We start from the raw sequence: 115343 nt of genomic DNA, 5'->3' as shown, positions 1-115343 counted from the left end.
GATCGAATTAAACGCCAAAGATACAGTCTCCTTATTTACAGGAAAATTACCTGCTAAAAATCTGGATGTAGCCTTGCAAATTATTAGTACAACCTATCATTTAGAGGCTAAAAAAGTCTCGAAAAATAAAATAATTTTTGACGAAAAATAAATGTTCCTCCCCAAACAATTTCATTTTTTGTTTTTTCTTTTTTTCCTTGTCCTGAATGTTTTTGCTCAGGACAAGGGAAAACTTATGCCTTTTAAAAAAATTATAATTGCTATTGAGCAACAGCATCAGGTTAGTTTTAATTATACAGAAGACAATATTGCCGGCCTTGAAATAATTCCTCCAAAAAAATCATTTTCATTAGAACAAAAACTGGAATATCTTGCTAAAAAAACCAATTTGTCTTTTGAAAACATTGGCAACAAATTCATTAATATTTATAAAAAAGATACTGAAGCACCAATAATCTGCGGATATATTTTTTCGAGTACGGATAAAAAACCAATTGAAAACGCCAATATTAGTTTGCTTAACAAAATTCAGGCTACAACTGATTCAAACGGTTATTTTGAATTTAAAAAAGAAGAGGCAACCGTATTTTTAGTCAGTCACGTCGGATTTGTAACCAAACGAATTGTAGCAACTAATACAGATTCTAAAAATTGTCTGCAAACAGTATTAGAACCTGAAATTACGGAGCTTCATGAAATTAAGGCCAATGCTATTTTGGCTTCGGGAATTTCAAAAAACAAGGATGGATCATTTGAAATTAAACCCAAAAAATTTGGTATTCTGCCCGGACTTATTGAACCTGATGCTTTGCAGACGATGCAGCAAATTCCGGGTGTAAACAGTCTGGATGAAAGTGTATCGAGCATCAATGTTCGTGGTGGTACGCACGATCAGAATTTATTTTTGTGGAACGGAATACGAATGTACCAAACGGGACATTTTTTTGGTTTAATATCGGTTTTCAATCCAAATTTGGCCCATACCATTTCTATATATAAAAATGGGAGTTCTGCATTTTACGGCGAAAGTGTTTCGAGTGTAGTCGCTATTTCTTCTACTCCGGAAACAGCAGAAAAGAATTCTTTTAGTGCAGGAATAAATATGATTAATGCTGATGTTTATGCAAAATACAATCTTTCAAAAAAGAGTTATATCGAAATTTCGGCACGTAAATCGATTACTGATTTTGTAGAAACACCTACGTACAAAGAATATTTCAATAAAGTATTTCAAAACACTACCATCACTGATTTTTCACAAAACCAAAATGTAGATTATCAAAGTGATAAAAAATTTGATTTCTATGATGCTACGCTAAAATATGCTCAAAAAATTGGAAGTAAAGACCAAATAGTACTGGATTTAATTACCATTAAAGACAATCTGGAAGTTTTTCAAAGTGCGACTGTCTATAACATGAACACCTCTGAAAATAATGTTTTACGCCAGCAAAACTACGGCGGAAATTTGTCGTGGAAAAGAAACTGGAACAACTTTAATACCACTAAAATTAATGTTTACAACTCCGCTTACGAGCTTCTGGCCAATCAAAAAACAACTTTTGAAAATCAAATCGTAATTCAGGAAAATACGGTTAATAATAATGGAATTAATTTAGAGAATAATCATATCATTAATTCTAAATTCAGTTTTAACGATGGATATCAGTTTAACGAAATTGGTATTACAAATTTAGAGCAGGTAACTAATCCTGATTTCTATCGTAAAGTAAAAGACGTGCTGCGAACGCATGCTTTGATTTTAGAAGGAAAATACAACGATACAATTTCTAAAGTATATTTTAAGGCGGGAACGCGCATCAATTATATCGAAAAATTTAAAAAGTATATTGTAGAACCCAGAATTCAGTTTGGCTATGGCATTAATAAAAATCTAAATTTAGAATTGCTTGGCGAGCTAAAAAGTCAAAATTCCCAACAAATTATTGATCTGCAAAAAGATTATTTTGGTATCGAAAAAAGACGTTGGATTATCTCTAATAACACAACAATTCCTATTCAGAAAAGCAAACAAGTATCCTTAAATTTATTCTATCAAAAGAATGACTGGCTGCTGGATATCGAAAATTTTTATAAAAAAGTAAATGGCATTACAACTTCAAGTCAGGGTTTTCAGAACCAGCTAGAGTTTGTTAAAACAACCGGTGATTATGAAATTTGGGGAATGGAAACGCTTATTCAAAAAAAAATGAATCACTTTCTGACCTGGTTAAGCTATACGTATAACCATAATGATTATCATTTTATTAATTATGAATATCCAAGTTTCCCTAACAACTTTGAGTTAATGCATACTATATCGTGGGCAGGAATTTATGAGAAAAATAATTTCAAAATTGCCCTGGGTACAAAATGGTCTTCGGGCAGACCAAAAACTTCTCCTATCACTTCTCAAATTGACCCTTCAGATCCTGTTTTGGTTTACAATAAACCCAACAATACCAATCTGCATGTTTTTTCGCAGGTTAATATTTCCTCTACTTACAAATGGGAAACTGCAAACGGAATTCAATACAAATTAGGAATATCTATCTTAAATATACTAAACAGGAAAAATGAAATCAGCGAATATTATAGAATAAGTTCGCTAACAAATTCTATCGAAGAAGTCGAAACTTTTTCGCTGCAAAGAACTCCAAATCTGAGTTTTAGAGTTTCATTATAACACTATTTCTACTAGGTTTTTACAAAATCCTGTACTTCTTTTTTTATTTTTTTTACAAAACATCAATTCTTTGGTAGGGTAATCTGCATTAAAGCTGTTTTACTATTGAATCCTATTAAAAGAATAACAGATGAATCCCCTAAAAAACTTTTTACATCAGGGCTATTTTTTTTACAACAGTTCGTAACAATAAACTATAAGATTATTGAACGAAATGCGCATTGAAACAAGCATGAATTCCTGATGAATAATCAAACTATAAAAAGCTTTACTGTTTTTGTAAAGTCTATTTCTCCCTTTTATATAATTAATCTAATCAAAACAACAATGAAATTAAAACACATTAAATTCGCTTTAGTTGCTGTTGCAGCAACAACATTTTTCGTAAGCTGTAGTAGTGATAATAGTGACACGCCTACTCCAACTCCCCCAACTACGGAATTAAAAACAGAAGTTAACCTTTCTACAAGTGCGACATTAGGTTCTTATCTTTCAGATAAAACCGGAAGATCTTTATATTTTTTCTCAACAGATGCAAACGGACAATCATCTTGTACAGGTGGATGTGAAGCTTTATGGCCTCCATTTGTAGTAGATAATTTAACTGCTGATAAATTAGGTACAGGATTAACGCTATCCGATTTTGCTACTATAACTACTGCATCGGGTAAAAAACAGGTTACTTATAAAGGATGGCCGTTGTATTACTATGCACCCGTTTCCGGAGCTGATCCTTACGGAAATGCAGGAACTAATACTATAGAAGCTGCAGGTAAAACATCAGGAGACGGAGTTGGTGGCATTTGGTTTATCGCAAAACCGGATTATTCTATTATGATTGTAAGAAGCCAGCTTTTAGGTCATGACGGAAAAAACTACAAATCAGATTATACGGTTGGCGATGGCGTAACAACCTATTTTACAGATGCAAAAGGTTTAACCTTGTACACTTTTAAAAATGATAATTTCCAGAAAAACAATTTCACAAAAGCAGATTTTTCTAACAATGCTGTATGGCCAATTTATGAAACATACAAAATTGTAGTTCCTTCTGTTCTTGATAAGTCTAAGTTTTCTGTAATTACGGTTTTTGGTAAATCACAACTGGTTTACAACGGTTGGCCTTTGTATTATTTCGGACAAGATGCCAGCGTTAGAGGTGCTAACAAAGGAATTAGTTTTCCTGCCCCGGCTGTTTGGCCTGTACCTGTAAAAGATTTGCCACTGGCGATCTAAAACACAAAATAATGTAGCCTATTGGTGTAATTAATTTTAACACATAGAAACATAGAATTATTGAACTCAAAAAAGGCGTTTCACTTGCATCAATAAACATAGCTATGTGAGAAACGTGTTTCTTTTGATTTACTTTTTTTCAAAATCATAAATTTATGTTTCTATGTGCTTAATAAAACATTTGTGAATGACCAAACAGGTGAAATAATAAAAAGAAACATTCCGGTACTCTACTGCAAAAATTAAATCACAAATCACATGAATAAAACAAAAATCAAGGTTCTGATATTTTTATTAGTGATAAGTTTTGGCCCCTACTATATCTATCAAAATATTTTATACAAAGATGCCAGAGACATCAATAATGAAAAATCATTACTTACCATTTCTGCTAAAAACTTAGAAGAAGAATATACCGTCGATCCTACGAAAGGAGACTCAAAGTATTTAAATAAAACCATCGAAATTGAAGGAAGAGTTTCAGAAGTTACAGATTCTTCGATGACAATTGACGGCAAAGTATTTTGTAAAATGAATGAAAAGGCAAAAATGACTTTCATGAACAAACAAATCAATATCAAAGGAAGATGTATCGGTTTTGATGATTTATTCGGAGTAGTAAAATTTGATCAATGCAGTATACAACAACATTAAATATGAAAAAAAAGATATTCATAATAGCCAGTTTTTTAATCTGTCTATATAGTAATGCTCAGGAGGATTTACTTTCCAGCCTGGATTCGACACAAGTTGAAGATAAAAATGCAACAGCCACATTTAAGGCTTTACAAATTATAACGCTGCAATCGACAAAATTACCGGCTAAAAAAGAATTTTATATGGTTATATCGCACCGATTTGGCACTGTAAAAGGCGGAATTTCTGAGTTTTTTGGTTTTGATGATGCAACGACAAAAATCGGAGGAATTTACGGAATTACAGATTGGCTTTCTGTAAGTGCATCGCATCACACTTTGTTAAAAATGAATGAGGCATCATTAAAATATAGACTTATAAGACAAAACGATCGGTTTCCCGTAGATATAGTTGGTTATAGTACAATAGATTTTAATAGTGGATTAAAAAAAGACGATTATCCTAAAATTGAATTCTCTGACCGCTTAACTTTTGTAAATCAAGTTCTTATTTCAAGAAAATTCTCTGAAAAACTATCTCTGGAATTGGCACCTTCATTCATTCATAAAAACTTATATAATCCTGATATAGAAAATGATGACCAATTTACATTGAGTGCCGGCGGAAGATTAAAATTGACCAAAAGGCTTTCTCTTAATTTAGAATATGGTGAAAATTTTAATAAACCTGATTTTTACAACAATCCATTATCAGTTGGACTGGACATAGAAACCGGTGGTCATATTTTTCAATTAATTTTTACAAATTCTCAATCTATGACCGAAAGCGGTTACCTAACAAGTGCTGCCGGCGATTGGGGCAAAGGCGATTTTTTCTTTGGGTTTAATTTATATAGAGTTTTTTAAAAGTACAAAATATGAAAAAATATATTTATTTATCGGCCATTATCTTATCATTATACGGTTGTGAATCTACTACTTACGAAAGTCTGGAAGAAGAACCGGAAGTAATTGTAGGCAAAGTCACTTACACTGCAAATGCTAAGGCCATTATTGATGCAAATTGTATTGCGTGTCATGCTTCAGGAGGAACGCTTACACCTCTTGAAACGTATGCCGAAGTTAAGGACGCTATGCAAAATACTAATTTATTAGACAGAATTCAGCGCCAAAACGGAACTCCGGGACAAATGCCAAGAGCAGGAAGAATGGCTCAGGATAAAATAAATACAATTCTGCAATGGAATACGGATGGATTATTAGAAAACTAATCAATACTTAAAAAATGAAAAAAGGAATTGTAATGCTATTTTTATTGGTTGGAATATTTCATGTTTCGGCTCAAAAATATGCAACAAAAACAGGGAATTTAAAATTTGAAGCTTCGGCTGATTCTTTTGAAGAAGTGGCTGCAGAAAATAAAAACACATCTGCCATATTAGAAACATCGACGGGAGATATTGCGGTATTAACGTTAATGAAAGGATTTCGTTTTAAAGTAGCTTTAATGGAAGAGCACTTTAATGAAAATTATGTAGAATCAGACAAGTTTCCTAAAGCATCTTTTAAAGGAAAAGTGGAAGATTTTGATGTATCTAAACTTTCAGCTACGCCAAAAATCTTTAAAATTACCGGAGATCTGACTTTGCACGGAAAAACAAAAAAAGTAACCGTAAATGCCAAAATTTTGAAAGCTGATGATAAAATCACGATCACAGGAAATTTTGACGTAAAAGCAGAAGATTTTGCAATTGAAATACCAAAACTGGTCAGCAAAAAAATATCGGATAAAATAAAGGTGAGTTTGAACTTATCGCTCACCAAATTGTAAAATTATATTTGCCTGGTTATTTTTCTAAAGTGCTAAATTGAAAGATTTAGCACTTTTTTATGTTTTTAAAGCTTTTTAAGCAGCAGACAATTTAGTTGTTAAACACATTCAGATCTCAATCTTTGAGTTCGGATATTAAGAAATACTACGCGAATAACAATTTTAACAAAAATAAAGTTTTTTTTAGTTAACAAAATTATTAACTTGTTATTGAATTAGAACTAATACATTCGTATTAATCTTGTTTGAAACAGGACTACTTCTACATTTTTCTAAAAACAAATTATAGCGTAGCATTCCTGAAATAATTTTATTAAACATAAAAATAAATTCATTTTTATTGTAATTAAAAAATAAACTATGCGAGTATCCGTAATCAGAAAAGATATAAAATTTACCCCAGATTCTAAAAGAGTTGTTGCCCGATATTTTATGAATGGCGAAGAGCGAACACAACAAATGGTGAAGCGCATTATGGTACTTAATGAAAAACAAGTACTAGAAACTTTAGAACAAACACTTCGTGAATTTGCCAGACGTCATCGAAATATTTCGGCTATATTTTTTAGACATTGCGAAAAAATAAAGCCTTTGATAGAGGCTATGCAAATTGATTATGAAGCCTTATCTCTGGATCGAAAAATGCTGATTGGCTCTTTTTGTACCATGGAATATGCTATCGAGTCTGCCGCTATTTTCAATCCTTCAATTGTAGAAGATTTTGACCAGTCTGGTTTAGCATTAGGAGAAAAACGTGTTATTATTTCTTTTCGTGCCACGGGTGAAGGTCACATTTCCTCTATTGTTTTTAGAAGAGGAATTCTGGATAAGGACAATAACCTGCTGGTAATGAAAATTGGCCACAATATTGACAAAGCCGAGATTGAGCACAAAACTTTATTCAACAAAGAACGATTTCTGCTGAAATTATCTGAAATGCATACGCAGGATAAATATATAGAGCAAATTATGCAGGATTTGCCCAATGAATTTGAATTTGCCATATTAAAAGATATGGTAAGTAAAGCATTAAGTGACTCATCGATTCGTCAGGAAAGAAAAACGGCATTGGAAGAAATACTTTGGTTAGCGAATTCATTTTATGATTTGCAGTTCAAGCACGATTCTGATATTACAGAACGCGTTATTTTTCCAATATCTGAATCTGAAAGCCGAGGAATTGAAGACGCACGTTTTGTTCGCTTTATTGATGATGATAATTCTGTTCGTATCATGGCGACCTACACCGCTTATAATGGTCACGCTATATTGCCAAAACTTATTTCTACCGAAGATTTTTACACGTTTAGAGTGATGCCTTTGCATGGTGTTGGAGCTCAAAATAAAAACCTCGCATTATTTCCGAGAAAAATAAAAGGCAAATATGCGATGCTTGCCCGAATTGACGGTGTTAACAATTACATCATGTATTCTGACAGAGTTACGCAATGGAACAATCCGATTCTTTTACAAGAACCACGCTATACATGGGAACTTACACAAATAGGAAATTGCGGATCGCCACTTTGGACTCCTGAAGGCTGGCTTGTTATTACGCACGGTGTAGGAACAATGAGACGTTATTGCATTGGTGCTTCCTTGTTAGACCTTGAAGATCCGTCTAAAGAAATTGGAAGACTAAGCGAGCCTTTACTTTCCCCACTTGAAGACGAGCGAGAAGGTTATGTACCAAATGTTGTGTATTCCTGCGGTGCAATTATTCACAACAACAGTTTGATATTGCCTTATGCTGTATCTGATTATTCTTCTACTTATGCTGTAGTGGATATGGTAGAATTATTAGATGCTTTGAAAAAAAGTAAATAGCAAATAAATTATAGTTATAAAGTATTAGGTAATTTTAAAGTGTAAAATCACCTAATACTTTTTTCTTTTAAACGATTAAACTCTTCCTTTTAAATCAGGAATTTTCTCTGTCAAATTCTTCCAGTATCGTTTTGGCATATGCTTAATATGAAGTTTCATGTTTTTTCTGGATTCAATATTTACGCTGTTGAAAAAACAACGCCAAAGACTCTGAAAAAATTCCTCCTGTTCATCGCATATTTCAGCCAGGAATTTAGAAGAATTAGAATCTGTATTAAATTGCAATTCTATAGTTGAAACATTTTCAAGGTCATAGTAAATACCATATTTGCGCTTTGCATCGTATATTAACCAACGTTGGTCTGCGTAGCGTTTTTTAAAATGGCTTTCAATAACTGGCAAGACATTACAATCAGGTTCAACAATGGCATAATATAATTTATCTTTTGTGAGTTTAAAACGCACAAAGGCTTCCATGCGGTGCGCTTCTCTTCTGGTCATTCTGGTTGCATTTCTTAAGTTCCAAACTGCACTGTTGCTAAAATCTCCTTCAATATTTTTTGGACTTGCCAATGTATATTTCGCAAATTGAAACATAATTTGTTCGATCTCCTCCACATCAGAAAAAAATGCTTTGTAAAAGTCTGAAAATCCTCCTGGTGAAAGGCGTTTTTTCAATCCGCTTAAAACACGGTTTGCTTTTTCTTCCTCTGTCGTTACATTATGGTGCGTCGAAAAAAGCAAAGCTGCTGAAGCTTCATTTTTAGCAAAAACAACATCATCAAATTTATATTCATAAATTTCAAATACCGCTGTTAGCCAGCCTTCAAAAGTTCCGTCATAAATTAGCTGTATCATCTCAATTAAAATAAAGCAAGTTGATTCGAGAAGTCATTTTTATATTTACTGTTTTGAAGATTTAAAATTTGATCTTTAATTTGAATTGAAGTTAAATCCCGCTGCAACTGAAATGGCGTTGCAAAAGCCAGAAAATATTTGGCGCGCGTGTAAGCAATTCCCAATTTTTTTAAATCATCTGGAACCAGTTTTTTAAATTGTCTCGCCGCTACAATTTTTTTGGCGCTCAAATAGCCAATTCCGGGAATGCGTTTTATCAATTCTAAATCGGCCGTATTAATATCAACCGGAAATTGGTTGAGGTTTCGCAAAGCCCAACCCAGTTTCGGGTCGATGTCAAGATCAAGATTTGGCTGATTGAAACCTACAATTTCATTTACATTAAATCCGTAAAAACGAACCAACCAATCGGCCTGATACAAACGGTTTTCACGTATTATAGGAACCGGAGTTCCAATAGCCGGAAGCCTGCTGTCATAACTAATAGGCACATATCCCGAATAATAAACCCGCTTCATATTCATCTTCTGATAAAAATAATCTGCCATACCCAGAATTTCCAGATCACTTTCTTTTGTGGCGCCAATAACCATTTGTGTACTTTGCCCTGCGGGAGCAAAAACGGGTGTTTTATAGTTTAATTTTTTTTCTTCTTTATGACCAACGATTTCATTTTTCAGATATTCCATTGGTTTAATGACATCAATATGGTTTTTATCCGGAGCCAATAATTTTAGACTTTGTTCGGTTGGCATTTCGACATTTACACTTAAACGATCGGCATAAATTCCGGCTTGTTTCATCAATTCATCGCTTGCGCCCGGAATGGCTTTTAGGTGAATATATCCATTAAAGTTTTCCTCCAAACGCAATTTCTTGGCAATTCGAACCAAACGTTCCATCGTATAATCGGGATTATCAAAAATACCCGAACTCAAAAATAATCCTTCAATATAATTTCTTCTGTAAAAACCAATGGTTAGATCAACCACTTCCTGCACCGTAAAAGCGGCTCTTTTAATATCATTGCTTTTTCTGCTTACGCAATACGCGCAATCGAAAATGCAATGGTTCGTCAGTAGAATTTTTAGTAATGATACACAACGTCCGTCTTCGGTGTAAGCATGACAAATACCGTAACCTTTTGCATCTCCTAGTCCTTTATCTTTATTCTGACGCTTGCTCCCACTAGACGAACACGAGACATCATATTTTGCCGCATCGGCTAATATGCTCAACTTCTCCATCACTCTCTCGTTTACCATTTTGACTTTTTTATTTGATTTGGAAATGAAAAATTCATTACATCAAAATTAGTTATAGATCATCACAAATAACTGATTTCGATTGTTCTAAATTGTATCAAAATACTTTAACATATAAATATTAATTTTCAAGTTTTTGACTTTTAGGATTTATTCTTATGTTAAATCAGGTATTTATACTTAGTCTTTATTTTATAATTATTATGATGTTTGTGAGATTGTTAATTCTACTTTACAAGAACTTAATAATATTTTCAGAATTAATTTTATAACTAAATTTCAGTTTATTAAGATCTTCAAAAAAACTCATAACTAACTAAAAACCAATTAATATGGAGTTCAAATTTATCATAAACAAAGGGAATGGAGGATTTGGAATTGTGGATAAAGTATCAGATACAAATGGTGTTGAATATGCAAAGAAAACTTTTTCAATAAATCAAGGGCCAAGTTTTCCAAAAGAACTTGAAGAAAATGTCAAGAAAAGATTCATTAGAGAAGCCAAAATTCAAAATGAAATTAATCATTATAATATTGTTCCAATTACACATACATTTTTAGAAGAAGAACCACCATATTTTGTAATGAAACTTGCCGAAGCTTCGTTATATGAAGATATGATGAAAGACTTAACACTTGGTGGTAAATTTATGGATTGTATCTTGGATATTCTAGCTGGTCTTGAAGAATTACACTCAATGGAAATTTATCATCGAGACTTAAAACCGGCAAATATACTTCGTTTTAAAAATGGACGCGATTACTATGCGATTGGAGATTTTGGATTAATGTCAATAAATCAAACTCGACTTTCTTCACTAACTCAGACTGGAATGAGAATGGGTTCTGATTATTACACAGCACCCGAAATTGTTAAAGATTTAAAAAATTCAAGTGCACAATCTGATATATATTCTATAGGTTGTATAATTCACGATTTCATTGGTAATGAAGAACGGATACCCTGTGGAGAAATAGATGAAGATAATGAATATTCTGGTATTCTACGAAATTGCACGAGAAAAGATCCATCTAGAAGATTTAAATCTGTAAAAGATTTAAGAGAAGCATTATTATCTTTGGGAGAAATAGATTTAAGCTCAAAAACTACAGAAAATGAAGAATTATTTGCATATTTAGAAAAAGAACCAGAAGATATAAGTGAGGATTATTGGAATAAAATAATTTCATTTATTGAAGATAAATTTGATCATGAAGACTCATCCCTCTTAATGCAAAAAATTACAATCTTTCAATTAAATTTTCTTTTAGATAATTATATTAATCATGGAAATAGATTAGGAATATTATATGCACGATGGATTAGAAATACAGCTTTTAATTTTGAATATTGTGACGCCCTTTCAATAAAACTTTCTAAATTTATCGATGTTTGTAAATTAAACGTTAAGTCTGAATGTCTAATGGCAATGCTTTATCTAGGAACTGGACATAATAGATGGTATGTTGAGCGTATGTTTGTAAGTTATGTAACCCATAAAATGGAAATAAATTTAGCAAAAAGATTAGCTATTGAATTCATTACAGATTCATCTAAAGCAAAACAAGCTATTATACATCTCACTCATTCAATAAGTCTTTCAATTAATACTTTACATCCCCAATTGATTACTGCCTATAAAAAAATATAAAAAATGGAAATATATCAATTTACAGAAATTGGTCCCCGAACTGAAAATCAAGATTCATTTGGAATTAAAAATCAAAATAATATTTTGATCGCTTGTGTAGCTGATGGAGTCGGAGGAGCAAACAATGGTAAATTTGCATCTCAACTTAGCGTTGATAAATTTCTTGAATCTGTTCATTCATATGAAGACAACCTTGCTTTAATTATAGAATCAATACATAATACAGTATTAGATTATCAAGAAAAAGATTCTAATTATAAAGGGATGGCAACTACATTTACAGCCTGCTTAATTTCGAAAAATAAACTCAAAGGTATACATCTCGGAGATAGTAGACTTTGCGTTTTGAGAAGAAATGGTATTAAACAATTAACTCAAAATCACACAGAAGCTAAAAGATTATATAAGGCTGGAAAGCTATCTTTCGAAGAAATGAATAATTATCCTAGAAAAAATGTAATTGAAAGCGCAATAGGTATGAAAGATAAAATTTTAATTCAACCTTTTTATTTCGATTTAGAGCCTAAAGATAGAATAATAATTACATCAGATGGGATTCATGAGCTAATAAGTAAAATTGAGTTTCGGGATTTATCAATTAAAAATAAAAACTTAAATATTTTTGGAGATGAGTTAGCCTCTTTAGTTAAAAGCAAAAAAATGATTGACAATTCTACTTTTGTAATAATAGAAATCACTTAATATTAAATTTTTACCTTTGTATCAATAATAATATTTTTATTTATTAATTTAAAAAACAAGTTAAAATCCAAATCTCATAACAGTTTCTCCATATAAAAAAATATATTTGTCAAAGCAGTTTTTCCAAGAACCAAAAGACAATAATATGGATACTGAAAAATTTATTTTCTGCCTCGAAGGTGTTCCGGATGTAGATGAAATCATAACTACAGATGTGGTCAAAAATCTGGAAGAAATTGCGATTGACCAAGGTATTGCGAGCATTTATAAAACCTGTGACACAATTGAAGGTTTAGAAGAAAGTTTGAATGTATTGCTTTATGAAGATCATAATTTTAAGGATTATGAAATTATTTATCTGGTAATGCCGGGTCAGGAAAACAATATTTGCCTTCATGATTATTATTACAGTCTTGAAGAAATTGCCGAACTTTTTGAAGGAAAAATGAAAGGAAAAGTGATTCATTTTGCCAACAAAAAAATATTAGATTTAAGCGAAGAAGAAGCACAATATTTTCTGGATGTAACCGGCGCGCGCGCTATTTCGGGTTACGGATCTACTTATAATAAAATTGCAAGCTGCAGCACGATTGATAAAGCGTTTTTTAGTTTATATCAGGACAACGACGATCTTATTGAGGTTGTAGAAGAATTGTATCAAAAACATCATGCACTTTGCCAATTGCTTGATTTTAGATTGTACTATTTTAAGCAATGAAAACAAAACCCGATGAAAAAGTAAAAACATACGGCGCCAAAGGATTTCGTGACCGATTTCTTGGTGAAGAGAATCCGATGCATTTACTTTTTAAATCGAATTCTGATCATTTTTTTTGTTTAAAAATGGAAGAAATGATGGGATTACAATACCCCGTTCCGGCTTGTAAACACAGCTGTCACACTTTACTATTTATTACTTCGGGATTTCACGAAATGAAAGTAGGTTACGAAGAATATCAAACAGTTTCGAATGAAATTATTATGGTTCCCGCTGGTCAGATTTTTTCGATTAAAGATGTTAATACTAAACATACAGGTTACGTTTGCCACTTTCATCCTGATATTTTAATTGGGAAATACGCCAACCGCGAAATACTTAATGAATTTGATTTTTTAAAAATATCGGGAAATCCCAAAATAACTTTGACAAATGATGAGGTTCATGCTGTAACTTCTGTTTTAAATCGGTTAGAAAAAGAATACACTGAAAATGACACCGCAAACCTGAATATTGTGCAGGCCTATTTAATTGCTTTGTTTTATGAAATGAATAAAAATTCGGTTAAACCTTCTAAAAGTATTTCGGCGGCTGAAGTTATTACGGGTAAGTTTAAGGAATTAATTCATGAGAATATCAAAACCCATCATCAGGTTAAGTATTACGCTTCAGAACTTAATATTACGCCAAATCATTTAAACAAATCGGTAAAAGCTGTAACTGGCAAGTCGGCAGCTCAATGGATTGATGAAACCATTTTATTAGAAGCTAAATATTTACTGTTTCAAACTACACTTTCTGTCAGTGAAATCGCAATACAAGTTGGGCATGAGGATCATTCTTACTTTAGCCGTTTCTTTAAAAAACAGGAAGGAATTACGCCTGTTCAATATCGAAAATTGATTGATAAGTCCTAATTATTGATTACGAAATCCTAGAAAAATAGTGGCACTTTGGTTGAAATTTGCACGGTAAAAAAGAGCAAATTATGATTTATGTTTTTAAAACTACTGTTGATTCAAAATCAAAATTAGAATCAGCAACTGTTGTACTTCACGAATTATTACCTCACGCGTTATGGAATTTTGACCTTGAGGATTGTGACAACATTTTAAGAATCGACAGCGAAGATGAGATTTCTGAAGTAATGCTTCAAAATGATATTTTCGACTGTATCGAATTAGAATAAATCGCTTCTCTTCCAAAAATTGATTTTTGATCCTTCGGAAAATAAAATTAAACGGACAGAGTTTCACATGCTCCGCTTGCGGGATTTGTTATAAAAATTTGATTGGATATTGAATGAAGTTGTTTCTCGCAGATTTTGCAGATTAAGCGAATTTTTTTAATTTTTAATTTAAAAAAAAAAGGGATGCAAAAACTGCATCCCTTTTTAAACTAACTTGTAAATATTTCTTATTTAATCCATCTTGGATCACCAATTTTATTATCTTTTAAAGTTTGGTTTGCAATTGTAAAATCTCCTCCAGCAGCATTTGAAAACTGCGGATCCAGAGTTGTTGCTGCAGTATCAGGTCTGTTATTATTTCCTACCAGCTTTAAATTAGCTGAATTAAAATTATTGTTATTTCCAAATCCCGGAGCATTTGTTAGGGCTGAGTTTGTATAAACCGCTGACCCAACTGCCAACAATGTATTACGAACTGCTAATACATTTGTTGCAAAACGTACATATAAAATTCTACTTGTAAGTGGCAGTGCAGGAGCATATATAGTACATGCATCAATTACTACATTACTTGTCAAACCTGTTCCTGATAAACCAGCAGCGGCATCTAAACGTATAAAATCGCGTGAAGAACAAGTATCAAATGTACTTCTTGTTAAAGTAACATTTTCAACATATGTAGTTCTGAAATCTATAAAGTCAGCACCTCCGGCAGTGTTTACATTTTTAATGATACTATTATCTACAGTGAATGATTTTAATCTGGCTGCTGCATTTCCGTACATAAGTTGAGAAGGGTAATCATGAACATAACAAGCGCTGATTAAAACATCTCCTAAAGGCGCTGGTTGTGCTGAACCAATTGCTATTGCACCGCCAGTTAAAGTTTTTCCATTCAAGTCCAGATCAATCAGAGACAGACTCACTACTTCGCCAGCATTAGCAGGATTATTAGCGAGAGTAAATTTTACCGTCAGTTTTGGTTTATTCTCTGGTCTGACACCTCTAAAAATAAGTGTTTTGTTTACAATCACCTCACCTGTTGTTTGATAAACACCTGGCATAAGCAATAATCTAGATCCTGTTGGCGCCTGAGCTACCTTAGCAATTAAATCATCTTGTGGATTAACTATAATACCCTTTGTAAGATCAACACCGCTCGTAAAAGTTAGTATTCCTCTTGTTTTAGTTCCATTCTTTAAAGTAGCAGTATAATTTGTTTCTGCAGTTAAACCGGTAACAACTGCCACTCCCGCTGTTTTTTCTTCTGGTGTTATAGTGTGAGCTACATTACCCGGCTGGAATAAAATTTGAGTTACATTGCTGTTAGGTGTCCATCGCAAAGTAACAGAACCTGCTTCGATTTCTTCTGCCTTAATTGGCAGGAAAATCTGTTCCGATAATGTTGCAGCTGTAGTAACTGACCATTTAGAGTCTTCTAAACCAGCTGCACTTACAGCTTTTACTCTAATAGAATACGTAGTTTCTCCTTCTAAGGCTACTTGTATTGGTAATTCTGCCGGAGTTACATTTACTGTTTTGTAAATAGTTTTAAACTCTGGATCATCAGCACTAAATTCAACTATATAATGATCTGCGTTTTCTTCAGTTTTTACAGTCCAGTTCAATTCAACTGTAGTTTGATTTCTAACTGTGGCTTTAAGTCCAATTGGAGAAAATTCTCTTGTATTTCCTATGCCGTCTAATAACTCTTCGTTATAACTTTCACAACCTGAAATTCCAATTGCAAGAAGTATTGTGGCTATTAATCCTCTAAATATATATTTTGTTTTCATCATAATAACTTAAAATTTATTATTAATTTCTAAAGATTTTAATAACCATAATCATTTTTTAATTGTCCATTACTTCCATCAATAAACACTTGCCATATTGGCCAGAATTGTCTTTCATCAGGATTAACGCCTGGTTTATATAGCGATGCAATTTTCGCATCTGCAGCTGTTCCAGTCCATGTCCAGGTAATAGATGAATACGTTACTCCCGGATTTGTTGTTTCTCCTCTATTTAGTCCATAGATATCTAAACTTACATTATCCGCTTTATACTTGTAGTACAAAGTTGTTGGTACATCAGCATATGCGCCTGAGCGGGCAGCTAAATCTGCCATTTTTTGTTTTGCCTGATCTAGTTTTGTTTTAAGCAAATTCCAACGAATAAGTGCTTGTTTACGCTCCATTTCTCCGGTAAACTCATATTTATTTTCTTCAACAATAGCATTAAACATTGCTTCTTTACTACTTAAAGCGTTTACATAGTTCTCTACTTTTTCAGTCTGAACTGCTACAGGAAATGATCTTCTTCGAATTTCTTTTAGATACGGCATTGCTGCACCAGGCCCTTCTAATTCATTTGCTGTTTCAGCAGCGATAAGAAGTACCTCAGCATAACGCATGTACATTTTATTAACTCCATCATCATTATCTGAAGTAACTCTGCGTGTCATCCATTCGTAACGGTATTTACCAAAATACCATGTATCTAATGTTCCCAACTCTTGCTTAGCAATAGGATATGGAGAGGCTGCTACAGCAGTACCCCATTTGTAAGGCACACAAGTAACATCTCTACGTAAGTCTGTCTGATCATAGTCGTAAAAAACAAATGGTAAAGGACCTGCTACACCACCACGATTGGCTCCATTAGCCTGAAATTGATCACTAATAGACGTATGCTTTACTGCAAACGTAAATAACATACGGCCACGGCCATCAGCAAAAGGAAGTTCCCAAAGAGATTCTCCACCAGCAGTAGTATTTTCCTGATTGTATTTTCTCCATAGTCCCTCGAAAGTAGTTTCTAAATGAGCAGAACCACTTTGAATCACTTCACGACATTCTTTTAATGCCAATGCATACATATTAGCCACTGAAAGTTCAGGATCATTGCTTCTTCTTACTGCGTCAGGATACTGTTGATAGCCACTTGCCGCCAAAGCCAAACGTGCTCTAAATGCTTTTACAAAAGCTTTATTTACGTGCTCTACAGTACTTGTAAAAGCAGTTTCGTTAGGCCAAGCTACCAATGTTGATGCTTCTCCTAAATCTGCAATTAATTGTTTGTAAATAACATCTCTGCTTGATTTAGGCAAATATAAAGTTGCAGTTGTAATTGGTTCAAAACGAGCCGGAACCTCTCCCCATGCTTTAACTAAATCAGCATAGTAAATAGCTCTTAGTGTCAAAGCTTCTCCTAATAACTGACCCATTTCTGTTCCCGGTAAAGGATTTCCATATTGACGTATACCTTTAATACAAACATTAGCACGTTCAATACCGGAATACATCATCGCGTAAGCATTAGTGGTATTGTTCATCTCGGTATTTCCCGGTTTTGCATCATAAACACACAAATCTGCTTTATCCCCTGCTGTCTGAGAAGCGTTATACCACTCTGAATCTGTATTTAATCCATAATAGGGTAAAAATCTTCCTCTGTAAGAGTTCGTCTCGGCAAATGGTACTTTAATTCCATCAACAGCTCCTTTTGCAAGTTCAGCTGCAGAGAAAATCAAAGACGGATCTAAAGTTGATGGTGCAGATGTGTCTAAATAATCGTCTTCAAATTGCTGGCAAGAATTAAATAAACTTGAAATTATCAATCCTGCTATTATTATTTTATGTTTCATTTTGTGATAATTTAAAATTAGAAATTAAGATTCATCCCAAAAACCATTTGTCTGCTTCTTGGATAAGGACTTGAATCAACCCCAGGCGTTAGTGGATTTTTTCTTCTCGTTGAAACTTCCGGATCAGAACCCGTATAGTTTGTCCAAACAAAAACATTGCTTGCTGTCAGATAGAATCTCAATTTAGAAACTCCAATTTTAGACGTAAACATTTCAGGGGCTGTATATCCTAATGTTAAGGTATTCAATCTTAAGAATGATGCATCTTCAACTGCCCAATCAGTAAATATAGCACTTCTCATATACGGAGACCACATCGTTGTATTGGCATTAAGAGCTGCTAATGCATCTGGATCTGTTACTAATTGACCTGAAGCGGGATCCAAATTCGTCCATCTCTTTCCGTCAGCCATAGTTGAATTTAAGTTTTTATACTGTCCTGAAGCAGTAGCTGTTGAAAATTCAATTTTATCAGCATTATATACTTCATTACCAATACTCCAGTTAAAAGCTGCCATTAAATCGAACCCATAAGCATTTCCGTTAATAACAAAACCACCAGAACTTTTAGGATTAACATTACCAATAACTGTTTTGTCATTTAAATCTACTTTACCATCTCCATTAACATCTTTCAATTTCATATCTCCTGGTTTAAGAGAACTTCCATCTCCAACTAAAGTAGTAGCAGTACTAATTACTCCACTTTTTAAAGTATATTTTCCTGCAGCATAATCAAAGTCAGAAACTTCATATCTTCCATCATTTTTATAGCCATACATAGTTCCTAGAGAAGAACCAACCTCTATCAAATAATCATCTCCAATTTGTGAAGAAGCCCAACCAGTAGCCTGTCCGAAATTATTCATAACACCTAATGAGTTAATACGGTTTTTGTTTATTCCCATATTGAATGAAAAATTCAATCCGTATTTGGCTTTTTCAATAGCTACAACATTTATAGTGGCCTCAAAACCTGTGTTTTGTGTTTCACCCATGTTACGGTATTGATAATCGTATCCTGAACCCGGAACTGGAAAATTAATTAACAAATCACTCGTAATATTTTTATACACATCAAAATTACCACTTAAGCGATTTTTGAAAAATCCAAAATCTAAACCAACATTTTGAGTTACTGTCGTTTCCCATTTCAACTCAGGATTAGGCATTGTTTTCGAAGGTGCCCAAACACTGGTAACTCCATTGATCCATGTTGTTGGTGTAGATTGAAAAATTTGAATTTGCTGCCCAACAGGTATATTATTATTTCCTGCTTCACCATAACTAGCTCTTACTTTTAAAAGATCTATCCAGCTTGTACCTTTCAGGAAGCTTTCTTCAGAAATTTTCCATCCTGCTGCAAATGCCGGGAAATATCCCCAACGATTATCTTCTGAAAATTTACTTGAACCATCTGCACGAAATGTAGCTGATAATATGTAACGATTTTTGTAATCATAATTTGCACGTCCGAAAAAGGACAATAACTTATCTTCAGGGCTGTAATTATTATCTACTGATTGTGGAGTTCCTTGTGTTGTTAATGTTTTTGCTTTATCAAAATCAAAAAAGTTAGGATATCCATGAATCGTATTAGTTAAGGTACTTGAAGTATATGTAATGCTTTCTTGTCCAAGAAGAGCTGTCAAGTGATGGTTTTCACCCATTATGTTTTTGAAATCATAATTTAAGGTATTAGCATTTCTAAAACGTTTATCCTTACCGTCTGACATAATCATTGCCGGCTTACCTTGTAATATACCAATCGGAGCATTAGCTACATAATAAGTACTACGTCCGTAAAAACGATAATCTAAAGTGTTAAAATTATCCACACCTAAATCTACTTTCAATTTTAAATTATCTACAATCTCCCATCCAAAACTTCCTAACATATTAAAGTTCTTGCGAAATTGCTGGCGATTATTATCATAAATTGATCTCAAAGGATTTATCAATACATCTGAACCATCTCCTGAAACATCTTCAGAAGTCAGACCTGATACCGGAATCGGGGCATAACCAACAATTGTACGCATACGTGAATCTGAAGAAGATTTTTCATTTTGTTCATTTACGCCTCCCCCATCAATCTCAGTATCTGAATAACGAACAGTAAAACCAACATCAATCTTATCACTTATTTTACTGTTTAAAGCAAGAGAAAGGTTATTTCTTTTATAATTTGAACCTATCATAATTGCCTTTTCATCATAATGAGCATAATTAAAATTATAATTAATCTTATCACTTCCGCCTCTAATTCCTAAATCGCGACTTTGCACCTCTCCTGTACGTCCGAAAATCTGCTTTTGCCAATCATCTCCCTTTAATCCTTTGTACATATCCTGATCTTCCCAGTTTCCAAAATACTTAGTGTAAGAGGTTGGATTTGAAGCTACTTTTGTTCCTGTTTGAGAAAGTAAAGCATATTCGTATTGCCACTTAGTGTAATCTTCAGGCGACAAAACATCAATTTGATTTGCCATCGTTTTCATACCGTAAAACATATTAAAGTTTACAGCTACTTTACCATCTTTTCCACGTTTTGTTGTAATAAGAATTACCCCGTTTGCACCACGTGATCCGTATATTGCAGTTGAAGCAGCATCTTTTAAAACAGTCATGGAATCAATATCAGATGAAGAAATATCATTCATACTATTTATCGGAAATCCATCTACAATAATTAAAGGTGAGGAATCCTGAGTAAGAGAACCGCCTCCACGAACTCTAATTCTGATATCTGCATCCGGAGAACCTTCTGATGAAGTTACCTGTACACCTGCAATTCGACCTGTTAGTGCTTCAGCAACATTTGCTACTGGCACTTTTTTCAAATCGTTACCGGAAATAGTAGAAACTGCTCCTGTTAAATCAGATTTCTTTGAGGTTCCATATCCAATCACTACAACTTCATTTAAGCTATTAGAATCTTCAGACATTGAAACATCAAGTTTTGTTTTTCCATCAACCGATACTTCTTTGGTTTTAAAACCTATAAAAGAAAAACTTAATACTGCCTTAGGATTGCTCAGTTTAATTTTATAACGTCCGTCAAAATCTGATGAAGCTGCATTTTTCGTACCCTTCTCTAATATATTAACACCAGGAAGACCTAAACCTGAGGCATCTTTTACAGTACCTTCGAGTGTCACATTTTGTGCGCTTACTTGATTGCTCATCAATAAGCATAACAAGAAAACAAATGCGAGGTAATGATTCGTTTTTTTAGTAAATAAATCTTTAAAATTCATAGTTTACTCTTTAAGTTATTAATTGTTTTTTTAGTTTAAGTGTTTTTTTGTATGCGTAAATTTTTTATGTTTTTTGGAAACTCGATTTGATAATAAATGCTCTACTTTTTAGATTCAAACATCATATTCGTACATTAATTTTTTCTTAGGAAAATCTTCATGTAATCGATTACACAAACATAGATATTTTTTTTATATAAAAAATTAAAATTCATAAAAATTTCCTAAATAAAATTACATATCAAAATTAAAAGGCATTTTTTATATGACATGTGTAATTTTAATCCATAAAAAATATTAAATATATTTTTATTAATTAAAGATTTGTTGTGTATTCATTAAAAAAACAATCGATTACAAGAAGAATTATTGTTGAATTATCAGGTGTAAAAATCACACTTAAAATTTTTCGCAGAGAGAAGAATTAAATGAAAAAATAAAATTCTAAAAATTCTAACTTAAAAAATTCTGATACCATTACTTACAAGTAGAAAATTAGTGTCAATAATTTTTAGAAAAGAATTAAAAAAAGCACAAAAAAACCCTTAAACAACAATAGTTTAAGGGTTTGCAATTTGAGTAAAAGTTAATTTATGCGCTTTGCAATTCTAATGAAGTTTTACGTCGCTGTATTAAAACCAATGTAATAATCATTCCGATAATTGACATACCAACTCCTATAAGGTTTGGAGAAGCATAACTGTATCCGGCCACAAGTGGTAATCCGCCAAGAAAAGCTCCGAGTGCATTACCAATATTAAAACTTCCCTGAAGCGAAGCTGATGCGATCATTTCTGCACCTTTAGCTGTTTTAATCATTAACATCTGAATTGGAGCAATAACCGAAAACGAAATACAACCTGTTAGAAATGTTAGAAATAATGATGCATATTGATTGTTAGAGAAAAAGTAAACCAAAATTAAATCGATAGCCATTACAAATAATAAGGCTAATGTGGTAGGTGCTGGAGAAAATTTATCTGCCAGTTTTCCTCCGGCAAAATTCCCGACAACCATTCCAAATCCGGCAAGGATTAATATATACGAAACATCTTCTGCAGAAAATCTCGAAACGTTTATTAATAAAGGCGCGATGTAACTAATCCAGGCAAACAATCCACCAAAACCAATTGCCGTAATTCCGATGATTAACCACGCATCTATTTGTTGGAAGAACTTTAATTGTGTTTTCATATTTACATTTCCGCTTTTTTCTAAATTCGGCATCCATAAATAGATAAACAAAAGTGTTAACGAACCAACAATTGCAATAAGTATAAAAGTATAACGCCATATAAAATGATGTCCTATGTAAGTACCAATGGGCACCCCAATAAGATTTGCTAACGTTAATCCAGAAAACATAATGGCAATTGCCTGAGCTTCTTTACCTTTATCCGCCAAACGACTGGCCACTACTGCCCCAACTCCAAAAAAGGCGCCGTGCGGCAATCCGGAAAGAAATCTGGAAGCGAATAAAAAATTATAGTTTGGCGCGATGATCGAGAGAGCATTAAAAACCGTTAACATCAAAGCTAAAATTAAAAGCATTTTTTTTGGAGCGAAATTTCTCCCAAGGATTACCAATAAAGGTGCACCAATAACAACACCTAAAGCGTAAGACGAAATTAAATATCCTGCAACAGGAATGGTAACTTTCATGTCTGAAGCAATATCAGGCAATAAACCCATCATTACAAATTCGGTTATTCCGATTGTTAATCCTCCTAATGAGAGTGCAATAAGACTTTTTTTCATTTGTTTTTACAAGAAAGGAATAGACTTTCTATGATGCAAATTTAACATCATTTTACATAAATTTAGTTGTACATTTGCGACATAAACTTGTAAATTTATGTTATGCCAAAATTTAATCAGTTTGAAAAACTAATCATTCATGAATTTGAAGATGAGGTATTTCCTCATGTTCCGCACACACATACTTATTATGAAATTATTTATATCAAAAAGGGAAGCGGAATTCATCATCTAAACAACAACTTACTTCCGTATAAAACGGGTGATTTGTTTGTTATTTCTCCGGAAGATGAACATTATTTTGACATCAAAAAAAGCACCCGATTTGTTTATATTAAGTTTACAGACAATTATTTCGATTCGAAAAAAAATCTTTTTTGTGATGATTTACTTTTGAATACGCCGGAAGATTTTATGCGTAACAAATTATTAAAAGAAACGATTTTAAAATTTGATGATCCGTGTAAAACTATTTTAAAAAACACAATCGAAAACATATCTGCTTATAATTGTAAAACTGATGTTTCGAGCTCACCAATTGTTTTTTATCAAATTCTTTCAATTTTCGGATTAATAAAAGAAACGATTCGATGCATGAATTTGCAAATGAAATCGACTCATATAGACAACGAACAAATTGCTACTTATATTCACCAGAATATTTATCAGCCCAAATTGGTGCAGATTAAGGTTATAGCAAACCATTTTAATATTGCAGAAACGTATTTTAGTGCTTATTTTAAAAGAACTTTTGCGATTGGCTATCGTGATTATATTCATAATTTAAGAACTACTTTAATAGAAAAACGAATTCATAACAATCAATTGCCCATTAAGCAAATTGCTTATGAATTTGGTTTTACCGATGAAAGCCATTTATCAAATTATTTTAAAAAACGAAAACACATGAAGCCGACTGATTTCAAAAAAACATAACATTTGAAATCTTAAATAAATAGCGGCTCTTAAAAAAAATCTCTAAATTTGTATTTCAAAAACAATTTCATTGCCAAAAAAATTCCACATATTATTTTTCTTTTTAACTCTTGGCTTCTTTTTGATGACCAATTCGGGTTATGCATGCGGAAGAGCTTCTGAAAAAATTTCTAGCGAAAAGAAATTATCTTCTCAAAAAGAAATTTCACATACCTGTCAAAATAATTGTTGCGAAAAAAGTCATGATTCTAAAAAAGATCAACACGGCTGCAGCGGAAAGTGTGATCATTCGAGTTGTACTACAACAGCTTTACAATTTAGTCTGATTGCCTTAAACGAATTCGAATTCAATAATGATCTATTTAATTTCTCTCCTGAGAAATCTATCTCATATCACAAAACCGCTAGTATTTCTGACGGTTTTACTTCTATTTGGTTACCACCAAAAATAAAATAATCCTATTTCTGACAGCCATAATTCTGTTTTGTAAAAGGCTCTAAGAAAAAATATTACCCTTTGTATCTCTGCTACTTTGCGAGATTAATATCCGATAAAAAAAATTAAATATTTAATTTAGAGAAATAGTAATTCTCTATCAAAACTATATAAAATGAAAAATTCAATAGCAACTATAGCAGTCATAATTACTTTATTATTCTCTGCAAATTTTATTCAGGCAAATACAACTAAAAGTAAAACATCTGGAATTGAAGCTTATTCAAGTCAGTTACAAACAGTATATGATGCTTATTTTGTTGTAAAGGATGCTTTAATTAAAAGTGATTCGAAGTTAACTTCGGCGAAAGCTAAAGACTTATTAACTGCCATTACTGCCGTTAAAATGGACAAACTAAAAAGTGACGAACACAATGTTTGGATGAAAGTTGTAAAGAAATTAACGGCTGATGCTAAAAGCATTTCAGCAACTACAGATCTTAAAAAACAACGTGAGACTTTTAAATCACTTTCAAAAAATACTTACGATTTAATTAAAGTTTCGAAATCGACTGAAGCTGTTTACAAACAATATTGCCCAATGGCTGATGCTGATTGGTTAAGCAAAGAAAAAGCAGTTAAAAATCCGTATTACGGCTCTTCGATGTTAACTTGCGGAAACGTAGTTGAAACTATCAAATAAATAATTATGACACTCTACATCAAAAACATGGTGTGTGGTCGTTGTAAAATGGTTGTGAAGTCTGAGTTTGAAAAACTTGGACTTCATACTATTTCTGTTGAATTGGGCGAGGTCGAAGTACAAGATGCTATTCCTGAAAATCAAAAAGAAATTTTACTCAAAAACCTTCAGTCTCTAGGTTTTGATTTTATTGATGATAAAAAAAGTAAAACGATTGAGAAAATAAAGAATATTATTGTCGATTTGGTTCATCATAAAAACAACGAACTCAAAATCAACTTGTCTGATTATTTGGTCGAAAACCTCAACCAGGATTACAGCACGCTTAGTAACTTGTTCTCAGAAGTTGAAAACACTACAATTGAAAAATATTTCATTAGCCAGAAAATCGAAAAAGTAAAAGAATTATTGATCTACAACGAGCTTTCGTTAAGCGAAATTGCAGATATTCTAAACTATAGCAATGTGGCACATTTAAGTAATCAGTTCAAGAAAATTACTGGCTTTACTCCCACTTATTTCAAGCAATTGAAGGATAAGAAACGAATTCAGATTGAGAATTTATAATTCTTTTTACCGCAAAGAACACAAAGATTTGCGCAAAGTTCACAAAGTTTTTATTGAAGGCTTTGCGAACTTTGCGCTTTTTGTAATTCCTTACATATACAAAAACCTTTGCGGTCTTTGCGGTAAAAAAAAAATTTATAAATCTTGCAAATCATTCTCAAAATTATACAAACCGAAGTAAACGTTACTTCGGAAATTTGCATTGTAATATTAAAAAATAAAACAATGACACATACCTATCAGCTTACCGGAATGACTTGTTCCAGTTGCGAAGACAAAGTAAAAAAAGCACTTCAACTTGTCGATAATATCACAAATGTTGAGGTATCAAAAGACAAAAATACAGCAACTGTTACCATGAGTAAACATGTTGCGCTACCGGATTTACAAAAAGCTTTAGAAAGTAAATATCAAATTTCGGCCATTGCTCATAGCGAAACTGTAGAACAAACCAAATCCTGGTTTGAAACTTACAAACCTATTGTACTGATTTTCTTTTATATCAGTTTAGTTACAGGATTAATACAAGTAACAAATCATCATTTCAATTACATGCAGGCCATGCAGCATTTTATGGCGGGATTCTTTTTAGTTTTCTCATTTTTTAAAATGCTGAATTTAAAAGGATTTGCTGAAAGTTATATGATGTACGATGTTTTGGCTAGAAAAATTCCGGTTTGGGGATATGTTTATGCCTTTATAGAACTTGGTTTAGGAATTTCTTATTTATTGAATTTCAACCCCATTTTCACAAATGCCGTTACCTTTATTGTAATGAGTATTAGTATCATTGGAGTTTTGCAATCGGTATTAAATAAAAAGAAAATTCAGTGTGCTTGTTTGGGTGACGTTTTTAATTTACCAATGAGCACCGTTACCATTATCGAAGATGGTTTGATGATCATAATGAGTTTGATAATGCTTATAACAATGATATAATGAGCTATAAAAAACCACTTTTAACGATATTATTTCTCTTCTGTTTCACACAAATTATGCTTTCGCAGAAAGTGGTTCGCTATGATTTGCATGTGCGCGATACGATTGTAAATTTTTCCGGAAAAGAAAAGCGCGCTCTTACGGTTAACGGACAAATTCCTATGCCAACATTAACTTTTACCGAAGGTGATGTTGCAGAAATTTATGTCCATAACGAGCTAGAAAATGAAGATACGGCCTTACATTGGCACGGATTATTTTTACCTAACAAAGAAGATGGTGTTCCGTATTTAACTCAAATGCCAATTAAACCAGGAACTACACACAAATATACTTTTCCGATTATTCAAAACGGAACCTATTGGTATCACAGCCATTCGGGATTGCAGGAACAAATTGGTTTGTACGGACTTTTTATCATTAACAAAAAGAAAGACGATGCTACTTTTAGAAAAGGGATTGATGATTTGCCCACTGTTCCGGTCATTTTAAGTGAATGGACAGATTTAAAACCGGAAAATATTCAACGAATGCTGCACAATGCCAACGATTGGTTTGCGATAAAAAAAGGAACAACTCAAAGTTATGCCGAGGCAATTCAAAAAGGTCATTTTTCTACAAAAGTCACCAACGAATGGAAACGCATGAATGCCATGGATGTGAGTGATGTTTATTATGAGAAGTTTTTAATTAACGGAAAAAGTGAAGATCAGCTTTCGCAATTTAAAGCAGGTGATAAAGTGAGATTGAGAATTGCAAACGGAGGCGCGTCAAGTTATTTCTGGCTAACATATGGTGGTGGAAAAATAACTGTTGTGGCCAGCGATGGAAATGATGTTGAGCCAGTAGAAGTCGATCGACTAATAATTGCAGTTTCTGAAACGTATGATATTGTAGTGACAATTCCTGATGATAAAAAATCATTTGCTTTTTTGGCTACAGCCGAAGACAGAACCGGATCTGCTTCTTTGTTTCTTGGTGAAGGAACCAAACAACCTGTTGCTCATCTTCCGAAATTGAAATATTTTGAAGGGATGAAAATGATGAATGATATGATGAAGATGAACGGCGAAATGAATGATATGGGTATGAAAATGTCGCTCAATACAATGGACATGAATGCCATAATGTATCCTGAAATTTCCGGCAAAGATGAATCTGTAAAAAAAGAAGATCATTCTAATCATACTATGGAAGGTATGGAAATGCCAAGCGATACCACAGAAACTGCTGAGATTACGACTTTGAATTACGGAATGCTAAAATCGCCAACCAAAACAACATTACCAAAAGATGCACCGGTAAAAGAATTGCGCTTTGAATTATCCGGGAATATGAATCGGTATGTTTGGAGTTTAGACAATAAAGTAATCTCAGAAACGGATAAAATCTTGATTAAAAAAGGCGAAAACGTTCGCATTGTATTGTATAACGGATCGATGATGCGTCATCCGATGCATTTACACGGGCACGATTTCAGGATTTTGAATGAACATGGCGATTATTCTCCTCTAAAAAATGTAATTGATATTATGCCGATGGAAACGGACACAATTGAATTTCAGGCAAATGCCGATGGCGATTGGTTTTTTCATTGTCACATTTTGTATCATATGATGGCCGGAATGGGACGCATTTTAAGTTATGAAAATTCAGCGCCCAATCCTTTAATTCACCATCCTAAAATGGCGTACAAAATGCTAAAGATGGACGATCGAATGTTTCATTTTATGGCTGAAAATGATTTTGCCTCAAACGGAAACGACGGTGAAGCGATGTTTAGCAACACGCGTTGGAGTATTGGAACAGAATGGAGATTGGGCTATAACGACAAACACGGTTATGAAACCGAAACACATATTGGTCGATATATTGGTAAAATGCAATGGTTTATGCCTTTTATAGGTTTTGATTGGCGCTACCGAAAAATGGTAATGGACGAACAGGAGCAAAATCTTTTTGGGCAAACGAATACCAAAGACAACCGTTCGGTTTTTAGTGCGGGTATGGAGTATACTTTGCCTATGCTTGTAAAAGCACAAGTTGAAGTTTATACGGATGGAAATGTGAGAGTACAATTTGAAAGAAAAGACATTCCGCTTTCCAGACGTTTACGAATGAATTTAATGTGGAATACTGATAAGGAATATATGGCAGGTTTAAAATATATTGTTGCCAGAAACTTCGGAATTACTACACATTATGATAGCGATATGGGAGTTGGTTTTGGAGTTAATTTGAATTACTAAAGAATTGGAACCAATAGTGCTTTTTTATTTTACCACAGATTAAAAGATTAACGAATCAATATGAATTAACTCTAAGAAATGTTTTTATATTTGAACCAACATCTTAAGTTAAAAAAATACCTAATAATTAAATTATACAGAAAATGAAAAAATTATTTACCGTTTTAGCAATCGCTTTATTTACAATTGGATTACAAGCGCAAGACACAAAACCAGATCCTAAAAAAGAAAAAGCTAAAAAAGAATCATGCTGTAAAAAATCAGCGACAGATAAAAAAGCGTGTTGCGTTAAAAAATAATTGAAACACGATTTCAACAAAAAAGACCTCATCTATTTGAGGTCTTTTTTTATGGTTTTTTTTTTGTTCCTGAGTTGTATGAAAAATTTAAGGGCTATTTTACTGTTGCAACATTTCCCGTTCTTGTGAGTACTCCCCAACTTTGGCTTTCCCCTTTTATGGCTCTTCTTAATGCCCTAAACAAAATCACATACATTAATTGTCTGTATACAAACCGCTGCGGAATTAGCCATAGTAATTTGGTCAGTTTTTCTTTTTCAAAAATGAAAGCAATAACGCTAACCAACATGTCAACCACCATAAATGCGATGTAATAAATTAATATTTTATGAAGACTATCAGGATCATTGTGGTTCCAGATTAAACTTAAAATAAGAACTAAATCGGCCAAAGGTGCAAAGATTGGCAATATGATTTGAAAAATCAGAACGTTTGGTAACGCTACCATTCCCAATCCTTTATATCTTGGGTTAAAACAGGCGTCACGGTTTTTCCAGAAAGCCTGCATAATACCGTAACTCCAGCGAAAACGCTGTTTCATAAATTCTTTCAAACTTTCAGGAGCTTCTGTTATCGCTACAGCTTCTATGCAGTTTATAATATGATAATCGTTTCTTAAGATACGAATGGTTAAATCGCAATCTTCTGCAAGTGTATCAGTTGTAAAACCTCCTGCTTTTTCTATTGCTATTTTTCTAAACGCCCCAATTGCTCCCGGAACAACTGTTATTCCGTTTATTAAATCAAAAGCTCGTCGGTCAAAATTCTGTGCTGTTGTATATTCAATACTCTGCCATTTGGTAAGCATTGTGTTTTCATTCCCTACTTTTACATTTCCGGCAATGGCACCAATTTCTGCATCATTTTTTAATTGAATTCTAAATCCTTTCATTAATTGCGAAATGGCATCGGTTTTAAGCTGCGTATCGGCATCAATACAAACTACATATTCATTTTGCGTTAGTGCAATTCCGTAATTTAAGGCTGACGCTTTTCCTCCGTTAGGCTTCGTATTTACTTTTACTTTTGGGTTATTTCCGAAAGCTTCGTTTATCATGGCAAAAGTTTTGTCTTTAGATCCGTCATCTACAAAAACAATGTCAAAATCAGGATAATCCTGGCCCAGTAAATTTTCTATTGTTTTTACGGCATTTATTTCTTCATTATAAGCAGGAACAATAATACTTACTTTAGGAAAAACGCCCATAGACGATTTATAAACCGGCGGATATTTATGATCTTTCCATTTTTTTATAAAGGCCATTAATGCCATTAATGCGATTCGCAGAAAACCCAGAAAAATTGCGACCCAAAATGCAGCAGTAATAAAATTTCCGAACCAATATCCAAAATCGAAAATCAAATTATCTACCGTTATAAACGGCCCTTTTGCTGTTGGCATAATCTCATCTTTGGTTTTGCCAAGTAAATGAGCAACTGTTGTAAACTGAACGTTTCTGTCTTTAAAATATTTAATAATTCGAGGCAAAGCTTCAACTGTAGCTTCTCTGTTTCCGCCGGCATCATGAAGCAAAATAATTCCTTTATCAGGATTTGCCTCATATTGTTTGATGGTTCTTATATAAACAGAATCGGCACTTACGCCTTTTTCCCAATCATTAGGATCGATACTTTCGCCAACCGTATAATAATTTTGTGCTTTGCTTAAGGCAATTGGTTTCAGTTCGGCTTCTGTTGTGGGTTCGGCATCTGCGTTATACGGTGCTCTAAAAAGCACAGTGCTTTTTCCGGTAACGGCTTCGATTAATAATCGTGTCGTTTCCATTTCTTTTGAAGCTCTTTCCGGACTTACCAAAGCAATATTGGGATGGGTAAAAGTATGATTGCCTATTTCGTGACCTTCTTTATAAATTCTTTGCAATAACGGAATGTTATTTTCTCCCTGAATACCTATAACAAAAAATACTGCCGGGACTTTTTCTCTCTTTAAAATATCTAGTATTTGAGGCGTGTAAGTAGGATCTGGCCCGTCATCAAAAGTTAAAATGACTTGTTTGTTTACATTTCCAAATTTACTAATTACATATTTAGTGGGTAATTCTACATACTTTTGTTCGGTAATGATATCTTCTTCATTATCGATTTCTATTTCTATTTTTCCCGGAGCGGGATCGGCTATTACATTTAATATTTCGCCATCGCCAATATAGGCGGGACTTTCGATTCGGGTATTTACCCGTTTCATTACTTTAAAATCGAAAGGTTTTTTGTTGATGCTTTCGTTTGTTAAACTCCGCTGATAAAAAGTCCACAAACGCTGATCTTCGCTTCCTAAACGCCACAAGGCAGTTCCGGCCAAACCATATTCGTCACTAAATCGAATGGTATTAAAATTAGTGGCAGCATCTTCAAAATCAACTTCATGCTTTTTGCCATTACTATCTGTGTATGTAAAAGAGTTATTGTAACTGTTATTGTTAAATTTTATTACAGCATTATATTGTTTGGCAATCGCAATTGCCTGATCATAGGTGATAGTTTCTCCCTCCTGTTTCTCCTGCCAATCGTATCCGTAACCGGCAAAACAAAGAATAATTTTCTCTGACGGAATTTCTTTTGCTGTTTTATCTACTATTCTTTCAATCCATTTCTGACTGCTGATTTCGCCCGGTATACTGCCGGCATAATGTTCATCATAAGCCATAAGAAACATGTAGTCATTGTATTTAGACAATGCTTTTACATTAAAATCATCATCTCCTGCCATAATATCCTGCGAAACAAGATATCCTAAAGGATGTAGTTTTTCATATAATGCCTTTTGAAAAGCAATTATTGGCTCATCGCTACTTTCTTTAAATTCTTCAAAATCAATATTAATGCCTTGTAAATCATATTTTTTTAATGTTTTTACAATATCATTGATCAGTCTTTCTCTTTTATTTGTATCATGAAGTATGCGATGAATAAGATCGCCGTCAAATTCGCCTTCACCCAGTGATTCGTTGATGTTATTGATTAACGGAAGTATCTTTATTTTTCCTTTTTTCATAACTTTTAGAGCCGCAGTATCAATCTCTGTTCGGAGCAAATCAGTTTTGGGATCAATAAAAAACCATTCCGGAACTATCATATTAAGTTTATCGATATTCTTCTGTAGTGAAAATAAACTTTGAGGATCCCAATTTACATAAAAAGCAGCCCGAACCTCTGATGCTGTCTTTGGAGAAATTGGCTGAGTATTTAATTTTCCTATTTTAGTTTTTGCTCTTAAGAAATAATCAAATCCTTTAAATTTTTTGAGCTCGCTGGCACTTAAATCTTTTGGTACAATAGGATTTTCCAAACTATGCCCGGCCCGGCTGTTGTTTGCTAAAAGTGGTAATGGCGGTTTTAATCCTCTTTTTAATGTAATAAAAAAAACAGGGATCATTAAAATAAGAATAAACAAAATAAACCTGCTTGACCATTGAAATGTTCTCCAGCGTTTTTGGGTTACTGTCTGAAATATTTGTTTTTTATCTTCCATACACGCTTACTTATTAGGTGAATGTTCTTGAAAATCAATCAAAAATCTAATTTCAAATTGTAGAACTTTAAGTAAGTTCAATAAATCAAAGCCTTTATTATCCATATCATTACATCTATCATCTACAAGTAGAAAATTAAAAATGTAAAATTAATACTATTAAATAAAAATTAAAGTTAAAGCACTGTATTTTTTTAAATGATTTTATTGAATAAAATAACAAAAGAAAAACAACAAAACTATCTGTATAACAAACGATTGCAGAAAAAAAGTAACTATTTCTCAAAAAAAAGACCTGTATAGTACAGGTCTTATATAATATTGTTTGGTATAATTTATTTTATTCGAATGCTCCATTCAAAGTCCATTTCAGAAACCTGAACTCCTTTTTCGTCAGTTCCTATAGATTTCATCCAGAAGGTTTGCCCCTCGCCTGTTGCAATGGTTTGTTGAATCGCTTCGGCAATTAAATGTCCGTCGTTACAAACAAACGTTATTCTTCCGGTGGCCTTTTTGGTAAAGTTTCCTTTATTGTTGGCAACTAACATCGAGATCTTTCTGCCGCTTTGCTGAATTTGAGCAATTACCAAAGCTCCTGTTGTTAACTCAGCTGCCATCGCCTGAACTGCAAAGTACATCGAGTTAAACGGATTTTGATTAATCCAACGGTGTTTTACACTTACGATACAGGTTTTATCATCGATAGCTTTAACACGTACGCCACAAATATATGCCGATGGTAATTTGAATAATACAAATTTGTTGAGTTTAGAAACTGAAATTGCCATGTGGTTTATTTTTTTATGTAAAAATACAAAAAAACTATGCACGCACAATATATTGCTGCTGTTTCTAAAATTCATCAATAAAATAAGGCATTCACATTGATTTTCAGTACTTTTTCAAATGAAATGAAATGTTTAATTTGTTAATTTTATGTTAATATTTGGTACTATGCAAAACAAGATACTGTCTTTTAACCATATATTTGTATAAGAAATTACTATATGCTTTTAATCATGGAAACAACAACACCACTCATCATGGAAACAACATCAGACAAGAACACTGCAACGTTCACACATTTAAGTACTTTAAGTCAGTACATTATTCCGTTTGGAAACTATATTTTTCCAATTTTAATCTGGACGAGTTATAAAGTCAAATCCGAATTTGTAAATCACCACGGAAAACAGACTTTGAATTTTCAACTAAGCTTATTGCTTTACACTTTGATTTTGGCTTTAATTGCAATTCCGATTTTTGTAATTCTTTTTTTTCAAAATCTTCCTATGCAAGCGGTTTTTAACGATGAAGATTTCGTAATCAGAAATTTTGATTTTCAAGGGAATATCGGATTACTTACAATTGGTGGAACAGCAGTAGTACTTTTTGGATTACTAAAAGTTGTTGAGTTCTTTTTAGTTATTTATGCTTCTATAAAAACATCAAACGGAGAATATTACAAATATCCAATGACGATTCCTTTTATAAAGTAAAGTCATTAAAACAATTATGAAAACACTTCGACTTCGCTCAGTGTAACATAATAAAATTAAAAGTTATAGTCGAAAACATCAAATCATCAGGATAATTTCGAAATCAATCATCAATCAATTATCATCAATCAAAAAACGAATCAGTTCAATCTAAAAAAAACAAAATGAAATTATGAACATTGAAAACACAAAAGCACAGATGCGCAAAGGTGTTCTTGAGTTTTGCATCTTATCTGTATTGAAAGAAAAAGACGCATACACATCAGAAATATTAGACACTTTAAAAAACGCTAAATTACTAGTTGTAGAAGGAACGGTTTATCCACTTTTAACTAGACTAAAAAACGACGGCTTGCTTAATTATCGTTGGGAAGAATCAACTTCAGGACCACCACGAAAATACTACGGGCTAACCGAAATAGGACAAACATTTTTAAACGAACTTAGCGGTACCTGGACAGAATTGTCTGATGCCGTAAAACTAATCACCAATCAACAAAATCAATAGTCATGAACAAAACAGTAAATATTAACTTAGGAGGCATGTTTTTTCACATCGATGAAGATGCATACTTAAAATTAACGCGCTATTTTGACGCCATAAAACGATCGCTAAACAACTCATCCGGACAAGATGAAATCATTAAAGATATCGAAATGCGTGTTTCTGAATTATTAACAGAAAAACAAAAAAGCGAAAAACATGTTGTGGGATTGAAAGATGTTGATGAAGTGATTGTGGTTATGGGTCAACCGGAAGACTACATTATTGAAGACGAAGACAGACCAAAACAATCGTTTAATGATAACGGAACAAGAAAACACAAAAAATTATACCGCGATAAAGAAAAAGGTATGATTGGTGGTGTAGCAACAGGTTTAGGACATTATTTTGGAATAGATGCTGTCTGGATAAAAATCATATTCTTAGTATTTGTTTTTGCAGGTTTTGGAACCGGAATCTTAGCTTACTTTGTACTTTGGGTTGTAACTCCGGAAGCCGTTACAACATCTGAAAAACTGGAAATGACTGGTGAACCTGTAACGATTTCTAATATCGAAAAAAAGGTTCGTGAAGAATTGGATTCATTATCTGACCGATTTAAAAATGCAGATTATGATGCAATGGGAAACCAGGTAAAGTCGGGAGCTGAGAGAATAAGTAGTTCATTTGGAGACTTTGTAATGACGGTTTTTAAAATATTCGCTAAATTTTTAGGCGTTATCTTAATCATGTCAGGAATAAGTGTTTTTATCATGTTATTGATTGGAGTATTTACATTAGGAACAAACGTTTTTGTTGACTTTCCTTGGCAAAATTTTGTAGACGCAGGAAACTTTACAGACTATCCTATCTGGTCATTTGGTTTATTAATGTTATTTGCTGTTGGAATTCCGTTTTTCTTCCTGACACTTTTAGGATTTAAATTGTTATCTCCAGACCTAAAATCTATCGGAAATATTGCAAAATATACTTTGTTAGCCATTTGGATTATTGCTGTTGCCATTGCCATTAGTATCGGAATCAAACAAGCTACTGAAATTTCATACGACAATAAAACGGTTGAGAAAAAAGAGATTGGTATTAGTAAAAACGATACTCTTTATGTAAAATTCAGATACAATGATTATTACGCAAAAGATTTAGATCATCATAGAGAATTTGAGTTTGTTCAGGATTCTGCCAATACCCAATTGATTTATTCAAACGATGTTCATTTACATGTTTTATATACTGATGAAGCTAATGCTTATTTACAAATAGAAAAAAGCGCAAGAGGAAATTCATTTACAAATGCAAAACAGAGAGCTGAAAAAATTAACTATAAATTTCAGATCAACGGTAATCATTTAGTTCTTGATAATTATTTCCTGACAGATGTAAAAAACAAGTTTAGAGGTCAGGAAGTTGATGTATATTTGTACTTACCACAAGGGCAGTTATTTAAACCAGATGCCTCTGTACAAGATTATGACGATTCTGAAGATGATTTTTTCAACTTACACTTTAGTGGCAACTACAATTATAAAGTAGATGGTTCAAAAATTAAATGCCTGAATTGTCCGGCAGAAGAAAATGAGCACGGAGATGTAGATTACGATAACGACGGCGACACTGAAGTTAATACTATTGAAAATGATACTGTAAAAGAGGTTTCTATTAAAATTAATGGAAAAGAAGTCTTAAACGGAAAAAAAACCAAAGGAAAGCTAACCACTGATAAAAACGGAGTTATAATTAAAATTAACTAAGCCATGATAAAAATAATCATTCATATTACAAAATTCATTATTGCGACTATCACAGCATTATTGTTTGCCTCATGTAACTTAAACATGAATACAATTGAAGGCAGCGGAAATGTTACGACTGAAAAAAGAATTGTTCAGGGAGATTTTAAAAACATAGCTGTAAGCAATGCCATTGAATTAGTTGTAGAACAATCGGACAAGTATGAAGTTGTAGTTGAAGCTGATGATAATTTACAAAAAGAGATCGTTACAAAAGTAGAAAACGGAACTTTGGTAGTGAAATGTAAATTCAGTTCTTTCAGAAATGTTACAATGAAAAAAGTAACTGTAAAAATGCCTACTATTGAAAAACTTAACGCTTCGAGCGCATCATCAATAGAAAGCAAAAATGTAATTCAGGGAGAAAACATAGAGTTAGAATCATCAAGTGCTGCAACTATGAACGTTAACTTAGAATCTGACAATATTGTAGCCAGATCAAGCAGCGGAGCTGTTATTAGAGTTGAAGGAAAAGCATTAAAAATTCAAACAAAAGCTTCAAGCGGTGGAAGCATTGATGCGGGAGAATTGTTAGCAAACGAAGTTGAAGCAGATGCTTCAAGCGGAGGAAGTGTAGAAGTACACCCAATTTTAAGCCTGAAAGCGGGCGCTTCAAGCGGTGGAAATGTTAATTACAATACAGTTCCTAAAACAATTGAAAAAAATTCAAGTTCAGGAGGAAGCATTAATCAGGGCTAATAACATTTATCTGTTAAATATAAAAGAAATCATTCATCAAAAGTGGATGATTTTTTTATATTTGCCCAAATCAAATCTAGAATTAATGAAAAAAAGTACAGCCTTACTCTTATTATTATTAGTTACGACATTAACTTTTGCTCAAAAAAGAGAAAAAATAAAAGGATCTAAAATAGTAACCACTTCAATAAAAGAAGTTGGAGACTTTGATGGCATTGAAGCCGATGATAATCTTGAAGTTTATTTGGAGCGCGGAGAAAAAAACGAAATTAAAATTGAAGCCGATGACAATTTACACGAAATCATCGGAATGGATTTAAGAGACAAAATGCTTCGTTTGTATACTACAAAAGAAAGCAGTATTTTCAAAAAACTAATCGTTCGTGTAACCTACACAAACTCCCTTAAAAAGGTAATTGCAAAAAACGAATCGGTTATTTATGCCATTCAGGAACTTCAATTAGATGATTTAACATTTAACAGTTATGATTATTCAAAATTATTTTTGAATGTTAATGCTAAAAAATTCTCGTTGGTTGCAGATGACAAATCTAAAACTGAATTGAATTTAAAAGCAGAAGATGGAGTTTTGCAATTAAGCAAAAGTGCTACTGTTAAAGCATTAGTATCTGCCATAAAATTTAAATGTGATTTGTACCAAAAATCGGTTGCAACTATCGAAGGAATTGCTGAAAAAGCAACGATTCGTATAGATAACAGTTCAACTTTTACAGGAACAAAATTCACTTTAAAAGATGCAACAGTAACTACCGAAGGAAGTTCAACCGGAATTATTTTTGCAGAAACGACGCTTTCTATAGCTGCAGGAGACAAATCTGAACTTACTCTTTTCGGAAATCCAAAAATTGAACTTACAAGATTTTCTGAAGAAGCAAAATTAATCAAGAAACTTAAGTAAAAAAGTTTTAGGTTGAAATGAGAATTTTACCGCAAAGGTCGCTAAGATTTTTTACCTATAATATGTTGAGAAAACACAAAGTTCGCAAAGCTGGTTCAACACAAAGCTTTGTGAACTTTGCGTTTTTATAAAAACCTCGCATTATAATAACTTTGTGACCTTTGCGGTAAAATAAATCTGCTTTAGGTTTCAACATATAAAAAAAGTCCCATTCTAAATCGAATGAGACTTTTCTATTATTTAAGCGTTTCAAAGATTTAGATTTCAACAACTTGAAACATGAAACAAAACAAACCTGAAACTAACTTTTTATTCCTGAGAAGCTAAATATCTTTCTGCATCTAAAGCTGCCATACAACCAGTTCCTGCAGCAGTAATAGCCTGACGGTATACATGATCTGCAGCATCACCGGCAACAAAAACACCAGGTACATTTGTATTTGATGTTCCCGGAGTATTAATGATATAACCAGTTTCATCAAGAGTGATATAATCTGCAAAAATATCTGTATTTGGTTTATGACCAATCGCTACGAAAAATCCTGTTGCAGGAATTTCAATCACTTCACCGGTAGTTTTATTTAATGCTTTAATCGCATGTACAACATTTTGATCACCTAAAACTTCAAGCGTATCGTGGTTCATCAAAATTTCGATGTTCTCTGTTTTACGAACGCGATCTTCCATAATTTTAGAAGCTCTGAATTTTTCGCTTCTTACCAACATGGTAACTTTTTTACAAAGTTTAGATAAGTAATGTGCTTCTTCACAAGCAGAATCCCCTGCTCCAACAATAACAACTTCCTGATTACGGTAGAAAAATCCGTCGCAAACAGCACAAGCAGAAACTCCTCCACCCATGTTTAAATAATGTTGTTCTGAAGGTAAACCTAAATATTTAGCCGAAGCTCCTGTAGAAATAATAACAGTTTCACAGTGCAATTCGATCGAATCGTTAATCCAAACTTTATGAATATCTCCTGAAAAATCAACTTTAGTAGCCCAGCCATCGCGAATATCAGCACCAAAACGTTTTGCCTGATCTTGCAACTGAACCATCATTTCCGGTCCTGTAACGCCATCAACATAACCCGGAAAATTTTCTACTTCGTTTGTTGTAGTCAACTGACCTCCAGGCTGCATTCCCTGATATAAAACTGGATTCATATTTGCTCTGGCAGCATAAATAGCTGCAGTATAACCTGCTGGACCAGAACCAATGATGAGACATTTAATTTTTTCTATTGTATCTGACATAATATGTGTAGTTTTTTGTGATGCAAAGGTAAACTTAATTATAAAAAATTCCAGTCAAAATAAATCCTAAATAACTATCTCAAAATAAGTTTTATTTATTTTGATGTTTTCCTTTTAAAAATGAAATTTATCTGTATATTTGCATCCGCTTTCGGGGTGTAGCGTAGCCCGGTTATCGCGCCTGCTTTGGGAGCAGGAGGCCGCAGGTTCGAATCCTGCCACCCCGACAAAAGTCTTTTCATTTACTTGGAAAGACTTTTTTTTTGCTTTAAACCAAAACAATACATCCTAAGAAATTATTTTAAGTTTCTTTCAAATCCCTGTTTCTTCTATAAGCAGGGATTTTTTGTTGTTTCAACTTAAAATATGTCTTTTGATGGTACAAATACGACTTCATTAGCACATTTATTTTCTAATAATTCAATCACTTTGCGGAAAATTTGAAATTTGAAAATGAAAAAAATACTCTTATATATCCTGTTCTTTTTCTCTATAACAGCTGTGGCGCAAGAAAACCCAGAAATTAAAGAGCAAGATGCTGAATGTTCATTTAAACTGTATAAGGAAAATGCCCATGCTTCTTACTACCACAATAAATTTAACGGAAGAAAAACAGCAAGCGGTAAAAAATTCGACAACAACAAACTGACTGCCGCTCATAAAAAACTTCCTTTTGGTACAATTTTAAAAGTTACCAACCCAAAAAACAAAAAATTCGTTATTGTAGAAGTTATAGATAGAGGTCCGTTTATTAACGGAAGAGAAATTGACCTTACCGAAAAAGCTTTTATGGATATTGCCTCAAACAAAGGCAGCGGCGTAATTAATGTTCAAATCGAAATCATGGAAAAATAATTTGTTTCGATGATGTAGTTCTTAATTCTTTTTAGGCAAAAAAACTTACCACATCAAAATGTTATTATATTTACCAATTCATAACATCTTATTAAATACAATATGGAAGTTTTTCTTTTAGTGGTTTTATTTGGTTTTTTGATCTACATTATTAATAACTTAAAAAGTCGGTTTGACGGTCTTGAAGACGACATTAAAAGGCTTAGCAAAAAAATTGATCTTTTAAAAGCTGTCGAAAAACCTTCTGAAAACTTTGCCGTAAAAAATATTCCTATAATTAAGGAAGAACCTACAATTCCAAAATCAGAAGCGCCAATTGCCTCTTCTGTTGAGACTGTTAAAGAAAAAATTCCGGAAATTAAAACTGAATATGTCGATTTTTCTATAGAAACAAAAGAAACAAAGGCTACGCCTTTAGCGGAAAAAGTAATCTCAAAACCAGTAGAATCTAAAAATCCTCAAAAATCATTCTGGGAAAATTTCAAAGAGCAGAATCCCGACTTAGAAAAATTCATTGGAGAGAATTTAATCAACAAAATTGGAGTTTTAATTCTGGTTTTAGGAATTAGCTATTTTGTAAAATATGCTATCGATAAAGACTGGATCAACGAACCGGCTCGTGTTGGAATTGGGGTTTTGTGTGGCGTTCTTGTAATGGGAATTGCACATAAACTGCGCAAAAATTATGCAGCCTTTAGTTCTGTTATTGTTGCCGGCGCGATTGCGATTTTTTACTTTACAATCGGAATTGCTTTTCATGATTATCATTTATTCAATCAAACCATTGCGTTTAGCATAATGGTTGTCATAACCGCTTTTAGTGCATTAGTTTCATTGTCTTATAACCGAATCGAACTTGCCGTTCTTTCCTTAATTGGAGGTTTTGCAGTTCCCTTTATGGTGAGTACCGGCGAAGGAAATTACGTAGTGCTTTTTAGTTATATCATTATTCTGAACATCGGTATTTTAGCTATTGCCTATTATAAAAAATGGAATCTTGTTAATGTGCTTGCTTACGTTTTTACCATTCTGTTATATGGCGGATGGCTAGTGAAAGATATTACTTCTGAAAAACCACATTACGTTGGTGCTTTTGCATTTGGTTTCGCTTTTTACTTCATTTTTATTTTAATGAATATCATTAATAATATCAGATCAAAAGGAGAATTCTCTAAAACGCAATTAACCATTTTAGCCAGCAATACCTTTTTATTTTATGCGGCCGGCATGAGTATTTTAGCTAATTACCATCCTGAATACAGAGGTTTATTTACGGCAGCAATCGCATTATTGAATTTAATGTATGCTACGTTTTTATATAAAAAATTCGGATTAGATAAAAAAGCAGTATATTTATTAATTGGGCTAACGCTAACGTTTATAACGCTTGCCGTTCCAATTCAGTTTGAAGGCAATTATATTACTTTATTCTGGGCAGCCGAAGCCGTTTTGTTATTATGGCTTTCTCAAAAATCAAAGATTTCAAGCTATCGATTCGGTTCTGTAATCGTTCATGCTTTAATGATTATCAGTCTGATAATGGATTGGAATTTATTTTACAATAAAGGTTTAACGCTAAATATTATAATCAATCCAATATTTATTACGGGCGTTTTTGCTTTCTCTTCCCTATTTGGTATTTATTAAAAAATGAAACAGAAAACATTACCCTTTTTGGTCTTACTTTCAATCCTGAAAATTATAAAAACTATGTTTTAGTTTCAGGACTTTCTATTGCATATTTAACCGGTTTATTCGAAGTTATTTATCAATCTAATGTTCATATTGCAAGTTCAAACAGCGCGATAGCATTACCAATTCTTTATCATTTAATATTCTCAGTTGTATTAACTTCTGTTTTAATTAAAAACAAAACCAATATAGGATATCAACTTGCGATTGTAATTGCTATTCTCAATATTATTTTATTCACTTTCGGATTTTCAAATTATGCCTTTTTTGAGCATACTGAAATCATTTCCTCAGGAAAAGGACAGCCAATTGCTTTTTATCTGCATTATATTTCATTAGGAATAACTTTGTATTTTGGTTATCAGTTATTCCAGATAAAAAATCGCATCAATTTTGAGCTCTTTAAAAACCGTTATTTTATCTGGACAGTTGCATTTTTTATTATTTACATTGCGAGTTCAGAGGTAATGCTTCACGGTCTTGTTTTAATGAATTCTGCAATTACACCACAAGACGTACAAGCTAGCGGGCTTTATCCCGGTTACAAATCAGGAATGGCTTATTCTCATGAATATGTTGCCAATGAAATAATTAAAATAAGCAGAATCAAAATTATAAAAACGGGCTTTCCTGTTTTATGGGGAGTTCTGGCATTTGTATTTTTAATTATCGGAATAAAAAAACAAATCAAAACGCTTCGAATTATCGCTTTAAGTTTACTCGGATTAACGATCGTAAAATTATTTTTCTACGATATCAGCAACATTTCCGAAACCGGAAAAATCATATCGTTTATCCTTTTAGGAATCCTGATTTTGATCATCTCTTTTGTGTATCAAAAAATCAAAGTTTTAGTTATTGACGAAAACAAGCCAAATGAAAACCATGAAATTAAATAGTCTTTTTATTCTCTTATTTTTAACAAACCTTTCGTTTGCCCAATTTCAGACAACGGGAAAAATAAAAGAAGTTGCAGAAAATGGTTTCCATGAAATTGTTTTGTCTCCTGAAATCAGATCGTATTCAAAACAAGATTTAAGCGACATCAGAATTTTTAATGCGAAAGGAATTGAGGTTCCGTATTTTATCCAAAGTAATTCAGAAGCTTTGTTAAATACTTTTGAGGAATATCCTATTGTTTCAAAAACAGTTTTTCCGAAGAAAAGCACTTCGATTATTGTTGCTGTTCCATCTGTTAAAAACAACAATCAGATTTCGCTTTTTATTGCCAATGCTGATGTTGTAAAAAATTATTCTATATCAGGAAGTAACAATCAGACGGAATGGTTCGGAATATCAAATTCACAAATTTTAGACGACTTAAACAGTTCGTCAGAAGCCAGTGTTGTTAAGACAATTTCTTATCCGTTAAGCACTTATAAATATTTAAAAATTGATTTTGACGATCGAAAAACGCTTCCTATAAATGTTTTAAAAGTTGGAAATTTCAACACGCAGCTTCAAAAAAATATATTGCAGGAAATCAAACCGAAAAAAGCTGTAACAACTGAACTTGCATCTCTAAAACAAACGGAAATTCATGTTCTTTTTGAGGCACCGCAAATTATCAATCAAATTGCTTTTGAGATTTCGAAACCAACTTATTACAAGCGTAATGTTATTATTTATAAGAAAGTAGAACAACAAATAAAGCACAAATCAGAAATTTTCGACGAAGAAATTATTTCATTTGAATTAAATTCAAACACAAAAAACAGTTTTACAATACCCGAAATATTCGAAAAAGAGTTCTACATCAAAATCGAAAATAAAGACAATCAGCCTTTGACAATTTCATCTGTAAAATACAGTCAAAAACCAGTTTCAGTTATTGTCGATTTAAATGCAAATGAAAAATACAGCATAAAAACAGGCAATAAAAATTTGAATGAACCCGACTACGATCTTTCTGATTTTAAAAACAATATTTCGGGGAAATTACCTCAAACCAACATTTACGATATTAAGCAAATTGTTTCATCAAAAGATAAGGCTGAAAACAAATCTTTCTGGCAGCAAAGATGGTTCATGTGGTTGTGTATTTTATTGGGCGGAATTACAATTCTATATTTCACAGCAAGTTTGGTAAAAGATTTAAAAGAGAAAAATTAATTTAAATCTGAAGTGAAATTCCTGTTTGGAAATTAAATTTTAAGCTAATTTAATTTTGCTAGCGATTTAAACAAAAAACAGTGCGATTTTTCAGGTCGGTTTTTTCTTATTCTAAAAATTGAAATCCGCTAAACACGCACGAAACAACGGTAAATCAAAGTTTATCAAATGTTAACAAAATAGATTTTCAAAAACCATAAATAATTGTATTTTTACGGTTCAAAATTCAGAAAATAAATGGGCAAAATCATTGCGATTGCTAATCAAAAAGGAGGCGTTGGAAAAACTACTACATCTGTAAATCTTGCAGCCTCATTAGGTGTTTTAGAAAAGAAAGTATTATTGATTGATGCTGATCCTCAGGCAAATGCTACGTCTGGTCTAGGGATTGATGTAGAATCTGTTGAAATCGGTACTTATCAAATACTTGAACATAGTCACACCCCAAAAGAAACCATTATTAAATGTTCAGCTGTAAATGTTGATGTGATACCTGCTCACATTGACCTTGTTGCCATCGAAATCGAATTGGTTGATAAAGAAAACAGAGAATATATGCTTAAAAAAGCATTAGAAAGTGTTAAAGACGAATATGATTTTATCATCATCGACTGCGCACCGTCTCTGGGATTATTAACTTTGAATGCTTTAACAGCTGCTGATTCTGTAGTTATTCCAATTCAGTGTGAATATTTTGCACTTGAAGGATTAGGGAAATTATTGAACACGATAAAAAGTATTCAAAAAATACACAACCCGGACCTTGATATCGAGGGATTGTTACTAACTATGTACGATTCCAGATTACGTTTATCAAATCAGGTTGTAGAAGAAGTTCAAAAACACTTTAACGATATGGTTTTTGATACCGTTATTCAGCGAAATGTAAAATTAAGCGAAGCTCCAAGTTTTGGCGAAAGCATCATCAACTATGACGCAACTAGCAAAGGAGCAGTTAATTACATCAATTTAGCTCAAGAAATTATAAAGAAAAACAGTAAATAGTTTTTATGACAAAAGCAATTAAAAAACAAGCCTTAGGTAGAGGATTATCAGCATTATTAAAAGATCCGGAAAACGACATTACATCAGTAGAAGATAAAAATGCTGACAAGGTTGTTGGAAACATCATAGAGCTTGAAATAAGTGCTATAGAAATAAATCCGTTTCAGCCTAGAAGCAATTTTAATGAAGAATCGTTACGCGAATTAGCCACTTCTATTAAAGAACTTGGTGTAATTCAACCTATTACTGTTCGTAAATTAGATTTTAATAAATACCAGTTAATTTCTGGAGAACGTCGTTTACGTGCTTCTACTTTAGTTGGCTTAACTACGGTTCCTGCTTACATTCGTATTGCGAATGATAACGAATCGTTGGTTATGGCTTTGGTTGAAAACATTCAGCGCCATGACTTAGACCCAATCGAGATTGCTCTTTCTTACCAACGTTTAATTGATGAAATTCAATTAACACAAGAACAAATGAGTGAACGCGTGGGTAAAAAACGTTCTACAATTGCCAATTACTTACGTCTTTTAAAACTGGATCCGATTATTCAAACGGGTATTCGTGACGGTTTTATTAGTATGGGTCATGGTAGAGCCATCATCAATATTGAAGATTTAGATATTCAGACTGATATTTACCAAAAAATCGTAAGTCAGAATTTATCTGTTCGTGAAACAGAGACTTTAGTAAAAAATTATCATGAAAGCTTAAAACCAAAAGCAGAAGGAAAGGCTAAAACTGATTCTTCGTTTATGGTTAAAGAAACGCAAAAAAACACTTTCAATGATTATTTTGGTGCGAAAGTTGATGTAAAAGTCGCTGGCAATGGTAAGGGAAAAATCACAATTCCTTTTAACTCAGAAGCCGACTTTAATCGAATTATAAAATTAATAAACGGATAGTGAATAAAATTGTCCCCATAAGCTTTTTGTTCTTTCTCTTAGGAACCGTCTCTCTTTTTGCTCAGGCAAAAACAGAAACGGTTTTGATCGCTAAAGACACTACTAAGTTAGAAGAAATAGATCCGCTTACGCCAGCAAAAGCAGCCTTTTACTCCGCAATTTTACCAGGTTTAGGACAGGCATACAATAAAAAATACTGGAAAATTCCATTAGTTTACGGAGCAATTGGAACGAGTATGTACTTTTATATCGATAATGATAGAAAATATAAAGATTATCGTAATGCCTACAAACGAAGATTAGAAGGTTATAATGATGATAAATATCAATTTTTAGATGATAGCCGACTTATTGCCGGACAAAAATTCTATCAGCGAAACAGAGATTTATCAGCCTTATTTGTTGTTGCTTTTTACGCCTTAAACATTATCGATGCCAATGTTGACGCCGCTTTGATTCAGTTTAACGTAAACGAAAGATTATCAATGAAACCTGAAATTTATCCCAACGATGTAACGTTTAAACCAAATGTTGGACTAACTTTTAATTACAAGTTTTAATTAGATTTCATTTCTATTTAAAATTCAAAAAAATACACAAAATGAAAATTGCGCTTTTAGGATACGGAAAAATGGGTAAAGTAATCGAAAGAATTGCTTTAGAAAGAGGTCACGAAATTGTTCTGAAAAAGGACGAATTCAATTCTTATGACGGACTTTCTACAGCAGATGTTGCTATCGATTTTAGCGTTCCTACTGCTGCCGTTGCTAATATTTCGAATGCTTTTAATGCTAATGTTCCTGTAGTTTCCGGAACAACAGGATGGCTGGAACATCTGGACGAAATGGTAGCACTTTGTAATGAGAAACAAAGTGGTTTTATCTCAAGTTCTAATTTTAGTTTAGGCGTAAATATTTTCTTTGAACTAAATGAATATTTAGCCAAAATAATGTCGCAATTTGATTCGTATAAAGTGACGATGGAAGAAATTCATCATACTCAAAAATTAGATGCTCCAAGCGGAACTGCAATTTCTTTAGCAAAAGGTGTTATTGAAAACAGTAATTACGCTAACTGGACTTTAGAAGAAGCAAAAGGAAACGAAATTCATATTGAAGCAAAAAGAATTGGTGATGTTCCCGGAACTCACACTGTAACTTATGACTCAATTGTAGATAACATCGAACTTAAACATACTGCCCACAACCGTGAAGGTTTTGCTCTTGGAGCCGTAATCGCTGCCGAATGGTTAGCCGGTAAAAAGGGAATTTATAGTATGAAAGATGTTTTAAACTTAAAATAAACGGATTTAAATTTTAAGGCCAAAATCAAAAACCTTAAACTTGAAACTTTAAACAATATATTATGACACTATATCTTTGGTTTGTTTTTTTCTTAGCAGTACAAGTTATTCATTTTATAGGAACATGGAAATTGTATCAGGCTGCCGGTCGAAAAAGCTGGGAAGCTGCAATTCCTGTATACAATTCTATCGTTTTAATGAAAATAATTGGTCGACCAACCTGGTGGACTTTGTTACTTTTCATTCCGATTATTAACCTTATCATGTTTCCGGTTATTTGGGTTGAAACTTTAAGAACATTTGGTAAAAAAACAACTTTAGATACTTTTCTAGGAATTTTTACTCTTGGTTTTTATATCTACTATGTAAATTATACTCAGAAATTAGAGTATAATCCTGATCGTAAATTAACGCCTCAAAACAAAACAGCTGATACTGTAAGTTCGTTACTTTTTGCTATTATTGTGGCAACTTTAGTACACACTTATTTAGTACAGCCCTACACAATTCCAACTTCATCTTTAGAGAAATCATTATTAATTGGTGACTTTTTATTTGTAAGTAAAGTGAATTACGGACCAAGAGTTCCTATGACAACGGTAGCTTTACCAATGGTTCATGACACAATACCATTTTTTAAAAGAAAGTCGTATTTAAGCTGGCCACAATTGCCATACTTTAGATTACCTGCTTTTGAAAAAATAAAAAGAACAGACATTGTCGTTTTTAACTGGCCGGTTGATACTGTACATTATTTCTACGAACCAAAAGGAAGACCGGGCGTTATAAAACCGATCGACAAAAAATCGAATTATGTAAAAAGATGTGTTGGTATTCCCGGAGATAGTTTATCTATAAAAGATGGTTTTGTTTTTATCAACGGAAAAAAATTAGTTTTACCGGAACGTGCTAAGCCACAATATTCGTATTCTGTTGCTTTAGACGGAAAAACGCCTATTGATTTTGAAAGTTTACTAAAAGAATTAGATATTACTGATGGAGCTGGTTTTAAAAGCGAAAAAAGAGATACTCTTTATTTTAGAGCGCTAACAGAAGCTAGTGCAGAACGCCTTAAAAATACTCCAGGAATTACGGCTGTAACAAGACAAATTGATAGAGGAAATGACAATGCCATTTTCCCACACATCAACAAATGGAGTCAGGATAATTTTGGCCCAATTTATATTCCTGAAGCAGGAAAAACAGTTGCGCTAACCAATGAATCGCTTCCTTTTTATAAAGAAATTATCACCAAATACGAAGGAAACACCCTAGAATTAGATGGTTCTCACTTTTTAATAAACGGAAAACAAACTAATTCATACACCTTCAAACAGAACTATTACTGGATGATGGGAGACAACCGTCATAACTCAGAAGATAGTCGCTATTGGGGATATGTTCCTGAAAATCATATCGTAGGAAAACCTGTTTTTATCTGGATGAGCTGGGACACAAACGGCAAAGGAATCAATAAAATTCGTTGGAACAGAGTTTTTACTACTGTTGATGGTGAAGGACAACCACAATCTTATTTCAAATACTTCTTAATACTTCTTGCAGTTTATTTTGTTGGAGAATTTTTCTGGAGAAAAAGAAAAGAAAATAAAGCATAAAACAAACGTTTATTCGTTGAACTGGTAAATCGTTTAATCGTTTCTCAAAAGTGCGATTAAACGATTTACCGATTAAACAAAAAAATACAATGACTTCTTCCCTATTACTTCCTACCTATTTTCCGTCGATTAGCCACTTTGCAGTTATGGCGCAATCTGAAAATATTACTTTTGAGATGGAAGATAATTTTCAGAAACAGACCAATAGAAACCGTACCTATATCTATAGTCCGAACGGGATTCAGTTATTAAATATTCCTGTTAAGCATTCTAAAACATTGCATCAAAAAACAAAAGATGTTTTGATAGAAAATGAATTCGACTGGCAGAAACAGCACTTTAAATCTTTAGAAGCAGGATACAGAAGTTCTCCTTTTTTTGAGTTTTTTGAAGATGACATTCGTCCTGTTTTCGAAAAACAACATAAATTTTTGATGGATTTAAATCTGGAAGTTTTAGATATAGTGACTAAATGTCTGCGAATGAAGTTAGAGTTTGGAAAAACTACTGAATATTTTCATGAAGTAGAAAATATTTCAGATTTCAGATATTTAGCTAACGGTAAAAAAGACACTAATTCATTCGAAAAATATACGCAGGTATTTGATGACAAACACGGCTTTATAAACAATCTAAGCGTATTAGATTTGCTTTTTAACGAGGGTAAATTTGCAATGGATTATTTAAAAACGCAGAAATTAGAAGTAATATAAAACATCTTCTACTATTTTTTAAAATTGGAATTTGGCTACGATTCTTCGGGATAAAAAAATGAAATTCTTAATTTATTTATTCCATAGAAATTCTCGCCATAATTGGATAATGGTCTGAATTTTCAAAATCAGGAAAGCTTTCAAATTGCTTTACTTTCATTTTACTATCAGAAAAGATATAATCAATTCTCGCTGGATAATAACGGAACTTATAAGTAGCTCCAAAACCTGCTCCGGCTTCTTCAAAAGAATCTTTTAGTTTTCCTTTAATACTTCGGTATACGTATGAAAATGGACTGTTATTCATGTCTCCACAAATAATGATCGGACTTTTACACTGCTTAATATTTTCTTTAAAAATTTCAGCTTGTTCCTGCTGTTGCCTAAAACCTTTACTTATTCTGCTGTAAATCTGTTGCGATTTTTGCTGATTTACATTATCAATATCATTCGAAATTTTGTCAACATCAGGAGAAATCTTAATCGACTGTAAGTGCATATTATACACACGGATAATATCTTTTCCGAGTTTTATATCAGCATAAATTACATTGTTATCTGAATTCGGAAAAATAATGTTGCCTTCATAAAGAATAGGAAATTTAGAAAAAATAGCCTGTCCCGTTTTAATCTGATTTCCATCAATAAAAATATAACGGTGCGGATAGACTTTTAAATCCAGATGTGCTGAATTTGAATATTCCTGAATGCATAAAATATCCGGATCTTTTTCGTCTATGAAAGTTTTAATATTTGATGGAATATCTTCGCGATCTAACCACTTGAAAACATTAAAAAGACGCACATTATAACTCATTACAGAGAAATCTTGTTCATCTTTAACGTATTCTTTTGGCGAGAATTTATAAAATTTACTAATGAATGTAATTCCGGTTAACAATACCAAACCAGACAAAATAAGGCGTTTCTTAAACTGAATTGCCCAAAAGATAAAGAACAATCCGTTTAGCACAAAAAATGCTGGCATAAACAGTGTAAGCACCGATAAAAGTGGAAAGCTTTTAGGTGCCAGAAAGGGTAAAACATAGATACTAAATGTCAGTACAGTTAATACTATATTCAGAAAGAACATTATTTTATTAAACCACGAAAGGTTTTGCATGTTTTCTTTATTACAAGGATTATTTTCCTGCTTTAAACAAAAATTCTTTTTCTTCTTTGGTTAGGCAATCATAGCCGGACTGGCTGATTTTATCCAAAATTTCATCAATCTGTTGTTGCGTTTTGTCTTTCGTAACAATTTTTGATATTGGTTTTTGCGTAGGTTTATTATAATTCTTGTGAACTTTTTTGAAGGGGGTCGATGATGATTTTCTAAAAAGATTAGTAAAAAAATCTAATATTCTGGAAATCACTATACTCAAATCAGTTCCGTTTTGAAGCAATTTAATAAAAATAAAACCAAAAACAGCACCAGCAAGATGAGAAATGTGTCCGCCCATATTTCCAAGGCGAAACTGCATTAAATCTAAAATAAGAATTACTGCCGTAATATGCCACAGTTTTACATTACCAATTAATAGCAAACGAATGTTCATTAATGGCTGATAAGTTGTTGTAGCAACTAAAATTGCCATAATTGCAGCCGATGCGCCAACTATTGAGGCCGAATAATTTAAAAAGTAGTAACTTAATGCAAATATTACTCCGGCAAAAATGGCACTCAGAATGTATAATCCTAAATATTGTTTTTGAGTAAAATAAGTCAAAAATAAAGTACTCGAAAAATTAAGAACCATCATATTAAACAACAAATGCCAAAATCCGTAATGAAAAAAAGCATACGTTAAAAATGTCCATGGTTTAAATGAAAAAACCTGAGGATCTGATGATAAAGCTAACCAACTGGGGAACTCAAATTGTCCTACTGAAAACTGGTAAAAAAATATCAACGAAATAACAAAACAAGCTATATTCCAATAAATAACGCGCATTGCAATTCCACCTAACTTATATTGTAATTTTAAATCGTCAAGAATATTCATAAAAACTTTTTTTGTTTTATAATTGAGTATCTAAAGTTAAAAATTAATTCCAACGGTTCTTATTAAACTGATTTTTTTTCCAATATAACATCATTAAATAACCAGCGAGCGCTCCACCAACGTGGGCAAAATGGGCAATTCCTGTTCCACCACTACCAAACAAAGAACTTCCTTTAAAACCTAAAAATAAATCAACAGCTAAAATTCCAGGAACAAAATATTTTGCTTTGATCGGAATTGGAATAAACATTAGACCTAATTGAGCATTAGGAAACATAAAAGCAAAGGCTGTCATTAATCCATAAATTGCACCTGAAGCACCTAGAACAGGAGATCGTGTTATCACACTTACCTGAGCCAAGGAATTAAACTGCTCTTGAGTACAATGTGCATTATTTAAAATTGTTGCAATCTCACTTTGTATCATTTTTCCATTTGAATCAAATAAAGAAGAATAATCCGCATTTAAAATCAAATGAAGATCAGATTTTGACAAATTCAAATTAGACACAGAATCTAAAATAGATTGTATCTGCAAATAGTTAACTGCTGTATGAAGTAAAGCAGCACCTAGTCCACATGATATATAAAAAAATAAGAATTTTTTACCGCCCCAAAAATGTTCTAATGCAGATCCAAAACTATATAATGCAAACATGTTAAATAAAATATGTGCAAAATTAGGCCATGGTGCATGCATAAACATATGAGTAAGTACCTGCCAAATCCTAAAATTATTGCTTTCTGGATAAAACAATGAAAAATATTCATATGAAACTGGCACTAATTGCGAGCCAATAAAAAATATAATATTGATTATCAATAATTGTTTTACTACGGGAGTCATGTTCATCATATGGCAAACTTTTTATCTATGTCTTCAACACGCATTGTGATAAAGGTTGGTTTTTGAAAAGGTGAAATATTAGGATCTTTACAGGCAAACAAACCGTTTACCAAATTATCCTGTTCTTTTTCGGTTAAATAAGATCCTGTTTTAACCGCTAAACTTTTTGCCATTGATTTGGCTATTGTATCATTTTGACTGTAGCTGCTTGCCGGAATTCCGTCTTGCAAATCAGTTAATAATTGTTCAATTACCATTGAAACTTCGCTTTCTGTAATATTTACAGGAATTCCTGAAATTACAATATGATCGGTTTGCGCTTCTTCAAACACAAAACCGGTTGTTTCTAAGGAAGGTTTTAGTTCTTCAATTAATGTCATTTCATCTGAAGAAAAAAATAAATTCAACGGAAATAACAATTGCTGACTTGAAGCCTGATTAACTGTCATATTCAACAAAAATTGCTCGTACAAAATACGCTGATGGGCTCGTTGCTGATCGACAATAACCATTCCTGACTTAATTGGCGAAACGATATATTTTTTATGAATTTGATACGTTCCCTGACTCGCCTGCTCTATTTCATTATCATTAAACAAAGACGATGTTACTTCTTCATTTTCAAACGTAAAAGGCGAACTTTCAATACTTTCTGTATCCAAACCTACATATAAACTTTCCCAACTAGCTGTTGGCTCTACTCTTTTTGCATATCCTGAATACGAATTTGATCCGGAAGTAAAACTCGAACCTGAACCAGACCCCGAACTTGCTTTAGAATAATGCTGATTGGTTTTATCATCCGTGAAAGGATTAAAATTTCCATCAACCTGAATTGTTGGTGTTTCTCCTTCTAAATCTTTATAATGATAAGGCGTGTCTAAATTGGCATCACGATCAAAATCTAAAACCGGTGCCACATTAAATTGCCCTAAACTATGTTTAATAGAAGCTCTTAAAATAGCATATAAAGCTTGTTCATCATCAAACTTAATTTCTGTTTTAGTTGGATGAATATTGATATCGATTGTGTTGGGCGGTACTTGCAAGTACAGAAAATAACTTGGCTGAGAACCATCTTTCAAAAGTCCGTCGTACGCCGCCATTACGGCATGATGCAAATAGCCGCTTTTTATAAAACGATCGTTTACAAAAAAGAACTGCTCTCCCCTATTTTTCTTCGCGAATTCAGGTTTACAAACAAAACCCTGAATGTTTATAATCTCAGTATCTTCATTTACCGGAACTAGTTTTTCATTCGTTTTTCCCGAAAACATTCCCACAATTCGCTGACGATATCCTGCAGCGGGCAAATTGTACATTTCGCTGCCATTATGGTAAAAGGTAAAATGAATATTTGGATGTGCCAATGCAACACGCTGAAATTCATCCATAACATGGCGAAACTCAACTGTATCTGATTTTAAGAAATTGCGACGTGCCGGAATATTAAAAAATAAATTTTTAACTGCAAATGAAGTTCCTTTTGGTAAAACGGCCACTTCCTGCGATATAAATTTGCTTCCTTCGATTACAATATGCGTTCCCAGTTCTTCCTGATCTTGTTTGGTTTTCATTTCCATGTGCGCAATTGCGGCAATAGAAGCTAATGCTTCTCCGCGAAAACCTTTTGTACATAAGGAGAATAAATCTTCGGCCTGGCGAATTTTTGAAGTTGCATGACGTTCGAAACACAAACGTGCATCGGTTACGCTCATTCCTAAACCATTATCAATAACCTGAACTAATGATTTTCCGGCATCTTTAATAATTAATTTGATGTCAGTTGCTTTTGCATCTACAGCATTTTCCAGCAATTCTTTCACAACTGAAGCGGGTCTTTGAACCACCTCTCCAGCGGCAATTTGATTAGCAACGTGATCAGGAAGTAATTGAATAATACTCGACATTTAAAATTTTAGATTGGAGATTAACGATTTAAGATTTTGATTTAAAATCTAAACCAAGGTGTACAAATTTAATGAATTTCTCTTGGGTTTTAGAACTTCATCTGTCATAAAAAAAACAAAAAACCTATACTATTTTTACACAGCATAGGTTTTAGTATTATTAAAACGATTGTGTTTTATTCTTTTTCGATTTTTCGTGGAGTTTCTTCAATTTGAATTGCACCAGAAACCAACAACGGCTGATTGAAAGGATGTGACATTGAAGCTTGCTGACGAATATAAGCCATTTTTATAGCTGCAATTGCTGCTTCAGTTCCTTTGTTTCCGTGAATTCCTCCACTTCTGTCAATAGACTGTTGTATATTATTGTCTGTTAAAACACAAAAAATAACCGGAATATCGGTTTGAACATTCAAATCCTTAATTCCTTGTGTAACGCCTTCACAGACAAAATCAAAATGTTTGGTTTGTCCCTGAATTACACATCCAATAACAATAACCGCATCTACATTTTGGGTTTGCAGCATTTTTTTTGCGCCATAAATCAGCTCAAAACTTCCGGGAACATTCCAACGGATAATTTGCTGTTGCGGAACATCACAATCAATTAAGGCTTCAAAAGCCCCATTGTAAAGTCCTTCGGTAATAGTTTCATTCCACTCAGAAACAACAATCCCAAATCGAAAGTCTTTCGCATTTGGGATTGTGTTTTTATCGTATTCTGATAAATTTTTATTTTCGGTAGCCATCTGTATATTTAGATTTTAAATTCTCAAATACAAATCTACAATCTTAAATCTTAAATCTAAAATTATTATTGCGCTAATCCAATCAATACATCAACAGAAGCTGCTTCCGGAGTTGCATCGAAGTTTTCTTTAATATCTGTAAAATACTTTAAAGCATCTTCTTTCTGACCTAAAGCTAAAGCAGTTTTACCAGCTTTTAATAAGAAACGTGGTGTTGTAAAATCGTTTTTATTAGATTCAGCAGCTTTTACGTAATAGTCTAAAGCTTCTTTTTGTTGATTTTTTTGAGAGTAAGCATCTCCAATTGCACCTTTTGCCAAAGCACTTAAGATTAAATCTTCAGATTTAAAATCTCCTAAATATTTAATTGCCTCGTCAAATTTACCAGTATTTAAATAAGCCATACCAGCATAATAGTTCGCTAAGTTTCCAGCATCTGTTCCAGAATATTCGTCAGCAATTTTAATGAATCCGAATTTACCTTCAGAACCATTTAAAGCTAATTTATATAATGAATCGCTTGCAACACCATTAGTTGCTTTATCAAAATTTTGTTGAGCAACAAACATTTCGTTTGCAGCTTCATCTTGCTTAGGAGCTTCGATAAATTTTTGGTAAGCCAAATATCCAATTGTCGCAACTGCAATACCAGCAACTAAACCAATAATGATTTTTTGATTTTTAGCAACCCAATCCTCAGTTTTTGAAGCAGTTTCATCTAATTTTGAGAAAACACCAGCTGTTGTGCTGTCTTTTTCGTCAATAATCACTTGTTGTTCTTCATTTACTTCTTTAACTTCCTTTTCTTTTGGTGCTTTATATCCTCTTTTATTGTAAGTAGCCATTTAAAATTAATTTAGTGAACGGCAAAAATAAAATTTTTATTGAAACTGAAGTAAAAAAAATCAATTTTATATCTATTTAATACTAAATATTTTCGATAATCTGTGTTTTTTTCTTATCAACATCAAAACAACATAAAATAACTTACTTTAAATGAATACCTTACACACAAACTTAAAGAATTATAACACTCATTTTTTTACTGTTTAAAATCTACTTTTTATCAACCGGGAATATTATTTAGTGATAGATTTTTAAGATTATCACTAATTAAGCGTTTAAAGAATTAAATTTGCCATACAAATCCTTTTTAATCATTTAATCTGCCACAGAAAAATGGAATTAAAAAGTGAAATACCATTATAAATATTAAATTCTACCTTAAATAGAGTTCTTTAAAAAATGCATTTAAACAAAATTTCTTTATTCAATTATAAAAATTTCTCTGAAGCGAGTTTTGATTTCGACATCAAGATCAATTGTTTTGTTGGCAAAAACGGAATTGGTAAAACAAACGTGCTCGATGCAATTTATCATTTGGCTTACGGAAAAAGTTATTTTAATCCGCTTGCAGTTCAGAATATTAAACACGGAGAAGAATTTTTTGTTATTGATGCCGAATTAGAAAAAAACGAAAGAACAGAACAAATTGTTTGCAGTTTAAAAAAAGGACAAAAGAAAATCCTGAAAAGAAACGGAAAAGCTTACGATAAATTCTCCGATCATATTGGGTTTATTCCACTGGTAATTATTTCTCCCGCTGATCGGGATTTAATTGTAGAAGGAAGCGAAACGCGCCGTAAATTTATGGATAGTGTAATCTCGCAATTAGATTCGACTTATTTGCATGAACTTATTCAATATCAAAAAGTAATTGCGCAGCGAAATGCGCTTCTTAAATATTTTGCTTTGAATCATGTTTTTGACAACGATACCTTATCTATATATAATGAGCAGTTAAATGGTTTTGGAAAATCTATTTTCGCAAAGAGAAAAGATTTCCTCGAACAATTTATACCTATATTTAATGTACATCATCAGGCTATAACCGGTTCTGAAGAAACTGTTCAATTGGTTTATGAAAGTCATTTATTCGAAAAAGACCTCTTAACGATTTTACAGGAAAACATCAATAAAGATCGTGCATTGCATTATACTAGTGCCGGAATTCATAAAGACGATTTGTCTTTTGAAATTGATTCGCATCCAATAAAAAAATTCGGCTCACAAGGCCAGCAAAAATCTTTTTTAATTGCTTTGAAACTGGCTCAGTTTGAATTTTTAAAGAAGCAAAGCGGCGTAAAACCACTGTTGCTTTTTGATGATATTTTTGATAAACTCGATGAAACGCGAGTATCAAAAATTATCGAAATGGTAAACAGCGAAACTTTTGGTCAGTTGTTTATTTCAGACACGCATCCCGAACGTACCGAAGCGATTGTAAAATCGACACATCAGAGTTATAAAATATTTAATTTATGATTTATTTTTTGCTACAAATTTCACGAATTAACACGAATTAAAGCTTTGACAAAGTTTTGAACTTTGCCAAGTGAAACAATAAGTAATTTAAAAATTAGCGTGAATTCGTGAAATTCGTGGCAAAAAAAATCATTAATTTAGCCCAAACAATACTTAAAAAACAACTGCAATAAATACTGATTATGCTAACGAAAGAATCATTGCAATTTTTAGACGATTTAAAAAAGAACAACAATAGAGACTGGTTTCAGGATCAAAAAAAACGATACGAAATCTTCAAAAAAGATTACCATCAATTGGTGAGTGACTTTTTGGATGCAATGAAACCGCTTGATCCTTCATTAGAATTATTAGAAGTTAAAAATTGCACTTTCAGAATCAATCGTGATATTCGTTTTTCTAAAGACAAATCGCCTTATAAAGCACATTTGGGTGTCTGGCTTTCGTCTGGTGCAAAAGGCCAGAATCGTTCGGGATATTATGTGCATATTGAAAAAGGCGCCAGTTTTATTGCCGGTGGATTTTATTCACCAGATCCCGACCAATTGAAAAAAGTCCGTAAAGAAATTGCCTTTTTTCATGATGATTTAGAAGCTATTTTAGCCGACAAAAACTTCAAAAAGGAATTTGGAAATTTAGATTTCGATGAAAACAATTCACTAAAAAATCCGCCAAGAGGTTACGAAAAAGACCATCCGGCAATTGAATTTTTAAAGTTGAAAAGTTTTACGGCTACTCAAAAATATGATATTGCTGAAGTGACTCAAAAAGATTTCGTTTCTAAAATGAGTAAAAAACTGATCGCCTTAAAACCTTTAAACGAATTCATTAATCGTGCTTTAGAAACGGAAGAAGAATTTTAAATTTTTATTTGCCACGAATTTTACGAATTCACACAAGTTAATTCGCGGAAATTTGTGAAATTCGTAGCGAAAAAACTCAAATTATTGAATGAAAAGAAAAATACTTTTTCTGGGAGAATCTTATCGCGCAGACGCCATTACGTGGATGAAAGGCCTGAAAGAATTTGGCGATTTTGAAATTATAACCTGGGAACTTCAAACACCAAGTAATTCAAAACTTAATCGATTGAAGCGTATAGCAGAATATGGCTTCGCTCCTCTTGCAATTAGAAAAATAATTCGCCAACAAAAACCGGATATGGTTATTGCTGAAAGAACGACAAGCTACGGTTTTCTTGCCGCTTTATCAGGATCTAAAACCATTGCGGTTGCACAACAAGGAAGAACTGATTTATGGCCGGAAGGTTCTGTTTTATATCCTTTTAAAAAATTCATTCAGAAATATGCTTTCAAAAAAGCACATTTAATTCACGCCTGGGGCCCTGTAATGACAATTTCTATGAGAGAAATTGGCGTTGATATGAGCAAGGTTTTAGTTATTCCGAAGGGAATTGATTTATCACTTTTTGCTCCTTCAACTAATAATCTAACTAAAATTGAAGCTATTGTAACGCGTTCTTTACAACCGGAATATCGTCACGATTCTATTATAAAAGCTTTTGCTGTTTTACATCAAAAAGGAATTGATTTTTCGTTAACGATTGTTGGCGATGGTACAAGATTGCAATTTTTGAAAGACTTAGCCAAAGAGTTAAATATAGAAAACAAGGTGATTTTTACCGGAAGAATTCCGAATACAGAACTTCCTAAATTATTACAGCAATCAAATATTTATATCAGCATGCCCATTACCGAAGGCGTTTCGGCATCGTTGTTTGAGGCAATGGCTTGCAATTGTTATCCTGTGGTTTCTGATATTCCGGGAAATCAAAGTTGGATCAAACATCGCGAAAACGGACAATTAATTGAAATTGATAATATCGAAATGCTGGCGGAAGAACTGATTTGGTCTTTTCAAAATGTAGAATCCCGAAATGAGGCTATTTTACGAAATAGAAAATTTGTAGAGGAAAATGCTAATTATGATATTAACATGAAGGTTATTGCAGATAAATATCATGAGTTGCTTTCGAAATAATTAACCGCAAAGTTCGCCAAGGTTACGCTGTGAAAGCTAAGCTTTGCGAACTTTGCGTTTTACAAAATCAGCAAGTAAAAAAACCTTGCGCGCTTTGCGGTAAAATCTAACAGCCAACAGTTGTGAAAATCCCAATTGGCTTAATAATTTTTCCTTCAGAAGCTGGCTTAGATAAATATAGTGTTGGACTCGAAACATTGTAATGATTTGCTGTATCAATAATCAAGTCTAATTTATCATCGCCATCAATATCACCTGCAAATAATATAGTAATCATTTGCTCATCAAAATTTTTCTTCGCTGTTAAAAGCTCTGTTTGTTTATTCCCATCAACAGTTGTTGTCAAGTAGAGTTTATAATTTGAAACTATCATCCAATCTGAATCTACCGCTGCTTTTTTCTTTTCTCCGGTTGCATACAAAGTATATTTAATACCTTTAAAGTCAAATTTAAGATCTTCATCCGGATAAACATACTCACGTAATTTTATACTTGACACATTTCTATCGGCTAAATAAGGAAGTTTTTCGATTAAAACTACGCAGGTATCTTTTGTTGAAGCACTAACTTCCCAACCTGTGTGTTCACTTTCGTCTTCGTCGACTATAGCATCGTAGGCAGGTTTAATGGTTATTTTAGTTTCAGTAAGTGTGTAACTCTCTTTATTTTTAAAAAGACCAAACCAAACTTTCTTATTGAAGTTTTCATCAACTTCATCATGATGAAATGTTTCTAATTGTAGCATTTTAACTGGCAACATACTGTCAACAGGAAAAGAAAATGTATCGACTAAAGACACTTTGCTACTGTCAATTTCAGGATTATCAACTGCCTTTTTAGCTGTCTTTGCCACTATTATTTTATTATCAGATTTATTACAGCTTAACAATTGAAACATTATAATTAATCCAAACATCATTTTAAAAACTGCTTTCATATTTTTATTTATTGACTTTTAAAAATTCCCATCAAACATACAAAAGATACATTTAATCCATTAAAAGATAAGATAAATAACAAACCTAATGTTCTCATAATATTGAAGAAACTAAAATTCATAAAGAGAACGGAAAATGAACAACAATAAGCAGCGTCACAATTAAAGAAATGCAGCAATTTATTGAAGCGATAAAATAAAAGCTGTTTCATGATTAAAAACTCTTTTTGGATTCGGTTCTTTTGAAGAAAATTTATCTCGGTTATTTTCTAGAAATCCAACTCAAATAAATTATAATCCTTACTTTTGAACTCAGAATTATCCCGAAGTTTCGGAATTAAAAAGCCCTTTTATTTATGGAAATCCAATCCAATTTTTCTTTAAAAAACTATAATACTTTTGGCATTGAAGCCAGCGCCAAACAATTTGTTGCGGTACATTCAGTTGAAGAACTAAAAACCATCTTAGAAGAAAACAAAAACGAGAAAAAATTTATTTTAGGCGGAGGAAGCAACATGCTTTTAACAAAAGATATTGATGCTCTGGTTATTCATATTGATTTAAAAGGCAAGAAAATAATTAAAGAAGATGATGATTTTGTGTGGGTTGAAAGTCAGGCTGGCGAAACGTGGCACGATTTCGTACTTTATACAATCGAAAACAATTTTGGAGGTTTAGAAAACATGTCGCTGATTCCGGGAAATGTCGGCACAACTCCGGTTCAGAATATTGGAGCTTACGGAACCGAGATAAAAGACACTTTTGTTTCTTGCGAAGCGATGAATATTGAATCTCAGGAAATGAAAACTTTCAACAATGCCGAATGTAATTTTGGATATAGAGAAAGCATTTTTAAAAATGATGTTAAAGATCAATATATTATTACGTCTGTGGTTTATAAATTGACAAAACGCAATCATAAAATAAATACTTCGTATGGAGATATTACGGCTGAATTGGCTAAAAACAATATTTCAACTCCAACACTGAAAGATGTGAGCAATGCGGTAATTGCGATAAGACAAAGCAAATTACCGGATCCGAAAGAATTGGGAAATAGTGGCAGTTTCTTTAAAAACCCTATTATATTGAAATCCGATTTCGAAAAAATTCATCAAAAGTTTCCTGAAATGAAATATTATAAAGTTTCTGAAACCGAAGTAAAAGTTCCGGCTGGCTGGTTAATTGAGCAAGCGGGTTTTAAAGGAAAACGTTTTGGCGATGCCGGAGTTCATAAAAATCAGGCTTTGGTTTTAGTAAATTATGGAAATGCAACGGGACAGGAAATTTTAGCGGTTTCGAGAGAGGTACAAAAAACAGTTTTTGAAACTTTCGGAATTCATATTGAGGCTGAAGTAAATGTGATATAAAACACAAATTTCACAAAATTTGCTCAAATTAAATTCTTGCTAATTTGTGAAATTTGTGACAAAAACAAAAGATATGTATACACCAAATATATATAAAGACGAAGATCCGGAATCGATCAGAGCTTTTTTGAAAGAAAACAGTTTTGGAATTTTAATTAATCAGACGAACGGAAAATTATGTGCTACACATATTCCGATAGAACTTGAAGTTAATGCTGATGGAAAAGAAATATTACAAGGACATATTTCTAAACTGAATCCGCAGGCAGAAGGTTTTGCCGAAAATGATCAGGTTCTGGCTGTCTTTTCAGGCGCGCATGCTTATATTTCTTCTTCCTGGTACGATCACGAAAATGTGCCAACATGGAACTACATAGCCGTACATGTCTACGGACGAATCAAGATTGTTGATGAAGCTACTACAATAGAACAGCTTAAAAAATTAGTTGATAAATATGAAGCGGGTTCTGAGAATCCGGTTCGTGTTGAAGATTTATCAGCAAAAACAATGCGTGAGGCTAGAGGAATTTTTGGTTTTGAAATTGAAATTGATGAAATTCAGGCCACTAAAAAACTGTCACAAAGCCGAGATGATCACAATTATAAGAATATAATATCGGAATTAGAAAAAACCGAAAACCCTCAATCTGTCGCTCTGGCAGCAGAAATGTCAAAATGCAGAAAGTAAATGGCTTTTAATCATTGAAAATTAGGAATTCATAAGTACATTTGCATCGCAGATTCAGAAATTAAAACGACAATTAAATTCAAATGCTTATATATATATTTTACTTTTTTATTGCTATAGTTACAATTCAACTTTTTTATTATTTAGGTATTTTTGGGAAATTTGCTTTTAGCAAACCACAAAATATTACGCAACAAAGCATTCCTGTTTCAGTTATTGTTTGTGCAAAAAACGAAGAAGAGAATGTAAAAAAATACATTCCGTTATTGGCTGAGCAAAATTATCCTGACTTTGAAATTGTTTTAATCGACGATGCTTCAAGCGATGAAACGCTGGAAGTTTTTGAAGAATTTGAAAAACAATATTCAAACATTCGTTTGGTTAAAGTGCAAAATAATGAAGCCTTTTGGGGTAACAAAAAATATGCTTTAACATTAGGAATCAAAGCTTCAAAAAAAGATTATTTATTATTTACTGATGCTGATTGTTATCCAACTTCAAAAGAATGGATTACAGCAATGACTTCACAATTTACCGAAGATAAAACTATTATTTTAGGTTACGGTGGTTATGAAAAAGAGCGCTCTTTCCTGAATAAAGTTATTCGATTTGAAACGGTTCTTACGGCTGTGCAATATTTTTCATGGGCAAAAGCAGGATTACCCTATATGGGAGTTGGGCGAAATTTAGCGTATAAAAAGGATGAGTTTTTTAATGTAAATGGCTTTATCGAACATATTCAGGTTCGTTCCGGCGATGATGATTTATTTGTAAATCAGGCAGCAAATAAAGCTAATACCACAATTGCTTTCAATCCGGAAGGTTTTACTTATTCTAAACCGAAACATTCTTATGGCGAGTGGTTTATTCAAAAAAGAAGACACGTTACTACGGCAAATCACTATAAATTTTTTGATAAATTTCAATTGTCATTGTTTTATAGTTCACAATTATTTTTCTTTTTATTAGTTATAGTGCTACTGTCTTTCCAATTTCAATGGATTGCTGTGTTGGCTTTATTGGCGACACGTTACACAATTGCGTGGATTGTAATGGGATTTTCTGCCGGGAAATTGAGAGAAAAAGATCTTAAAATATGGTTTCCTGTTGTAGAAATGATACTTATATTCACACAAATTAATATCTTTATAACTAATATCTTTTCAAAACCGGTACATTGGAAATAAATTCTAAAATAGAAAAAGCAAAAAAAGGCGATCAGATCGCCTTTACTTTTTTATTAGATTATTATTGGAATGAAGTATACGCTTTTATGCTAAAGCGTACTGAAAACGAAACTACTGCAGAAGATATTACTATTGAAACTTTCTCAAAAGCTTTCGATAAAATTGCAACTTACAACTCCGAGTTTCAATTTAACACCTGGTTAATTGCGATTGCCAAAAACGTTTATATTGATTTATTACGTAAAAAGAAAACTAATCTTTTTATTGAGATTACCGATGCTGAAGACCAGCAAGCTTACAATATTGCAGACACAACTCCGTCTGCAGAAGATGCTCTAATTAAAGAGCAAAATCTTTCTCGTTTACTACTTTGTATTAAAGAATTAAAACCTCATTATCAGGAAGTCATTCAGTTAAGATACTTTCAGGAAATGACGTATCAGGAAATCGCTGTCAAAATTGATGAGCCTTTAAGCAATATAAAAGTAAAACTTCTTCGTGCTAAAAAATTATTAGCAGAAATCATCGAACGTAATAGATAATTTATTATCTTTAGATAAAGAATGAGATATATTCGTCTTTATTCTTAAATTATTACAAATTTCTCACAAAAGTTCTTTTCAATTCCGTTCTTAGTTACAAACTAAATTCCCATTTGGCTTATGATTTAATGTTTACTTAACCTTAAAATCCAATTAACTATGTCTAATTCAAGCATCTACGAAACCAAGTGGACCAATCTTGTTTTCGAAAACAAAAACAAAGAGTACGGAGCGTATCAGTTACGCCAAGAGAATTCCAAAACTACTATTACAGCACTATTCATTGCGTTGCTCTCAATAGCAACTATTGGAAGCGTATCGATGCTGATTAGTAAATTTAGGACTGCAGACCCAGCGGTGCAAGGCCCAACTACTTTTAGTGTCCCTATAACCCCTGTAGATCTTGATCCTATTGTTCGACCAAAACAAACGGAACCAATTGCACCTCCAGAACAACAAAGCGCACCAACATCAACTGATGTTGTACAATTAACAAATCCTGTTGTTGTCGAAACTAGTCAGGCTACACCTGATGTTATTGCGACTAACACACAAAACACACCTGCCGTAGATAATTCTACAGGAAATGGAACTGCAGTTAATACATTGCCAACAACTGGAGGCCAAGGTGTTGAAGTAGCCCAACCTGCAGAACCAGGAAATTCTGTTCTAAATACAACTGAATTAGACAAAATGCCCGAGTTCCCTGGAGGAATGAGTAAATTCTACACTTACGTAGGGAATAATTTTACAAGACCAGAATTAGATGCTGAAAGAACTTTAAAAGTTTATGTTTCATTCGTAATCGAAAAAGACGGCTCTATAACTGATATCATGGTAAGAAATGATCCTGGTTACGGAGTTGGAAAAGAAGCTATTCGAGTTTTAAAATCATTAAAAACAAAATGGAGTCCTGGAATTTTAAATGGAAAACCAGTTCGTACCGCATACAACCTTCCAATAACAATAAAAACGGAAGCTGAATAAAAAAAGAAAAAGCAGAATCTAGGTTCTGCTTTTTTTATGTATTTTATTTAGAATTAAACCATTAAGAAATTAAAAAAGATTAAGTTTATTTCTTAACGGATATTGTTAATTTTAACCTCATCAAGAATCTATACTTATTAAAACTAATGCCTTTTACTTTTTCTCATCCTGCAATAATTTTACCACTACAATATTTACCCAAAAAGTGGTTTTCATTAACTGGCCTGATCATTGGCAGTTTAACTCCGGATTTTGAATATTTTATAAGAATGAGAGTCCAGAGTATTTACAGTCATACCTTGTACGGAATATTTTGGTTTGATTTACCTTTAGCAATTATACTTTCTTTTCTTTTTCATAATATTGTTCGAAATAAATTGTTCGAAAATTTACCTCAAAACATAAGGTCAAGAATTATAATTTTTACTGATTTCAACTGGAATATTTACTTTAAGACCAATTGGATTATTGTGATAATTTCAATTTTTATTGGAGTTATATCACATCTTTTTTGGGATAGTTTTACTCATGAAGGTGGTTATTTTGTCGAGCGTATTTCTAAACTAAGAAATTCAATTCTACTTTTTGATATCAAAATTCCCGTTTTAAAAATTGCTCAACATTTAAGTACATTGATAGGCGGAATTGTCATTTTGTTTACAATATCAAAACTTCCAAAACATAATATCACTCTAAGTTCAACAAATAAAAATTATTGGATTATTGTATTTTTGTTATTGGATTGGTTCTATTTGTTCGATTTTTAATGGGACTCAATTATAAAGAGTATGGACATATAATTATCACTATAATTTCAGCAACAATGATTTCATTAGTCATAACTTCTCTTTATTTTAATTCAAAAGCTATTGGTGGAAATTAACAAAATCGATTACTTTTACAATACATTAAAAACTAAAACACTATAAAATGGGAATATTTTCAGCTTTAATTGGCAATGCAGGTTCAGTAAGTCAGGAAGATTTACTGAAAAAATACGGACAGCTTTTAACGGAGAAAGAAGAAATCGAAATGGGTTTTAAATTAATCCGCGATACTTTTATCTTCACTAATAAAAGATTAATTCTGGTTGATGTACAAGGTTTAACCGGAAGCAAAACTGAATACAAATCGATTGCTTACAAAAGCATTACCCGATTTAGCATTGAAACTGCAGGAACTTTTGATCTTGATGCAGAATTAAAAATCTGGGTTTCGAGCGAATTAAATCCAAGTATTGTTAAACAATTCAACAAGTCCGTAAATGTTTATGAAGTGCAAAAAGTTTTGGCATTTCACGTTTTAGGTTAATCAATAAAACAGAAAACCCGACAAGTTTCTTAAACTGTCGGGTTTTCTGTTTACGCCGTTAGAAATTATTATTTCTTTTTAGCCGTAGTTTTTTTAACTGTAGCTTTCTTAGTTGTAGTTTTTACCGGAGCTGTATTTACAATTTTTTGTTGTACATAAGGTTTATACAAACCATCTTTTTCTGCTCTCTTTTTAGCATCTTCAGCTCTTTGTTTAGAATCCGGGTGAGAACTCATCATTTTGTCAATAAATGTAGCTTCACTTCCTTCACTCATTTTTGCTAAAATCCTAAAAGCAGATTCTTCTGCATTTACATTATACTTATTGCTTTTTAGAAAATTATAAGAAAACAAATCAGCATCAGCTTCTTGCTTACGGCTAAATTTGCTATCAATAATAGAGCTTCCAATTTTCCCTAACTGACTATCTGTAACTGTTGCGATTGAAGTCGATTGTGAAGCCGCAGCATCCATTAAAGCTTCTTTTTTATAAGCTGCTTTTATTGCATCCTGAGAATCATGATTAGCAACGTGACCAATTTCGTGACCAATTACAGCAAGTAATTCATTATCATCCATAATGTCCATTAATCCTGTGTATACACGAACACTTCCGTCAGCAGTAGCAAAAGCATTTACTTCTTTTAGTTTATATACTTTGTAATTTAAAGTATAATCTTCTCCTTTGGTATGCTTTCCGAAAACTCTGTTTAACCTTAATGTGTAAGGATCTGTTGCGCTTGCTACTTCATGCTCTGCATCCATTTTATCAACGGCAGCTTTAGATAATGCTGCTGCATCGGCATTACTAAAAGTAAAACCTGCTACTCCTTTTTGAACAGCTCCAAGAGCTTTTTCACCAAAATTAATTTGTGCAGTCATTTTAGTAAAACTCAAAGCGGTCAATAAAACGCCAAATACTATAAATTTCTTTTTCATCTTTTTTAAAATTATAATTTAACAACAAATGTACTATTAACAAAATAGCATTTTATACAGTTTAAATTTATTTTTTAACAAATAAAGGTATAAATTTAAATGATTAAAAAATCAAACCGTTATCATAATTATTCAGTAAATCGATATAAAAAAATAAAATAAAACTTACGTAATAAAACTTTAGCGTTTTTAAAAAACGCATTTTAACATTCTGTAGAACAATAACAAAAAGGCTTTCTCAAAATTCAAAAATTAACAGTTTCAAATTAACCACCAAACTAAATCTCCAAATAAACTACATTGCTTATCTTTGTACTTTGAATTTTGATATATGGAAACAGTCATTGAAAATATACCAACCGGAAAACCTAAATGGTTAAAAGTAAAACTTCCGATTGGACAAAAATATACTGAACTACGTGGTTTGGTTGATAAATACAGCTTAAACACTATTTGTACCTCAGGAAGTTGTCCAAATATGGGAGAATGCTGGGGAGAAGGAACAGCAACCTTTATGATTTTAGGAAATGTTTGTACACGTTCCTGCGGATTTTGCGGTGTTAAAACCGGAAGACCTGAAACGGTAGATTGGGATGAACCTGAAAAAGTTGCCCGTTCTATAAAAATCATGAACATAAAACATGCTGTAATTACAAGTGTTGACAGAGATGATTTGAAAGATGGTGGTTCTATTATCTGGATTGAAACTGTAAAGGCAATTCGAAGAATGAACCCAAACACAACGCTTGAAACTTTAATTCCTGATTTTCAGGGAATAGAAAGAAACCTTGACCGTATTGTTGAGGCTAATCCTGAAGTTGTTTCTCACAATGTTGAAACGGTACGCCGTTTAACGCGTGAAGTACGTATTCAGGCAAAGTATGATCGTAGTCTTGAAGTTTTGCGTTACTTGAAAGAAAAAGGAATTAACAGAACAAAATCTGGTATTATGTTGGGTCTTGGAGAAACTGAAGAGGAAGTTTTTCAGACGATGAGAGATTTACGTAATGCGAATGTAGATGTTGTTACAATTGGTCAATACCTACAGCCAAGTAAAAAACATCTTCCTGTAAAGGAATTTATAACCCCGGATCAATTTGCTAAATATGAAAAATTTGGTTTAGAACTAGGTTTCCGTCATGTAGAAAGCGGACCTTTAGTTCGTTCTTCATATAAAGCACAAAAACATATTTTATAAAAGGTTTATTCGTTTAATCGTTTAATTGTGAAGTCGATTAAACGATTAAACGATCAAACGAATCACCAAAGTATTGAAAACTAGAATTGCTATTAATGGTTTTGGAAGAATTGGAAGAAATTTATTTCGACTTCTTTTGAACCATCCTGATATTGAAGTCGTTGCTATTAATGACATTGCTGATAATACAACAATGTCGCATTTAATAAAATACGACAGTATTCACGGTGTTTTGCCGTTTAAGGTTAGTCATGATGAAGAAAGTATAATTGTTGATGGAAAACATTTTTTCTTTTTTCACGAAAAAAACATTTTAAACATTGACTGGAAAAGTCATAATATTGATTTTGTAATAGAATCAACAGGGAAATATAAGACCTACGAAGAATTACATGCACATATACAAGTTGGAGCAAAAAAGGTCATTCTTTCAGCTCCATCAGAAGTTGACACCATAAAAACTGTTGTTTTAGGAGTAAATGAAAATATTTTAGACGGAACTGAAGTTATTGTTTCAAATGCAAGTTGTACTACAAACAATGCTGCTCCGATGATAAAAATCATCGATGAATTATGCGGAATCGAGCAGGCATACATTACAACGATACATTCTTACACTACAGATCAAAGTCTTCATGACCAGCCACACAAGGATTTGCGCCGCGCGAGAGCTGCAAGTCAGTCGATTGTTCCAACAACTACAGGTGCGGCTAAGGCATTGACAAAAATTTTTCCTAAATTGCATGAGAAAATAGGTGGATGCGGTATTCGTGTACCTGTTCCGGATGGTTCGTTAACCGACATTACATTCAATGTAAAACGAGCCGTAACTATTGAAGAAATTAACGCAGCATTTAAACAAGCCTCAAATTTAAGTTTAAAAGGAATATTAGATTACACAGAAGATCCAATCGTTTCGGTTGATGTAATTGGCAATACAAATTCGTGTTTATTCGACGCGCAACTAACTTCCGTTATTGATAAAATGGTAAAAGTTGTAGGTTGGTATGATAACGAAATTGGCTATTCATCACGAATTATAGATTTGATTTTACTGATGAGAAAAGCATAAAATTCATTGTAAATGCCTTGCTATACATGAAATACCTTTTAATTCTTATTAGTTTTTTTAATTCAATTTTGTATTCTCAAACTAAACAGAATATAGATAGCATTTCCTATTATAACAAGTTAGCCAATAAAAATCTAAAGATCCGGAAATACGATCAGGCTATTTTTTACACCAAAAAATCAATAGATTTTTGCGTGATCAATAACAAAGTAGAGAATTTAGCCAATCAGACTTTTAAGCTTGGAAAGATTTATTACAATCAGCGGAATTACGAAGAAGCATTAAAAAAATTTCATCAAAGTGTTTCCTTATTTAAAAATGTAAAACCATCCTGTACCAAAGTTTTAGCTTTTCATTATATTGGTGTGACTAACACTGCAAAAGGTAACTATACAGCTGCTGAAATTTATTATAAAAAAGCAGAAAATCTACTAAAAAAACTCAACATTGCTGATAACGCCGAAACTCTAAGCTATCAAAAAGCAATGGCGTTTAAAAACAATAAAAATTACAACGCAGCTACAAAACCTTCCATACAATTATACAGAAACCGGATAATGCGGCAATTATAAAAACCAAAACCGATTCTTATTACCAACTTGGCTTAATCGAAACGCAGTTAAAACAAAATGATTCTGCCATAATTTATTTTGATAATGCTTTATACCTTAATGCAAAAAGCAATGATCTTCTTCAAAAATCAAAAATTGTTCTGGCCATTAGCGAATATTACAAGGAAAACAAAAACTTCGACCTTGCTTACTCTTATCTAAATGAACATTATCAGATAGAGAATTACATTTTAAAACTAAAAAATTCTCAAATTGATTTAAACGAATTTGAAAGATTCAAAAAAAATCAAAGTCTAAACAATACTTTAAAACGCGAAAGCGAAGAGAAAATTCAATTAAAAACCTATCGCTACTCTAAACTTGTTAGCATTTTAGCGATTGCATTAATCTCGATATTATCGCTCTTAAGTCTGGCATTGTATAAAAATAATATCATCCGGAATCAGAATAATTTACTTTTAAGAGAAAAAAATAAAGAACTTATTTTAGCCAAAAATAAAGCCGAAAAAGCATCAAAAGCCAGATCAGAGTTCCTTTCAACAGTAAGTCACGAATTGCGGACGCCACTGAATGCCATTAACGGAATCACACATTTGCTTCTTGAAGAAAGTCCGAAAAAAAGGCAATTAAAATATCTTGAATCTTTAAAATTTTCAGGAAATTATCTTACTACTTTTATCAATGAAATTCTCGAAATAAACAAAATAGACTCAACAAAAGTTGAGATTGAAAATATTTGTTTCAATTTAAAAGAACTTCTCTACAACATTCAAATTTCTTTAAAAGAATTAGCGACTGCAAATAAAAACTATTTCAATCTCGACATAGATAAATCAATTCCTGATAATCTTATTGGAGATCCTACCAAAATATCTCAAATCATTCTCAACTTAATCAATAATGCTTTAAAGTTTACGCAAAATGGAAAAGTAAATGTTATTGCAAAATTATATGACATAGATGAAGAGAATGCGACTGTATATTTTGAAATAGTGGATACCGGAATTGGTATTCCGGAAGACAAGCTTCAAACTGTTTTCGAAAGTTTTTCGCAAGGTTCTATAGAAGTAAATCGTAAATATGGCGGCACAGGATTAGGATTAACTATTGTAAAGAAATTAATTGAACTATTAGGCGGCGAGATAAATTTGAAAAGTGAAGTTGGGAAAGGTTCTACTTTTACCTTCAAATTGAATTTCAGAATCAACAAAGAACCTCTTCAAATCGTTGAAGAAGCTAAACTTTATAACGATAAACAGTTAAAACACAAGTCGATTTTATTGATCGAAGACAACAAAATCAACCAAATGATTACACGGAAAATGCTCGAAAACAAAGCAATTTCATGTGAGATAATTGATAATGGTGAAGATGCTGTAGAAGTTTTAAAAGTTAAAAAATTTGATATGATTTTGATGGATGTCCATCTGCCTGGCATCAACGGAACTACAGCTACAAAGCAAATTCGGGAATTTGATAAATCAACACCAATTATCGCTTTAACCGCTATTTCTCTTGATGAAAACAGAGATATGCTTTTAGCATTTGGCATGAACGACGTGATTACAAAACCTTTTGTACCTGACGAATTCTACACGATAATTGCTAAATTTTTTGATTAGGTTTTTTTAAGCCTCTAAGTTGCTGAATTGTTTTGATGTACTCTAAAATTGTTGTGTCAAAATTTTGTTGATGATTGATAAATGTACTTTTAATTGGTAAGTAGTACAATTGCGAAACGAGTTTAGAATCTTTTAGCCGAACATAATCCTTCTCTGTTGTAATAATTTTTTTGCTCTGAGTTTTTTTGTGAATCTCCTCTAGATCTCCATCTGAAAAATGATGATGATCCGGATAAGTCAGGCACTCATCATTTTCATTCTTTAAATAATCAAAAAACGGTTTTGGTTTTGCAATTCCTGCAAGAAGTAATTTTGATTCTTTTTTAATTTCAGAAACGGCTATTTTTTCGTCTTTACTATAAATTTCATCATCATAATCTATAAAAGTAAAATAGATTTGCTGTGAAGATGTTAGCTTTAATTTCAATCTAATTTCCGTCTGTTTTTGATCTGATAAATCCTTTGGGCATTTTGTTACAATTATAATCTTTGCCCTGTTTGCTCCGCTTCTGCTTTCGCGCAAATTTCCGGTTGGCAGCATAAAATCATCAGCATACAAATCGTCGTAAGAAGTCAGTAAAATATAAAAACCGGCTTTTACTTTTCGGTGTTGATAAGCGTCGTCAAGCAAAATTATTTCAGGTTTTATAGACTGAGATAATAATTTTGTAATTCCGTTTGTTCGATCAGCATCAACAGCAACCTGAATATTTGAAAATTTTTGATAAAACTGAAAAGGTTCATCGCCTAAAATCTCGGCATTCGAAGTTGAATCTGCCAAAACAAAACCTTCCGATTTACGCTTATAACCCCGGCTTAAAGTCGCAATTTTATATTTATCAGATAATAACCGAATTAAATATTCTATTTGAGGTGTTTTTCCGGTTCCGCCAACACTTAAATTTCCAACAGCAATAACTGGAATATCAAATGAAGTCGATTTCAGAATTCCTTTATCAAAAAAATAATTTCTGATTGAAGTAATAAATCCATATAAAATGGCAAAAGGGAAAAGTATTTTTCGAACTACATTCATTTTACGAAAGTATAATATTTTTCGTTAATTTGTTTTATGAATTTATTCACGTTTCCATATCAGCATGAAACCTGAAACAAACAAAACCTGAAACGTGAAACAAAAAGTAAAAAATGAAAATCAAAGATATATTAGCAGTTCTCGAAGAAATGGCTCCTCTAGCTTACGCCGAAGATTTTGACAATGTCGGACTTTTATTTGGAAATACTGAAACAGAAAGCACCGGAGTTTTGGTTTGTCATGATGCTTTAGAAAATGTAATCGAAGAAGCGATTGCAAAAAACTGCAATTTGGTAGTTTGTTTTCACCCGATTTTATTCTCAGGAATTAAAAAAATTACGGGTAAAAATTATGTCGAGCGCGCAATTCTAAAAGCTATCAAAAATGATATTGCTATTTATGCAGTTCACACGGCTCTGGACAATCATTCTACTGGAGTAAATAAAATATTTTGTGATGCTTTAGGCTTAATCAATACAAAAGTTTTAATTCCTAAGCAAAATTTTATTCAAAAATTGGTGACTTATACCGTTCCTGAAAATGCTCAAAAAGTACGTCAGGCTTTGTTTGATGCCGGCGCGGGAACAATTGGCAATTATGACAATTGCAGTTTTAACTCAAATGGAATCGGAACCTATAAAGGGAATTCTGAAAGCAATCCTGTTATTGGAGAACGTCATGAATTGACTGAAACCGAAGAAATAAAAATAGAAGTTACGTTTGAAAAACATTTGCAATCCAGAATTTTAAAAGCACTTTTTGCGAATCATATTTATGAAGAAGTAGCTTATGAAATTTACGATTTGCAAAACCAGCATCAAAATATTGGTTTAGGAATGGTTGGTGAGTTTGAAACTGAAATGGATGAAAAAGACTTTTTACATTTCGTAAAAGACAAAATGATCGCTGACGGAATTCGCCATTCGGCCTTTACAGGAAAAAAAATAAAGAAAGTTGCCGTTTTGGGAGGTTCAGGAAGTTTTGCTATAAAAAATGCAATTATGGCCGGAGCCGATGCTTTTTTGACAGCCGATTTAAAATACCATCAGTTTTATGAAGCCGAAAACAAGTTACTTTTAGCCGATATTGGTCATTTTGAGAGCGAACACTATACAAAAAACTATATTGTTGATTATCTTCGAAAAAAAATCCTTAATTTTGCAATCATTTTATCAGAAGAAAATACAAATCCAGTTAAGTACTTATAGAATATGGCGAATACGAAAGAATTAAGTGTTGAGGACAAGTTAAGAGCAATATACGATTTACAGCTTATTGACTCTAGAATTGACGAAATCAGAAACGTTAGAGGAGAACTTCCTTTAGAAGTGGAAGATTTAGAAGATGAAGTTGCAGGTTTGAGCACTCGTTCAGAGAAACTGAAAAGTGAACTTGAAGTGATTGAGGATCTTATCAAATCGAAGAAAAATGCGATTGATGAGCACAAAGAGGTTATCAAAAAATACACAAAACAACAAGAATCAGTTCGTAATAACAGAGAATTTAATTCTTTGACTAAAGAGGTTGAGTTTCAGGAATTAGAAATTCAATTGGCTGAAAAGCAAATCAAAGAAATGAAAGCTTCTATCGAACATAAAAAAGAAGTTATTTCTAACTTAAAAGAAAAACTTGACGCTAAAAGTTCTCACTTAAAACATAAAAAATCTGAATTAGATGCGATTATGTCTGAGACTCAAAAAGAAGAAATCTTCTTATCTGAGAAATCAGCTGAATTTTCAGGTCAGATTGAAGAAAGATTATTAGCTGCTTACAACAGAATCAGAAGTAGTGTACGTAACGGTTTAGCGGTTGTTTCTATCGAAAGAGGAGCTTCTGCAGGATCATTCTTTACAATTCCACCACAAACTCAGGTTGAAATTGCTTCAAGAAAGAAAATCATTACTGATGAGCACTCTGGAAGAATTTTGGTCGACAGCGCATTAGCTGAAGAAGAAAAAGAAAAAATGAAACAGTTGTTCTCTAAATTCTAATAACAAATTGTCCCGATTTAATCGGGACTTTTTTTTTGTCATTATTTTTCGCCACTAATTTCACGAATTCCCACTAATTAATTCGGGCTAATTCGTGAAATTCGTGGCGAAACTTTTTACTAATCTGTGAAAATCATTTTAATCAGTGGCAAAACATTTTTTACCTTTAGAAAAAATTTAAGTTTTGGGAATTAAAAAAGGAATTCGTTTCATTACATTAAAATCCGTTGGACAATATATCAACTTTTTAAGTTATGTTCGTCCGCAAAAAGCTGTAGCACTTTCTTACGCACTTTTTAGTCAGCCCAGAATTGGAAGACTTCAAAAAGACAGTTTACCTAAAATATTAAGAAATACAGAAACAGAGACGTTTCACCATAACGATCATCATTTTCAGACGTATGTCTGGAAAGGTAACGAAACCAAAATTTTACTCGTTCACGGTTGGGAAAGCAATGCTTCGCGCTGGAAAAAAACCTTACCTCATCTTCAAAAATCAGGAAGTACCATTATTGCTATTGATGCGCCCGCTCATGGTCAAAGCAGCGGAAAAGAATTTAATATTCCGCTTTATGCTGAATTCATCAATAAAGCCGTAGAAAAATATCAGCCTACAATTATTATCGGACATTCGATTGGTGGTGCAGCCTGTGTTTATCATCAATATTTATTCCCAAATACAAGTATCAATAAAATGGTAATTCTGGGTGCGCCTTCAGATTTAAAAACGTTGATCGATAATTATATTTCGATGTTGAGTTTAAATACCAAAATGTTTTCACTTTTAGAAAGTCGATTTTTAACACACTTCAATTTTAAAATTGAAGATTTCTCCGCACAAAGATTTGCTTCAGAATTTAATGTAGATGGTTTTATTGCACACGATACTTCAGATAATGTGGTTGCTTTTGAAGAAGGTAAAAAAATCGCCAGCAATTGGAAAAACAGTCAGTTTATAGAAACTAAAGGTTTAGGTCACGGAATGCATGATGATGAATTGTATGAGAAAGTGATAGAGTTTTTGTTTTCTAAGTAAGGTTCAAAGGTGCAGAGGCTCAGAGGAACAAAGGTTTTTCCCATTGCAACTGTATTTTTGTCATTCCGAGGAACGAGGAATGTCCGCAAGTAGCTCGACAAAGATTGGTGATTTTAGGAACGGAGTTTCTTGCGGAGATTCCTCGTTCCTCGGAATGACATATTTTGTGGAAAATCTAAAATCTAAAATCTAAAATCTAAAATTCTAACAATCTAAGAAGTCTAAGCTGTCTAAACAACAATCTTAAAATACTTCAATAATTCTTTTTCTCCTTTTCCGGTTATTGTTATTGCTCTTGAGTTTGTGTTTTTTCTGAGCCAGTCTTCTTTTATCATTTTATTTAAAAGCAATGCTCCTATCGAACCTGCGATGTGATTTCTTCTTTCACTCCAGTCGAGACACGGTTTTAAGAATATTCTTTTTTGTTTTTGAGCTTCTTCAATATCAATTCCAAAATTGGAGAACCATTTTTCGCCTTGAGGACTTATTTCAAAAGTATTTTCATTTTCAACAATTATTTTTTGCTGCAATAAACTATCGGTTAAGGCGACACCAATTTTTCCAGCCAAATGATCGTAACAGGTTCTGCAGAATTTTATTGGAGGATAATTTTCAGTTTTCTTTAGGGAAGAAATTTCACTTTTCGGAACAAGGTTTGCCATTGCTTCGACCGCATACGCCACTTCTTTGTTTGAAAATCTGTAATATTTATGACGTCCTTGTTTTTCAACAGAAAGAAAATTGGCATCGAGAAGTTTCGCTAAATGCATGCTTATGCTTTGTGGCGATGTCTGAGCAACAACAGCAAGTTCTGTTGCCGTAAAAGCTCTTCCGTCTAACAAAGTCCACAAAATTGAGGCTCGCGTTGGATCTCCAATTAATGTTGCCGTTTTTACAAATTGATCTTCCATTTGGTATTTATAGTTAAATGTAGAATGAACTATTGATTTGTAAAGTTAAATAACTTTGCTAAAAACATTCAACATGACCTCTACTTTATTCCTTCAATCTGATATTCCCGATCCTTATTCGACATATAAAATTATGTTAGAAAAAAATCCTGTTTATTGGGATGAAACTAACAAAATATGGGCAATATATTCTTATAACGATTGTGTTTCAATTCTAAAAAACAACAAATTTGAGATTCCGTTAATAAATCCAAACAACGAACAAAAACTCAACAAACAGGCATTAGAAATTCTAACTCATTTAACGCGATTATCGAATGGAATTCAACATAAGATTTCCAAAGAAATTGCAATGTTGTTATTCTCAAACATGAGATCAGTCGACATAAATAAAATCATTTCTCAGTTAATAGAAGATAATTTAGTAAAAGATAAAATTGATTGGGTAAATTCAGTTTGCAAAAAATTACCAGTTCTGGTTGTTTTAAAAAGTTTTGGTTTTAAAGAAATCGATTGTGATTTTATTTCGGAGAAAATAGAATCTTTTGTCAAAATAATGCTTCCGAAGAAAACAGAAGATCAGGTAAATTTTATAAATGAAGTTTCAGAAAAAATATATTCTGTAGTCGAAAAACACCTCTCTTCCTTATCTTTTTACAATTCTTTATTGATTAAAATTTCAGAAGAACATCAAATTTCAATTGATAAAATTATTCCAGTTGTCGTTAGTAATTTAATCGGTTTGTTTATTCAGAGTTTTGATGCCGGAAGAGGACTTTTGAGTAATTCGTTATTACAAATTCTGAGTAATAAAACTTTTTCTAATAAAATTGAAATACAAAAATCGATTATTGAAACTTTGCGATTTGATCCTCCAATTCATAATACCAGAAGAATTGCTGCTGAAGATTTTCATATCGGCGAAAGCCTTATTAAAAAAAACGATTCCATATTAATTGTTCTTGCATCGGCAAATCGTGATCCTGAAAAATTCGAAAATGCAATAAGTTATGACATCGAAAGAGAAAACAATTTTGAAAATCTAACTTTCGGAATTGGCGGTCATTTGTGCCTGGCAAAACATTTCTCTATTCATTTGGCTACAGAAGCTTTATGGTTTTTATTTCATGAATATAAAACGATAAAAATCTTAGAAAATAATATTGAATATGAACCTCTGATTAATGCCCGATTGCCAAAAAACATCTGGATCTCAATAACAAATTAAAACACAAAACTATGATAGCTGTAATTTTTGAAGTCATTCCGAACGAAGGAAAAAAAGAAGAATATTTGGATATCGCTGCCAATTTGCGACCGGAATTAAATAATATTGAAGGATTTATCTCAATAGAACGCTTTCAGAGTTTTAGCAATCCTGAAAAAGTATTGTCTTTGTCTTTTTGGAAAGATGAAGAAAGTATTCAGCAATGGCGAAATCTCGAAATGCACCGCCAAGCACAATCGAAAGGCCGAAACGAAATCTTTAAAGATTATCATTTAAGAATTGCTACTGTCGTTCGCGATTACGGAATGTTTGATCGGGATCAAACTCCGGAAGATAGTTCTTCATTTCATCAATAATTAGGTGCAAAGTCGCAAAGGTTCAGAGGGACAAAGGTTTTTTTAGTTGCTAAGTAGCTAAGTTTTTTTTAGATTTTAATTTATAGATAAAGTTATCTTATGCTTGTCATCCTGAAGAACGAAGGATCTCCGTTAGTAGCTCGACAATGATTAGTGATTTACTATCCGGAGTTTCTTGCGGAGATTCCTCGTTCCTCGGAATGACAAGATTGTGTAAAATCTAAGAAGTCTAAAATCTAAAGATCTAACAAATCTAAATTTTACCTACTTTTGCAGTATGGAAGAGAATTTAAAACGTCTGAATAAATTTATTGGAGAAACCGGCTATTGTTCTCGTCGTGAAGCCGATAAATTGATTGAAGAAGGACGCGTAACAATAAATGGCGTTGTGCCTGAAATGGGAACTAAGGTTTCGCCAGATGATGAAGTGCGCATTGACGGAAAATTGATTGTAGAGAAACACGAAAAATTAGTGTATTTAGCGTTCAACAAACCGGTTGGAATTGAATGTACAACTAACTTAGAAGTTCGAAATAATATTATTGATTATATTAATTACCCAAAACGTATTTTTCCTATCGGAAGATTGGATAAAGCGAGTGAAGGCTTAATTTTTATGACCAATGACGGTGATATTGTAAATAAGATTTTGCGCGCCAGAAACAACCACGAAAAAGAATATACAGTTACGGTAAATAAACCTATTACAGAACGTTTTATACAGCGAATGGGAAATGGTGTTCCGATTCTGGACACGGTTACCCGAAAATGTAAAGTAGAGCAAATTAGCCAATTTACTTTCAAAATTATTCTGACGCAAGGTTTAAATCGCCAAATTCGTCGTATGACCGAATATTTGGGTTATGATGTAACGGCTTTGAAACGTATTAGAATTATTAATATTTCATTGGATATTCCGGTTGGGCGTTACCGTGATTTGACAGATGCTGAAATTAAAGAATTGAATCATTTAATTGAGCCATCTAGCAAAACCGAAGAAGCAAGTTTACCAAAGGTTGAAACAACAGCTACAACAGGAACAAAACGAAGAACAGAATTCATATCAAAAGATGATCCTCGATTTAAGAAAAAAGGAGATTATTAGATCATAATAAAAAAACCTTCACAATGTGAAGGTTTTTTTATAAAAGCATTTATAAACTGAGCTTTGCTAGCGTAATATGCGAAAGTTTTTTACGAAGTCTTTGTATTTATCACTTAAGGTTACTTTGTGATTTCCTTTTAAAATGACGAGATTATCATTGACAATGATTTCTTCTATTTTACTGATGTTGACGATATAGTTTCGATGTGTCTGACAAAATTTAGTCGCATCAAGAAGCTGAATAATTTTGGTTAATGAAATTAGAATTACGAATTTCTCAACATCCGTAACTATATTACAATAACGATCTTCTACTTCTATGTAAACAATATCTTCAATTCGAACTTTTTTTAGAGCTTTATTTTTTTTGATAAAAAGCGAATCGCTACTTACAACAGTATTTTGATCTACGCTGTGAAAAACATTGGTTTGTTCGTAAAACTTTTCAACGGCCATTTCGAGCGCGTACAAAATTTCAAGTTCATTGAAAGGTTTCATTAAAAAGCTGAAAGGTTTGGTCAGTTTTGCTCTTTCAAAAATTTGGCGGTCTTTCGAGCTGGTCAAAAAAACAAAAGGTTTTACACTGTTCGGAACAATATTTATGGTTTCTGCAAAGGTAATTCCGTCCGGTTTTCCGTCCAGAAAAACATCAATAACAACAATATCAATGTTGTTTTGATAAAATAGTTGTAAGGCTTCGGTATACGTTGGAGCAATTCCAACAATATTGTAATTATTTTCGGTAAGCACTTTTACGAGCGCATCGCTTTCGCTGGCCGTATCCTCGATAATAAGTACATTAATATTATCCATGATTTTTAATCTTTTGTAATGCTATAATTATTTTTGTTCCAACATTTTCTTCACTTTCGATATCAAGTCTGCCGCCATTTTTATGAATCATACTTTTGCACAATTGCATTCCTAATCCGGTTCCTATATTTTCGTCATTTTTCTTTTTCGAAAGCAAAACGGTATCTTTTAATAATTCCTTTTTTGTTGCAGCATTCATTCCGGATCCCGTATCTTCAATCACTAAATAACAAAAATCATCTGCTGAAGGTCTGGTATAAATTGAGATTGTTCCGTTTTCCTGAGAGAATTTAATGGCATTGTCTAATAGATTTCTGATAATTATTTTGAGGGAATCCATATCGGCAAAAACATAATCAGAAGCAGCAACATTGTTTTTATAATTGATGCTTTTGTTTAACATCAACGGTTTATAATTGTATTCTACATGTTGTACGATCGAAGCCAGATGAAGCGATTCCTGATAAAAATAAGCTTGTTTGGTTTGCAGCAAAGCCCAATTAAGCAGGTTGTCTAACAAATTATAAGCTCCATTGGCAATATCACTATTGTTATGAAGTAAAACATCGAGTTCGTTAAAATTTTTACTTTTAAGATTCTCTATCAGTTTACCGTTACTTGTTTTTAAAGCATTTACTGATGATCGCAAATCGTGACTTACGATAGAAAACAATTTATCTTTTGTAGCATTTAGTTCGTCGAGCTCGTTTTTCTGAGCCAGAATAATTTTATTGTTTTTAATTTTTTGTCTGTAAAAATAAACTCCGGTTCCAAACAATATTAAAAGCAAAACTGAAGCAAGGATAAATCCATTTCTTTCGGCTATTTTTACTTTATTCTCGGCTGCAAGAACGTCTACTTCTTTTTGTTTTTGTTTTACGGCAAACTTCTTTTCCAGATCTGCAATTGCCCAAACTTTATTTTGATCGTTTAGAGAATCTTTCCAGGTTTCGTATTCTTTTCGGTATTCTAGAGCAAGTTTGAAATTTTTTCTATTCTCTTCCACTGCTGCCATATTTTTGGCTGCTGCTCTTTTTAAATCAAACGACTTTACTTTTTTGGATAAATTATATGCCTTTTCAAAATAAGGAATTGCTTCGCTGTCTTTGAATTGTGTATAATATAAATTCGCTAGATCCATATAGGATCCAATGAGTAATACTGTATCTTTTTGTGTTTCTTGTAATTTTGAACTTTTAAACAGATATTTTTCTGATTGATTGAAGTCTTGCAAATGCAAATGGCATAATCCTATATTATGAAGAATGGTACTTCTTTTTAAATCATAAATTTCTCTGTTGGACAATATTTCTATTTGGTAAAAATATTTTAAGGCTTGTTTAAATTTATTTTGTTCTAATGCAATTTCGCCAAGATTATTTTTTACTTTATAGTTAAATTGAAAAAAATTAGAAATTTTTTCAAATTCATTTTTAGATTCATTTATAAGGTTTTTTTCTCTGAAACTGATTCCTCGAAAATAATGGCAATAATCTAAAAGTTTAATATTTTTGGTTAAAGCAATTTGCTTCATAGAATAAACTAACGTTGAATCCCAGTTTTTTTCTATAAAAAATGATGCTGCTTTATTAAAATTAGCCTCCTTTTCGAATTTATTTACAGTCTTTTTTATTTCATTCTTAAACAAATTATTTTTCTGAATATTTTCTTGTGAGAAGATAAAAAATGAATTAAATAACAATGAAAAAAAAAATAATAATTTAATATTAAGCATTCTTTATTTATAGATTTAATTGTTATAAATATATACTAGCAGAACTTTGCTAGTATATATTTTTCTTAATCTTTTTTTAAAGACTATATTCTAATTTTTAAAATTTTGCTATAACATAATACTATCCTCCATGCTGAACAGTAGTCTCAGTACCTCTTGAAGTTTCAGGATCTATATCCCAAAGGAACGTTTGAATTGTTTTTACATTTGCAAACTGTCCTTTAAAATAATCTTTATTTGCTTCAAACGAAATTTCGTGAATAGTAAAATCTTTTGAAACTTTCTCAGGAGTGTCGTAAGCTATAAAAAATTGCAATTGTGCATTTCCATCCATATCTATATAACAGTTTTGAAAAACTCTACATTTGAAATCTATGTTTTCTGCAGTCAAATCTACATATACAACTGCTTTTGCTGTTAAAATATTCTTCTTAGAATCATAATAGGCTTCTACATAAGGAGCTAAAATACCAACGGATTTTCTTTTAGGAAATGAAACACTGCCAACTTGTGGACAAACTATATCTTTTTCTGAAAGTGCAAATCCTGGTGGGTCAATATTTTCTTTATTCACATTAAGGGTAATTTTTGTCATAGGTTTGATATTAGGTTAGAGTTAATAATTAATTATGTTTTTAAGAAAAATTTCGTTTTATTCAATTAAAAACAAATAAAACTTTAAAATTTCAAAGAATCAAATATAGTAAACAATTTCTTAATAAGTTTTAACGCTTTGTAATAAGTATATTAATTAACAATTACTTGTCTGAACTACTTATAAATATTGACTTACATTAATTTAAAAAACAAAAAAATCCCATTCAAAAACTGAATGGGATTTTTTCCTATTGATTGATAATTTTTAAAATTTTATCATGAACATTTTCTTTTATCCAAAGGTTCATCTCCTCTTTATTATCCGTATTACTTTTAGTAAATGGAGAATCCTCATTAATTAAAAGCTTATTGTTTTTTAAATCAAACAAAGAATGATAAAGACCACCACGTTCCATAACTAAATAATTGTTTTTAATAAAAATTATTACCCTATCTAAATTTTTCGGTCCTTCATCATAGTTGAAACAAATAAAACTAAAATCTAAATTTTTATTTTCTCCTCTATTGTCCCTTTGCATATTAACTAACTTTTTATCAATCTTGTCTTGATAATTCCATTTATCTTTTCTCCATTTTATTATACACCATTCTGTATCATCAAATCCGGCCATTGAAAAGTATAGAACATAAACATCTTGTTTATATTCTAAATGTTGTTGGTATAGATAATCTTTAAAAACAAATTTTAGAATATTGATTTTCACATCAAAATACTTGCTTTGTCCTTTGTCATTTAATTCATTCTTACCGATATTTTTGTATTTTTTAGTAACATTTAAATTTTTGTCAATTATACCTTCTTTTTTAAGTTTGTCGATTTCTAATTTTTCAACCATATCAAAATAATAATCAACATTACGATATTCTAATTTTTGCGGATATAAATTGATTGGCAAAAAATAGGATAGTATTAAAAACATTATGATTTTCATATCAACTACTTTTTATCATTTATATATTCATAATATAAAACTTTAGATAAAATCGTCTGATTTTTATACTGTGCAATTTCTTCTTCCCTTGAACTTTCCTGGTATTTCCCGTCTAGATTATTACGTAAGAAATATTCCCGACGCGCTTCATCATTGAAATTTAATCCGCTTAAAAATTTTGGCTCGACTCCTTTATTTACCGAGATATTATAGGTTGTAATTAGATTTCCCCAATTCACGAAACTGCACAAAAGAACGGTTCCATAAAAATACCAGATCATCTGATTAAAGAGATAAGCGTTTGTTTTTTGTTTGGTAATTTTCAAAAAGGCGTAAACCAAACCTATAATCGCCAAAATCAGAAAGGCATAAACGCCAAGTCTTTTATAGGTTAATCCGAAAAACGATACGTATTCTGAATTTTTAACGATCGTACTTATGATCAAAACTCCATTTAAGAAAATCCATATTTTGGCCAACTTTTTTAGTGTTGTGGCTTTTTTATCAAAATTAAATCCACCTTTAAAATAAAATAGGATGACACCCACCGCCATTAGGGTAGAAAAAATTACTGAATTTACTCTTTCGTGAGTGTCGGCGCTTAATTTAGAAGCCTGAACTTCGATTACTTCAAAAAATTGCTCGTAGTTATATGTCACTACAAAAACCAAAAGCATTAAATTCAATAATAACAAGGTGATTTCGCCACTTTTTCTTTCAAAATCAAGATCAAGAAATGAAAATGTATTTTGATTTTTAACTTCGTCTACATTTTTGAAATCATTATCGAGCAATTCATTTTTATCATAACAAACCTCGGGAACCCAATAATTCCAGAAACTGAAAGAAATATAAAAGCCTAAAAGACTTATTAATAGTAATGACACAATATCAATGTCTAAGGTATAATCTGTAAATAGAGATGAAAAATGTTCACTTCCAAAAGAATACACTATAAAAAAGAAAAACAAGAATACTGCCGGAATGATAAAATAGGCAATCAGCTTTTTAGTAAAATCATTGCTAATTTTCTTTTCCGGAAGCCATTGATTAAACATAAGAACGCGGCCTAATGAAGTTATTCCGTTGAGAAATACTAGTGGAAAAACTTGTATGATTTTGAGTTTATAATCCTGCGTTTTAAATTGCAGAAAGAGAACTGATAGTGCCAAGGCTAAAAAGGAAGCAAAATCTCCATACCAGGCAAAAGCAAAGCAAGATAAAACGGATGTGACAACCAAAATCAAATGTGTACGGTCGATAAACCGATCCTGAAAGAAATAACAGATTAGGCCTGTTATGACTAATCCAAAAATAGCGAGGTTTACTCCTATTGACTCTTTGTAAAAAAGCAGTGTAAATATTAAACTGCATGCCAGAATTAAATGATGTTTTTTCATGATTTTAAATTTAAAAGTACTTTGCATTTCAAAGTATTTGGATAAAAAATTTTACTTGTTAGATTTCATTAATTTTTCAAGACTCGATAAGTGTTCGTTAAAGGCCGCGCGTCCTCTATTGGTCACTCTGTAAGATGTTTTAGGCTTTTTGCCCACGAATTCTTTTTTTACTTCAATATATTCAGATTTTTCAAGTGCCGAGGAATGACTTGCTAAATTACCGTCGGTGATGTTTAATAGTGTTTTCATCTCGGTAAAATCTACCCAATCGTTGACCATCAGAATGGACATAATTCCCAATCTGACACGGCTTTCAAAATCTTTATTTAGTTTATCAATGATTCCCATTGGTCTATTTGTATTTTTTGAACATTACTAATCCGTATAAGATATGTAAAATTCCAAAACCCAGAATCCAAAAAATCAAACCATATCCTAAAAAGAAAAGAGAAACAAAGCCTAATATCAATTGGCAAAAGCCTAGATATTTGACATCAGAAAATGTATACTTTTCTGCATTGACAAGTGCTAATCCATAAAATATTAAAGTTGCCGGGGCCACAAGAACATATATTTGATGATATAAAAGTGCCAGACAAAAAACACCACCTGCAGTTAAAGGAACAGCCAGATTAAAAAGCATGTTTTTTGTAGCGGTTGTCCAGACTGGCAAATTATCCTTTTTGCTTTTTCTAAGCGTAAAAAATATTCCAAAAGTTAAAGCAAATAATAAAATGAGAACCCCAGTGACAATCAATTCTGAAACCAGATTAGCAGAATATAGTATATGTTGATCATTGAAGTAATCAACACCGTTTTTTCTAAACAACTGATAAACATATAAGCCACCAATTAATGCCGATAAGCCAGCGAAAACTCCTGAAAGTCCGCTTAGCGATATAAATCTTGAAGAACGCTCCATCATTGAGCGAATGTGTGCTAAATCTTCCTGATGCTTCTGATTCATAATTAAAGTGCTTTGAAGTACAAAGTTATGTTTTATTTTGAATTGACAAATAAAAATCATCATTTATTTTTTTTTGATGTTGAAAATATACCTGCAAGGCTTTGTTCCGAAGCTTCGGGATTGCAGAAATGATATGTTTTATTGACTATAAATTGCGTGAGGGATAGCAATAAGCTACCGAAGTAGCATGGATAGCCCGACCGTATTATAAACAACAAAAGCCCACTCGTTTGAATGGGCTTTGCTTATAATTTTATTGTAAACTTATTTTTTGGCGCTTCTCATTTTGCGGGCTAAAAGCGTGTTTTTAAGTAACATTGCAATTGTCATTGGTCCTACTCCACCAGGAACTGGGGTTATGAATGATGATTTTTTGCTTACTTCATCAAAATCGACATCGCCTTTTATAACATAACCTTTTGGGTTTGAAGCGTCTTCTACGCGAGTGATTCCAACATCTACGATTACAACTCCGTCTTTAACCATATCTCCTTTTAAAAATTCAGGAACTCCTAAAGCGGTAATGATAATATCTGCGTTTTTAGTAAATTCTGCTAAGTTTTTAGTACGGCTATGTGTTAGCGTAACGGTTGAATCTCCGGGATTTCCTTTACAGCTCATTAAAATACTCATTGGTCGGCCCACGATATGGCTTCTTCCGATAACTACAGTATGTTTTCCGGCAGTTTCTACGTTGTAACGTTCTAATAACTGCATGATTCCGAATGGTGTTGCAGGAATGAAACTTTCCATTTCAAGCGCCATTCTTCCAAAGTTTGTTGGATGAAATCCGTCTACGTCTTTATCAGGATCGATTGCTAATAATATTTTTTGCTCGTCGATATGTTTTGGCAACGGTAACTGAACGATAAATCCGTCAAGATCATCATCTTCGTTCAACTCTTTAATTTTAGCTAACAAGGCTTCTTCGGTAATATCTTCCGGTAAACTTACTAAAGTTGAATCAAAGCCAATTTGCTGGCAAGATTTTACTTTACTTCCTACGTAAGTTAAACTTGCTCCGTTTGTTCCTACGATTACTGCTGCTAAATGAGGCACTTTTCCTCCTGCATCTTTTATCGATTGAACTTCGGCCGCGATTTCGTTTTTAATGTCTTCAGCTGTTTTTTTACCGTCTAGTAGTTGCATTTCTTTTAAGTTAAATGTTTTGAGTTAAAAGTGAGAAGTTAACTGCTTCTCTATTATTAATATAGTTATAAAATTTAAGGTCTAAAATTCCAAGTAACTTGAAACTTTAAACCTTAAACAAATTTTTCTTTATCTCGGCATTCCGCCTGGCATTCCTTTCATGCCTCCCATCATTTTCATCAGGTTTTTTCCGCCCGGACCTTGCATCATTTTCATCATCTTGCTCATTTGGTCAAACTGCTTCATCAACTGATTTACTTGCTCGACTTTGGTTCCTGAACCTTTAGCGATTCTGGCTTTCCTTTTTACGTCGATTATGGCAGGTTTGCTTCTTTCGATTGGCGTCATCGAGTGAATGATGGCTTCGATATGTTTGAAAGCATCATCTTCTATTTCTACATCTTTCATGGCTTTTGAAGCTCCTGGTATCATTCCAACCAAATCCTTCATATTACCCATTTTCTTTACTTGTTGAATTTGGGTTAAGAAATCATCAAAACCAAATTCGTTTTTAGCGATTTTCTTTTGAAGTTTTCTGGCTTCTTCTTCATCAAATTGTTCTTGTGCTCTTTCTACAAGCGACACAACGTCACCCATACCCAAAATACGCTCAGCCATACGATCTGGATAGAAAACATCAATTGCTTCCATCTTTTCGCCTGTACCCACAAATTTGATTGGTTTGTTTACAACCGTTTTAATCGAAATTGCAGCTCCACCACGTGTATCACCATCTAATTTTGTTAAAATAACTCCATCAAAGTTCAGGATATCGTTGAAGGCTTTTGCTGTATTTACAGCATCTTGTCCTGTCATTGCATCAACAACGAACAATGTTTCCTGTGGCTGAATTGCTTTGTGAACACGTGCAATTTCATCCATCATTTCTTTGTCTACTGCCAAACGACCAGCAGTATCGACAATTACAACATTGAAACCGTTTGCTTTTGCATGTTTGATTGCGTTTTGGGCAATTTCGACAGGATTTTTGTTTTCCGGCTCTGAGTAAACCTCAACACCTATTTGATCTCCAACAACATGCAACTGGTTTATCGCCGCAGGACGGTAGATATCACACGCTACAAGAAGTGGTTTTTTGTTTTTCTTTGTTTTTAGAAAATTAGCTAATTTTCCTGAGAAAGTTGTTTTACCAGAACCTTGCAATCCTGACATTAAAATAACTGAAGGAGTTCCAGAAAGATTAATTCCTGCAACATCGCCACCCATTAATTCTGTCAACTCGTCTTTTACCAGCTTCACCAATAATTGTCCTGGCTGAAGCGTAGTTAAAACGTCCTGACCAATTGCTTTTTCTTTTACTTTGGTTGTAAAATCTTTAGCAATTTTAAAGTTAACATCGGCATCAAGCAAGGCACGACGAACTTCTTTTAAGGTATCGGCAACGTTTACTTCTGTAATTTTACCGTGCCCTTTTAATATATGGAAGGCTTTATCTAACTTATCACTTAAATTATCAAACATACTATTTTCTTTATTTGAAGTGCAAAGATAATCTAATTAGACATTTCAGGCAATATTTATTTAAGTGCAATTTTACCACGAAGACACTAAGGCACAAAGTTTTTTGTCTCTCGCAGATTTAGCAGATTAAGAGATTACTTTTTTAGACCGGGTATGAAAAAATCAGCTAGATCTGCAAGAAAAAAAAGCGCAAAAGAATAAACCTTTGCGCCTTTGTGACTTTGTAGCTATGAACCTATCTTAAAACTGGAAATAAATAAACGGCTGTGAACCTGCCACTGCAGTAGCGTAAACGATCCAGTAAACAAAACCGAGAATTATTGCTTTACCTATTAATGGTGTTTTATCAAAAACGAATTTCATTTTGCCGGTAATAACTTCTGGCAAGAAATGCCAAACGTAACCAAACAGCATTAATAAAAATACATTTTTGTATCCTAAAACAATAACTTTCCATTGTTCCGGTTCGAATGTTAACTGACCAATATTGTTGATTACCTGCAAGGCTGTTTCGAAATCTCTGGCGCGGAAAAAGATCCAGCAGAAAACCACGAAATGAAATGTTATTAGGATTGAAAAGAATTTCCATAAGAAATTAGAACCTTCTTTTTTGGAAGGAAAAAGTTCCATGAACATTTTATGAACTGCCAAAGCTAATCCGTGTAGTGCTCCCCAGATTATAAACTGCGCTCCTGCGCCATGCCATAATCCTCCCAAAAGCATTGTGGTAAACAAATTGAAATTGGTTACAAGCGTTTGATTTTTTTTGTTTGAAAGTAAGAATGTCAAACAGAAAACCGCGATTGCGCCAATTGCGATTCCTAATGGAATAAAACTAACATTTACATTTGAAATTCCCCAAAGCAATAATCCGAAGAAGAATAAACTTGGGAATAAAAATCCGGCGAATGTTCCTTCTCTGTTTCCTCCAATAGAAATATATAAAAAGTCTTTTAACCAGGTTGATAATGAAATATGCCATCTTCTCCAGAAATCTGTAATGGAAACCGATTTGTAGGGTGTTCTAAAGTTGGCCGGTAATTTGAATCCTAACAACAAAGCGATTCCGATTGCCATATCTGAATATCCTGAAAAATCGCAATAAATCTGGATGGCATATCCGTACGATGCCATTAAATTTTCGAATGCTGTATAATTCATCGGCGTATCAAAAACGCGGTCTACAAAGTTTATCGAGATATAATTTGAGATTACGGTTTTCTTAATTAATCCGCCAATAATTAGAAACAAGGCATTGTTTACATCTTGTTTGGTCAGGTTTAATTTTTGGTAAATCTGTGGCAGGAAATCTTTTGCACGCACGATTGGTCCGGCCACTAATTGCGGAAAAAACGAAACGAAAAATAAATATTCGATATAGTTTTTTGTTGGTTTAATTTCTTCACGGTAAATCTCGATGATATAACTCATCGACTGAAAGGTATAAAACGAAATTCCGACAGGAAGAAAAATATTATGAAGCTGGAAATTTCCATTGAACATATCATTGTAGGTTACAATCATAAAGTTCATGTATTTAAAATAGCCTAGTAATCCTAAGTTGAGGATGACACTTATAACTAAATATATTTTCTTGGCATTGACTCTCGTTTCTCTATAGATAATCTGGCTCAAACCATAATCTACTACGGAAGAGAGTAATAAAAGCAGAAAGTATATTCCGCTTGACTTATAGTAAAAGAAAAGCGAAAACAGAATTACGTATGTTAATCGTAAATAAAATGTTTTACGCAAAAAGGCGTATACAAAATAGAAAACGAGAAACAATCCAAGAAATAATCCTGTATTGAATAATAATTTTTCGTCGGGATTATAAATGAACCAACTTTTGACTTGCTCTGATGTAATGGTACCAAAATTTTGAACAAACCAGTCATTTATGCTATTATTTGTTATCAACTTATTTCTTTAATTTAAAATTATCGTATGCTTTTAAAAATGCTTCGGCAAACAAATTACCTTGTTTTTCATATCCTTTTTTAGAATAATGAACCCAATCCGGACCTATTAATCCTGCAGATTTTAGATTTCGAATTCCTTCCATTCCTCCAAATTCATCGTATAAATCCCAAACTGCAAAACCATCGGTTTGTGCAATTTCGATAATGCTTTTTGCATAATCTCGAACATAAACGTTAGGTCTTCTTCCTTTAAGCAATGAAGGAGGCGGAGTCATGACAATTATAGAAACATTGCTGTTTTGATCTTTTATATTTTTTATAAATTCACGTAATTCCCTTATGTAGGCAGAAGCTTCCATATGATCATAACTTTCATTTGTTCCTAATGAAAAAATCAATACATCAGGATGCAAGGGTTTTAATTGCTCAAAAAATAACGGATATTTATTATAATCTGAGAACTTAGCGCCATTTACTCCAATACTGCTATAAATTAGCCCTGAATTGTCTTTTTCTAAAACAAGACCATTAAGTTCGTATTTTGATGCGCTTTTATTCGGAACCAAATAAATTTTATCTAATGCTTTTTCTGTTTTGTAATAATGTGAAAACGCATCAGATTCAAGGTTTAAAGGAACAAATTCTGAACTTTTAATGATTTTTGGTTTCGTTTCGTTTGTTAAGATTTTTAATGTTCTTCCGGCACGAATATTATTGGATTTCAGGTTGTTTTCTCTTTTTATTTCGGCAACTGAAATGTTGTATTTATCAGCAATTACTGAGATTGCTTCTCCTTTTTTAATTTTATGTTTTATTGTTTTTCGTTCTGTTCCCTGCATAATATTCGTTTGAGATGATATTGCCAAATCAAACATATTCTGATTTTGAGGTGTAATAATATGAATTGAATTGAATTTATAAGCAGGATCTTTTACATTCAACTGTACTGCAAAACCACCGCTGTCTCTCCAAAGTGCAATTCCGCTTACACCAATCGGAACACTTTTAAAAGGATTAATGTTGCGATAACTTTCCCATGTTCTGTTTGAAGAAAATCGTTCGTTATAAGAACCGTTTGTTTTAGCTAATTGATACGGAAAAACAAGTCCGCGTCCTGCGTTGCCGAATTGCTGCTGCAATATTTTACGAATTTTATTGGTCATTAAATCTCCCTGAATGTGAGAATCCCCAATATGAACAATGTTTATTTTCTGATTATTTTGACTTTCGTTTTCTTTTAATTTCTTAAAAACACTTTCTAAAACTTTATCATTATAAATGTGATTGCCAGTATAAACTTCAACCGCTGTACTGTCGATTTTACTACTCATATTTTTAGTTATTGGATGTGAGACTGGCTTTGGTGTTTTATCATTTGTTGAGAAGAAAAGACAACAAAAGAAAATAATAAGTTTATTCATTTATACTATCTTTTTTAACAGCAACAGAATCTGCTTTTGCTTTTCTGACTGTTCTGGGTTTGTCTGCAACAACATCTCGTTTTTCACGCAGCGCCTTATATTGTTCGTATCCTTTATTTAATTGCTCATATAATAAATTACCTATAGCCTTTGCTCCACGCTGATTAAAATGTGTGTAATCTTTATTGGCTTTTGCCGGCGTTTCATCAGCCCATTTTACCATAGATCCGTCTCCGCCCATTAAAGTATATAGATTCACAAATCCGGATTCTGTTTCTAAAGCATATCTTTTTTGGGCTTTCATTAAAGGCACTACTGCTGAATCTGTTTTCATTTCCAGATCATATTTGGTCGATTTATCAGCGGTTGAAACAATCAAAATAGAAACTCCGGGAAAAGATTCTCTGATTTTATTCACTACTTTTTTCATCCCTTTTTCGTACCAGTAATAATTCTTGGTTCCGTAATTTAAAACATTGGTTCCGTAGTGCAAAATAATCAAATCGTATTTCAATGTGTTGTTGAAGGACTGCATTACTGCGGAATCAAAAATAGAAATCGGCAAACCTGAATTTCCTCTTTGCGAAAAATTATCTACGTGAACTCCTGTTCCGTTATCAAAATTAAATCCATAAATTGGGATAGAATCGGCTTGTACAAAATTGGCTTTAAATGACTTGATACTTCCAGAAGCCACTTTCATGGTATTCACTAAATTATTCGGATTAAGCGTTTTTCGAATTGTATCTTTCCCAATAATAAAATTGACATTTCCTTTTCTGTGCGATTTTCCATAAAACAAGGTTGGATTATCCAGAGAAGTCGAGAATTTACTAAGTCCGGCTTCGTATTGAACCCAAGTTTGATTTTTAGTATCATTTGCATAAAAAACATGGCCGTTTACACCAAACGGATTTGTTGGTCTTTTTACGTTTAGATACGATTGTGTTTTCCAGTTTTTAGAATACGAAGATTTTACGGAACCTCTTGATGCAGCAGATTCTGAAGTTATCGGAACAAATCCAACTCCATTTCCTCCAAAACGCTGTTGATAATTTGCTCTTACATCCTGAACAATCAAATCGCCATCGGTCATAGAATCACCGTAATAGGCAATTCTCACTTTGGCTTGCGGATTATGTTCTAATTGATATAATTTTTCATAAAACGAAATCAGGTATTGATATCCTTTGTAGTTATCAAAAGTTTCTGATGGAAATTCGATTCCTTCAGAAGCATCAAAATTAATTTTTTGCTGCGCTTCCTGTCTTTCAATTTCGGCAATACTATCACTTTTAGGTGAGAGGGAATCATTTGCTACTGATTCCAGAAGCAAACTATCAATAAGTACATTTTTAGAATCGATTTTACTATCCGAAAAGATTTTATCCGGTAAGACTTGTTTAAATCCTATAAAAGCTATGAATGCTAATGCTACAATAGCAAAAGACTGAAAAAAATATGATTTTGTATTCACTTAATTATAATAAATTTAAAGAATAGGATTACAAAAATTTTATAATAATTTCTGCTAATTCCTTATAAAAAACACGTGCAAAGATAACATTAAACATTAATTTTAGTTCTTTTTAACGATTAAAAATAAAACAAAAAAAGAGGTCAGATAAATCTAACCTCTTTCAAAAAAAATAAAAAAAACAAAGCTAATGATTGACTAGATTTTAAATCAATATTGATTGTATTATTGAACTATGATTTTACCTGTTCTAAATTCTTTATTCCCTGAAAGAATTTTATAAAAATAAATTCCTTTTTGATAACTCGCAGGAATATTCCAATTTATAACTTGATTTGGTGTTACTGTTCCTTTATAAACTGATTTCTCATTTCCTAATTTTTCTGAATACAAAATGATTTCAATTTGTTTATCAGTTGAAAAATTAGTTGAGAAGTTTATAGATCCAGATGTTGGGTTTGGATAAACTGTCACTAGTTCTTCCACAGACAAATCGCTCTGAATAGCAGCATCATTAAGTGCAATCTTATTACTACTTAAAGGTAAAATTTTCAATATATTACTCGACGCAGGTCGATTTCTAGATTTCACAATTCTTGTAACAGTCATACCATAATAGACATTTATTGGTAGATTAGAATTATATACCCATGAAGGAAGTTGTAGATTCTGCCCAACCTCTCCTGGAAATTCAAATGTTCCTATATCTTCACTCGTGTATACCCAAGAATATTCATATATCCCATTTCCTCCTGTTGGTACACTACCTGAAATTGTCGATCCATTTAAAGTAATTGTATTATTTTCAGTAGCTGGAAAAGGTACCAGTTTCAATGTATTACTCGAAACAGATCGATTTCCAGATTTTACAACTCTGATAACAGTCACACCCTGATAGACATTTATTGGTAGATTAGGATTATATATCCACGAAGGAAGTTCTAAATTTTGCCCAACTTCCGGAAATTCAAATGTTCCTATTTCTTCACTCGTATATAACCACGAATATTCATAAGTTCCATTTCCTCCTGTTGGTAAACTACCCGAAATAGTAGATCCATTTAAAGTAATTGCATTATTTTGTACAGTTGGCGTGGGTTCTAATTTCAATAAATTACTTGATAAAGTTTGCGACCCAGATTTTACAAATCTGATAACGTATAGGCCAGTAGTAGCTTTTAGATTTTCGTTTGCTGGACTATATAGCCAAGAAGGAAATTCTAAATTTTGTCCCGTAGCATCTGGAAATACAATATCCTCAAGCCCCCCTCTTAATACCCAAGAATATTGATAACTATTTATTCTACCTCCAGAAGGATTACTACCTATGATTCCTGAACCAGAAGTATTGAAGTTAATTGAGTTATTTATAATTGGAGAAGGAATTATTGTAAAAGTAATTTCATTACTATAAGATGTAATTGTGCTTTTTGTAACACCTCTTCGATATGTACATATACCTGTATAAAATAGCCCATTATAAGTTGAAAAAACTTCATTTGGGATAGTAACCCAATTTCCATTCTCTTTTTTTATTTGCCAAGAATATGAATAACCAGGCATAGAACTACCCCAAATAGAAACAACTTCTTGACTTTCATCTATTGTTAATTTGTCTCCAGCATCAATTACATTGGTGGTTGGATTAGTTGGAGTTGTAGTTGACCCTGCCTTATAATTCACAGTAATCTTAATCATTTGAGATTCAGCTTGTGTACAGCTTCCATTTGTAGAAAACTTATAAACAATTTGAGTATCTATCGTTACTGTTTTTTTAAACTTATATCTAATAGTAGTATTTTGCCTTGGTATTAATATATTTCCATTTGTGTAGCTTGTTGATAAAATACCATCATTATTACCACATGATTGTAAAGCATCAAGAAAAACTTGTGTACTACTGTTTCCGTAGCAATTAACTAATATATCAACAGTTCCTTCTACACCTGAATTAACATTAATTGTATTAGTTAAAGAACTGTATGTTACAGTATTTTGAGCAAAACCAATCTCTACAAAAAAAAGTAAAGACATTAATAATAGTAATTTTAATTTCATAATGACTTATTATTTATTGAGATTAAATTATTTGTTGTTCTTAATTATTATATCAAATAATTAAAATTAAATTTTGTTTTTTAGTAATAGATATTTTATACTCATTCAACTTAAAAATAAATGCATGACAATAAATCAGCAAGAGAAAAAAGTAAATTTATTCATATTAAAACAAAGAAAAAGATTAAAAAATTACCTCGAATAAAAAATTACCGAGGTTATTAAAATTATTTTAATTTAAAATAGCATACTCTAAAGTAACGTTTCCTCTTTCTCCTGCTTCATTCAGCATAGTAAGTAATTTTACTTTGTAGTAGTTTCCTTCTGCATCTTTAACCACATAAAAACGATCTGTTCTAATACTTGGTAAAGTAGTATCACTACCACCATTTCTCCAGCTAGCTCCAATTATTCTTTGATCATTAACAGAAGCTTTAAAACTATCTTCAACAACTTTTGCTTTTGTAAAATCTGCGTAAGCTATAGTAGAAACTAAAACTTGATAAACCTGCGCTCCTCCCTTAGCATTTGTTGTAATAAAATCTGAATAACCATATGTAACTTCGCCATTACCCATGTTTAGATAATTTGTAAACACTGTAAAGTTTAAATCCCATTTTGCTTTTTCAGGCTCTACAGAAACTGTATTTCCAGAAGCTAGACTAAAAAATGAAAAATTGAAAGCAGTGTCTTTAGAAATTGTTTTCTCTGTAAAAGTAGCAGAAGTTAAATCAGCATATTGAATTTTATATCCAGTACCGCTTCTTAAAATTCTAACTTTTTTCCATCCTCTAGATTCTCCATCAACTATAACTGAACCTTTTTTAGGAACTTCTGTTCCAACTAAAGCTCCCATATTAACGAGATAAACCTTGTTTTCTGCATCTGTAGCTGAAATCTCTGCAATAGCAGTTCCAATTCCCGATCCTGCACCAGCCAAAACGCCTGTAGGATTATCAACATACCCATTTGAGGCTAATGTTGTTCCAGCTCCAACTGTTACATTAGCATCAATTTCCTGAGGCAAAGTAATATCAGATGTTTCCAATTTTTTAACCGCCATTTTAACTGATCCGTTTATTACAACTCTAAAATCAGTCCCAGAAGAGAAACCAAAGTCCCAAGCTACTCTGTTTACCGATTTAGATTCTTGTGTACTTAAGTCTAAATAAACCTGATTTGGTTCATTTGGTCCACCAACAGAAGGCTGCAAAGTGGCTCCAATCGAAGGTCCTTCTGGAGTAACAGTATTATCGTCATCACTTGAACAAGATCCAAGTGTCAATAAAGCAAAGGATAAAAATAAAAACGTTTTTTTCATGATATTTATTAATTATATTAAAGATTAAGGTTATATGCTAATTTTAAGAAATAAGAACGTCCGTAAGCGAGCATTACTTCTCCAGGTGCTGCATGTCCGGCAGCTTGGTTTGTACCAGTTTGTGTTACATTTGTTATGTCAAAAATATTTCTCGCTCCAACCGTTACTTCCAACTGGTTTTTGAAGAAATTTTTTCGAATAGAAACATCCAGCCAATTACCAGGATCAACTTTAGACAAGATATATGACGATGATCCTTCAATATATTGTTGCGTCTTTCCATTATATTTATAATAACCTGAAAAAGTTGTATTCCATTTCGGAATCATATAAGAAAAACTAGCATTTAAATTGAAAGAATAAAGAAACTTATCATCTGATACAAATACCTGATTCTCTATTTTTTGAGACACACCTATCACTGCAGCTCCAATATTTAAAGTAAAATTATCTTTCTTGAATTGGTTCATAGTAGAAAAATTCCATACTCTGTACTTACTAATATTGATGTATTGATATTCCGGATTACCTGTGTCTGGATTAAATCTTATTAATGCCATATCAATTCGGTCGTCAACATTTAAGTAACTCCCAGACAGTGTGTTTGACATTTGTAATCCTGAAGAAAATGTAGTTGTTTTTTTAAGACTACTTTCGTAAGAAGCACTAGTTTCAGGAATAAGGTTTTCATTTCCAACGAAAAAGTGGCCATCAAAAATTTGTTTGGAATATAATTCCTCAAAATTTGGTGTACGGAAACCATTACCATAAGAACCTCGCAACTCGACTCCTTTATCAAACAAATATCTTAAACCTATAGAAGATGCAAATTGATTATTAAACCTTGATTGGGCAGAAAATCTTAATCCTGGACGAATAGAAAATCTTTCGGTTGCCATAATTTCTGAGGAAGCAAAAAAGTCATAATTCTCAAGCGTTTTACCTATAGGAGTTAACTTATTACTTGCTTCCTGAACAAGTGAAAATCCTTTGTTGTTTACAAATTCATATCCTAATTGTAAGTCAACCGTTTTGTCTGAAAAGAAGTTATTTAAAGTTCCTGTAGAATAAAGAACTTCCATAGATTGATCTTTTACTGTAGCATTATTCTCCTCTTTTTTTGAAGCTAAATAATATTTAAAATCTTCTACATCACGTTGTTGTTTTTGATGTGATAGAGAAACATTATAATTCAATTGAGAAAACAATTTGCCGGTAGCATTTAAATTATGAAAGTATCTATTAGTTAAATATCTTTTATCATCTGCATATCGATATGCTCCAAGAATAGGATTAAAACCCGATTGTACTGTACTATTATAATAGTCTACATTTTCATCTAAGTATTCGAATTTGTAAAAAAAACGGAAATTATCTTTATGATAAGCTATTAATGCCGTACCGTTTAATTGATCTTTAGGCAACCATCTGTAACCACGAGTACCGTCATTTTCGCTGTAATCTATTCCATTTTTATCATTTAGATAACCTTGAAAATCATTACGATTTGCTCCCAATGAAACAAACCAGTTTTTATTGAATGTATGAGAAACTTTCAAAGACTGAATGTGACGTCCTTCTTTAAAAAGAGAATATTCATCGCCAATAGTTTCTTCCTGAACAGAAGCTGTAATGGCCCATTTATATTTTGAAGATTTTTTGGTAATGATATTTAAAACTCCGCTAACAGCATTGGCACCATAAGTAACTCCCATAGACCCTTCTACAATTTCAATATGATCAACATCATTAAGGTTGATTTGAGATAAATCTGTATTATTACCCAACCCTACTTCATTAACCAGTGGTACATTGTCAACTAAAATTTTAAAGTACTGTGCATCTAAGCCAAATAACGAAACAGTCGAACGTCCACTTGTACTGCTTGGTCTCACTGTAATATTTAAATACTGATTTAAAACATCTGCTAAATTATTTGCTGCCAAATTTTGAATATCCTGACTTGATATTACCCGCACATTAAAAACTGATTTTTTAATTGATTGTGGTTCAAACTGACCTGTAACAACTACTTCTGAAAGCTTATTTACAGCCGTAGTATCTTTTTCCTGCGAAAAAGAAACCTGGCATATTAAAACGGCAATAAATAGGGTAATTTTTATTTTCATTATTTTTATTCATTCTTAATAACTGATGCAAATATATAACTATTTTTATTTGTTCTAAATAAAATTTATATATTTGCCAAAAAATTATTTAAACATAATAAGTTATGATTTCAAAAAGTTTCTATTTTTCAGCCGTTATGGCTTTGACATGCAGTCTTGGCTTTAGTCAGGATAAAAAGCAACAAGACATCAAATCAATTAAGTCGATGTGCGGTTGTTATGAAGTGAAATTTAATTTTACTGAAACCTTTCAGTATCCTAAAGATTCTCTTACGTACAAACCTTCAGAAACAAAACATGAATCTGCTTTGGAATGGGTAGAATTATTAGAAGACACGCCAAATAAAATCGTTATGCAGCATTTATTGATTGTAAGTGCTGATATGATCATAAAACACTGGAGACAAGATTGGCTTTATGAAAACACTGACTTATATTCTTTCGATAAAAACAATTCCTGGAAATATAAAAAATTAGACAAGAAAGCGGTTAAAGGACAATGGACTCAAAAGGTATTTCAGGTAGACGATAGTCCTAGATATGAGGGATCTTCAACCTGGGTGCATGTTGACGGAGAAAATTACTGGTCGAATGTTACAGATGCTCCTCTGCCAAGAAGAGAGCAGACAAAACGTAATGACTATAATGTTCTAAAAAGAAGAAACATTCACGAAATTACTGCTACTGGTTGGAATCATGAGCAAGACAATGCTAAACTTATTAGAGATGACAGCGGAAAAGATGTTTTGCTAGCAGAAGAAAAAGGAATGGATATTTATACTAAAGTTCCGGATATTAAATGTATTGCCGGTCAAAAATGGTGGAAAGAAAACAATGCGCTTTGGAAAAATGTCCGTGACAAATGGCAAACCCTTTTTGACAGACACCAAGACTTAAACTTAGAAGCTAAAGTTGATAGAAAAGCGTTGTATTCTCTTTTGTTTGATTTAAAACCAAACGCTACAAAAGCAGAATCAGATGCAATTATCGACAAGTTCGTAAAATAAAAATGTTTGTGTTAGTTGTAAAAAAGCCAATAGTTTTAGGACTATCGGCTTTTTAATATGCAATTTTAAAATTCTTACATTCTTTCCGGAACTTCAATTCCTAATAAAGTGAAAGCAGATTTTATAACTTCGGCTACTTTTTGAGAAAGCTGAACTCTGAATATTTTTTTTGTCAAATCTACTTCGCCTAAAATATGTACAGATTGATAAAACGAATTGTATTCTTTTACCAAATCGTAAGTATAATTTGCAATTAAAGCAGGACTATGATTTTGAGCAGCATTTTGAATTACTTCCGGAAACAGTTCGATTTGTTTTACCAACTCTTTTTCTTTTTCGTGAAGTTCTTCGGTATTTGTTTTTGCAGAAAAATCAAAATCGGATTTACGAATAATGGATTGAATTCTTGCGTAAGTATACTGAATAAATGGACCTGTATTTCCGGCAAAATCAACTGATTCTTCAGGATTAAACAAAATACGTTTTTTAGGATCAACTTTTAAAATGTAATATTTAAGGGCACCAAGACCAATTGTTTTGTACAATTTTGCTTTCTCTTCAGCAGAATAACTATCTAACTTTCCTAAATCTTCTGAAATTTGTTTGGCTGTATCCGTCATATTTTGCATCAAATCATCAGCATCTACAACAGTTCCTTCACGGCTTTTCATTTTTCCTGATGGTAAATCAACCATTCCGTATGATAAATGATACAGACTTGAAGCCCAGTCAAAACCTAATTTTTTTAGAATTAGAAATAGTACTTTAAAGTGGTAATCTTGTTCATTTCCAACAGTGTAAACCATTCCGCCCACATCCGGCATATCTTTTACACGCTGAATTGCAGTTCCAATATCTTGTGTCATATAAACCGCAGTTCCGTCTGAACGCAATACAATTTTACGATCAAGACCTTCATCAGTCAAATCTATCCAAACTGAACCATCAGGATCTTTTTCAAAAACACCTTTATCCAAACCTACCTGAACCACATCTTTTCCTAATAAATAGGTATTGCTTTCGTAATAATATTTATCAAAATTAACACCCAAATTAGTATATGTCGTCGCAAAACCTTCGTACACCCATTCGTTCATTTTTTTCCAAAGTGATATTACCTGCTCATCGCCAGCTTCCCATTTCTTAAGCATTTCTTGCGCCTCTATAATAATTGGAGCTTGTTTTTTAGCTTCTTCTTCGGTTTTACCGGTTTCAATTAATTGATTAATTTCTGCTTTGTAAGCTTTGTCAAACTCAACATAATATTTACCAACGAGTTTATCGCCTTTTAGATTTGAAGTTTGAGGCGTTTCACCATTTCCGAATTTTTCCCAGGCCAACATCGATTTGCAGATATGAATTCCACGATCGTTTATGATTTGAGTTTTGTATACTTTTTTACCAGAAGCTTTTATAATTTCAGCCACAGAATATCCCAACAAATTGTTACGAACATGACCTAAGTGCAAAGGTTTATTTGTATTTGGAGAAGAATATTCGACCATAATAGCTTTGTCGTCCGGATTCGGTGTTATGTATCCAAATTTAGTATTGTCTTTTATTTCATTAAAGAAATTCAAATAATAACTATCTGCAATTACAATATTTAAGAAACCTGAAACTACATTAAAACGTGCTACTTCACTAACATTGTCAACCAAATAATTTCCAATTTTATTTCCTAATTCGACAGGATTGCTTTTAATCACTTTCAATAAAGGAAAGATTACCATCGTAATATCGCCTTCAAACTCTTTTCTGGTAGTTTGAAATTCGATTTTATCAACAGTAACATCAAATAATGCTTGTATTGCTTTTTGTACAGAAGGCGTTAAAATTTGTGATAATGACATGTAAACTTATTTTTAAAGTGAGCAAAGATACTGCTTATTCATCAATTAGAGAAAACGAAAAAGATATAAAATAACAGAAATTGATACGAATTTTTCAAAAAGTAATCTGTTTCAATTGTTAAAATTATCAAAAAATTAAAACCTTAAACTCTTATAAAACAGAACCCCTAGAAAAAATTTAATTTTTAATTATGAATTTGTTGTAACAATTCTACAGCAAAACAGTCTTACTAGCAACTTTAAATTTATTTATAGAAAAATAATTACCCATTTAATCATCATCATCAATCAAATTAAAATAATCAATTAGTACCATATGAAATTAAAATTCTTTCTGTTCGTATTACTGGGTGTAATTACAACAGCACAGACACAAAATTCAGGAACAGTTTCCGGAAAAATTATCGAAAAAACCACCAATGCACCCATTTCTTATGCTACAGTTTCAATTAAAGATAACGGAAAAGTAGTATCTGGAGTAAACACAGATGACAACGGAGATTTTACAATTAAAAACCTGGCTTTAAAAAGCTATACTATCGAAATTCAATACATCGGATTCAGAAAATATATTGGAACTGTTATTTTAAGCGACAATAAAAAAACTGCAACGGTTAATATTTCTCTTGAAGAAGAAGCAACACAGCTTAAAGGAGTAAATATTGTTAGCGAACGCTCGACAATTGAACAAAAAATTGACCGAAAAGTAATTACTGTCGGAAAAGATTTAACTACAGCCGGAGCTTCTGCATCTGATATTATGAATAATATTCCGTCTGTGAATGTTGATCAGGATGGGAAACTTTCGCTTCGCGGAAATGACAATGTTCGTGTACTGATTGACGGACGTCCTTCTAATATTGATCCAGCTCAGTTATTAAAACAAATTCCGTCAACTTCTATCAAAAAAATTGAGTTGATTACCAATCCTAGTGCGAAATACAATCCGGAAGGAATGTCTGGAATCATTAATATTGTTTTGCATAAAAATGCCAATACTGGTTTTAACGGAAGTTACAGCGGTGGAATCACTTTTGGAGAAACGGCAAAATACAATCAGTCTTTAGATTTAAACTACAAAACCGGAAAAGTAAATTTCTTTGGAAATGTAGGTCAAAATTTTGGAACTTATTTTAATGATGGTTTCATAAACAGATTAGATCAAGATATTACTCAGACGTTGGACATTAAAAATGATAATGATTCTTACCTGTACAAAATCGGTATGGATTATTTAATTGATGATCATAACACTTTGTCTATCTACACAAACCAAAACAAATCAACTGGAAAAGGCTTTGTAAACACAGATATTGATTATAATAATGGAGATCCTGATATTTTAAACATTTACCAAAAATCAAGATACTGGGGACCTGAAACAACTGGTACTTACAATCTGGCTTATAAACACATCTTTAAAAAAGAAGGTCATACTTTAGATTTTGAAGGAAATTATAGCGATAGTAAAGAAACGCAAAATGCGGAATTTGACACTAAAACTACAGCTCCTGACAATACAGCACAAAATTTAATTTACAATGATTTAATTAAAGGAGATAGAAAACTAAGCACATTTAATGTGGATTATGTGAACCCTCTAAATGAAAAATCTACTCTTGAGGCTGGTGCTGAAGCAAGAATCACAAGAACTGACAGTGATTACGCAAGAACAAACCTGACTGTTCCAGCTCAAAATCAAATTTCAAACTATACTTACGATACAGATATTTACTCTGCTTATGTAACTTTTGGTCAGAAATACAAAAAATTCAGATACCAAGTGGGGGCACGTTTTGAAAGCTACAAAGTGGCAGCTAATTTAAATTACGGTGCGGAAAAATTTGATGACGATTATATTACCTTATACCCATCTGCTTATTTTACTTACAATCTAAATGAGAAAAACACTTTCCAATTTAGCTATAGCCGTCGTGTTGACCGCCCAAGTTTAGAACAGACAAAACCTATTCGTGAGTTTTCTACACCGTTAGTAACTTCGTTAGGAAATCCAGAGTTAAGACCTCAGTTTACAAATTCTGTAGAAGTAAATTATACTAAAACTTTTGAAAAAGGAAGTTTTACTACCGGAGTTTATGTAAGAAGTATCAATGACCAAATCAGCAGAATCTTATATCCTGATGAAACTGATACAGATGGCAATAAACAAATTATGTCTTTTACAAACTACGATCACAACACTGCATACGGGGTTGAAGCTTCTTTTAATTATAAAATTACAAAATGGTGGGATATTTCTCCATCTATTGATTTCTCTAGCATTAATCAGCAAGGAATTGTTTTTCTGTATGATAGACCAACAAAAACAAGTAACCCTGTTGAAAGAAAAATTACAGTTGCAGCTTTTAATGGCCGAATGAACTCAAACTTCAAAGTAAATAAACGTTTAAGCTTTTTATTATTTGGATTTTACAGAGGCGCTACAGATGGTTTGCAAAATAATAGCCATGAAATGTACAAAATGGACATAGGTTCACGTTATACATTGTTAGACAGCAAGATGAACATCAGTTTACGTTTCAATGACGTGTTCAACACTATGAAATATGCTTTTGATACTATGTATCCTTATCCTCAGGCAGGACAATTTAGCTGGGAAAGTCAAACCGTTTATTTAGGTTTAACGTACAACTTTGGGGGTGCAAAAATCAAGAACCTTCAACGTAAACAAAGAGAAGACAACACTACTAAAGATGGCGGCGGAATGTTTTAAAACTGCTTCTTAATTAGATAATTTGAATAATTTTTGAATAATTTTCTTGTAGAAAAAAAGGCCTGGAGTATGCCAACTCCAGGCCTTTTTATTTTATGTTTTATAAAAAATTTCGTAATTCCTTTATTTCTTCAGGGTTTGCCGTTTCTGTTTTATCTGTAATGGCTGATGAATGATAAAAAGTAGGTTCTAATTTATCCTGTATTAATTTTATATTCGAAGATCGCAAACCTCCGCCAGGCATAATTTCTATTCGGTCTTTTGCCCATTTCTGGATTTTTTCTAAATCGAAAATTCCTTCTTCAACAGTTGCTCCTTTCCCGGAAGTCAGAATGGTCTTAAAACCACAATCAATTACATCTTCAAGAGATTGTTTCATATCTGTAACAACATCAAAAGCACGATGAAAAGTACATGAAAGCGGACTTGCCAGATTGACTAATTCCCGATTTTGTTTTTTATTGACAGTTCCGTCAGGATTTAAAATTCCAAAAACAAAACCATCGATACCCAACTTTTTAAATTGCTTGATATCTTGTTTCATTTCAACAACTTCCTCATCGGTATAAACAAAATCTCCGCCACGAGGCCGGATAATAACATGCATTTTAATGGCTAATTTTTCACGAACTTTCACAGCCAAAATAGTATTAGGCGTTGTTCCTCCCAATTGCATATTTTCGCACAATTCGATTCTGTCAACTCCACTTTCCTGAGCAATTAATGCCGATTCGTAATTGAAGCACGCTATTTCTAGTTGATTTTTTTTCATTTTGATTTAGGGATAATTTCATCGTTTGTCATTGCGAGGAACGAAACAAACTCAACAAGTTTGTCTTTTGAATAGGCAAATTTACCGATTGCAAGTGTGGTTGCTTCGTTCCTCGCAATGACAAAATTATGTAACAAAACACGAATTTATAAAAAAACCTGCTCATAAAAATGAGCAGGTTTTAAAATATAATGTAAAACGGTTTAAATTACCATTTAATAATAGCACTTGCCCAAGTAAATCCGCTACCGAAAGCAGCTAAAACAACTGTATCTCCTGATTTGATTTTTCCTTGTTCCCAAGCTTCTGTCAAAGCAATTGGAATAGAGGCTGCTGTTGTATTTCCGTATTTCTCGATATTATTGTGAACCTGATCATCCGTTAATTTGAATTTGTTTTGAATGAATTGTGAAATTCTCAAATTCGCCTGATGTGGAATCAACATATCAATATCTGAAACTTGCAAACCGTTTGCTTCTAATCCTTCATTGATTACCTCAGCAAAACGAACTACTGCGTTTTTAAACACAAATTGTCCATTCATATAAGGATAATAACTTTCATCATTCGGATCATTATCAGCTAAAATGTCAGTTACCCAACGTGCACCCATTCCTGGTGCCTGCAAAGCTAATTCCTCAGCATGTTGTCCTTCAGAATGTAAATGAGTTGATAAAATTCCTTTTGATAAATCTTCTTCACGGCTTAAAACCGCAGCTCCCGCTCCATCTCCAAAAATTACCGAAACGCCACGACCGCGAGTCGTCATATCTAATCCTGTCGAATGTACTTCAGAGCCAATTACCAAAATATTTTTATACATTCCGGTTTTAATGTATTGATCTGCAACAGAAATGGCATAAACAAATCCTGAACATTGGTTTCTAACGTCTAATGCACCTACTGTGCGTAAACCTAAATCACGTTGTACTAAAACTCCTGGTCCTGGAAAATAGTAATCAGGACTTAATGTAGCAAAAACTACAAAATCAATATCTTCTTTGGCAACGCCAGAACGCTCTATTGCAATTTTAGCCGCTTTAACTCCCATTGAAGTTGTGGTATCTTCTCCACGAATAATATGTCGACGCTCCTGAATACCTGTTCGCTCCTGAATCCATTCATCATTGGTATCAATAAGTTTAGACAAATCATCGTTTGTCACAACATTAGAAGGAACATAATATCCTAAGCCCGCTATTTTTGAATGATACATATATTCTTTTTGTTATTTGTTAAAAAAATTGGATTGCAAATTTAGGTATACTTTAAAACATTAGCGTACAAATTACTGTTTTTTTCGTAATTAGCAATTTAATATCTTTTAATTATATATTCGTTAGTATCTTTTTATTGATAGAAAAACAGTTTTTACCTCAAAAACATACATAAAAATTAAAAAGCCATAAACTCATTTTACAGTTTATGGCTTTTTATCTTATAAATAATTTAAACTCAGAAAAACATTTTCTTCAAGAGGTAAATCAATTTCACTTTCAAAAAATATTAACTGACGTTTATAAACTGATTCTATTAAATAATGATTTCCCCTAAAATAAGTCCGCCTGATTTTTACCGGCAAGTTAGATTCTGCAACCATTTTAAACTGATGCGGATATACTAATGTTTTATGCGTTTCATCTTCGTAAGGAACGAGCAAATGTGTTGCAACTTCATTCACTTCTCCAAATAATGAAGCTACATATTTAGTTTCCGGATCTTCGTAAATTTTTGTTGGATCACCTTTTACAATAACTTCTCCGTTACGCATTACAATTACTTCATCTGCAAACGACAAAGCATCTGTACTATCATGTGTTGCGATAATACAAGTAATTCCTTTCTGCTTTAAATATCTAAATAAATTACGGCGCAATGCGTTTTTACGAAAGGCATCAATTTGGCTAAAGGGTTCATCAAGTAAAATTACTTCGGGTTCTAATGCCAGAACGCGAACCAAAGCTACACGCTGCATTTGTCCTCCGCTTAAATATTTAGTTTTTACGTTAGAGAATTGCTCCATTTCTACCATTTCCAGTAATTCCTGAACGCGCAGTTTTTTCATGTTGGCAAAACCGTTTGAAAGAAACTTTCCCACGTTTTCTGCAACAGTTTCAAATAGAGACAAATCAAAATCCTGAGCCAAATATTTCATATAAGGCATTCCGGGAATCAAATTATATTTAGGACCTAAAATTGGTTTTTCATTATACGAAATCTGACCTTCATTTAGATCATATAAACCATACATAAGTTTAAGCAAAGTGCTTTTTCCGCAACCGCTCTCTCCTATAATGGCAATATTTTCTCCTTTATTTATAGTAAAAGATACGTTTTTAATAACGGGATTTTCTGTGTACGAAAATGAAATATTTTTAATATCGAGCATGGGGTGTATTTGAAAGTCCAAATTTACAATGTTTAATTTCTAAAGTCAAAAAAAAAGCTGCTTCAATTAAGAAACAGCTTTTAATAAATTTTATTGCTACTGAAATTATTTTCCTGCTTCAGCTTTTGCGTCATTTACCATTTTGTCGTTTGCAGTAATTGAGAATTCTACACGACGGTTTTGAGCTCTTCCTTCCGGAGTATCATTTGTTGCAATTGGATCAACGATTCCTAAACCTGAAGTTTTGAAACGGCTTGATTTTAATCCTTTTGAAGCTAAATAAGCTTGTACAGATGCTGCTCTTTGTCCTGAAAGTGTCAGGTTGTATTCTGGTTTTCCTGTATTATCAGTATAACCAAAAATTTGAATATCAGTATCTCCGTATTCATTAAATACAGGAACCAATTTATCTAAATTTGCTTTCGCCTGAGATGTCAAAGTAGATTTGTTAGTATCAAAACGAACTGCATTTTCATTTAAAGTTAAGTGAATTCCTTCACCTACTCTTTCAACTGATGCACCTGGCAAAGCCTGATCGATTTCACGAGCTTGTTTGTCCATTTTGTTTCCAATAAGTGCACCAGTTCCACCACCTACGGCAGCACCAATTGCAGCACCTAAAGCAGCGTTACCGCCTTTTCCTAAATTATTTCCTAAAATACCTCCAATAAGACCTCCGGCTACTACACCGATTCCTGCTCCTTTTTGTGTATTATTTGCATTTTTTACTGAATCACAACTTGCAAAAAAACTAACTAATACAAGTAAACTGCTCAATCCTAAAACTGTTATCTTTTTCATTTTTATTCTTTTTTATTATTTAATTGGCTCTTTGAAATTGGTAAGTAACATCCTTAGATTGTCCTCCAACATTAATATTGTCGATTAACTGAAATGAGTTATCAGATAAACCGGCTACTTTTAATAAGTATCCTTCCTTAACATTTTTTGATTTTGTTCCAGGGTTAACAATTTTAAGTACAAAAAGTCCTTGATTATTGATACTCCACACAATTGGAGAAGTAAACGAGGTACAGCTAGCTGATGTTAAAGTCATCGTACCTTTATTATTGTTTGAAATGAAATTCCAAGTACTGCCGATAAAGCATTTTGAATCTGCAAGATCGAAAGAAGTTACTTTGATATAATCAGAACCTGCGTAAGTTACATTGGTTAAAATCCAATTCCCTTTAATAGCTACTTGAGAAGGTCTGTCAAGTTTAGTCGATAGTGGTGTCGCTTCTGTTGAAGCTGTTGACGAAGCTGATTTACACGCGAATAACATCGTGGCAATCATGCAAATGAAAATAATTTTCTTCATTTTGAACATTTTTTATTTAAGTTAATACTTACACGTTTAACAATTACTGTACCACAAAGATACAATTCATAGCACAAGTTATGTTCTAAAATCTAATTAATTTCTTTCAAAATTAACACTTGCGCCATTTTGTCATTATATTATAATTGGTATTCTATTTGAAGAAATGAAAACCATTACTTTAACTAAAAAATAAAAAAAATATGACAACAGGTAAAATTAATGTTTCAGTAGAAAACATCTTTCCTTTAATCAAAAAGTTCTTGTACAGCGATCACGAAATTTTCTTGCGTGAGCTGGTATCAAACGGAACCGATGCTACTTTAAAATTAAAACACCTTATTAGCATTGGCGAAGCTAAAGTCGAATACGGAAATCCGGTTATTGAAATCAAAGTTGATAAAGAAGGAAAAAAAATCCACATTATCGACCAGGGTTTAGGTATGACTGCTGATGAAGTAGAAAAATACATTAATCAGGTTGCTTTTTCCGGAGCTGAGGAATTTTTGGATAAATACAAAGATTCTGCTAAAGATTCTGGAATTATTGGCCACTTTGGTCTTGGTTTTTATTCTGCATTTATGGTTGCAGAAAAAGTAGAAATCATTACTAAATCATACAAAGATGAACCAGCTGCTCACTGGACATGTGACGGAAGTCCTGAATTTACTTTAGAGCCGGCTGACAAAACTTCACGTGGTACAGAAATCATTCTTCATGTTGCCGAAGATTCTCTTGAATTTTTAGAAGATTCTAAAATCAGCGGATTATTGAATAAGTATAACAAGTTTATGCCTATTCCAATTAAATTTGGAACAAGAACAGAAACACTTCCAAAACCGGAAGATGCTCCTGAAGATTATATCAACGAAACAGTTGAAACTGACAATATCATCAATAATCCAAATCCGGCGTGGACGAAACAGCCTACTGAATTATCTGATGAAGATTATAAAAACTTTTACAGAGAATTGTATCCAATGCAATTCGAAGAGCCTTTATTCAACATTCATTTAAATGTAGATTATCCGTTTAACTTAACTGGTATTTTGTATTTCCCTAAATTAGGATCAGATTTACAAATTCAGAAAGATAAAATTCAATTGTACCAAAACCAGGTTTACGTTACTGATAACGTAGAAGGAATTGTTCCTGAATTTTTGACAATGTTAAAAGGAGTTATCGATTCACCGGACATTCCATTAAACGTTTCTCGTTCTGGTTTACAGGCTGATGGTGCAGTTAAGAAAATTTCAAACTATATTACTCGTAAAGTAGCTGATAAATTAAAAGCATTATTCACCGAAAATCGTGCTGATTTTGAAGCTAAATGGAACGACATTAAAATCGTTTTAGAGTACGGAATGCTTTCTGAGGATAAATTCTACGAAAAAGCTGGCGCATTTGTTTTATATCCAACTGTAGATGATACTTACTTTACTCTTGAAGAATTAAAAGAGAAATTAAAAGAAAAACAAACGGATAAAGATGGAAAACTGGTTGTGCTTTATGCCGGAAATAAAGAAGCGCAACACTCTTATATTGAAACAGCAAAAGAAAAAGGATATGAAGTATTACTTTTAGACTCTCCGATTATCTCACACTTAATTCAAAAAATTGAAGGTGACAACAGCGGTTTAACTTTTGTTCGTGTAGATTCTGACCATATAGATAATTTAATCAAAAAAGATGAAAACACGATTTCTAAATTATCTGATGAAGAAAAAGAAACTTTAAAAACTTCTTTAGAAGCTTATATTCCTAAAGCATATAGCGTTCAATTGGAAGCTATGGATAGTCAAGCTGCTCCATTCATGATTACGCAACCGGAATTTATGCGTAGAATGAAAGAAATGAGTCAGTCTGGCGGTGGCGGAATGTTCGGAATGGGCAATATGCCGGAAATGTACAATTTAGTTGTAAATACAAATTCTGATTTGGCTACAAATATCCTGAATACTGAAGATAAATCACATCAGGAACATTTGGTTAAACAAGCTTTAGATTTAGCTAAATTATCTCAAAACCTTTTAAAAGGCGAAGCTTTAACCGCTTTTGTAAAAAGAAGTTTTGAAATGATCAAATAAGGATTTTAAAATCTTACTATAATTACTAAAACCTGCAAGTAACACTTGCAGGTTTTTTTTATATTTCATTGGAAAAGAAGTACTTACATTAAAAAAATGGGTATTTATCCCCTTTCCCAGCAAAAACCAATTCTATAATTTTATCACACCAAACACAACCTACTGATATTAAGTAAAATACAATAAAATTTAAATCATTACTTAATTTTAGAAATCATGGATAAAAAGAAATTTACAGAAAATGGTGAAGTCTTAACCATTCTGCGAGATTTAAGATCTCAAATTCCGGACAAAAAATTTTCAGACATTGTAGACTCCCACAATAATCAATATGTTGATTTAGTACAAGAAGGCGGTGGTGTATTAGGAATTGCTTTGGTTGGTTATGTATATGTTTTAGAAAAAATGGGCATTCGTTTTTTAAGTTTGGCAGGAACATCTGCCGGCAGTATCAATACCATGCTTATGGCCGCCGCAGGTACTTGTGACCTCGAAAAATCAGAATGGATTCTAGATTGCCTTTGCAACAAAAATTTATATGATTTTGTTGATGGAGATCAGGACGCACGAGAATTTATTGATGCTTTGTTAAGCGATTCGAGCAATCTTAAACTTGTTATGAAAGGATGTCAGGTTGTAGATAATTTTAAAGATGATCTCGGCTTAAATCCCGGCAATAATTTTCATATCTGGATCTCGAATCTTCTTTCGCAAAAAGGAATAAAAAATTATGCCGATTTAAAGGCACTAAGATCAAAAGGTGTCTCGGATGGAAATACATTATTTCAAATAAATAAGGTTAATCTTGGAGACAGAGAAGAATATAAAAGACCGGACCATTGGAGTAATATTGCAATTATAGCAGCTGATATTACGACCGAAAGTAAAATTGTTTTTCCAAAAATGATTGATCTATTTTACTCAAATCCGGATGTTCAGAATCCTGCCGATTTCGTGAGGGCATCTATGTCAATTCCATTATTTTTTACGCCGTTTAAAATTAAAAATATTCCCGTAGGCGTAGAAGCCTGGAATAAATGGAATGATGAAACGGGGTTAAGAACCTCGGTTCCTTCAGAAGTTGTATTTATGGATGGAGGAATAATTTCAAATTTTCCAATTGATATTTTTCATGAAAACCTAACCGTTCCTGTCTCACCAACATTTGGTATAAAACTGGGTTATGATAAAAATGAAACCAATAAAAATGAAAAAGTCTCAAATCTGATAAGCTCTATGTTTGATACGGCGAGATATGGCTATGATTCAGAATTTCTAAAAAAGAATCCGGATTTTAAAAACTTAATTGGATATATAGATACCGGAAGTCATAACTGGCTCAATTTTAATCTTACGGAAGATGCAAAAATAGACCTCTTTATTCGCGGGGCGCAAAAAGCTGCAGAGTTTCTAACGAAATTTGATTGGGAAAAATATAAAGATATCAGAAGAGCTAAAAGTAAATATTACCAAACAGTTTGAGTCAATTCGATTAAGACCTTCACTATAGAACAATAATTATAGTATATTTATCGTTAATAACATTTAAAGTCCTGTAAATCAATCCTACAGGATTTTTTTATGCAGATCCAATTTTTTTATTATTTTTGATTGCCTTTTAATTCTAACCTTAAACTCAAACTACGATGAAAAAAACCATTTTTTTACTTCTAACCATTTCCACAACAGCATTAGTTTATGTTTCATGTTCTTCTGGAAGTGATGAAATTGTTAATCAAACTGATACTACCGCTCTTGGAGCATCTGTAGCTATTGATGCTACAACTGAGATGGATATTAAAACAGGATTATATGTAACGGCTCCTAGTAATCCTACAACGAAAATAGCAGATGCAGGTCCTGAAAACTGTAGTACTATTATTGTTACTCAACCAAACGGAACAGAATATCCAAAAGTATTTAATGTAGATTTTGGTACTACAGGTTGTGTAAGCAACCAACTTACCCGAAAAGGAAAATTAAAAATTACGCTTTCCGGGCCAGTTATTACTACCGGAAGCAAAATGACGATTGAAAGAATTGACTATTCTATTAACGGAATAAAACTGGAAGGAACTATTGAATACACCAATACAACTACTGTTCCTACTACTCCGCAATGGACGAGAAAAGTAACTAACGGAAAATTCACAGATCTAAAAGGAAGAGTTTATCTAAACTCCGGAACGCTTACTGTAAAACAAACTGCAGGTGTTGATACTCCTTATGTATTAGATGATAATGTTTATGAAATGCCTGATGGAACTCATACTGTAACTACAGATAATGGCGGATCATTGACATTAACAGTAAAAGAAACATTGATTAAAAAATATTCTTGTGAATTTATTTCGAAAGGACAATTGAAAGTTGTAGGAGGTTTTTTAAACGGAGTTGTTGATTACGGAAACAATGCTTGCGACAGTAATTACACGTATACACACGAAAGTGGCGTAGGATATAATTTATCTATGTAACTAATTCATTTTTAAAAAATAAACAAATCCCAATTTAGAAATAGATTGGGATTTATTTTTCGTAAAAATTAAACAGCTACTTCTATACATTCAAACTATTTTCTTTATTTTGCAGCAAAATCTAAAAACCAATGAAAAAATCAATTATTGCCTTTGTTACACTTGTACTATTAGCATCTTGTAGCAAAAAAGAATCTACTGACGGTTTACACTTAACAGGAAATATAAAAGGATTAAAAAACGGAACTTTATATATTCAAAGAGTTGTTGACACTTCACTTATTGCCATCGATTCTATTAAAATAGACGGAAACTCAACTTTTGAAAGAGATATAAAATTAGAATCTCCTGAAATGCTTTATTTATTTCTTGATCGCGGGGTAACCAATTCATTAGATAATAATATTTTATTTTTTGCAGAACCTGGTAATATGAATATCGAAACCAGCTTAGACAATTTTATTTACGGTGCTAAAATTACAGGATCTAAAAATCAGGAATTATATGAAGAATATAAAAAGATAAATTCTCGTTTTACTGATGAAAATCTTTCTATGGTAGAATCAAAATTCAAGGCAATAAAAAGACAAGACCAAAGAGCAATTGACAGTATCGACTTAAAACAACAATCGAACATCAAAAGAAAATATTTATACGCTACAAACTTTGCCATTAATCATAAAGATCACGAAATAGCACCTTATATCGCTTTAGCCGAGATTTACGACATCAATGTTAAGTTTTTAGATACAATTCAAAAATCTATGACTCCAAAAGTAGCTCAATCACTTTACGGAAAAAAGCTAACTAAATTTGTTACCGAAGTAAAAAAGGAAGAGGGAAAATAATTTTTCAACCTAATTAAAATAAAAAAACGCCCTGAAAATTCAGGGCGTTTTTGTTTATAGAAAATTCTATTATTTAGATTCGCCTTTTTATCTCGCTGCTAAAGCGGCCAAACTTCCAAATACAATTAATAGAATATATAGAACTATTATAGAAGCCATTAAAACTCCAACAAATTTATAGTGTGATTTTAGATATCCTAAAGAATCTGTAAGAGCTTCCGAGTTATTATCTTTAAAAGCTTTTTTACCATTTACAGCAAATTTGAATAGATAATAAACAGGAAAGAAATATAGCGCTGCCATTAAAAAGTAAATAACACTCATAATGGTTCCAAAAGAACCGCCATAAATTCCCATTCCAGGTATTGTACTGCCTAATTGAGAAAAAATAACTCCTGCAAAAATTGCAAATGCCAAAATAAGCCCGATTCCTACAAATCCAACTATCCCTAAAAAGTAAGCCCATTTAATAGTTTCTCTTAAAAAGTCTTTTGCAGTTTGGTCGAGCTGCAACTCAAATTTTTCGAAAACTGAATTTTCTTCCATTTATATAATAATTTTTCTGGTTAAGAAACAAACATAAGGAAATTAATGTTACGAAGATTTAAAAGTTGCCAAGCTTAAAGTTGAAATCTAATCCTTAACATTCGAATTTAGGAAATTCTAAGTTTAAAACTATTTAGATTTAGATCCGAGCGATAGTGAATAGGGAAAGTAAATAAAAAAATGAAGTTATTCTTTTTGGAATAAAAAAAACCACCACTAAAAAGTGATGGTTTTATGTTGAGCC

102 protein-coding genes and 1 tRNA gene (1 of these 103 running past the window's edge) are annotated in these 115343 nt (G+C 32.5%); 62 read left to right on the top strand and 41 right to left on the bottom strand.

Annotated elements, in window-relative coordinates; translation table 11 throughout:
* The 8 genes from EV143_RS10825 to EV143_RS10790 all read left to right on the top strand — a co-directional run.
* Positions 1-151: the end of a FecR family protein gene (locus EV143_RS10825; protein WP_133507943.1), read on the top strand. Its footprint begins 749 nt before the window's first position; the window shows 151 of its 900 coding nt (coding positions 750-900); the start codon falls outside the window, past its left edge; the stop codon is at positions 149-151.
* Between the two features lie 84 nt (positions 152-235).
* Positions 236-2686 (top strand): carboxypeptidase-like regulatory domain-containing protein, encoded by a 2451-nt coding sequence (locus EV143_RS10820; protein ID WP_243739845.1) that lies wholly within the window; start codon positions 236-238, stop codon positions 2684-2686.
* Between the two features lie 327 nt (positions 2687-3013).
* On the top strand, positions 3014-3922 hold the full coding sequence (locus EV143_RS10815) for a COG4315 family predicted lipoprotein (RefSeq protein ID WP_133507941.1): 909 nt from the start codon (positions 3014-3016) through the stop codon (positions 3920-3922).
* A gap of 258 nt (positions 3923-4180) precedes the next feature.
* Entirely contained in the window at positions 4181-4576 is a 396-nt protein-coding gene (locus EV143_RS10810; protein ID WP_133507940.1) for an OB-fold protein, read from the top strand.
* A gap of 2 nt (positions 4577-4578) precedes the next feature.
* The gene (locus tag EV143_RS10805; RefSeq protein ID WP_133507939.1) at positions 4579-5424 is read left to right on the top strand and encodes a DUF5777 family beta-barrel protein; all 846 of its coding nucleotides are present in this window, start codon (positions 4579-4581) and stop codon (positions 5422-5424) included.
* Between the two features lie 11 nt (positions 5425-5435).
* Positions 5436-5789, top strand: coding sequence for a cytochrome c (locus tag EV143_RS10800; protein WP_133507938.1), 354 nt, complete (start codon positions 5436-5438; stop codon positions 5787-5789).
* Between the two features lie 14 nt (positions 5790-5803).
* Entirely contained in the window at positions 5804-6349 is a 546-nt protein-coding gene (locus EV143_RS10795; RefSeq protein ID WP_133507937.1) for a YceI family protein, read from the top strand.
* A gap of 360 nt (positions 6350-6709) precedes the next feature.
* The gene (locus tag EV143_RS10790; protein WP_133507936.1) at positions 6710-8176 is read left to right on the top strand and encodes a glycoside hydrolase family 130 protein; all 1467 of its coding nucleotides are present in this window, start codon (positions 6710-6712) and stop codon (positions 8174-8176) included.
* A gap of 75 nt (positions 8177-8251) precedes the next feature.
* On the opposite strand, the gene EV143_RS10785 is transcribed toward EV143_RS10790, so the two are convergent.
* Positions 8252-9034: a TIGR03915 family putative DNA repair protein gene (locus tag EV143_RS10785; protein WP_133507935.1), complete on the bottom strand. Its 783-nt coding sequence runs from the start codon at positions 9032-9034 to the stop codon at positions 8252-8254.
* 5 nt (positions 9035-9039) lie between these two features.
* Positions 9040-10299, bottom strand: a complete 1260-nt coding sequence (locus EV143_RS10780) for a putative DNA modification/repair radical SAM protein (RefSeq protein ID WP_133507934.1) — start codon at positions 10297-10299, stop codon at positions 9040-9042.
* A 332-nt stretch (positions 10300-10631) separates the two neighbouring features.
* On the opposite strand from EV143_RS10780, the gene EV143_RS10775 reads away from it, so the two are divergent.
* The 5 genes from EV143_RS10775 (at position 10632) to EV143_RS10755 (ending at position 14560) form a co-directional block, all read left to right on the top strand.
* Entirely contained in the window at positions 10632-11951 is a 1320-nt protein-coding gene (locus tag EV143_RS10775; protein WP_133507933.1) for a serine/threonine-protein kinase, read from the top strand.
* A gap of 3 nt (positions 11952-11954) precedes the next feature.
* Positions 11955-12653: a PP2C family protein-serine/threonine phosphatase gene (locus EV143_RS10770; RefSeq protein ID WP_133507932.1), complete on the top strand. Its 699-nt coding sequence runs from the start codon at positions 11955-11957 to the stop codon at positions 12651-12653.
* A gap of 145 nt (positions 12654-12798) precedes the next feature.
* Positions 12799-13371, top strand: coding sequence for a DUF6642 family protein (locus tag EV143_RS10765; RefSeq protein ID WP_133507931.1), 573 nt, complete (start codon positions 12799-12801; stop codon positions 13369-13371).
* Positions 13368-14288, top strand: coding sequence for a helix-turn-helix domain-containing protein (locus EV143_RS10760; RefSeq protein WP_133507930.1), 921 nt, complete (start codon positions 13368-13370; stop codon positions 14286-14288). The genes EV143_RS10765 and EV143_RS10760 overlap by 4 nt, the downstream gene beginning before the upstream one ends.
* A 71-nt stretch (positions 14289-14359) precedes the next feature.
* The gene (locus EV143_RS10755; protein WP_133507929.1) at positions 14360-14560 is read left to right on the top strand and encodes a hypothetical protein; all 201 of its coding nucleotides are present in this window, start codon (positions 14360-14362) and stop codon (positions 14558-14560) included.
* Positions 14561-14787: 227 nt separating this feature from the next.
* Here EV143_RS10755 and EV143_RS10750 read toward each other — a convergent pair whose 3' ends face one another.
* The 4 genes from EV143_RS10750 to EV143_RS10735 all read right to left on the bottom strand — a co-directional run bounded on the left by EV143_RS10750 (position 14788) and on the right by EV143_RS10735 (position 23227).
* Positions 14788-16359, bottom strand: coding sequence for a DUF4957 domain-containing protein (locus tag EV143_RS10750; RefSeq protein ID WP_133507928.1), 1572 nt, complete (start codon positions 16357-16359; stop codon positions 14788-14790).
* A 35-nt stretch (positions 16360-16394) separates the two neighbouring features.
* On the bottom strand, positions 16395-18209 hold the full coding sequence (locus EV143_RS10745) for a RagB/SusD family nutrient uptake outer membrane protein (RefSeq protein WP_133507927.1): 1815 nt from the start codon (positions 18207-18209) through the stop codon (positions 16395-16397).
* A 17-nt stretch (positions 18210-18226) separates the two neighbouring features.
* Positions 18227-21469 (bottom strand): SusC/RagA family TonB-linked outer membrane protein, encoded by a 3243-nt coding sequence (locus tag EV143_RS10740; protein ID WP_133507926.1) that lies wholly within the window; start codon positions 21467-21469, stop codon positions 18227-18229.
* 591 nt (positions 21470-22060) lie between these two features.
* Entirely contained in the window at positions 22061-23227 is a 1167-nt protein-coding gene (locus EV143_RS10735; protein WP_133507925.1) for an MFS transporter, read from the bottom strand.
* A 102-nt stretch (positions 23228-23329) separates the two neighbouring features.
* On the opposite strand from EV143_RS10735, the gene EV143_RS10730 reads away from it, so the two are divergent.
* From EV143_RS10730 to EV143_RS21450, 7 genes are all read left to right on the top strand, one after another.
* A complete protein-coding gene (locus EV143_RS10730) occupies positions 23330-24163 on the top strand; it encodes an AraC family transcriptional regulator (protein WP_133507924.1) in 834 nt (277 codons plus the stop codon).
* A gap of 70 nt (positions 24164-24233) precedes the next feature.
* On the top strand, positions 24234-24620 hold the full coding sequence (locus EV143_RS10725; protein WP_243739844.1) for a hypothetical protein: 387 nt from the start codon (positions 24234-24236) through the stop codon (positions 24618-24620).
* Between the two features lie 154 nt (positions 24621-24774).
* Positions 24775-25302, top strand: coding sequence for a DUF3347 domain-containing protein (locus EV143_RS10720; RefSeq protein WP_133507923.1), 528 nt, complete (start codon positions 24775-24777; stop codon positions 25300-25302).
* Positions 25303-25308: 6 nt separating this feature from the next.
* Complete coding sequence (locus EV143_RS10715) at positions 25309-25869, top strand: helix-turn-helix domain-containing protein (RefSeq protein WP_133507922.1); 561 nt, start codon at positions 25309-25311, stop codon at positions 25867-25869.
* Between the two features lie 225 nt (positions 25870-26094).
* The gene (locus tag EV143_RS10710; protein ID WP_133507921.1) at positions 26095-26808 is read left to right on the top strand and encodes a heavy-metal-associated domain-containing protein; all 714 of its coding nucleotides are present in this window, start codon (positions 26095-26097) and stop codon (positions 26806-26808) included.
* On the top strand, positions 26808-29057 hold the full coding sequence (locus tag EV143_RS10705; protein ID WP_133507920.1) for a multicopper oxidase family protein: 2250 nt from the start codon (positions 26808-26810) through the stop codon (positions 29055-29057). The genes EV143_RS10710 and EV143_RS10705 overlap by 1 nt, the downstream gene beginning before the upstream one ends.
* Positions 29058-29200: 143 nt before the next feature.
* Positions 29201-29356, top strand: a complete 156-nt coding sequence (locus tag EV143_RS21450) for a hypothetical protein (protein ID WP_166638140.1) — start codon at positions 29201-29203, stop codon at positions 29354-29356.
* Positions 29357-29450: 94 nt separating this feature from the next.
* Here EV143_RS21450 and EV143_RS10700 read toward each other — a convergent pair whose 3' ends face one another.
* Together EV143_RS10700 and EV143_RS10695 are read right to left on the bottom strand one after the other, a co-directional pair.
* A complete protein-coding gene (locus EV143_RS10700) occupies positions 29451-32846 on the bottom strand; it encodes a polysaccharide deacetylase family protein (protein ID WP_133507919.1) in 3396 nt (1131 codons plus the stop codon).
* A gap of 335 nt (positions 32847-33181) precedes the next feature.
* Positions 33182-33634 (bottom strand): DUF4442 domain-containing protein, encoded by a 453-nt coding sequence (locus EV143_RS10695; RefSeq protein ID WP_133507918.1) that lies wholly within the window; start codon positions 33632-33634, stop codon positions 33182-33184.
* A gap of 231 nt (positions 33635-33865) precedes the next feature.
* Here EV143_RS10695 and EV143_RS10690 point away from each other — a divergent pair, with 231 nt between their 5' ends.
* From EV143_RS10690 to EV143_RS10670, 5 genes are all read left to right on the top strand, one after another.
* On the top strand, positions 33866-34345 hold the full coding sequence (locus EV143_RS10690) for a DUF4870 domain-containing protein (RefSeq protein WP_243739843.1): 480 nt from the start codon (positions 33866-33868) through the stop codon (positions 34343-34345).
* Between the two features lie 172 nt (positions 34346-34517).
* Positions 34518-34853: a PadR family transcriptional regulator gene (locus EV143_RS10685; RefSeq protein WP_133507917.1), complete on the top strand. Its 336-nt coding sequence runs from the start codon at positions 34518-34520 to the stop codon at positions 34851-34853.
* A 2-nt stretch (positions 34854-34855) separates the two neighbouring features.
* Entirely contained in the window at positions 34856-36598 is a 1743-nt protein-coding gene (locus EV143_RS10680) for a PspC domain-containing protein (RefSeq protein ID WP_133507916.1), read from the top strand.
* A gap of 3 nt (positions 36599-36601) precedes the next feature.
* Entirely contained in the window at positions 36602-37336 is a 735-nt protein-coding gene (locus EV143_RS10675) for a head GIN domain-containing protein (protein WP_133507915.1), read from the top strand.
* Between the two features lie 85 nt (positions 37337-37421).
* A complete protein-coding gene (locus EV143_RS10670; protein ID WP_166638139.1) occupies positions 37422-38255 on the top strand; it encodes a GIN domain-containing protein in 834 nt (277 codons plus the stop codon).
* A 309-nt stretch (positions 38256-38564) separates the two neighbouring features.
* On the opposite strand, the gene trxB is transcribed toward EV143_RS10670, so the two are convergent.
* Positions 38565-39512 carry a thioredoxin-disulfide reductase gene (gene trxB / locus EV143_RS10665; protein WP_133507914.1) on the bottom strand — a complete coding sequence of 316 codons (948 nt, stop codon included), beginning with the start codon at positions 39510-39512 and terminating at the stop codon, positions 38565-38567.
* A gap of 152 nt (positions 39513-39664) precedes the next feature.
* Here trxB and EV143_RS10660 point away from each other — a divergent pair.
* The 11 genes from EV143_RS10660 to EV143_RS10615 all read left to right on the top strand — a co-directional run bounded on the left by EV143_RS10660 (position 39665) and on the right by EV143_RS10615 (position 49716).
* Positions 39665-39739 (top strand) — tRNA-Pro (locus EV143_RS10660).
* Positions 39740-39965: 226 nt separating this feature from the next.
* Entirely contained in the window at positions 39966-40367 is a 402-nt protein-coding gene (locus EV143_RS10655) for a septal ring lytic transglycosylase RlpA family protein (protein WP_133507913.1), read from the top strand.
* A 102-nt stretch (positions 40368-40469) separates the two neighbouring features.
* On the top strand, positions 40470-42014 hold the full coding sequence (locus EV143_RS21970; protein WP_317128067.1) for a DUF2339 domain-containing protein: 1545 nt from the start codon (positions 40470-40472) through the stop codon (positions 42012-42014).
* Positions 41966-42958, top strand: coding sequence for a DUF2339 domain-containing protein (locus tag EV143_RS21965; RefSeq protein ID WP_317128070.1), 993 nt, complete (start codon positions 41966-41968; stop codon positions 42956-42958). The genes EV143_RS21970 and EV143_RS21965 overlap by 49 nt, the downstream gene beginning before the upstream one ends.
* The gene (locus tag EV143_RS10645; RefSeq protein WP_208111265.1) at positions 42936-44171 is read left to right on the top strand and encodes a hypothetical protein; all 1236 of its coding nucleotides are present in this window, start codon (positions 42936-42938) and stop codon (positions 44169-44171) included. The genes EV143_RS21965 and EV143_RS10645 overlap by 23 nt, the downstream gene beginning before the upstream one ends.
* 237 nt (positions 44172-44408) lie before the next feature.
* Positions 44409-45176 (top strand): ParA family protein, encoded by a 768-nt coding sequence (locus EV143_RS10640; RefSeq protein ID WP_133507912.1) that lies wholly within the window; start codon positions 44409-44411, stop codon positions 45174-45176.
* A 5-nt stretch (positions 45177-45181) separates the two neighbouring features.
* Positions 45182-46084 (top strand): ParB/RepB/Spo0J family partition protein, encoded by a 903-nt coding sequence (locus EV143_RS10635; protein ID WP_133507911.1) that lies wholly within the window; start codon positions 45182-45184, stop codon positions 46082-46084.
* The gene (locus EV143_RS10630) at positions 46084-46644 is read left to right on the top strand and encodes a DUF5683 domain-containing protein (protein ID WP_133507910.1); all 561 of its coding nucleotides are present in this window, start codon (positions 46084-46086) and stop codon (positions 46642-46644) included. Before EV143_RS10635 ends, EV143_RS10630 begins: the two co-directional genes overlap by 1 nt.
* 41 nt (positions 46645-46685) lie before the next feature.
* The gene (gene dapB / locus EV143_RS10625) at positions 46686-47387 is read left to right on the top strand and encodes a 4-hydroxy-tetrahydrodipicolinate reductase (protein ID WP_133507909.1); all 702 of its coding nucleotides are present in this window, start codon (positions 46686-46688) and stop codon (positions 47385-47387) included.
* Positions 47388-47449: 62 nt separating this feature from the next.
* Positions 47450-49003, top strand: coding sequence for a signal peptidase I (gene lepB / locus EV143_RS10620; RefSeq protein ID WP_133507908.1), 1554 nt, complete (start codon positions 47450-47452; stop codon positions 49001-49003).
* 89 nt (positions 49004-49092) lie between these two features.
* Positions 49093-49716 (top strand): WbqC family protein, encoded by a 624-nt coding sequence (locus tag EV143_RS10615; protein ID WP_133507907.1) that lies wholly within the window; start codon positions 49093-49095, stop codon positions 49714-49716.
* 76 nt (positions 49717-49792) lie between these two features.
* On the opposite strand, the gene EV143_RS10610 is transcribed toward EV143_RS10615, so the two are convergent.
* From EV143_RS10610 to EV143_RS10585, 6 genes are all read right to left on the bottom strand, one after another.
* A complete protein-coding gene (locus tag EV143_RS10610) occupies positions 49793-50839 on the bottom strand; it encodes an endonuclease/exonuclease/phosphatase family protein (protein WP_166638138.1) in 1047 nt (348 codons plus the stop codon).
* A 19-nt stretch (positions 50840-50858) separates the two neighbouring features.
* Positions 50859-51722, bottom strand: coding sequence for a rhomboid family protein (locus tag EV143_RS10605; protein ID WP_133507906.1), 864 nt, complete (start codon positions 51720-51722; stop codon positions 50859-50861).
* A gap of 43 nt (positions 51723-51765) precedes the next feature.
* Positions 51766-52578 (bottom strand): rhomboid family intramembrane serine protease, encoded by an 813-nt coding sequence (locus tag EV143_RS10600; protein ID WP_166638137.1) that lies wholly within the window; start codon positions 52576-52578, stop codon positions 51766-51768.
* Positions 52575-54479, bottom strand: a complete 1905-nt coding sequence (gene mutL / locus EV143_RS10595; protein ID WP_133507905.1) for a DNA mismatch repair endonuclease MutL — start codon at positions 54477-54479, stop codon at positions 52575-52577. The genes EV143_RS10600 and mutL overlap by 4 nt, the downstream gene beginning before the upstream one ends.
* Before the next feature lie 176 nt (positions 54480-54655).
* On the bottom strand, positions 54656-55228 hold the full coding sequence (ribH, locus tag EV143_RS10590) for a 6,7-dimethyl-8-ribityllumazine synthase (RefSeq protein WP_133507904.1): 573 nt from the start codon (positions 55226-55228) through the stop codon (positions 54656-54658).
* A 65-nt stretch (positions 55229-55293) separates the two neighbouring features.
* The gene (locus tag EV143_RS10585) at positions 55294-56073 is read right to left on the bottom strand and encodes a tetratricopeptide repeat protein (RefSeq protein WP_133507903.1); all 780 of its coding nucleotides are present in this window, start codon (positions 56071-56073) and stop codon (positions 55294-55296) included.
* A gap of 400 nt (positions 56074-56473) precedes the next feature.
* On the opposite strand from EV143_RS10585, the gene recF reads away from it, so the two are divergent.
* The 3 genes from recF to EV143_RS10570 all read left to right on the top strand — a co-directional run bounded on the left by recF (position 56474) and on the right by EV143_RS10570 (position 59554).
* Positions 56474-57553, top strand: coding sequence for a DNA replication/repair protein RecF (gene recF, locus EV143_RS10580; protein WP_133507902.1), 1080 nt, complete (start codon positions 56474-56476; stop codon positions 57551-57553).
* A 182-nt stretch (positions 57554-57735) separates the two neighbouring features.
* The gene (locus EV143_RS10575; RefSeq protein ID WP_133507901.1) at positions 57736-58416 is read left to right on the top strand and encodes a DUF2461 domain-containing protein; all 681 of its coding nucleotides are present in this window, start codon (positions 57736-57738) and stop codon (positions 58414-58416) included.
* 88 nt (positions 58417-58504) lie between these two features.
* Positions 58505-59554 (top strand): glycosyltransferase, encoded by a 1050-nt coding sequence (locus EV143_RS10570; RefSeq protein ID WP_133507900.1) that lies wholly within the window; start codon positions 58505-58507, stop codon positions 59552-59554.
* A gap of 106 nt (positions 59555-59660) precedes the next feature.
* On the opposite strand, the gene EV143_RS10565 is transcribed toward EV143_RS10570, so the two are convergent.
* Entirely contained in the window at positions 59661-60491 is an 831-nt protein-coding gene (locus EV143_RS10565; RefSeq protein WP_133507899.1) for a hypothetical protein, read from the bottom strand.
* 356 nt (positions 60492-60847) lie between these two features.
* On the opposite strand from EV143_RS10565, the gene murB reads away from it, so the two are divergent.
* From murB to EV143_RS10530, 7 genes are all read left to right on the top strand, one after another.
* A complete protein-coding gene (murB, locus tag EV143_RS10560; RefSeq protein WP_133507898.1) occupies positions 60848-61861 on the top strand; it encodes a UDP-N-acetylmuramate dehydrogenase in 1014 nt (337 codons plus the stop codon).
* Positions 61862-61934: 73 nt separating this feature from the next.
* Positions 61935-62549 carry an FMN-binding negative transcriptional regulator gene (locus EV143_RS10555; RefSeq protein WP_133507897.1) on the top strand — a complete coding sequence of 205 codons (615 nt, stop codon included), beginning with the start codon at positions 61935-61937 and terminating at the stop codon, positions 62547-62549.
* An 83-nt stretch (positions 62550-62632) separates the two neighbouring features.
* Positions 62633-63736, top strand: a complete 1104-nt coding sequence (locus tag EV143_RS10550) for a glycosyltransferase (RefSeq protein ID WP_133507896.1) — start codon at positions 62633-62635, stop codon at positions 63734-63736.
* On the top strand, positions 63727-64278 hold the full coding sequence (locus tag EV143_RS10545) for an RNA polymerase sigma factor (protein WP_133507895.1): 552 nt from the start codon (positions 63727-63729) through the stop codon (positions 64276-64278). The genes EV143_RS10550 and EV143_RS10545 overlap by 10 nt, the downstream gene beginning before the upstream one ends.
* 159 nt (positions 64279-64437) lie before the next feature.
* The gene (locus EV143_RS10540) at positions 64438-65265 is read left to right on the top strand and encodes an energy transducer TonB (protein WP_133507894.1); all 828 of its coding nucleotides are present in this window, start codon (positions 64438-64440) and stop codon (positions 65263-65265) included.
* Positions 65266-65411: 146 nt separating this feature from the next.
* The gene (locus tag EV143_RS10535; protein WP_243739842.1) at positions 65412-66032 is read left to right on the top strand and encodes a DUF4184 family protein; all 621 of its coding nucleotides are present in this window, start codon (positions 65412-65414) and stop codon (positions 66030-66032) included.
* Between the two features lie 163 nt (positions 66033-66195).
* Positions 66196-66576 carry a PH domain-containing protein gene (locus EV143_RS10530; RefSeq protein ID WP_133507893.1) on the top strand — a complete coding sequence of 127 codons (381 nt, stop codon included), beginning with the start codon at positions 66196-66198 and terminating at the stop codon, positions 66574-66576.
* A 68-nt stretch (positions 66577-66644) separates the two neighbouring features.
* Here EV143_RS10530 and EV143_RS10525 read toward each other — a convergent pair whose 3' ends face one another.
* Positions 66645-67514, bottom strand: a complete 870-nt coding sequence (locus EV143_RS10525) for a M48 family metalloprotease (RefSeq protein ID WP_133507892.1) — start codon at positions 67512-67514, stop codon at positions 66645-66647.
* 331 nt (positions 67515-67845) lie between these two features.
* Here EV143_RS10525 and lipA point away from each other — a divergent pair, with 331 nt between their 5' ends.
* The 4 genes from lipA (at position 67846) to EV143_RS21780 (ending at position 71978) form a co-directional block, all read left to right on the top strand.
* Positions 67846-68712, top strand: a complete 867-nt coding sequence (lipA, locus tag EV143_RS10520) for a lipoyl synthase (protein WP_133507891.1) — start codon at positions 67846-67848, stop codon at positions 68710-68712.
* Between the two features lie 73 nt (positions 68713-68785).
* The gene (gene gap / locus EV143_RS10515; RefSeq protein ID WP_133507890.1) at positions 68786-69784 is read left to right on the top strand and encodes a type I glyceraldehyde-3-phosphate dehydrogenase; all 999 of its coding nucleotides are present in this window, start codon (positions 68786-68788) and stop codon (positions 69782-69784) included.
* A 26-nt stretch (positions 69785-69810) separates the two neighbouring features.
* Complete coding sequence (locus EV143_RS21785) at positions 69811-70356, top strand: tetratricopeptide repeat protein (protein WP_243739841.1); 546 nt, start codon at positions 69811-69813, stop codon at positions 70354-70356.
* Between the two features lie 416 nt (positions 70357-70772).
* On the top strand, positions 70773-71978 hold the full coding sequence (locus EV143_RS21780) for an ATP-binding protein (protein ID WP_243739840.1): 1206 nt from the start codon (positions 70773-70775) through the stop codon (positions 71976-71978).
* On the opposite strand, the gene lpxK is transcribed toward EV143_RS21780, so the two are convergent.
* Entirely contained in the window at positions 71962-73014 is a 1053-nt protein-coding gene (lpxK, locus tag EV143_RS10505) for a tetraacyldisaccharide 4'-kinase (RefSeq protein ID WP_133507889.1), read from the bottom strand. The two genes, EV143_RS21780 and lpxK, sit on opposite strands and share 17 nt — an antisense overlap.
* A gap of 113 nt (positions 73015-73127) precedes the next feature.
* Between lpxK and EV143_RS10500 the strand changes: the two genes are divergently transcribed.
* From EV143_RS10500 to EV143_RS10490, 3 genes are all read left to right on the top strand, one after another.
* Positions 73128-74222, top strand: coding sequence for a Nif3-like dinuclear metal center hexameric protein (locus EV143_RS10500; RefSeq protein ID WP_133507888.1), 1095 nt, complete (start codon positions 73128-73130; stop codon positions 74220-74222).
* Positions 74223-74225: 3 nt separating this feature from the next.
* Positions 74226-75005 (top strand): zinc ribbon domain-containing protein, encoded by a 780-nt coding sequence (locus EV143_RS10495; RefSeq protein ID WP_133507887.1) that lies wholly within the window; start codon positions 74226-74228, stop codon positions 75003-75005.
* Positions 75006-75189: 184 nt separating this feature from the next.
* Complete coding sequence (locus EV143_RS10490; RefSeq protein ID WP_133507886.1) at positions 75190-76041, top strand: alpha/beta fold hydrolase; 852 nt, start codon at positions 75190-75192, stop codon at positions 76039-76041.
* 230 nt (positions 76042-76271) lie between these two features.
* Here the strand turns inward: EV143_RS10490 and EV143_RS10485 are convergent, their stop codons facing one another.
* Positions 76272-76952, bottom strand: a complete 681-nt coding sequence (locus EV143_RS10485) for an ArsR/SmtB family transcription factor (RefSeq protein WP_133507885.1) — start codon at positions 76950-76952, stop codon at positions 76272-76274.
* 73 nt (positions 76953-77025) lie between these two features.
* Here EV143_RS10485 and EV143_RS10480 point away from each other — a divergent pair, with 73 nt between their 5' ends.
* From EV143_RS10480 to rluF, 3 genes are all read left to right on the top strand, one after another.
* Entirely contained in the window at positions 77026-78180 is a 1155-nt protein-coding gene (locus EV143_RS10480) for a cytochrome P450 (RefSeq protein WP_133507884.1), read from the top strand.
* Positions 78181-78191: 11 nt separating this feature from the next.
* Positions 78192-78536, top strand: coding sequence for an antibiotic biosynthesis monooxygenase family protein (locus EV143_RS10475; protein ID WP_133507883.1), 345 nt, complete (start codon positions 78192-78194; stop codon positions 78534-78536).
* 277 nt (positions 78537-78813) lie between these two features.
* Entirely contained in the window at positions 78814-79641 is an 828-nt protein-coding gene (rluF, locus tag EV143_RS10470; RefSeq protein WP_133507882.1) for a 23S rRNA pseudouridine(2604) synthase RluF, read from the top strand.
* A 66-nt stretch (positions 79642-79707) separates the two neighbouring features.
* Here the strand turns inward: rluF and EV143_RS10465 are convergent, their stop codons facing one another.
* From EV143_RS10465 to EV143_RS10395, 15 genes are all read right to left on the bottom strand, one after another.
* The gene (locus tag EV143_RS10465) at positions 79708-80454 is read right to left on the bottom strand and encodes a LytR/AlgR family response regulator transcription factor (RefSeq protein WP_133507881.1); all 747 of its coding nucleotides are present in this window, start codon (positions 80452-80454) and stop codon (positions 79708-79710) included.
* A complete protein-coding gene (locus EV143_RS10460) occupies positions 80447-81988 on the bottom strand; it encodes a tetratricopeptide repeat-containing sensor histidine kinase (RefSeq protein ID WP_243739839.1) in 1542 nt (513 codons plus the stop codon). The genes EV143_RS10465 and EV143_RS10460 overlap by 8 nt, the downstream gene beginning before the upstream one ends.
* Positions 81989-82310: 322 nt before the next feature.
* A complete protein-coding gene (locus EV143_RS10455) occupies positions 82311-82784 on the bottom strand; it encodes a hypothetical protein (protein ID WP_133507879.1) in 474 nt (157 codons plus the stop codon).
* 250 nt (positions 82785-83034) lie between these two features.
* The gene (locus EV143_RS10450) at positions 83035-83739 is read right to left on the bottom strand and encodes a hypothetical protein (RefSeq protein WP_133507878.1); all 705 of its coding nucleotides are present in this window, start codon (positions 83737-83739) and stop codon (positions 83035-83037) included.
* Between the two features lie 5 nt (positions 83740-83744).
* Positions 83745-85139 carry a DUF4153 domain-containing protein gene (locus EV143_RS10445; protein ID WP_133507877.1) on the bottom strand — a complete coding sequence of 465 codons (1395 nt, stop codon included), beginning with the start codon at positions 85137-85139 and terminating at the stop codon, positions 83745-83747.
* Between the two features lie 51 nt (positions 85140-85190).
* Positions 85191-85487 carry a winged helix-turn-helix domain-containing protein gene (locus tag EV143_RS10440; RefSeq protein ID WP_133507876.1) on the bottom strand — a complete coding sequence of 99 codons (297 nt, stop codon included), beginning with the start codon at positions 85485-85487 and terminating at the stop codon, positions 85191-85193.
* Positions 85488-85491: 4 nt separating this feature from the next.
* Positions 85492-86106: a hypothetical protein gene (locus tag EV143_RS10435; protein WP_133507875.1), complete on the bottom strand. Its 615-nt coding sequence runs from the start codon at positions 86104-86106 to the stop codon at positions 85492-85494.
* A 264-nt stretch (positions 86107-86370) separates the two neighbouring features.
* Positions 86371-87255, bottom strand: coding sequence for a bifunctional 5,10-methylenetetrahydrofolate dehydrogenase/5,10-methenyltetrahydrofolate cyclohydrolase (locus EV143_RS10430; RefSeq protein WP_133507874.1), 885 nt, complete (start codon positions 87253-87255; stop codon positions 86371-86373).
* A 129-nt stretch (positions 87256-87384) separates the two neighbouring features.
* Positions 87385-88737, bottom strand: a complete 1353-nt coding sequence (gene ffh / locus EV143_RS10425; RefSeq protein WP_133507873.1) for a signal recognition particle protein — start codon at positions 88735-88737, stop codon at positions 87385-87387.
* A gap of 240 nt (positions 88738-88977) precedes the next feature.
* A complete protein-coding gene (locus EV143_RS10420) occupies positions 88978-90657 on the bottom strand; it encodes an MBOAT family O-acyltransferase (protein ID WP_133507872.1) in 1680 nt (559 codons plus the stop codon).
* Position 90658: 1 nt separating this feature from the next.
* A complete protein-coding gene (locus tag EV143_RS10415) occupies positions 90659-91990 on the bottom strand; it encodes a GDSL-type esterase/lipase family protein (protein ID WP_243739838.1) in 1332 nt (443 codons plus the stop codon).
* 82 nt (positions 91991-92072) lie between these two features.
* Complete coding sequence (locus EV143_RS10410) at positions 92073-93557, bottom strand: SGNH/GDSL hydrolase family protein (RefSeq protein WP_133507870.1); 1485 nt, start codon at positions 93555-93557, stop codon at positions 92073-92075.
* 225 nt (positions 93558-93782) lie between these two features.
* Positions 93783-95615 (bottom strand): T9SS type A sorting domain-containing protein, encoded by a 1833-nt coding sequence (locus EV143_RS10405; protein ID WP_133507869.1) that lies wholly within the window; start codon positions 95613-95615, stop codon positions 93783-93785.
* 232 nt (positions 95616-95847) lie between these two features.
* Positions 95848-96936, bottom strand: coding sequence for an HmuY family protein (locus EV143_RS10400; protein ID WP_133507868.1), 1089 nt, complete (start codon positions 96934-96936; stop codon positions 95848-95850).
* A 17-nt stretch (positions 96937-96953) separates the two neighbouring features.
* Positions 96954-99065: a TonB-dependent receptor plug domain-containing protein gene (locus EV143_RS10395; protein ID WP_133507867.1), complete on the bottom strand. Its 2112-nt coding sequence runs from the start codon at positions 99063-99065 to the stop codon at positions 96954-96956.
* A gap of 104 nt (positions 99066-99169) precedes the next feature.
* Between EV143_RS10395 and EV143_RS10390 the strand changes: the two genes are divergently transcribed.
* Complete coding sequence (locus EV143_RS10390; RefSeq protein WP_133507866.1) at positions 99170-100072, top strand: DUF6607 family protein; 903 nt, start codon at positions 99170-99172, stop codon at positions 100070-100072.
* A gap of 74 nt (positions 100073-100146) precedes the next feature.
* Here the strand turns inward: EV143_RS10390 and argS are convergent, their stop codons facing one another.
* Positions 100147-101925, bottom strand: coding sequence for an arginine--tRNA ligase (gene argS / locus EV143_RS10385; protein ID WP_133507865.1), 1779 nt, complete (start codon positions 101923-101925; stop codon positions 100147-100149).
* Positions 101926-102241: 316 nt separating this feature from the next.
* Between argS and EV143_RS10380 the strand changes: the two genes are divergently transcribed.
* Complete coding sequence (locus tag EV143_RS10380) at positions 102242-104659, top strand: TonB-dependent receptor domain-containing protein (protein ID WP_133507864.1); 2418 nt, start codon at positions 102242-102244, stop codon at positions 104657-104659.
* Between the two features lie 100 nt (positions 104660-104759).
* Here EV143_RS10380 and EV143_RS10375 read toward each other — a convergent pair whose 3' ends face one another.
* From EV143_RS10375 to EV143_RS10355, 5 genes are all read right to left on the bottom strand, one after another.
* A complete protein-coding gene (locus EV143_RS10375) occupies positions 104760-105431 on the bottom strand; it encodes a copper homeostasis protein CutC (RefSeq protein WP_133507863.1) in 672 nt (223 codons plus the stop codon).
* Positions 105432-105639: 208 nt separating this feature from the next.
* Entirely contained in the window at positions 105640-106647 is a 1008-nt protein-coding gene (locus EV143_RS10370; protein WP_133507862.1) for a 3-oxoacyl-ACP synthase III family protein, read from the bottom strand.
* Between the two features lie 222 nt (positions 106648-106869).
* Positions 106870-107820 carry an ABC transporter ATP-binding protein gene (locus EV143_RS10365; RefSeq protein ID WP_133507861.1) on the bottom strand — a complete coding sequence of 317 codons (951 nt, stop codon included), beginning with the start codon at positions 107818-107820 and terminating at the stop codon, positions 106870-106872.
* Between the two features lie 105 nt (positions 107821-107925).
* Entirely contained in the window at positions 107926-108621 is a 696-nt protein-coding gene (locus tag EV143_RS10360) for an OmpA family protein (RefSeq protein ID WP_133507860.1), read from the bottom strand.
* Positions 108622-108640: 19 nt separating this feature from the next.
* Positions 108641-109141 (bottom strand): lipocalin family protein, encoded by a 501-nt coding sequence (locus tag EV143_RS10355; protein ID WP_166638136.1) that lies wholly within the window; start codon positions 109139-109141, stop codon positions 108641-108643.
* Positions 109142-109344: 203 nt separating this feature from the next.
* On the opposite strand from EV143_RS10355, the gene htpG reads away from it, so the two are divergent.
* The 4 genes from htpG (at position 109345) to EV143_RS10335 (ending at position 114553) form a co-directional block, all read left to right on the top strand.
* Complete coding sequence (gene htpG, locus EV143_RS10350) at positions 109345-111228, top strand: molecular chaperone HtpG (protein WP_133507859.1); 1884 nt, start codon at positions 109345-109347, stop codon at positions 111226-111228.
* Positions 111229-111444: 216 nt separating this feature from the next.
* Entirely contained in the window at positions 111445-112710 is a 1266-nt protein-coding gene (locus EV143_RS10345) for a patatin-like phospholipase family protein (RefSeq protein ID WP_133507858.1), read from the top strand.
* Between the two features lie 164 nt (positions 112711-112874).
* Positions 112875-113705 (top strand): hypothetical protein, encoded by an 831-nt coding sequence (locus tag EV143_RS10340; protein WP_133507857.1) that lies wholly within the window; start codon positions 112875-112877, stop codon positions 113703-113705.
* Between the two features lie 131 nt (positions 113706-113836).
* Positions 113837-114553, top strand: coding sequence for a DUF4369 domain-containing protein (locus EV143_RS10335; protein ID WP_133507856.1), 717 nt, complete (start codon positions 113837-113839; stop codon positions 114551-114553).
* 87 nt (positions 114554-114640) lie between these two features.
* Here EV143_RS10335 and EV143_RS10330 read toward each other — a convergent pair whose 3' ends face one another.
* Positions 114641-115099, bottom strand: a complete 459-nt coding sequence (locus tag EV143_RS10330) for a hypothetical protein (RefSeq protein ID WP_133507855.1) — start codon at positions 115097-115099, stop codon at positions 114641-114643.
* Positions 115100-115343 lie beyond the last annotated feature (244 nt).

This window comes from Flavobacterium chryseum (genome assembly GCF_004362015.1).
GTDB lineage: Bacteria > Bacteroidota > Bacteroidia > Flavobacteriales > Flavobacteriaceae > Flavobacterium.
This window is presented reverse-complemented; position numbering and strand designations above follow the sequence as displayed.

Excerpts from the sequence above, each read along its gene's own strand:
- argS (WP_133507865.1), bottom strand. The coding sequence starts at position 101,925 with ATGTCATTATCACAAATTTTAACGCCTTCTGTACAAAAAGCAATACAA.
- EV143_RS10755 (WP_133507929.1), top strand. The coding sequence starts at position 14,360 with ATGATTTATGTTTTTAAAACTACTGTTGATTCAAAATCAAAATTAGAA.
- EV143_RS10815 (WP_133507941.1), top strand. The coding sequence starts at position 3,014 with ATGAAATTAAAACACATTAAATTCGCTTTAGTTGCTGTTGCAGCAACA.
- dapB (WP_133507909.1), top strand. The coding sequence starts at position 46,686 with ATGAAAATTGCGCTTTTAGGATACGGAAAAATGGGTAAAGTAATCGAA.
- ffh (WP_133507873.1), bottom strand. The coding sequence starts at position 88,737 with ATGTTTGATAATTTAAGTGATAAGTTAGATAAAGCCTTCCATATATTA.
- EV143_RS10465 (WP_133507881.1), bottom strand. The coding sequence starts at position 80,454 with ATGGATAATATTAATGTACTTATTATCGAGGATACGGCCAGCGAAAGC.
- EV143_RS10730 (WP_133507924.1), top strand. The coding sequence starts at position 23,330 with ATGCCAAAATTTAATCAGTTTGAAAAACTAATCATTCATGAATTTGAA.
- EV143_RS10700 (WP_133507919.1), bottom strand. The coding sequence starts at position 32,846 with ATGGAAGATAAAAAACAAATATTTCAGACAGTAACCCAAAAACGCTGG.
- EV143_RS10740 (WP_133507926.1), bottom strand. The coding sequence starts at position 21,469 with ATGAATTTTAAAGATTTATTTACTAAAAAAACGAATCATTACCTCGCA.
- EV143_RS10495 (WP_133507887.1), top strand. The coding sequence starts at position 74,226 with ATGGCGAATACGAAAGAATTAAGTGTTGAGGACAAGTTAAGAGCAATA.
- EV143_RS10390 (WP_133507866.1), top strand. The coding sequence starts at position 99,170 with ATGATTTCAAAAAGTTTCTATTTTTCAGCCGTTATGGCTTTGACATGC.
- EV143_RS10575 (WP_133507901.1), top strand. The coding sequence starts at position 57,736 with ATGCTAACGAAAGAATCATTGCAATTTTTAGACGATTTAAAAAAGAAC.
- EV143_RS10770 (WP_133507932.1), top strand. The coding sequence starts at position 11,955 with ATGGAAATATATCAATTTACAGAAATTGGTCCCCGAACTGAAAATCAA.
- EV143_RS10600 (WP_166638137.1), bottom strand. The coding sequence starts at position 52,578 with ATGATGAACATGACTCCCGTAGTAAAACAATTATTGATAATCAATATT.
- EV143_RS10460 (WP_243739839.1), bottom strand. The coding sequence starts at position 81,988 with ATGAAGCAAATTGCTTTAACCAAAAATATTAAACTTTTAGATTATTGC.
- EV143_RS10440 (WP_133507876.1), bottom strand. The coding sequence starts at position 85,487 with ATGGGAATCATTGATAAACTAAATAAAGATTTTGAAAGCCGTGTCAGA.
- EV143_RS10820 (WP_243739845.1), top strand. The coding sequence starts at position 236 with ATGCCTTTTAAAAAAATTATAATTGCTATTGAGCAACAGCATCAGGTT.
- EV143_RS10375 (WP_133507863.1), bottom strand. The coding sequence starts at position 105,431 with ATGAAAAAAAATCAACTAGAAATAGCGTGCTTCAATTACGAATCGGCA.
- EV143_RS10355 (WP_166638136.1), bottom strand. The coding sequence starts at position 109,141 with ATGAAGAAAATTATTTTCATTTGCATGATTGCCACGATGTTATTCGCG.
- EV143_RS10675 (WP_133507915.1), top strand. The coding sequence starts at position 36,602 with ATGATAAAAATAATCATTCATATTACAAAATTCATTATTGCGACTATC.
- EV143_RS10655 (WP_133507913.1), top strand. The coding sequence starts at position 39,966 with ATGAAAAAAATACTCTTATATATCCTGTTCTTTTTCTCTATAACAGCT.
- EV143_RS10780 (WP_133507934.1), bottom strand. The coding sequence starts at position 10,299 with ATGGTAAACGAGAGAGTGATGGAGAAGTTGAGCATATTAGCCGATGCG.
- htpG (WP_133507859.1), top strand. The coding sequence starts at position 109,345 with ATGACAACAGGTAAAATTAATGTTTCAGTAGAAAACATCTTTCCTTTA.
- lepB (WP_133507908.1), top strand. The coding sequence starts at position 47,450 with ATGACACTATATCTTTGGTTTGTTTTTTTCTTAGCAGTACAAGTTATT.
- EV143_RS10640 (WP_133507912.1), top strand. The coding sequence starts at position 44,409 with ATGGGCAAAATCATTGCGATTGCTAATCAAAAAGGAGGCGTTGGAAAA.
- EV143_RS10380 (WP_133507864.1), top strand. The coding sequence starts at position 102,242 with ATGAAATTAAAATTCTTTCTGTTCGTATTACTGGGTGTAATTACAACA.
- EV143_RS10405 (WP_133507869.1), bottom strand. The coding sequence starts at position 95,615 with ATGAAATTAAAATTACTATTATTAATGTCTTTACTTTTTTTTGTAGAG.
- EV143_RS10615 (WP_133507907.1), top strand. The coding sequence starts at position 49,093 with ATGACTTCTTCCCTATTACTTCCTACCTATTTTCCGTCGATTAGCCAC.
- EV143_RS10635 (WP_133507911.1), top strand. The coding sequence starts at position 45,182 with ATGACAAAAGCAATTAAAAAACAAGCCTTAGGTAGAGGATTATCAGCA.
- EV143_RS10330 (WP_133507855.1), bottom strand. The coding sequence starts at position 115,099 with ATGGAAGAAAATTCAGTTTTCGAAAAATTTGAGTTGCAGCTCGACCAA.
- EV143_RS10395 (WP_133507867.1), bottom strand. The coding sequence starts at position 99,065 with ATGAAAATAAAAATTACCCTATTTATTGCCGTTTTAATATGCCAGGTT.
- EV143_RS10745 (WP_133507927.1), bottom strand. The coding sequence starts at position 18,209 with ATGAAACATAAAATAATAATAGCAGGATTGATAATTTCAAGTTTATTT.
- EV143_RS10775 (WP_133507933.1), top strand. The coding sequence starts at position 10,632 with ATGGAGTTCAAATTTATCATAAACAAAGGGAATGGAGGATTTGGAATT.
- EV143_RS10450 (WP_133507878.1), bottom strand. The coding sequence starts at position 83,739 with ATGAAAATCATAATGTTTTTAATACTATCCTATTTTTTGCCAATCAAT.
- EV143_RS10790 (WP_133507936.1), top strand. The coding sequence starts at position 6,710 with ATGCGAGTATCCGTAATCAGAAAAGATATAAAATTTACCCCAGATTCT.
- EV143_RS10690 (WP_243739843.1), top strand. The coding sequence starts at position 33,866 with ATGGAAACAACAACACCACTCATCATGGAAACAACATCAGACAAGAAC.
- EV143_RS10765 (WP_133507931.1), top strand. The coding sequence starts at position 12,799 with ATGGATACTGAAAAATTTATTTTCTGCCTCGAAGGTGTTCCGGATGTA.
- EV143_RS10550 (WP_133507896.1), top strand. The coding sequence starts at position 62,633 with ATGCTTATATATATATTTTACTTTTTTATTGCTATAGTTACAATTCAA.
- EV143_RS10555 (WP_133507897.1), top strand. The coding sequence starts at position 61,935 with ATGTATACACCAAATATATATAAAGACGAAGATCCGGAATCGATCAGA.
- murB (WP_133507898.1), top strand. The coding sequence starts at position 60,848 with ATGGAAATCCAATCCAATTTTTCTTTAAAAAACTATAATACTTTTGGC.
- EV143_RS10805 (WP_133507939.1), top strand. The coding sequence starts at position 4,579 with ATGAAAAAAAAGATATTCATAATAGCCAGTTTTTTAATCTGTCTATAT.
- EV143_RS10645 (WP_208111265.1), top strand. The coding sequence starts at position 42,936 with ATGAAAACCATGAAATTAAATAGTCTTTTTATTCTCTTATTTTTAACA.
- EV143_RS10685 (WP_133507917.1), top strand. The coding sequence starts at position 34,518 with ATGAACATTGAAAACACAAAAGCACAGATGCGCAAAGGTGTTCTTGAG.
- EV143_RS10705 (WP_133507920.1), top strand. The coding sequence starts at position 26,808 with ATGAGCTATAAAAAACCACTTTTAACGATATTATTTCTCTTCTGTTTC.
- EV143_RS10525 (WP_133507892.1), bottom strand. The coding sequence starts at position 67,514 with ATGAAAAAGAAATTTATAGTATTTGGCGTTTTATTGACCGCTTTGAGT.
- EV143_RS10360 (WP_133507860.1), bottom strand. The coding sequence starts at position 108,621 with ATGAAAAAGATAACAGTTTTAGGATTGAGCAGTTTACTTGTATTAGTT.
- lpxK (WP_133507889.1), bottom strand. The coding sequence starts at position 73,014 with ATGAATGTAGTTCGAAAAATACTTTTCCCTTTTGCCATTTTATATGGA.
- EV143_RS10435 (WP_133507875.1), bottom strand. The coding sequence starts at position 86,106 with ATGAATCAGAAGCATCAGGAAGATTTAGCACACATTCGCTCAATGATG.
- EV143_RS10415 (WP_243739838.1), bottom strand. The coding sequence starts at position 91,990 with ATGAGTAGTAAAATCGACAGTACAGCGGTTGAAGTTTATACTGGCAAT.
- EV143_RS21450 (WP_166638140.1), top strand. The coding sequence starts at position 29,201 with ATGAAAAAATTATTTACCGTTTTAGCAATCGCTTTATTTACAATTGGA.
- EV143_RS10340 (WP_133507857.1), top strand. The coding sequence starts at position 112,875 with ATGAAAAAAACCATTTTTTTACTTCTAACCATTTCCACAACAGCATTA.
- EV143_RS10760 (WP_133507930.1), top strand. The coding sequence starts at position 13,368 with ATGAAAACAAAACCCGATGAAAAAGTAAAAACATACGGCGCCAAAGGA.
- EV143_RS10750 (WP_133507928.1), bottom strand. The coding sequence starts at position 16,359 with ATGATGAAAACAAAATATATATTTAGAGGATTAATAGCCACAATACTT.
- EV143_RS10365 (WP_133507861.1), bottom strand. The coding sequence starts at position 107,820 with ATGCTCGATATTAAAAATATTTCATTTTCGTACACAGAAAATCCCGTT.
- EV143_RS10715 (WP_133507922.1), top strand. The coding sequence starts at position 25,309 with ATGACACTCTACATCAAAAACATGGTGTGTGGTCGTTGTAAAATGGTT.
- EV143_RS21785 (WP_243739841.1), top strand. The coding sequence starts at position 69,811 with ATGAAATACCTTTTAATTCTTATTAGTTTTTTTAATTCAATTTTGTAT.
- EV143_RS10475 (WP_133507883.1), top strand. The coding sequence starts at position 78,192 with ATGATAGCTGTAATTTTTGAAGTCATTCCGAACGAAGGAAAAAAAGAA.
- EV143_RS10720 (WP_133507923.1), top strand. The coding sequence starts at position 24,775 with ATGAAAAATTCAATAGCAACTATAGCAGTCATAATTACTTTATTATTC.
- EV143_RS10430 (WP_133507874.1), bottom strand. The coding sequence starts at position 87,255 with ATGCAACTACTAGACGGTAAAAAAACAGCTGAAGACATTAAAAACGAA.
- EV143_RS10785 (WP_133507935.1), bottom strand. The coding sequence starts at position 9,034 with ATGATACAGCTAATTTATGACGGAACTTTTGAAGGCTGGCTAACAGCG.
- trxB (WP_133507914.1), bottom strand. The coding sequence starts at position 39,512 with ATGTCAGATACAATAGAAAAAATTAAATGTCTCATCATTGGTTCTGGT.
- EV143_RS10565 (WP_133507899.1), bottom strand. The coding sequence starts at position 60,491 with ATGAAAGCAGTTTTTAAAATGATGTTTGGATTAATTATAATGTTTCAA.
- EV143_RS10530 (WP_133507893.1), top strand. The coding sequence starts at position 66,196 with ATGGGAATATTTTCAGCTTTAATTGGCAATGCAGGTTCAGTAAGTCAG.
- EV143_RS10810 (WP_133507940.1), top strand. The coding sequence starts at position 4,181 with ATGAATAAAACAAAAATCAAGGTTCTGATATTTTTATTAGTGATAAGT.
- EV143_RS10370 (WP_133507862.1), bottom strand. The coding sequence starts at position 106,647 with ATGTATCATTCAAAAATAGCGGGCTTAGGATATTATGTTCCTTCTAAT.
- EV143_RS10485 (WP_133507885.1), bottom strand. The coding sequence starts at position 76,952 with ATGGAAGATCAATTTGTAAAAACGGCAACATTAATTGGAGATCCAACG.
- rluF (WP_133507882.1), top strand. The coding sequence starts at position 78,814 with ATGGAAGAGAATTTAAAACGTCTGAATAAATTTATTGGAGAAACCGGC.
- EV143_RS10540 (WP_133507894.1), top strand. The coding sequence starts at position 64,438 with ATGTCTAATTCAAGCATCTACGAAACCAAGTGGACCAATCTTGTTTTC.
- EV143_RS10535 (WP_243739842.1), top strand. The coding sequence starts at position 65,412 with ATGCCTTTTACTTTTTCTCATCCTGCAATAATTTTACCACTACAATAT.
- EV143_RS10710 (WP_133507921.1), top strand. The coding sequence starts at position 26,095 with ATGACACATACCTATCAGCTTACCGGAATGACTTGTTCCAGTTGCGAA.
- EV143_RS10670 (WP_166638139.1), top strand. The coding sequence starts at position 37,422 with ATGAAAAAAAGTACAGCCTTACTCTTATTATTATTAGTTACGACATTA.
- EV143_RS10455 (WP_133507879.1), bottom strand. The coding sequence starts at position 82,784 with ATGACAAAAATTACCCTTAATGTGAATAAAGAAAATATTGACCCACCA.
- EV143_RS10345 (WP_133507858.1), top strand. The coding sequence starts at position 111,445 with ATGGATAAAAAGAAATTTACAGAAAATGGTGAAGTCTTAACCATTCTG.
- EV143_RS10570 (WP_133507900.1), top strand. The coding sequence starts at position 58,505 with ATGAAAAGAAAAATACTTTTTCTGGGAGAATCTTATCGCGCAGACGCC.
- recF (WP_133507902.1), top strand. The coding sequence starts at position 56,474 with ATGCATTTAAACAAAATTTCTTTATTCAATTATAAAAATTTCTCTGAA.
- EV143_RS10445 (WP_133507877.1), bottom strand. The coding sequence starts at position 85,139 with ATGAAAAAACATCATTTAATTCTGGCATGCAGTTTAATATTTACACTG.
- EV143_RS10795 (WP_133507937.1), top strand. The coding sequence starts at position 5,804 with ATGAAAAAAGGAATTGTAATGCTATTTTTATTGGTTGGAATATTTCAT.
- EV143_RS21970 (WP_317128067.1), top strand. The coding sequence starts at position 40,470 with ATGGAAGTTTTTCTTTTAGTGGTTTTATTTGGTTTTTTGATCTACATT.
- EV143_RS10680 (WP_133507916.1), top strand. The coding sequence starts at position 34,856 with ATGAACAAAACAGTAAATATTAACTTAGGAGGCATGTTTTTTCACATC.
- lipA (WP_133507891.1), top strand. The coding sequence starts at position 67,846 with ATGGAAACAGTCATTGAAAATATACCAACCGGAAAACCTAAATGGTTA.
- EV143_RS10335 (WP_133507856.1), top strand. The coding sequence starts at position 113,837 with ATGAAAAAATCAATTATTGCCTTTGTTACACTTGTACTATTAGCATCT.
- EV143_RS10735 (WP_133507925.1), bottom strand. The coding sequence starts at position 23,227 with ATGAAAAAAAGTCTTATTGCACTCTCATTAGGAGGATTAACAATCGGA.
- EV143_RS10605 (WP_133507906.1), bottom strand. The coding sequence starts at position 51,722 with ATGAATATTCTTGACGATTTAAAATTACAATATAAGTTAGGTGGAATT.
- EV143_RS10400 (WP_133507868.1), bottom strand. The coding sequence starts at position 96,936 with ATGAAAAAAACGTTTTTATTTTTATCCTTTGCTTTATTGACACTTGGA.
- EV143_RS10610 (WP_166638138.1), bottom strand. The coding sequence starts at position 50,839 with ATGCAAAACCTTTCGTGGTTTAATAAAATAATGTTCTTTCTGAATATA.
- EV143_RS10500 (WP_133507888.1), top strand. The coding sequence starts at position 73,128 with ATGAAAATCAAAGATATATTAGCAGTTCTCGAAGAAATGGCTCCTCTA.
- mutL (WP_133507905.1), bottom strand. The coding sequence starts at position 54,479 with ATGTCGAGTATTATTCAATTACTTCCTGATCACGTTGCTAATCAAATT.
- EV143_RS10800 (WP_133507938.1), top strand. The coding sequence starts at position 5,436 with ATGAAAAAATATATTTATTTATCGGCCATTATCTTATCATTATACGGT.
- ribH (WP_133507904.1), bottom strand. The coding sequence starts at position 55,228 with ATGGCTACCGAAAATAAAAATTTATCAGAATACGATAAAAACACAATC.
- EV143_RS10480 (WP_133507884.1), top strand. The coding sequence starts at position 77,026 with ATGACCTCTACTTTATTCCTTCAATCTGATATTCCCGATCCTTATTCG.
- EV143_RS10585 (WP_133507903.1), bottom strand. The coding sequence starts at position 56,073 with ATGGCTACTTACAATAAAAGAGGATATAAAGCACCAAAAGAAAAGGAA.
- EV143_RS10695 (WP_133507918.1), bottom strand. The coding sequence starts at position 33,634 with ATGGCAATTTCAGTTTCTAAACTCAACAAATTTGTATTATTCAAATTA.